A 113805-nucleotide genomic window follows, 5' to 3' on the forward strand; every position below is an offset into this window, starting at 1 on the left:
GATAACCGCAGAGCCGCTTCTTTGCCTTCCGGCGGCAGGTGGTTTCGAGAACCAAGGAGCCTCTCCCCTGGAGGGCCGACGCCTGTTGACCTTCCCGGAAACAATGGACCACTATGCGCAATCGCTGGCGCCATTCTTCACCACACAGGACACCTGGAAGCCACGTACTGCCAGCTAGGGCCGCCCTAACGGGGCATCGATAACCCGCGGAATGTACTCCAACAGTTGGAGTCGGCTGTCGAAGATACGGCTGTCCACCATGTCCAAGGCGACATCCGGGTAGCCGTCATAGATCCTTTCGCTGCCGGTTTTCCCCGTGATGACCGGGAAGATAACCAGACGGTAGCGGTCCACCAGTCCTGCCGACAGCAGAGACCTGCTCAGACTCAAGCTTCCCAGCGTGCTCAGGGTCCCGGTGCGGGTTTGTTTCAGCTCCTTGACGGCTTCGACGGCATCCCCGGAAATCAACTCGGAGTTGGGCCATGCCAAGGGCTCTTGCAGCGTCGAAGAGAAGATAATCTTGGGCACCGAGGCCAGGCCCGCCAAAGAGTCCCCTTCTTCCTTGGAGAAACCGGAATCTTCCTCACTCGCCTGTCCTGACATGCCGGACATGAGCCTGTAAGTGTTTGCCCCCATCAGCAGGGTGACGTCCTTCGTGGCTTCTTCAGCCAGCCACGCGAGGTATTCCGGACCCTCCAATCCCCACCAGCCCGGCCACCCTTCGGCTGAGGCATAGCCGTCCAGCGAAATGATCAGATCCACCATCAGGGGTGCAGTCGTCCCATTCATTGAAATCCTCCGCCTCGGGCGTCGCATCAGCCCGCGCGCACATGGTAGCCCGGGCCATATTTGGCTTTCAAGGGGGCTACAGCGCTACGAGCACCAGTCCGCCCAGCGCGCTGACGATGCCGAGGCCGGTGAGAATCCACCCAAGTATCAACACCGTGTGATCGTAGCGTGGAGGCTCAAGGGAGCACCGCGACGGGTGGCAAACATCGTAATGGACCACAACGCTGCCGCTCGCCGCGACGCCCTCCGTTGCGGCGATATCGAGCAGGACCTTTCGTTCCTCGTGGTCCAGGTCCACCCAGCGAAGTCCCAGGAAGCCGCCCGCCGCGAACTGCTCTCCGTCGGCAGTGACCCATTGGCACCTCCGGCGGGCGATGACCCACGCCCACACCAAGAGGGGGACGCCGGGGACGAACCCCACCCAGGTCATCATTTCCAGGATAGGGCCCAGAATATCCACGAATCCGGCCATAGCTTTGATCCTAAAGGCGCCAGGCGAACATTGGACACCCGGACTCTGCCCGGATGGCGGCACATGACGTGCAAGGCTTGTTCCATGGACTTGGATATCCCACCTTCGCTGAAGATTCCGGCGTCGGAACTCAGCTGGAGGTTCTCGCGCTCCTCTGGACCCGGTGGCCAGCACGTCAACACCACCGACTCCCGGGCAGAACTGAGCTGGAATATCGTCAATTCAGCCGCACTGAGCGATGAGCAGCGGCAATTGTTGCTGCAACGACTCGGACGGCGCCTGGTCGCCGGTGCCCTGACAGTGACAGCCTCCGAGGAGCGTTCCCAGCTAAGGAACCGGGAGCTCGCCCTGGCCAAGCTTGCCGGCCTCATAACCGCCGCGCTTGTACCGGAAACCGTTCGCCGTGCGTCCAAGCCGACCCGCGGTTCAGCACGCCGTCACCGCGTCGCCAAGGAGCGACGCTCGCTCACCAAGCAACAACGACGTCGGCCCGCCGCCGAGTGAAAAGCCCTCGCCTCAGGCGCGGCGTGCTGTCGCCGGGCATGGGTCGGGGTTCAGCCTTTGAGCGTCACCTTGCCACTTGCGCCGAACCAGGCAATGCTTCCGCCTTGGAAGTCTTGAACCACAGCGCCGTTTGTTCGATACTCGTCCGTCGTAGGGTAGCCGAGGGCGCCCTTCTCAAATCCTTGTTGGCCCCACAGTGAGCGGATGGCGCCCATGCTGATATGGGCTCCTGTCGCGGGCGTGAAATAGATCGAACCGCCCTCGTACGCTTGGCCAATGCCGCCTTTGGCCATGCCCCATATCTCGTCAGTAGTCGGATAACCCAGGAAGCCTTTCTCGTATCCCGTCGAACCCCAGGCAGCGCGGATGGCGCCCATGCTTACGTGGGCGCCTGTACTTCCACCCCAATAAATGGACCCGTTCTGGTAGGCCTGCCCACGGGCACCCCGGGTCATTGGCATCTCATCGGAAGCCGGGTAGCCAAGGATCCCGTTCTCGTAGCCTGTCGATCCCCACTTCCCCCGGATAACGCCCGTGCTGAAGAACGTCCCGGACACAGGAGAATGGTAAATGGAGCCAAACTGGAAGGCTTGGCCCGCACCGCCGTTCTTGAGTCCATACATCTCGTTGCTCACAGGGTTACCGGCATAGGCCGGCCCACCCAGCGCTGCATATTTGTTGGTGATCGCTCCAAAAGGCGAGCTGCTGTAGGCGGTGAAAATGTCGTCCACCGCGCCCATGATGAAGCGATCGCCGGGCCGGTTGGTCTTAAGGAGCTGGACCACCGTGCCAAGGTTCGTGGAAATGCACCCGGCGCTGGGAACGTTCCCGGCGTGGAAAAAGATGGCGAAGGAGGCACCTTGCACAGTGGGCATGTCCGGGTACCGGTTCCAATTAATGACGGCTGCTTGCTCATAAAACCCTTGGTTCATGTACGTCCAGAGGTTCTCGTCCGATTCGCCGCCAATCCCTTCGAAGTATTGGTTGTAATTGGGGCCGCGTTCACCTCCCCAGCGGGAGTAGGGGTTCACGGTGTAGTACTTCAGCGTGGTTCCCGGGTTGGACCTTCCCAAGGCTTCGGTGAAACTGAAGCTGCCTGTTGGCGACTTCCAGGTGTCTTCCCACGCCATGTTCTGGGCCGAAAACCCCTTGGACCCGGCAAATCCTGTGGTCTGCCATTCCTGCGCATACCCGCTTCCGGACCTGACACAACCTGTGATGACCACAGCCGACTGGGAGCGGTCCACCGCTGTCGCAAACGTGACCCTGTTGGCCCCATACGACGGATACTTCACCTGCCCGGCGCTTAGACGCTGGCACGGGTTGTAGACCTGCGCAGCCGCTTCGGCTGCCGTCGGGACCGAAACGGCTGCCAGCGCCACCGTCACTGCAAGTACCCCAACTGACACTATTCTTCTGATCACAAGTCTTCCCCCACGGAACGAACTGCCCGAGACACCCAGGAAAGGCACAGTCGCCTTCCCCTAGTAGGTTAGGTGACGTGCGAGACGTTAACGGCAAGGCCTGCCGGAACAACCCTGAGCGCTACGCCCGATAGAGTCGTTCAAATGGACAGTGACCTGATAATCGCCAACGGCCCCGGGCGCGGCAACGCGGGGCGGACCTCCGACGAAGACCTCGACGACGGCATGGTCAAAGTGCGCGGTGCCAAGGAAAACAACCTGCGCAACGTGGACGTGGACGTTCCACGGGACGCCATCGTCGCTTTCACAGGTGTCTCCGGCTCGGGAAAGTCCTCCCTGGCGTTCGGCACCGTTTTTGCCGAAGCACAGCGTCGCTACTTCGAGTCCGTCGCACCGTACGCCAGGCGCCTCATCCAGCAGGGCCACAACCCCAAAGTGGAGTCAATCACCGGCCTGCCGCCCGCCGTCGCACTTCAACAACGGCGCGGAACCGCCACTGCCCGATCCAGCCTCGGCACTCTCACGACGCTTTCCAACTCCCTCCGGATGCTCTATTCCCGCGCGGGCAAATATCCGGAAGGGGCCAGCCAACTCGATTCCGATGCCTTCTCCCCGAACACTGCTGCCGGCGCATGCCCCCAATGCCATGGCTTGGGAGTGGCTCACACAGTGACAGAGGGATCCCTGGTTCCCGACACCTCGCTGAGCATCCGCGAGGGTGCCATTGCGGCATGGCCCGGCGCATGGCAAGGCAAGAATCTCCGTGACATCCTCACTCACCTGGGATACGACGTCGATACTCCTTGGAAGAAGCTTTCCAAAAAGGACCGCGACTGGATCCTCTTCACCGACGAACAACCAGTGGTGGAAGTGACACCACAGAGGGACCGGGTGGCCAATCCATACAAGGGACGGTTCTGGAGCGCGAAACGGTACGTCCTGCATACCTTGGCGGATTCCAAGAGCAACGCCATGCGGGAGCGCGTGCTGCGCTTCATGGAGACGGGACGATGCCCGGTCTGCGGTGGCAGTGGACTCAGGCCCGAGGCACTCGCCGTTACCTTTGAGGGCAAAACAATCGCCGAACTCAATGCCCTGCCCATGACAGACCTCGCCGCACTTCTGCGTCCAACCGCCGGGTTGAAGAGCGCCAACACTGCCTCCCGTACGCAGACATCCGGCGAAACCAATGAGGTTGCCATCGCCATCACGCGTGATCTCCTGCGTCGGATCACCGTCCTGCTGGATCTCGGACTGGGCTACCTCGCGCTGGGTCGGCCATCGCCAACCCTGTCCCCCGGCGAAATGCAGCGCCTCCGGATCGCCACCCAGCTGCGCTCCGGCCTTTTTGGTGTGATCTACGTGTTGGATGAGCCTTCCGCGGGCCTTCACCCAGCCGATGCCGAACCTCTCCTGGCGGTGTTGGAGACCTTGAAGCGCTCCGGCAACTCCGTCTTTGTGGTCGAACACAACATGGATGTCGTTCGTGCCGCCGACTGGCTCGTGGATGTTGGACCGCATGCCGGAGAGGGCGGCGGCAGAGTGCTCTACAGCGGCCCTGTGGAAGGTTTGGCGTCGGTGCAGGACTCAATCACCAGACCATTCCTGGTCGCGGACAAGAGCCATGCTGCTCGAAAGCGCGGAACGATCGAAAGCCCGCGGGAACCCACAGGCTGGCTGAACATTCGCAGCGTCAGCCAGCACAATCTGCGCAACCTTGACGTGGATTTCCCGCTGGGAGTGTTCACGGCAGTGACGGGAGTGTCCGGCTCGGGCAAATCGACCCTGGTCAGCCGGGTACTGGCCGGCGTGGTGGAGGCCGGGCTGCATCCGGATCCTTCCACCGAGGGCCAGGCGCTGCCGGTATCCGGACTTGGCGGTCTCGACCGTCTCGTTCAGGTGGACCAGAAACCCATCGGCCGCACGCCACGTTCCAATCTGGCCACGTACACCGGGCTCTTCGATGGAGTCCGGAAGGAATTCGCCGCTACCGACGGTGCCCGGGCCCGCGGATTTGGGGCGGGCCGGTTTTCCTTCAACGTTCCCGGAGGTCGTTGTGAGACCTGCCAGGGTGAAGGCTTCGTGGCTGTGGAACTGCTGTTCCTGCCTGGAAGCTACGGCCCCTGTCCGGAGTGCCACGGTTCACGTTTCAACCCCGAAACCCTTGAGGTAACGTACCGGGGAAAGAACATCGCTGACGTCCTGGGGATGACCGTGAAGGCCGCGTCGGGGTTCCTCAAGGATCTGCCGTCTGTCTCCCGCAGCCTTCAGACCCTGCAAGAGGTTGGCCTTGGCTACCTGAGGCTGGGCCAGCCTGCGACCGAACTCTCCGGTGGTGAAGCCCAGCGCATCAAACTGGCCACCGAATTGCAACGGATCCAACGGGGCCACACTCTGTATTTGTTGGACGAACCCACCACCGGATTGCACCCCGCCGACGTGCAGCTTTTGATGGCCCAACTCCGCAGGCTGGTGGAGGCGGGGAACACGGTTGTAGTGGTCGAACACGACATGGGCGTGGTCGCGGGAGCGGACTGGGTGATCGATCTGGGCCCCGGAGGCGGCGACGCCGGCGGTACGGTCATGGCGGCTGGCCCGCCGGCCGTCGTCGCGCATTCCAACGACAGCCGGACCGCTCCTTACCTTGCCGCCGCCCTGGCGCGGTAGCCTACCGCCGGGGAATGTTCCGGAGATTGCTACGTGCCATGCTTACAGCTTCTCCGGCTCCCCTGTTCAGGACAACTTTGGACATGGCCGTGGCGAAACCGATGACCTGCGACCCGGAAATCTTCGGCGGGATGGACAATGCGTTGGGGTCCGTAATGAGTTCCACCAACGCCGGACCCGGGTGGGCGAAGGCCGCCCGGTAGGCACCCTCGATGTCAGCGGGATCCGTGACCCGAATGGCATGGAAGCCCAACGCTTTCGCGACCTCCGTATAGTTGGCGTCGGGCACGTCCACGCCAAAGTCGGGAAGTCCGTCCACCAGCATTTCCAGCTTGACCATGCCCAAGGTGGAGTTGTTGAACACCACTACCTTGACCGGCAACTGATGCGCTGCCACTGTGATGAGTTCACCCAGGAGCATCGAGAGGCCACCGTCGCCGGACACGGACACCACTTGGCGCCCTGGATACGCCACCTGGGCACCGATGGCGTGCGGGAGCGCATTCGCCATGGACCCGTGGAGGAAGGACCCAATCAGGCGCCGGGTTCCCAAAGGATTGATGTAGCGTGCCGTCCAGACGTTGCACATGCCGGTGTCCGCGGTGAAGATCGCATCCTCGGCGGCAAGCTGGTCCAGCAACGAGGCCGCGTATTCAGGGTGGATGGGCTGCTTCTTCTCCACCTTGCGGGTGTAGGCACCCACCGCTTTGTTCATGAGGCGGTCATGCTTCTTCAGCATCTGGTCAAGGAAACGACGGCTCTTCTTGGGCTTCACCAGCGGCAGCAGGGCAGTCAGCGTAGGCAGCACGTCGCCATGGACGGCAATGTCGACGTCGGTGCGTCGCCCCAGCCGCTCTGCAGCCCGGTCAACTTGGGCGGTGCGGGTTTCAGGAAGGAACTGGTCGTAGGGGAAGTCAGTGCCAAGGAGGATCAGCAGGTCGGCGTCCTCGATACCCTCAGCCGCTGCCCCGTATCCGAGCAGGCCCGTCATGCCGATATCGAACGGATTGTCGTACTGGACAAAGTCCTTGCCCCGCAACGAGTGGCCGATCGGAGCGTTGACCAGGCCTGCCAGCGACATCAGCTCGTCATGGGCGCCCTCCACGCCGGCGCCGGCAAAAATGGCGACCTTACCGGCGTCGTTGATGGCATCTGCCAGTTCGCGGACGCTGGCGGTGTCCGGCACCAGGCTCGCTGGACGGAACGTCGCCGGCAAGGGCGTCGGGGCGGCAGCCTCGAGACCGGCGATATCGCCGGGAAGGGTAACCACCGCGACCCCACCGAGGCCGATGGCATTTTGGATGGCGCTGTGCATGACCCGGGGTGCCTGTTCGGCGGTACTGACAAGTTCCGAATAGACGGAGCACTCGTTGAAAAGCCGGTCCGGATGGGTTTCCTGGAAGAAGCCGCTGCCAATCTGCCTGCTGGGAATATGGGAAGCGATGGCCAGTACGGGGGCGCCGGTGCGGTTGGCGTCATAGAGTCCGTTGATCAGATGCAGATTTCCCGGGCCGCACGATCCCGCGCAGACTGCCAGCTTTCCGGTCAGTTGCGCATCAGCTGCTGCCGCAAACGCGGCCGCCTCTTCATGGCGGACGTGAATCCAGTCAATGCCCCCGTTTTTCGAGCCTCCCGTCTGGCGGACGGCGTCAACGATGGGATTGAGGCTGTCGCCCACAATCCCGTAAATCCGCTGCACACCGGCAGCCTGGAGTTGTTCGATGAGTTGGGTGGCAAGTTCCTTGGCCATTGCGTGCAGGCTCCCTCAGTTGTGGTGGTGGGCTGACATGGCCAATATAGTCGGCCAACCTCTGGTTGGATCCGATGTTCATTGCTAGCGTGACCGCATGAGCCCCTCCAAGACACCGGCGGAAGTACTCGACGTCGGCGGCGAAGAAGTCCGGATCTCCAACCCGGACAAAGTGGTATTTCCGGAACCGGGTGTCAGCAAGCTCGATCTGGTCAACTACTACCTCTCAGTCGCCGACGGCGCCCTGCGTGGGGCGGGCGGCAGGCCTATGGTGCTCAAGCGTTTCCCCAAGGGCATCGACGCCGAACCCTTCTTCCAGAAGCGGGTTCCGGAGAACCACCCCGCATTCATTGACACGGCGACACTGCACTATTCATCGGGCACCTCGGCAGAGGAGACGGTCATCCGGGATGCCGCCGGCTTGGCGTGGGTTGTGAATCTGGGGTGCCTTGACCTCAACCCGCATCCTGTGAGGGCCGAAGACCTGGACCATCCCGACGAACTCCGTGTGGACCTGGACCCCATGCCCGGCGTCGACTGGTCCCAGATCGTGGACACCGCCTATGTCGCGCGGGAAGTGCTGGGGGACGTCGGACTTGTGGGATGGCCCAAGACCAGCGGCTCCCGGGGACTCCACATCCTGGTGCGGATCGCGCCCCAATGGTCATACCGTGACGTGCGCCTGGCTGCAGAGACCCTCGCCCGTGAAGTGGAGAACCGGGCACCCGGCCTTGCCACAGCCCGATGGTGGAAGGAAGAACGGGGTGAGAGTGTCTTCGTGGACTTCAACCAGAACGCCAAGGACCGGACAGTAGCTTCCGCCTACTCCGTACGGTCGCGACCCGATGCCCGGGTCTCCATGCCGCTCACGTGGGACGAGGTACGCTCCGCCCGGCCTGAGCAGTTCACGGTTCTGACGGTTCCTGAGCGGTTCGCTTCCGGTGGTGATCCCCATTCCGGGATCGACGACGAGGCCGGCTCGCTGGAGCGGTTGCTCGCTTTGGCCACCGAACTCGGCCCCGCTGAGAAGGCCCCACGGCCAGGAGATGGCTCGGGTCGCCGGACATCCTCAATGCCGCTCATTGAAGTGGCGCGTACCAAGACCAAGCCGGAGGCACTGGCTGCGTTGGAGGAATGGAAGAACCAACATCCTGATGTCGTTTCGAAACTGCACCCGGCCGACATTCTGATCGATGGGATGCGCGGATCGAGTTCCCTCTGGTACCGCGTCAGGGTCAACCTCCAGCATGTCCCCGAGCAGGGGCGTCCACAGCAGGAGGCGCTGATTGCGGACTACGATCCTTGGGCCGGCAGGGAATGGCCCGGGCGTCCCTGACGGGCGGGTCTCCCCGGCAGCAAGCCGGTAGGCGGAGGTTTCGGTGATGGAAAGCTTGTCCGTGTCGCTGGTCCTCATTGCCGCCATGGCCGTTGCGGCTCCCCTTGCTGCCCGCGTTGTGGAGCCGATAGCGAAGATCCCCATCGTGGTGTTCGAGATCGTCCTTGGGATGCTGCTCGGTCCCAGCGTCCTAGGGTGGGTCCAGTCCACGCAGTTCACCGATACTCTGGCGGATTTTGGGCTTGCCATGCTGTTCTTCGTCGCGGGCAACGAAATCGATTTCGGGGCCATCCGTGGCCGGCCCATCATCCGGGCCTCTATTGGCTGGGTCATCTCGCTGGCCGCCGGAATAGCAGCCGGATTCGCGCTGGCGTCTGCAGTGGAAGCAGCGGTGATCATCGGCGTCGCCCTGTCCTCCACTGCCCTGGGAACACTATTGCCCATCCTCCGGGACGCGGGCCAGGCCAAGAGCCCCATCGGCATTGGGGTGGCCGCTTTGGGCGCGGTGGGCGAATTCGGCCCGCTCATTGCCATCTCCCTGTTTTTCAGTGGCAAGCAACTGGGCACGGCGTCGGGGGTCCTTCTCGGCTTCGTTTTGCTGACGGTTGTGGCGATTTTGCTCGCATCACGTTCCCGGCACATCCTGTTTCATCAGCAGGTGACCCGGACCCTCCACACCAGCGGCCAGTTCGCGGTCCGGTCCATTATGTTGATCCTCAGCTCGCTCGTCGTCCTGAGCATGCTTCTGGGACTGGACATGCTGCTGGGTGCGTTCGCCGCCGGCGTCTTGTGGAAAGTAGCGATTGCCAGGGCGCCTGAAGCGGACCGGATCGTCATCGACAGGAAAATCGACGCCATCGCCTTCGGCTTCCTGGTTCCGGTGTTCTTCATCGATACGGGCATAGATTTCGAACTCGCCGCTTTGACCTCAAGCCCACTGGCCCTGGCCATGGTTCCCTTGTTCCTCGTCCTGCTCCTGGTTGTCCGCGGCCTGCCGTCGCTGCTCGCAGCTCCGGCAGGCTCCCCAGCCTCCGGCAAGCGCGCCATTGTGCTCTTTGGGGCAACAGGACTGCCGGTGATCGTGGCCGTGACGGGCATCGGCCGGGACCAGGACCTGATTTCCAGCGGCATTGCATCCGCGCTTGTCGGTGCGGGAATGCTCTCAGTCCTGCTGTTCCCCCTGCTCGCTCTTCGCCAACTGCAGGGGGCTGCTACTTCTCGGTGAGCGCCGACTCCTTATGTGCGGCACGGGCTCCCGTTTTCCCGGATTCCACCACGTATTGCGGCTCGTCCTCGCTGGCACGGTGGGTATTGCCGTCGAGTTCGAAGTCGCTGGTTTTCTTCTCGACGACCTTGCCGTGGGTTTTGCCCTGCGGGGTGTTCCACTCCACATGGGCTCCAGGTTTCAATGCCATGTCAGTCCTTCGGTGTCAGGTCGCTTCTTCTGCCTTTGTAGTACTCTGCCAGCCGGGCCAATCCTTCATCAAGGGTCACCACCGGCGACCAGTCAAGAAGCCGCCGGGTCTGGCGTTGATCAAACCAGTGCGCAGTGGAGAGCTGTTCAGCGAGGAACCTCGTCATTGGGGGCTCGTCGCTGCGCCGCGACCATGTCCAAACTTTTTCCACCACGGAGCCGACGGACCTCGCAACGACGCCCGGCACCGCCCAGGTGGGCGCTTGAACTCCCCCGGCCGCACAAATGTCAGCCAGCAGCTCGCCAATGGGGCGCGGCTCGCCATTGGTCACCACCAGCGCTTTACCCCGAACATGGTCCAACCGATGCAGGGCTGCAACTATTGCCGATGCAGCATTGTCCACATAGGTGGTGTCGATCAGTGCCGCCCCGGCGTCGAGAAGCGGCAGGCGGTGCTGTGCGGCCCGCGCCAGGACCCTTTCCACCAATTGGGTATCGCCGGGGCCCCAGACAATGTGTGGCCGTACCGCGGCGACCCTGAACTCCGGGGCATCGAAGGCCAGGGCCAATAGTTCCGCTTCAGCCTTGGTTCGCGAATAGTGGCCGTGCGCCCGCAACGGGTCTGCAGGTTCTGCCCCAAGGCCGGCAATGGCCTGACCGGAGTTCGCAACCGACGGAGAGGAGACGAACACCGTGTCCCGCACTCCCGCTGTGCGGGCTGCCTCGAGCAGGCGCCGTGTCCCCTCGACATTGACATTGTGAAAGTCCGAAGCACGGCCCGCAAAGGAAACCTTCGCTGCCAGATGGACGATTGCTTCCATGCCGTCCACCGCCCGGAGCACATCGGCGTCGTCGGTCACCGAACCGCAAACGTCCCTAGCTCCGTCAACTCCCGAGCGTCTCCGCTGAAAGGTGGTGACCTCGTGGCCTTGGCGCACCAGGACGCGCGCCACCTCACCGCCCAGAAGCCCGCTGGCTCCCGTAACGAGGACCCTCATGGCTTCCCCGGGCGGCCGCCGGCCAGTACACGGTTGGCCCAACGGGCCAGGCGGGTCCTGTCGATCTTGGCGTTGTGTCGGATATCCGTCGGCTGCGCCGGCACCTGCAGCACAGCCGAAACCTGGACGCCGGCCGCAAACGCAGCACGCCGGACACTGGCGGCCAGCTGCGGCGCCGCCGGACCCGCTTTGGGGGCGGGCGGTACGGTCTCGACGACGGCGGCCACTGCTTGGGTGCCAATGGGCCCGACCCCGACAATGGCCGCAAGACGGACGCTTTCCAGTTGCTCAATGGCTTGTTCCGCACCTACCGGCGTCACCACGGCGTTGGGCGCGGTGACGACATGGACAAGGCGGCCTTCCACCCACAGCCGGCCTTCGGCGTCGAAATGGCCGACGTCGCCGGTACGGTGCCATCCCGACGGATTGACGCTTTCCTGTTGGGTCATCCACAGCCTGTCGTAGGCTTGCTTGACGTGCGGGGCACTCACCAGGATTTCCCCTGTGACGGCGGCTTCAGTTACCGGAGACGAACCGGAGGCCTTGCCGTGCCCATCCAAGGGGATGACCGCCAGGCGTGCCCCCTGCACGGGCGTCCCCACGCAAACACCGTTACCCGCACCGAGGCAATTACCGGTTGCCGCGTCAGTTGCAGCGGCCTGGATCTGCTGAAGGCTGATGTCGGTGACCGGGAGCGCTTCGGTCATGCCATAAGGGGTCCTCAACGACGCGTGGGGCAACAGTTTCTGGACACGGGACAGCAGTGGCTCCGGCACCGGCGCGCCGGCGGACAACAGCAGTCCTACTTTGCCCAAGGCCTCGCGACCCGGTCCAGTCAGGGCGTCACCGGTAGCCACCACATTCCGCAACGCAGCAGGCGCGGCGAAAACCACCGTCGCATCGATAGCTGCCACTGCGTCCGCCAGGGCCCCTGCAGTCAAAGTGCCTGGCGCTGTAACGTCCATATCAGGGGTGACGGAGACCGCACCGAGCGCCGGCCCCAGCAGAGCGAACGGAGCAAAGCCTGCCACCAGCTTGGAACCGGCTTGGATGCCGAAGGTTCCACCGACGGTATCGCGCATCGCGGTCAGTTGCCGGTGCGTGTAGAGGACACCTTTCGCGGGGCCGGTAGAGCCAGAGGTGAAGAGAATTGCCGCGGGCGCGTCAGGTTCGACGTAGTCCGCTTGTGATCGGTGCGCAGCTGCTGCGCCTTGCCTCGCCAAGGCATCGAGCGAGGTTTCGGCTCCAAGCATTCGACGGCGGCCCGCAGGAAGGTCGCGCACGCTGAACCGACGCCCCGGCCAGCCGAACAGTGAGGCCGCGACCAAGGCCTTGTCGATGCCAATGATGACATCGGGGGTTGCGCCCTTTACTGCCCGGCTGAGTCCTTTGGCTCCCAGCCCGGCGTCGGCTACCACCACGATGGCGCCCAACCGCAAGCAGGCGTAGAGCGTCACGGTGAGGTCCACGCCGGGCGGAACCATCAGGCTCACTCGCGTTCCGCTGCCCACGCCGGCCCCGTGGAGTCCTTCCTGGAGATCCAGGATGTTCCGATGCAGTTGCTGCCAGCTCAGCGAGCGGCTGATCTTGCCGTCGCTGCCCATTTCGGCGACGGCCGTCTCCGTGCCGTCAGTTCCGCTGGCCAGCGTCTCCAAGGAATTCCAGAACGGGCGGAAGGGCTCATCCCGTGTTTGCTCGGGCGGGCGACTGTCAGCCCCACGGCCGCCGACGGCTTCACCGCGGCCAGCGAGCCACTGGAAGAGTGGCGTGGCGATGTCCCTGTCCTCTGCCACCAAGTGACCGGCGCCTTCGAAGCGATGGACGTCCGCCTGCGGAAGCCGCTCCATCAGGTCCTTGAGGTACCTGTCGGAAAAGATGGGATCCTTGGGGCCCCACAGCATTAGGGTCGGCACGTCAAGTCCGCGCAGACCCTCCGCGATATCGTGGAGGGCAGTGAAGCTGGGGTGGGTTTCATCCACCGGAATATCGGCCACGAAGTTCCCCACACCCAAGCGGCGGTGCGCGCCTCGATAGGGAGCCATATAGGCTTTGCGGACATCGGTGTGCAGCGGCGGATGGGCCAAGGAATGGGTCACCCGGAGAAAGGCATCTGTAGTGGTGGTGCCCCAGCTGTGCACCGCAGGGTGCAGGGCGAGCTGCAACGCCGGAGGGATACTCGTACCCGAGGGCTGGTGGACGGCCGTGTTGGTGAGGACCACGCCTGCTAGATTGTCCCGATGAGCCAGGGCCCAGCCGAGGCTGATGACTCCTCCCCAGTCATGGCCTACCGTGGTGACCGGGCCGTCCAGGCCCAAGGCATCGCTGAGATCGCCAAGGTCGTTGACCCGATCGTGCAGACGACGGAAAGTGCCTGTTCGCTCCGAAAAGCCCATGTCCAGTTGGTCAACGGCGACGACGCGCCATGGATGGGCGGCATCGGATCCCGCAGCCAGCAGTGTCCTCCAAAGATAGGACCACGTGGGATTCCCATGGACACACAGCAGAGTGCCGGCAGGAGTCAGGCCACGCCGGGCCAGTTGGGGGCCGTTATCCAGAATGTGCCAGCGGTGGGTTGTGCCGGGCGCGTCAACTGCCGACGTCGACCTGACTAGAACTATCCGCGACCATTCAGGGTCGACGCCAGGCCAGCTTGTGGCTACCAAACGATCTCCACCATCCCTGCGTTCAGGCCCGAACCGACTCCCATGCACAAAACCCGGTCTCCGGAAGTCAACGATTGGGCCTCGGCAGCGAGGGTCATGGGCAGCGAAGCAGGGCCAACGTTCCCCCAGTGCGGGAAGGTGATGGGCACCTTGTCCGGGTCCAGGTCGATGGCATTTATGATTGCTTGTGTGTAGGCGTTGCTGACTTGGTGGGTGACATAACGATCCATCGCTGCCCAGTCCCACTCCGGCTGGGCCTCATGCCAGGCATCCACCACCAGCTGAAGGCCGCCATCCAGCAGGCCTTTGGTGTCTGTAGTCATGCCGTCGATACCGCCTACGCACAATTGGTGGTGCTCGGTACCTGCCCGCATCACGCCCCCGACGAGCCTGTGGCCGCCAGGGTGCTCGTCCGCGGGCCCCAGGACAGCCGCGGCAGCGCCCGATCCCAACGTCAGCGTGGCGAATTCCCGGTTGAAATCTTCCCGTGTGGTGTCCGGCCGCTGCAGTCTTTCCAACGTAGCTTCCTGGGTGCTTTGGGCATCTTCGCCGTTCACAATCACCGCATACTTGATTTGGCCGGAGTCAATCATGTTGGCCGCCAGGATCATGCCGTTGACGAAGCCCAGGCAGGCGTTGGCCAGATCGAAATTCAGAGCCGACGATGGCAGGCCGAGTTCATGGTGGATTTTGACCGCCACTGAAGGTTCCAGGTTTCGCCTGGTCACGGAGGTATTGATCAGCAGACCGATTTCGGAAGCTTCCACGCCAGCTTCCGCCATGGCCTTGGCCCCCGCGTCAACAGCGGCGTCATCGAAGGATGTTCCCGCTGCCCACCATCTGCGGTGGGTGATGCCGGCTACCCGCTCCAGCAAACGGGGCGGAAACTTCAGACGCTTCAAGGTGGATGCGAGCCTGTGGTCAAAGTCTGTCGAACTCACAATTCTCGGAGCTTCGACGCTGCTCACCGAGAGCAGTGCGGTGTTGCTGTGCCGGAAGGTTGCATTCCCTGCCAAAGTCGAGCCCCTGTTCATTTCCGTGCTGCATTCTTGCGGTGACTGTACCCATCAATGCAAGCCCAAGACATTAACTATGCAGGGGAAATCCCCCTCACGCATATTTGGCCCGCCCCACCAGGGGAAGGAACGCCCCGATTTCGCTTCCGGGAGAATTTCTTTTGTCATAGTCTGGGCAAAATGCCTGGGAGGAACAACGAATGCTGATCTGTGCAACCTGCGCCGTCGAACGCGAGGATCCCGTACCCGCTTCGTGTCCCATCTGCACTGATGAACGACAATACGTTCCCTTGGAGGGGCAAGCCTGGCTCACACTGGAGGAGCTGGAGCAGGCAGGCCAACAGGCTCCATTGAAGGAGAACGAGCCGGGGCTCCTCGGCATCAGCACCGCCCCGAAGGTAGGGATCGGACAGACCACCCAGTTGGTGGTGACGCCTCAAGGTTCATTGCTTTGGGATCCAATCGGCTACGTCGATGACAACCTCGTGCGCTCCGTGTTGGAGCGTGGTCCTGTGCTGGCCATCGCTTCGAGCCATCCACACATGTTCGGAGTCCAAGTGGAGTGGTCGCGTCGGCTTGGGGGCGTCCCCGTGTTCGTTGCCGACGCCGACCGCGGCTGGCTTGGGCGCGAGGATCCCATGATTACCTACTGGTCGCAGAGCTTGCAGCTTGCGGAAGGACTGGTCCTGCACCAAACCGGGGGCCATTTCCCGGGCAGCGCCGTGGCCCACTGGGCAGCGGGGGCACAGGGGCGAGGTGTCCTGCTCACCGGCGACAGCGTCTTTCCCAATCCGGACCGTCGCTCCATAGCGTTCATGCGCAGCTACCCAAACCATCTTCCGCTCTCCGGTGATGTAGCGTTGCGGATCGCCGCGCAACTGGGACAACTCACCTTCGACCGGATCTATGGCAACTTCAATAACGTCATCAGTACTGACGCCCGGGAGATTCTGCGCCTGTCGGCGGCCCGGCACGCTGCGTGGGCGCGTGGTGATTTCGACCAGCTGACCTGAGGCGGGCCTGCGGTTTGGCCGGCCCGCCATCCGAAGTCAGAGGTAATCGCTGCCGCGTTCGCGCGCGATTTCCAGAAGGGTGGTGTGAAAAGCCACCTCGGCCGGTGCATAGACCTTGTCTTGGCGTTGGGCCAGCAGCACGCGGCGAAGCGGGGCCGCGGAGCCAAGGCCCAGGACCCTGACATCGGGGTGTTGCAACGCCACAGCTGTCTTTGGCACCATGGCCACGCCCATGCCAACACTCACCATGGCCTGCGCTTCCTGGTAGTCATTGGCCAGGAATCCGATGGTCGGTTCAAAACCGGCGTCGTGCGCAGAGCGCTGGAGAACCTCCACTACGGGGTGGGCTTCCGCGCGGACGATCCACGATTCCTTGCGCAGTTCGTTCATGGACACTTCGTCGCGATCTGCCAGAGGATGTCCCTTCGCCACCAGGATGACGGTACTCTCCTGGAAAACCTCAGTGGTCCTGATCGACTCGTCTTCGAAGCGATTCCACGGGTAGTCCCACAGGAGGCATAGGCCAGTAACTCCCGACTCCAGGTCCGACACCAACTCATCGAACCGGGCACTTCGAACGGACAGTCCGATGGCGGGGTAGCGCTTTTTGAAGGCCCGGATTACAACCGGGAGAAAAGAGCCCGCCAAGGTGGGAAAGGTGCCGATGGTCAGCGAGCCCCGCCGGAGGCCCGCGATTTGGTCTATATCCGATTGGGCTGCACGGATCTGTCCGAGGATCTTACGCGCGTGGCCCGCCAGTACCTGGCCGGCCTCCGTGGGCACTACTCCCCGCGAGCGTCTGTTCAGCAGCGGCTGGCCTACCTCCTGCTCGAGTTTGCGTAACTGCTGGGACACGGCGGAAGGGGTGTACATCATGGTGTCAGCTGCTGCGGTGATCGAACCTTGCTCCACCACCTCGACCAAGAGAGCAAGCCTGCGGATGTCGTATAAATTTTGGGCTTCATCGTTAAGCAATTCTGTACCCTTCTGCAAATTTGGTTAATTCTATACAGGGATACCGGGATATCAATCATCCATTAGCTCACTTAGCCCCTTCAACAGCTGGAAAGGGCGTCATCCATCCCTCCTGCGTCAGTGAATGAAGCACTGCTACACCCTCCCTCAATTATCGCACATTGTCTTCATGTGTGATCCGGCTCATGCTGAATGAAGAGCCCGCCGGGAACGGCAGAAGGAGTGCAGGACTGATGAAGATTGAAGCGGAATGGATGCGCGGAGGAACCAGCAAGTGCTGGGTCTTCGAAACCGAAAACCTCAACGAAACCAGCATTGACCTGGACCAACTGCTGCCACGTCTCTTCGGAAGTCCCGATTCCCGGCAAATCGACGGTGTGGGAGGGGCGACCTCAACCACCAGCAAAGCGATGATCCTCCGCCGCCCATCGGATCCCTCCGTTGACGTGGAGTTCACCTTTGCCCAAGTCGGCATCGAGGAAGCAACCGTCGACTGGGGCAGCAACTGCGGAAACTGCTCAGCCGTAGTAGGTCTCTACGCCATCGAAAAAGGGTGGGTCACCCCACAAGGTGATACCACGCGTATTGTCACCCGCAATACGAATACCGACCAGCTCATCATCCAACAGGTTGCAACGCCCTCCGGTGCCCTGCCGATCGTCCCGGACGCGCAGATGCCGGGCGTCGCCTTTCCCGGATTCAAAGTGGGCCTCGGCTTCAAGGATCCTGCCGGCAAAACGACCGGACAGCTGCTGCCAACGGGCGCTCCAAGCGACACCGTGTTGGCCGGGGGAAAGTCCTGGACAGTATCCATGGTGGATGCCGGGGCTCCAGTGGTTATTGTCCGCGCCGAAGATCTTGGATTGGACACAGCACACTACGACTCGTGGAAGGAAGGTGTGGAACAGCACCTGGACACCCTGGACGCCATCCGACGCCAGGGAGCAGTCCGGATGGGGATGGCCCCGACTCCCGGACAGGCGGCACGGGCCGTGCCGAAGTTGGCCATCGTCGGTCCGCCCCACGGCGCGAACCCCGGCTCCGACGTCAACGTCATGATGCTTTCCATGGGCAAGCCGCACCCGGCCCTGGCCATCACTGGAAGCATCGCCCTGACGCTTGCGGCGCGGACGCCGGGCACCGTGATCAACGCCATCACGGGCGGAGCCGCCGGCGCGGCGCTGAAACTGAAGACACCCGCCGGTGTCATCGAAACATGGAGCGAGGAACACCTCGGTTCGGTCCTTGTAGGCGTTGACCGCACGGCCCGCACCATCGCCACCAGCATCATCCACCTACCGGAGACTCTCGGCAACGTCGTCGAAGCCTCACTGGAAACAGCCACTCGATGAGGAGAGAACACCATGGCTAAGACTATTTACCAACCAGCGCCCGAGGCAGAGCGCGACATTCAGGACGAGCGTTCCAAGCGTCCCACCACACGCCGCCGTATCCTGCTGGTAACGGTTGCCGCTTCCGTCATCCTGGGCCTGGTCGCCATCCTGTTCGGGGGTGCCATCTTCAACCCGGCGGCCACCCCGGAATCGGAGCCGACCATGACCGCCACGCAGATCATCCCGCTGGTCATCCTGGTGGTGATGTTCGTCGTCGCCACCAAGTGGCCGCTCAACATCGGTGTGATGGGGCTGGTGGCCTCCTTCGGCGTCGGCTACTTCGTCCTCGGCATGACCGACAAGCAGATTCTCGAAGAATTCCCCGCCAGCATCGTCCTGACGATCATCGGCGTCACCTACTTCTTCAGCATGGCGCAGCGAAACGGTTCCATCGACATCATCGTCCAAAGCTGCGTCAGGATGGTCAGGGGCAAGACCATGCTTCTGCCGTGGGTCTTTTTCCTCATGGCCGCCGCACTCACCTCGCTGGGCACCTTCAGCCCTGCCGCTGTTGCGCTGCTGGCACCGGCCGCACTGGGCCTTGCCTACGAATCGCGCATCCACCCCGTCCTCATGGGCGCCTTCGTCATCAACGGAGCCCACGCAGGCGGCTTCTCGCCCCTGTCCGTGGCGGGCGTCCTCGTCCACGACATCGCACACAAGAACGACTTTCCCATCGACCAGGGCGCGTTGTTCCTGGCCAGCTTCGCCCTCAACTTCATTCTGTCGGCCCTGACGATCGTGCTCTTCGCCCTCATGGGCAAGCTGCGCGACAAGCACTCCAACGAGTACGCCGGACTCGACACAGCCCGAGTCGGACGTCCCAGCGGCCAGCAGATCCTCACCTTGGCACTCATCCTGGCGATCCTCGTCTGCACCCTCGGTTTCCGCATGCCGATTGGCTTCGTGGCCCTGTCGGCAGGACTGTTGTTGGCCCTGGTCAACATCAAGGAGCACAAGACCTTCATTGGCGGCATCTCCTGGTCCACTGTCCTGCTGGTTGCCGGCATGATCACCTACGTTTCCTTGCTTCAGCACGTCGGCGTGATTGACACCCTCGCGGAGATGGCATTGGCACTTGGTGCGCCGCTGCTGATCGCACTGGTCCTCTGCTACGTGATCGGTGTCGGCTCGGCCTTCGCGTCCTCCACCGCCCTCCTCACCGCTTTCATTCCACTGGCCGGCCCCCTTCTGGCGACCAGTTCCCTCAGCGCCTCAGGTACCGTAGCGGCGCTGGCCATCGCGGCAACCGTAGTGGACGTATCGCCCTTCTCCACCGATGGGGCCCTGGTAGTGGCCAACGCCCGCGACGAGGACCGCCAGCGCGTGTACAAGCAGCTCATGGCCTACGCGGGCGGTGTTGTCCTGGTGGCGCCGGCCCTGGCGTGGGCGCTGCTGGTCCCCACCGGAATCATGTAAGGGCGCAGCGCTTCGAAAAGTCGCCGGGAGCAGTCTTCCCGGCGGGCGCTTGGGAATCGCATTCTGCACACCATCGCAACAGGTAGCCCGAAAGACGGGCGCAGGAAGGATGCCAGCGCAGCTTGGGCAGGGTCACCACATGGTGGCCCTGCCCACGTGATGTCCGGACGGGTGTCAACGGAAATACGCAAGACAGGCTATTCGGCCACGAGCAAGGCCTGGGGCGAGGCCTGCTTGATGCGGGTCCTCAACCACCGCAGCTGTCCTTGGGTCTCTACCCGGGACTGTTCGACGACGGACAGCAGCTCCTCGTCGCGGAGCGCCTGGCCGGCTTGCTCCACGACGGTCCAGGTGATGTCCACAAGACTGGCCAGAACAAACACGTCCTGAAGGTCGCGCAACAGTCCTACGGGACCGCTTCGCGTCGTCGAAAGCCCTTGGGCGTGCAGCCGCTCTGGCTCCCGTTCGTTGCCGGACCCACCGTAACGCTGGATAACCGGATCCAGAAGTTCCCCGTGGTGATCCGACTGCGTGGCCAGGCTTTGGCAAATGAAGTGAACATCCGGTTCCGCACCGTGGCCGGCGGAAACCTGCCTCAGAGACTCGGCAAGGGTTTTCTCGCTGTGGGCCAAGAGTCCCAGATAGACATCCAGATTCATGGCCGCCTCCCCTCCGGCCGGGAGGCCGTGGTGTTCGGCGCGGGTGCCGGTCCCGTACCGTCGCCGATCTTCTCAACCTTCACAGCGGCATTCTTGAAGACGGGTTGCTTGGACACAGGATCCCATTCGGTGAGTGTCAGCTCATTGGCTGCGGTTGCATGGGACTCAAGGGTCTCACCGCTGCGCGGCGTGTCCCAGTAGCCGTAGTGGAAGGGTGCGAACACGGTACCGGGCCGGACGCCGCTGATCCGCGCCGGAGCCTCGATACGCCCCCTCCGCGATGACACCCGCACCAGGTCGCCTTCGCTGATCCCCAGACCCGAGGCATCTTCGGCGGACAATTCGACCCACATTCGGGGAGCCGCAGCATTAAGCTCCCGGGAGCGCGCCGTCTTGGTACGGGTATGGAAGTGGTAGGCCGTGCGGCCCGTGCTGTACCGCAAAGGATATTCATCGTCGGGTTCCTCATGAGGGGGGTGGTAAGCGGTTGCCTTAAGCAAGGCACGCCCGTTGGGTGCCATCGCCCGATAGGCCTCGGACCCCACCTCAGCCCCGGTCAAGAGGTCGTGGCCATAGTTCTCGCAGTAGTCAGGACGGCTGGGAAAGACACCGTCACTGTAGAGCCGGGTGGTTCCCTCCGGGTGATCCTCTGTGCAGGGCCAGGGAATTCCGCTGCCGCCGCGTAGCTTGCCGTAGCTGAGGCCGGTGTAATCGCATGGCCGTCCACGCGAGCATTCCTTCCACGCTTCAAAAGCCTCTTCGGGCCCTTTCCATTCGAGCAGGGGCCCACCGTCAATAGTGGAGAAGCCCATCCGGTGGGAGTAATCGAGGAAAATATCCAAGTCCGCGCGGGCGCCGCCCGGCGGCTCCACGGCCTTTTCCGAAAGGTGAACCACGCGCGATGCGCTGGTGAAGGTCCCCACCTTTTCCCCCCAGGCGGCAGCAGGAAGGACGACGTCGGCCAGCGCCGCCGTTTCGGTCAGGTAGAGATCCTGAACCACGAGGAAGAGCTCCGGCTTGGCCAGGATCCGCCGAATCCTCGCCAGTTCAGGCAGCGATACTGCAGGGTTCGTAGCCGATACCCAGAGAAAGTTGATGGAACCCTGCTCGGCGTAGCGGAAAATCTGCATCGCGTGGGTGGGCGGTGCCCAATGCGGGATAACACCCGGGTCCACATTCCACAGCTTGGCCAATTCCTCGACGTGATCCTTGTTGCTCCAGTTACGGAAGCCCGGCAGGTCGCCGTCGGCCCCGCATTCCCTGTTGTTTTGGGCGGTGGGCTGCCCGTTCATCTGAAGCAGGCCCGCGCCTGGCCTGCCCAGCATGCCCCGCAAAAGGTGCAGATTATTCACCTGGCATGCCGAGGCCGTGGCCTGCGATGACTGATAGAAACCCTGCAAGACGGTCGAAAGCACGTTCGGCGTCGTTCCGAAGATCCGGGCGGCCATCATGATGTCGTCCGCACTGACACCACAGACCTCGGCAGCAGCCGCCGGGGTCCATGGTTCAACGGTCTGCTTCAGTTCTTCGAAGCCAAGAGTGTGCTCATTGACGTACTGGTCGTCGAACCAGCCTTGGTGAATGACCTCGCGGACCAATGCATGCATCAGGGCGAGGTTTGTTCCCGGGCGGAGCGCCAGGTGCACATCCGCATAACGCGCTGCTTCGGTGTTCCGGGGGTCGATGCACACGAGTTTGGGTGGCGTCGGTCCCGTCAGCCTGTCCAGGACACGGGACCACAGGACGGTCTGGGTCTCGGGCATGTTGTGGCCGTAGAGGAAGATGGCATCGCAGCTGTCGATGTCCTCATAGGCTCCGGGCTGGCCATCGGCCCCGAAGGTCTCTTTGAGCGCAGTCGCCGCGGTAGCCGTACACAGCCGGGTATTGCCATCCATGTGCGGAGTTCCAATCCCCGCTTTCCCGATCACTGCCAGTGCGTAGTACTCCTCCAAGAAGAGCTGCCCGCTGGTATAGAAGCCATGGCTCAACGGACCTTTCGTGTCCAGGAGCTCCTTGCTCCGGTTGACGATGCGGCCCATTGCCGTGTCCCAGTCGGTCTCCACCAATCGCCCACCCTCTCGGATCATGGGCCGGGTCAGGCGATCCCGATTGGCTACACCCTGCCAGCTGGCAAAGAGGCCCTTCGGCCCGAGTCGGCCTTTGTTGATCCGGTCTTGGGAGCGGCCGCGGACACCAACCATGACGCCATCTTTGACAGCGATGTCGCAACCGCAGCCGTTGCTGCAGAGAACACAGGCGGATTGGACCCAGCGGTCCACCTCGCCTTCAGGGAGTCCCTCTTTGAGGGCGAGATCCACGCGGACCGGCCATTCCTGCCCTGCCTGAAACGGCGTCCGTGGTCCCCAGATGTCGGTGATGCGATTCATCCTCGTGCGCCTCCTCGAATCCAAAGTGCATGCACTGCTCAACCCCGGGTCGCGGAGGAATCAGCCTTTCCGTGCCCTCCGGGTGGCTGCGTCATTGGCCTTTTGCAGCGCCTCTACGAGCTCGTCCTTGTTCATTTTCGAGCGGCCTTTGATGCCAAGCTGCTGGGCTTTCCCGTAGAGATGTTCCTTGGAAGCATTGGCGTCCACTCCCCCGGCTGTCGGCGAGGTTGAGTCCGCACCTTCTTCGGCGCGCGCATCGGAAGGACCGCGCTCCTCCTTGGGCTCCCAGTGGTCCCCGACTTTCTCGTAGCTGTGCTTCAGCGAAGCAAACGCAGTGCGCGCCGCGCGGCTGGAATCGTTGTCGTAGGATTCCATGGCCGAGTCGTAGGTCTTGGCGAATGTGTCCTGGGCCTTCTGCTCGGAACGCTGCAATGTCGACGGCAGTTCGTCTTTGCGGGCGTGATCATTCTTCCCGGTCTTGGGCATGACGCCTCCAATTGTCGGGCCCCAGCAAGCCGGGCCGTTTCAATTAGCTAAGCATGCTTACTACATAGGAACAAGGTGCATCAGGAAGTGACGCGCCCGCAGCCTCGAGGGACAAGACAAGCCAAACCCCTGGTCAGTGGTGCAGTTGCATCCGCTGGAGTACTGTGGCCGAGATCTCCTCAACGGACATGGACGCAGAGTTCACGTACGGGATGTTGTTGGCCCGATACATATCCTCGGCGTTTCGGAGTTCGAAGGTGCATTGGTTCAACGACGCATAGCTGCTGCCTGGCCGGCGTTCTTGGCGGATCTGGCTCAACCTGACAGGTTGCGACGTCAGGCCGAAGCACTTGTCCGCGAAAGGCAACAAGGGCTTCGGGAGCGCCAGGACCTCGAAATCCTCTTCGACCAGGGGGAAGTTGGCGGCCAGGATGCCATGCTGCAGGGCAAGGTACATGGTGGTGGGCGTCTTGCCGCAGCGGGAGGGGGCGATGAGGATCAGCTCGGCGCGCTCCAGTGCGCGCAGGGACTGGCCGTCGTCGTGTTCGATGGCGTATTCGACGGCGGCCATGCGGGACTGGTAGCGGACTGCATCCCCCACTCCGTGGGCCTGGCCGGGCTTACCGTTGGCCGCAGAGCCAAGGGTTTGTTCGAGTTGCCCGATGTGGGTACCGAACAAATCGAAGAACTGCCCGCGGCTTTGGGAGAGCACGGCACGGATGTCCTGCCCGACAGCCGTAGAGAAGATGATCGGCACGGGACCTGACGCCGCCACTTTGTCGATCACCGCCACCACCTCGCGTGCTTGCTCAATGGTGGTGATGAACGGGATTGTCCGGCGCTCCAGCCGCTGCCCGGGAAACTGGGTCAGCAGGGTGTTGCCAAGGGTTTCAGCAGTAATCCCGGTGCTGTCGGAAAGAAAGAACACCGTGGGGGCGGGCGCGGAGCCCGCCCCCACGGTTGCGCGATCCGTCATTTAGACCGGTGTGCTGGTGGTGCGGGCCAGGCGCAGCCAGGTCTCGGTGACGGCGTCCGGGTTCAGCGAAATCGAGCTGATGCCCTGTGCCAGCAGCCACTCGGCGAAGTCCGGATGGTCGCTGGGCCCCTGGCCGCAGATTCCCACGTACCGGCCCTTGGACCGGCACGCGGTGATGGCCAACTCCAGAAGCTTGGTGACCGCCGGGTTCCGCTCGTCAAAACCATCAGCAACCAGGGCGGAGTCACGGTCAAGGCCCAAGGTGAGCTGGGTGAGGTCGTTGGATCCGATGGAGAACCCGTCAAAGTACTCCAGGAACTCATCAGCCAGGAGGGCGTTGGCCGGCAATTCGCACATCATCACGACCTCCAGGCCGTTCTCGCCGCGACGCAGCCCGTTGGCTCCGAGCAGGTCAATGACGCCGCTTGCCTCCTCCAGGGTGCGCACGAACGGGACCATGAGCTTGATGTTGGTCAGGCCCATCTCGTTGCGGACGTACTTCAGGGCCTCGCACTCAAGTTCGAATGCCTGCCGGAAGGACTCGGAGAGGTACCGGGACGCTCCGCGGTACCCGATCATCGGGTTCTCTTCCTCAGGTTCGAAGGCCGGGCCGCCGATCAGGTTCGCGTACTCGTTGGACTTGAAGTCCGAAAGCCGGATGATCACCGGTTCAGGGGCGAACGCTGCCGCGATGGTCGAAATACCCTCGGCCAAACGCCTCACGTAGTAGTCGCGCGGGCCATCGTAAGCAGCGGTTTTCTCCTGGATTTGCCGGACCGTGTAATCATCCAGAGTTGCCGGGCGCTCAATCTCACCGGCGACAGCCAACAAGGCGTTGGGGTGGACACCAATCTGCCGGTTGATGATGAATTCGAGGCGGGCCAGGCCCACGCCGTGGTTGGGGAGCTTGGCGAAGCTGAAGGCCTGCTCCGGGGTCCCGACGTTCATCATGATCTTCACGGGAGCGTCCGGCATGGTGTCAAGGCTTGTCTCCTGGAGGGAGTACTCCAGCAGCCCTTCGTACACCAGCCCCGCTTCGCCTTCGGCGCAGGAGACGGTCACCGGGGTGCCGTCCTTGAGGATCTGGGACGCGTAGCCGGTTCCCACGACGGCGGGGATGCCCAGTTCGCGGGCGATGATCGCCGCGTGGCAGGTCCGTCCGCCGCGGTCGGTGACGATCGCGGCAGCCTTCTTCATGATCGGTTCCCAGTCGGGGTCGGTCATGTTGGCCACCAGGACATCGCCTTCCTGGAACGAGGCCATCTGCTCGATCGAGGACAGGACCCGGACCTGGCCGGCGCCGATGCGCTGACCGATCGCACGGCCTTCCACCAACACCGTAGAGCGCTCGGTGAGCGTGTACCTGGAGGTTACGCCCGCGGCTTTGCGGGATTCCACGGTTTCCGGGCGTGCCTGGAGGATGTACAGTTCCCCGTCCACTCCGTCCTTGCCCCATTCAATGTCCATGGGCCGTCCGTAGTGGCGCTCAATGGCAACGGCGTGACGCGCAAGCTGTTCCACCTCGGCGTCACTGAGGCTGAAGCGGCTCCGAGACTCCTGCGGCACCGGGATGAAGTCAACAGTCTTGCCGACTTCTTCGGTCTCCGTGTACACCATCTGCACGGCCTTCCCGCCCAGACCACGTTTGAGCACCGCCGGACGCCCGGCTGCCAGCGCAGGCTTGTAGACGTAGAACTCGTCGGGGTTCACGGCACCCTGGACCACGGCTTCGCCAAGGCCATAGGAGGACGTGATGAACACCGCGTCCGTAAAACCGGTCTCGGTGTCCATGGTGAACATCACCCCCGAAGCGCCGACGTCGGAGCGCACCATGCGCTGCACACCCGCCGAAAGCGCGACCTCGGAGTGCGTGAAACCGTGGTGGACGCGGTAGGCGATGGCCCGGTCGTTGTACAACGAGGCGAAGACGTCCTTGATCGCGAGCAGGATGTTGTCAATCCCCCGGATGTTCAGGAAGGTCTCTTGCTGTCCGGCAAAGGAAGCATCGGGAAGGTCTTCGGCCGTTGCGCTGGACCGAACCGCCCAGGACACGTCTGCGCCGTGTTCCTCGGTGAGGCGCCGGTACGCCGAGCGGATTTCCTCTTCGAAACCGGCAGGGAAGGGTGTCTCGCGGATCAGGGACCGGATTTCCCCGCCAACCTTGGCCAAGGCGGCCACATCGCCGCTGTCCAAGCCCTCCAAGATGCTTTCAATCCGGGCGTCAAGGCTCGACTCGGCCAGGAAGCGCCGGTAGGCGTCCGCCGTCGTCGCAAAACCACCTGGAACCTTCACCCCCGCCGAGGCGAGATTTCGCACCATCTCACCGAGTGAAGCGTTTTTGCCTCCGACCTGGTCAAGGTCGGACAGGCCAAGCTCCGAAAACCAAAGAACGTTAGTCATAAATTGTGTCCTCCATTGGGCACGCTCTGACAAGCGCTGAAAAAAACTAGGTCTTGCAAGGATCAAGGGCACAGAGCCAGGATGCAAACAAATGTGACCCGTTCAACAGAACGAAGCAGTAATTGGAGGACATTGGGCCGTGACTTGACAGAATGCTGCACCCACTCAACTACAGAGAGGCTCCTCCGCAGATGACGTAGTTCTGGCCAGTGATGGACTTGCCGTGCGGACCCAGCAGGAACGCGGCGAGAGCTGCGACGTCTTCCGGATCCACCAAGGCTCCGAGTGCCGGCATTTTCACGGGAGTGGCAGCTCGGCCGGGATCGTTCAGCATGGGCGTGTCAGTAGGCCCTGGCGACAGCACGTTCACGGTGATTCCCCGCGGCGCCAGTTCCTGCGCCCATGTCCTTCCAAGCCCCATCAGCGCAGCCTTCGTCGCGGCGTAGTGGCTTTTGCCCGGCATTCCAGTCGAGGTCCGGCTACCCAACAGAATGATCCGGCCGCCGTCGGGCATGCCGGGCACCAGGATGTTGGCGAGAACGCTGGCGGAAGCGACGTGGACGGCGAACATGCCCGCCAAGGCATCCGGTTCCAGGTCCCCCAAATGCGCGGTGCGCTGGAATCCGGCGGCGTGCACCAGCGCGTCAGCAGGTTCCAGGCCCGAGAGTGCTGTCTCCAGGGACTCGGGCTTCGACAGGTCCGCCTGCAACCAGGAGAAATTCCCCGCCAACGTGGACTCACTGCGGCTCAGCCCCGTGACGCGCCAACCCTCGGCGAGCAGCCGGGCAGCGATGGATTTGCCGATCCCCGAGCTCGTGCCGGTGACGACAGCATGCCGGCTCATTCGTCCCCGCCCGGCGTAGCGGTCCCCTCGTACGCCCACTGCGGGTCGACCCGGACGAACTTGATGGCCTGCCGGAAATACGTGTACGCGATGTTCAACGCACCGTCCGGGCCCTGGTGGATGGACGGGTAGGAGTATTCACGGTTCAGCCCGTCACGGGAGTTGTTGGACAGGCAATAACCGTCTCCGACGTCCAGGTTGCGGCGGATGGGCCAGGTGCGTCCGGAGTCTTCGGAGATGGCGAGGGCCATGGGAGACCTCGGAGTTCCCCAAAAGGCGCGCCTGACGCCGTCGTCTTCGGGTATGGCGGTTGCGTCTGGTTCGGTGACCTGACCCTGTTCCTCAGCGAGGCCGTCGTCGTCGATTTCGTCGTACAGCGAGAGGCGTCGTTCAGTGGAAGCCTCCGCGCGGCTGTGGTTGTACACCAGGGCAAGGCGGCCGTCGGAAAGCGCGGTGAACTGGATGGAAGAGTTGTTGTTCGGCAGTTCGGTGGGCACCGGCTCGCTCCAGGTCAGCCCGTCGTCCGTGGAGCGGGACTCGTAGATTGAGTCGGCCCAACGGCTGCGGAAGAGGGCAAGCAGCGACCCGTCGGCAACGGGCTGGATGTTCATATGGACGCAACCGAGGCTGCCTGGCAGGACGCTTTCGATCCACGTGGCACCTGCGTCGTCGGAGATCATCACCGCGCTGTCGTCGCTGTTGCCTACCCACTTCTCCCCCGGCGTGGTGATGCAGCGGAAGATCGGGACGATCAAACGGCCCGAGGGCAGCAGCACAGGCAGTTGGCGCACGAACACACCGCCGGTCTCGTTCGCTGCGAACAGGGTCTCGACATCACCCCAGGTCCGGCCGCTGTCCGTGGATATACGACGGCGGACTTCCGCAGTGTCCTGGTTGCCCGCCTTTTGGGCGGTGTACAGGAGCCAGAGGGCGCCGTCGGCGTTGGTGAACAAGATGGGGTTTTGCTCGGAGCGGGTGGAATCATCCGACAATTGAACGGGGTCTGACCATTGGCTGCTGCCCGGTTCCAAAGTGGAGAACCAGATGGAGATGTCGGGTACACCTTCCTGGGTCCCGCCGAACCAGACACAACCCAACCGGCCGTCCTGGAGCGTGAGCAGGTTCGCGGCGTGGCTCTGCACGGTGGGTGCAGGCAGGTACGCGAAGTCCGCGCCGTCAGCGCGCTTGACCAGTCCATCAGGGGTGATGGTGCTGTAGTCGTTGGTGGCGATGTTGGGCATGGCTCAGTTTTCCTTGGTGCCGGAGTCGGCGCGGGCAGCGTCGAGGTGGGATTGTGCGATCTGTTCCAGGTGCGTGAGGTCGGAGGCGATGGTGGTGAAGGTATAGCCCTGCTGCAGCCGTTGCTTGGCGACAGTGCCGGCGGGCGTGTGGATGCCGGCAGCGATACCCGCGGATGCGGCGGCCTCGGCGATGGTTTCCAGTGCGGCGTTGAACTCAGTTTCGACCTGGGGATCGCCGGGGAACGAGCCGCCGACAGCTATTGATAGGTCCGACGGGCCGACGTAGATGCCGTCCAGGCCCGGGGTGGCACAAATTTCCTTGACGTTCGCCAAACCCTCAGGCGTCTCGATCATCGCGAAGACCAGGGTGGCGCTGTTGGCCTCTGATGGCTTCGGACCGATGCGCAGGGCAGAACGCATTGGTCCGTAGGAACGCCCGCCCATCGGCGGATACTTGGCCGCCACTACGGCAGCTGCGGCATCCTCGGCATTGTTGATGAGGGGAACGATGACTCCGACTGCTCCCGCGTCCAGGGCCTTGCCGATTGCGGTGAAGTCGTTGGCCTCCACCCGCACCATTCCCACGGCGCGATGCCCGGCATCAATGGCCATCAGCCCGTTGAGAACGCCGGAGTATCCAAGCAGGCCGTGTTGGGCATCCAAAGCGACGTAGTCGTAACCTAGGCGGCTGATCCGTTCGGTGGCAACCGGTGCGTCCAATACCGTCCAGTAGCCCACCGCCTGTTCCCGGGCGCGGATTGTGCGGGCGAATTCGAGGGCCAGTTCGGAGGTCATCAAGAGTCCTTCAGTTTCGTGTGATCGGGTCGTTGAGGCGTTCTGGAAAGTATCAGCGGTTGTAGGCGGGCATCGGACCACGCAGCGAGGTTCCCACGGCATCGCACGCTGCAACAACGTCGGCCGGGAGCGGACCTTCGGCAACGGCGGCTATGTTGGCACGCAGTTGCTCCACCTTGGACCCGCCCAGGAGCATGGAACCAACACCTTCGCGGTAGGCGAGCCAGCGCAGGGACAGCTCGGCCAATGAAATGCCTGCGTCGGAGGCGATCCGGGACAGCTCGCCTATTGCGTCGAACAACTGCTTGTCCCAATACCGCTGCGTATACATGGCAGCAAGCTTGGAGTCGCCGTAGCGGCCTTCTGTGGGCCTGGCGTCGAAGCTGTGCTTGCCCGTAAGCAGGCCACCGCCCAGCGGGTTGTAGACCATGGTGTGCACGTGGTGCGTGGCGGCGAATTCGAGGTACTCCTCCTCCAGGCGGCGCGCCACCAGGTTGTACAACTGCTGCGCAACCACGGGCTGCGGTGCGCCAACCTCGCGGGCGGTGTGGATGACGTCGGCAACCTGCCAGGCGGCGAAGTTGGATACGCCCAGGGCACCAAGCTTTCCCTCGTCCACCAATTCGGCGATCGTGGTCAGGGTGGCGGCCAACGGCGTGGCCCTGTCAGGCTGGTGCAAGTAGAACAGGTCAATGCTGTCCACGCCGAGCCGTCGCAGGCTTGCTTCCACACTCGCCCGCAGCCCCGTTGGGGAGAGCGGAGAATTCCCGCCGTGGTCCGCATGCGGCATGCCGGCCTTGGACGCCAGGATGACGCCGTCGCGCTTTCCCTTCAAAAGCCTGCCGAGCATGTCCTCCGTCACCCCGCCAACGTAGGCGTTGGCGGTATCGATCGTGGTGATGCCGGCGTCGATTGCTTCCTCCACCATCCGCGCAGCGGTGGCCTCGTCAGCAGTGTCACCGAAGGTCATGGTCCCCAGGACCAGACGGGAGATGGGGAGCCTCAGGCCGTCCACCTGGGAGCCTACAGGGTGCGTGCTCATGCGTTGATTCCTCGTGGTTGCTTTTTTCAGTGCGAAAGGGGTTCAGTTGCCTTGTTTGGCCAAGGCCAGGGACCGGACGATGTGCCGGGGCTTCAAGCCGGTCATGGTGGCGGGGTCAAGGGCCGCGCGACGCAGCTTGCGGGTGTAGTCCTCCTTGGGCGCGGTCAGAACGGAGGACGTGGTGCCGTGCTCCACGAGCTTTCCGCGCTGCATCACCATGACGGTATCGCTGATCTCCTGCACCACGCCCAGGTTGTGCGAAATGAATACGTAAGTGATGCCGGTTTCCTCCTGGATGGATCTAAGGAGGCGAAGTACCTGGGCCTGCACGGATACGTCGAGGGCGCTGGTCGCTTCGTCGCAGACGAGCAATTCCGGCTTGGACGCCAGAGCCCGCGCAATGCCGATACGTTGGCGCTGGCCTCCTGAGAACTCGGCGGGATGCTTGGTCAGGGACCGCGCAGGCAGGCCCACCTGGTCGATGAGCGTCGCCGCAGCCTTGTGACGCTCGGCCTTGGACCGCATTCCCTGGAGCTTCAGCGGCTCGGCCACAATTTCCTGCGCGGTCATGTGCGGGTCCAGGGAGCCGTACGGATCCTGGAACACCATCTGGAACTTCGAACGCAGGGGCCTCAGTTTGGACTCGCTCATTGACGCGATGTCCGTGCCGTCCAGGGTAATGGACCCGCTCGTGGGAGTCACAAGCCGCATGAGCGCTTTGGCCACGGTCGACTTGCCGCAACCGGATTCACCCACGACAGCGATCGTCTTGCCTTTGTCTACCGAGAACGAGACCTCGTCGACTGCCCGGAAAGTGCCTCCGGGGACGTGGTAGTCAACGACGAGTTTCTCGACGGCGAGGAACGGCTTAGTCATTGCGGGCTCCGCTCTGGGTAAAGGTGGCGGCTGATGGTGCTGCGGCGTGCCGCACGCCCGAAGTTGCAGCAGGTGTCTCGTCCCACGGCCCCAGTACCGGCACCGCGGCCAGCAGGGTCCGGGTGTATTCGGTGGCAGGGTGGTCCACGATCTGCTGTACCTCACCGGATTCCACGAACTGGCCGTCCTTCATCACGTGGATGCGGTCTGAGATGAGCCGCGCCACGCCGAGGTCATGGGTGATCATCAGGATGCCGATGCCCCGCTGCTCCTGGAGTTCCAGCAGCAGGTCCAGGATGCCGGCCTGGACCGTAACGTCCAGGGCCGACGTCGGCTCATCCGCCACCAGCAGCTGCGGTTCGCTGGCCAGCGCGATGGCAATGAGCACACGCTGCAGCATGCCGCCCGACAGCTGGTCGGGATACTTCTTCAGCTGCTTCTCCGGCGTCGGAATGTGCACCTGTTCCAACAGGCGAACAGCCCGCGCCTGCAGCGCGGCCTTGTCCTTGCCCGACGCGGCTCCGGCAATCCGGATCGCCTCGAACAGTTGGCTGCCGATCGAATGGACCGGACTCAGGGCCGTCATTGGATCCTGCGGGATCAGGGCCAGCGTCCTGCCGCGCACCTTGTCGATCGCCTTGGGATCGGCAGTGATGTCGACGCCGTCGATCATCACCGTGCCGGAGAGGACCGCAAGGTCCTGAGGCAAAAGGCGGAGGATGCCCATCGCCGTCGTTGACTTGCCGGAGCCGGACTCACCGATGATGGTGACCGTTTCACCGCGGTCGATGCTGAAGCTGACGGCGTCCACCGCACGGATGATGCCGGCTTCGGTGATGAGTTCCACCTGGAAGTCGCGAACTTCCAACAGGGGGTGTTCCTTGTGCGGGGTTGCAGATGCGTTCATGATCAGGCACCCTTCTTTTTCCGGCGGGGACGGTCGCGAAGGCCGTCACCGAGCAGGTTGACGCCCACTACCATGAGCACGATCACCAGGCCGGGCAGGGTGACCATCCACCATGACGTGGTGATGTAGTCCTGGCCGTCGGAGATGATGCGGCCCCACGTTGCGAAGGGCCGCTGCGGGCCGGCTCCCAGGAAGGACAACGCGGACTCGAGCAACACAGCTTGGGCCAGCAGGAGCAGCACTACCAGGGTGGCCTGCTTGATGACATTGGGGATGATGTGACGAATCAGGATCTGGATGCGGTGCAGGCCGAGGATCCTTGCTGCGGAAACGTAGGGTTTTTCCCGTTCCACCAACACCATGGACCGGGTGAGTCTGGCGACTTCAGGCCATTGGGCTATGGCGATGACGAATGTGATGACCGGAATGGACGGTCCGAACAGCGCCACCACCAGCAGCAGCATCATCAGAAGCGGCAGGGACATCTGAGCTTCGAGGATGCGGGAGACGATGGTGTCCACCCAGCCCCCGAAGTAGCCGGCAGCAGCACCCAGGATGACGCCGATGGCTCCGGAAACCAGTACGGCCAGGACGCCGATGGTCAGTGAGACCTGGCCTCCGTGAAGCACGCGGGAGAGCAGGTCGCGGCCCAACTGGTCCGTACCGAACAGGTGCCCGTCCGTCAGCGGCGGCAGGCGCCGCGCGGCCAGGTCCTGGAAATTCGCGTCGGGCAGCGGGAGCACCTGGGCCAGGATGATCGGGATCATCACCAGCAAGGTGCACACGGTACCGACGATCAGCTTCCACTTGGCGGAGCGTCGACGGCGGGTGGCCCCTGCCTTGGCGATGTCCGCCTTTGTGACGGCGCTGGGGCTGGGCAGTTTGCTCTGCGAGGGACCGGCGGAACTTGCGCCGGTTGCGGTGTCGAGGCTCATGCTGTGGCCGCCTTTCCGAGACGAACGCGGGGATCGAGGAGCGGGTATGCGAGGTCGATGAGCAGTTGGACGCCCACCGCCAGGAGGGCTGTGATGAGGACCGTTGCCTGGATGAGGGGATAGTCGCGAGTTTCGAGGGCCCGGACGATCAGGGAGCCGACGCCGGGCCACGCGAAGACCACTTCGACGACCACCACGCCGTTGAGCATCGCTGCAAACCGTGTGCCAAGTGCAGTGAAGACGGGAATCGCCGAGTTGCCCATGGCGTAACGCCACGTCAGGACGGAGTTGGTGACGCCACGCGAACGGGCCACCGTGAGGTAAGGGGCTGCCAGGTTGCTCGTCATCTCGCGACGGACCATGCGGGAGATCAAGGCGATCTGCAGGATGGCGATGGTGATGGTGGGCAGGACCAGCCCTCCCCAGGTGGCGAAGCCGGAGGCCGGGAAGATGGGAATCAGCACGGCGAAGGCGGTCAGGAGCATGATGCCGGTCCAGAAGTCGGGCATGGACTGCCCGGCAATGGTGAGAACGTTCACGCCGAACTCACGTCCGGTGTCAGGGCGTCGTGACATCCAGACGCCCAGCGGGATGGCCACGACGGCGGTCAGCAGGATGGCCGACGTCGCCAGGGTCAGAGTGTAGGGAAGCCGTTCGAAGACCACCTGCATGGCCGGGGCCTGGAACGAGTAGGACTGGCCAAGGTTTCCGGTGACCAGTTGCTGGATGAAGATCCAGTACTGCTCCAGCACGGGCTTATTCAGGCCGAATTGCTCGCGTACTGCGTCCAGCTGTTCTGTAGTGGCGAGGGGGCCGGCGTAGGAGACGGCAGGGTCGCCCGGGGCCATGCGGATCAGGATGAATACCGTTGACACCGTGAGGAACACGGTGAGCAGCCCCTGCCCCAGGCGCTTGAGGATGTAGTTCGTCATGGCTTATGCCTCCAACCGGGCGTCGACGAGCGGGTAGGAGTTGGTGGGGGCAAGGTTGATGCCGGAAACCCGGTCGCGGTGGGCCAGGACAGACTTGGGCACGAACGCCCAAGCGCAAGGCCACGTGTCCCAGATGGCTTGCTGAGCCTCGGCCAGCAGTTCCTGCCTGCGGGCAGGGTCGACTTCCGCGGAGGCAGCCTGGATCCTTGCCTGCACGTCGGGAAACACGTAGCCCTGGTAGGTGTCACGTGTCGCTTCCTTTTCGGGAGTCCCTGCATACATGCCCTGCATCATCGTGATGGCCAGGCCCGTTGGGCTGCTGAAGCCGTTGCCCAGCAAGTCCCAGTCGCCTTGCTTGCCCTGTCGCCAGGCGAGGATGTTGCCACCGGGTTCAAACTGCTGGAGTTCCGTCTTGACGCCGATCGCCCCGAACATTTCAACCAACGCCTCCATCACCGAGGTATCCGATGCGAACTCACCGGTTTCCCAGATGATCTTGAGGGTCAGGTCCTTGATGCCGAGTTCGGCGAGCCGGGCCTTGGCCTTTTCGGGATCGTAAACATACGTGCCGGTCTTGTGGTAACCGGTGAGGCTGGAGGGGGTGACTCCTTCGGCCGCGCTGACGGAGTCCACCAGCACGTCTTTGACCAAGGATTCGCCGTCGATGGCCCAGCTAAGCGCCTCGCGAACGCGAACGTCCGCCAAAGGGTGTCCGGCCGGTTTACGGAAGTTGTAGAAGATCTGGTTCAGTCGCAGGCTCGATGCCTCTGCCAGTTGGACGCCCGGGAGGCCGGCGAGCTGTTCGCGCGAGTCCGGTGTGATGGAGTCGATGATGTCCACCTCGCCGCTGCGCAGTGCTATGACACGGCTGGATTCCTCCGGCAGGAAGCGGACTTCAACATTTTCCACAGCGGGTGCCGGGCCCCAGTAGTTTTCGTTGCGCTGCAGGCTGTAGGTTCCGGCGCCGCGATTGAACTTGGTGACCTTGTATGGACCGGTACCCAGGCCTTCCTGGAGTTCTTCCGGCTTGTTTTGCCCTGCCGGAGTTATCAGGATCATGCTCATCAAGGAGTCCAGGATTGGTACAGGCTTCTTCGACACCATTGTGAAGGTGCGATCGTCCACCGGAACTACTTCGGGAAATTCGGGAAAGAAGCCGGCTACAAATGAACCTTGGACTTGCTTGTACATTTTCAGGGCGGTGGCCACGTCCTCAATGCGCACCGGACTGCCGTCGGAGTAGCGGATGCCCTCCCGGAGCGTCACGGTCCACTCAGTTGGCCCGGTCATATCAAACCGCTCAGCCAAAACAAGGACCGGCTTGGTTTCAGGCCCGATGGCCGTCAGGCCCTGACGGACCGACCGCTGGACGGTAACTGCCGCGTCGAACTGGTTGAGTTTGTTATCGAGGCTGACCAGCGACCGGTTCAGGGCCAGGGTCAGAGTGCTGGGACCCGGCAAGCCGGTGGGGCCTGCACAGCCGGCGAGGCTGCCTGTACCCAGCAGAAAACCGGCCGCGGCGCCGAACTGCAACAGTCGGCGGCGGGAAATCTCACTTCCTTGAGGAAGAACGGTCATCGTTGACCTCTCGGTTGATCGGGGGATCGACTGCCTGCCGGTTGGCCGAGCCGATGTTGTGCACATCACTTTGCCACGGTTGCGCTCTTTGCGCAACCTGTCTAGCGCGTTTCGCGCAATCGTGTCATGATGTTGGAAAGCGTCCGACAAGATGTTGGGACGCAGGCCGAGCAATGACACGAGAGGAGCGACGTGGCTTCTGTATTTGTCCAAGCTGACGATTTCTCCGGCGCTGCCGAAGTCGGCTCCTGCTTTGTCCAGCACGGGCACATCGTGCAGGTTCTTTTGGGAACGTCCGACGCCGAAACCGCCTCACCGCGACACGCCACCGATGTCGTGGTCACCGACACCCACTCCCGCGGACTGTCGCCGTCAGCGGCAGGCAAGGCAGCTGCTGCAGCCTTCTCAAGCCATGCTGCAGCAGAGGCGGGGATCCTTTTCAAGAAGATCGATTCGATCTGGCGCGGCAATATCAGCGCTGAACTCAGGGCTTTGAACCAGCTCGGTTACAGCGTCGTCATCGCTGGTGCACTCCCCCAGCTTCAGCGCACCGTGAGGCAGGGACAGGCCTTTGTGGGCGGTGTACCTCTGGACCATACCGATCTGTGGCAGGCAGAGCATGTCTCACCGCCGTCCAGCATCGCGGAGCTTATCCGCCCTGAGTCTCCGGAGTCCGTAAAGCCTATGAATCTCCGGCAAGTGCGGAATGCGGACCTGCATGCCGTCTTGTCAGAGGCCCTGGACACCGACAGCCCCGCAGTCGTCCTGTGTGATGGTGAAACCGCTGCAGATCTTGAACTCGTAGTCGACGCCCTGATTCGCACGGAATTCAGGGGTCGCGGTCGACGCATAGTCCTGGCTGGAACCGGCGGTGCAGCTGAGGTGCTGGCCCAACGCCTGGTCACCACGCCTGCGCGAAACGCGCAGTTCACTCCGGCGCCTGACTCAGAAAGAGGAGAACCGCACCAAGCCCCCTTACCCGTCCTCGCCGTCGTCGGTTCCGCTTCGGGTACGGCCCAAGCGCAGCTGACCGAGCTCGAGGCCGAGGGATACAGGGTGATCAGGCTTGATCCCGATCACAAGGGCCCGCACCGGACAGAGCTTGAGGCGGCCAAGGCGGCCCTTGCCACCTCAACCAACGTCGCCGTAAGCCTTCAGCAAACGGGCGTGGACCCTGGCAAGGCCGCCGTCATCGTCAAGTCCCTTGCCCGCTTCACAGCCGAAGCGGCCCACGGAATCCGCACTGACTTCATCCTCACCGGCGGTGAGACCGCCCGGGAAGTCCTGGAGGCAGTGGGAATCCAGTCCATGGTTCCACTCGCCGCAGTTCAACACGGAGCAGTCCTCAGCCGTACAGACCAAGGAACGCTGGTGGGAACCAAGCCCGGCAGCTTCGGTGACCGCTACGCACTCAGCCAGCTTCACCACCAAATACAGCATCGCCGCGGCCAGCCCTTGGGTTTGCCCGCTGCATCCTCTGACCCAACTGCTTTCAACCAACCTGGAGCCACCATGACATCACCCACAGTTGCCCCCTCCGAACAGAATTCCCTCCCTGTCGTCGCCGTCACCATGGGCGACGGCGCCGGCGTAGGACCCGAGGTGGTGGTGGCTGCCGCGCTTGATCGGCAAAGCAACGCCGAGTGCCGCCCGGTGGTCATCGGCGACGCGCTGCGGCTCCGGCAGGCAGCCGACATCCTGGGAGTCGACGCCGACATCCAGGCGATCGGGAACGTTGAGGACGCCGTCTTTACACCTGGCAGGGTGAACGTGATCGATTTGGCGTTGCTGCCGGAGGACCTTCCCTGGGGTCAGCTCTCAGCGGTCGCCGGACACGCCGCATATGAATACATCAGGGTAGCCAGCGAACTCGCGATGGCCGGACGCGTCCAGGCCATCTGCACCGCACCGCTGAACAAGGAGGCGCTGCACGCCGCAGGGCACATCTTCCCCGGCCATACGGAGTTGCTGGCCCAGCTGACGGGCACAGAGGAAGTGTCCATGATGCTCTCCACGCCCAAGATCCGCGTCATCCACGTCACTACCCACATCGGACTGGCCGATGCCATTCGCAAGATCGAGCCCGGACTGGTGGAGCGCACCATACGCCGCGGACACGAAGCCCTGGTCCGGGCCGGAGTGCCCGAACCCAAAATCGGGGTTTGCGCCATCAATCCCCACGCCGGGGAGAATGGTCTCTTCGGCCAGGGCGAGGAAGCTGAAAAGATCGAGCCCGGCGTCAAGGCCGCGCAGGCTGACGGGATCAATGCTGTCGGACCCTTGCCCGCCGACACACTGTTTTTCCTGGCCGGACGTGGAGACTACGACCTCGTGGTGGCGATGTATCACGACCAGGGTCACGGGCCCGTCAAAGTTCTCGGAATCGAGGCCGGCGTCAACATCACGGTGGGTCTGCCTGTCATCCGTACCTCTGTGGACCACGGTACTGCTTTTGACATAGCCGGAAAGGCAATTGCGGATTCCCGCAGCATGGTCGAAGCACTGCATCAGGCCGCCGAGATGGCAACCCGCCCCAGCATGGCCGTGTAACCGCTCGGGGCCCGTTGAGGCGGTTAGCATGGGTAGCACCGTCACGGTAAGGAGACCTAAGAATGCTCTCGGCAAGTGCAAGGCGCGAGGAGATCTACCACCTTGCCGTAACCACCGGCCTGGCGTCGGTGGAAGAACTATCGGCCCGGTTCGACGTCACCGCCTCAACCATCCGCCGGGACCTGGCGTTGCTGAACTCGCAGGGTCGCCTTGCACGAACCTACGGTGGCGCCATGGCGCTCGGGGCGCATCCCGAAGCCTCACTACGGCAGCGCACCGGCGAAGCGTTTGAGCAGAAGCACGCCATTGCACGCTGGGCGGCGGCTGAAGTCCGCGCTGGTGAGAACATCCTTCTCGACGCCGGCTCTACAGTCGGCGCGCTGGCTCACGAACTGCGGGGGTTCGGCCCGTTGTCCGTAACGACTCCGGGCATCAACACCTTGCAGGAACTGGCCGATTCCGAAGGCATCGAGGTGGACTGCCTGGGTGGCCGGCTCCGCACTCTCAGCCAAAGCTTCGTTGGCCCCTTGGCGGAAGTGGCCTTGGAACGAATGAGCTTTGACAGAGTCTTCCTTGGCGCTGATGCCGTCACCGCCGAGGACGGAATCTGCGAGGCAGACCATTCCCAGACCCGGCTCAAGGAACTCATGGCACGGCGGGGCAGCAGTGTCTACGTATTGGCCGATTCGTCCAAACTTGGGCTCCGTCCGTTCCATGCCTGGGCCCGGCTCGCCGCACCGTGGACGCTGGTGACCGACGACGGCGCCGACCCGAAGGAGCTCGGTAAGTTCGTCAGCGCAGGCGTGAAAGTACAGGTGGTAGCTGTGTCCAACGATGCCGTAGTTGGCGCCTGAGCCTCGGATACTTTCGGTACTGTAAGCAGATGCTCATCGAAATACCTGCCGCTGACGGCATCGCCGAGGCCCTGCTTGTCCGCCCGTCCACTGCGAAGGGCACATTCCCGGGAGTTGTCTTCTACATGGACGCCTTCGGTGTGCGTCCCCGCATTGAGGAGATGGCCCAACGCATTGCGGATTGGGGGTACGTGGTGCTGGTCCCGAACGTCTTCTACCGGGAAGGCTCCATAGCCGAGCTCGCCCCGGCGGGCGACATGACCACCACCGAAGGCAGGGAAGCCGCGGGCAGGGACGCCTTTCCACGGGTAGGTCGCCTGACATCGGACAAGGCGCTGCCCGATATCAAAGCATGGGTCACCGCAATCACCGGTATGGATGGTGTGGCGCCCGGGCCCATCGGGACCACTGGCTATTGCATGGGCGCCCGGTTGGCCGTCCGCACCGCCACTTCGCACCCTCAGGTGGTGGCAGCGTGCGGCGGATTCCATGGAGGCGGCCTCGCGACCGACGCTTCGGACAGTCCCCACCTGGGCCTGTCCGATGCCCGTGCCCGATTCGTCTTTGGACACGCCGACCATGATCCCAGCATGGCTCCCGGGGCAGTCGCGCGGCTCGGCGCCGCTTTGGACGATGCCGGACTCGAGGCTTCCAATGAAATTTACGCAGGGGCGCCGCATGGCTACTCCATGGCCGACACGTCCGCCTACCATCCCCAGGCCACAGAGCGGCACTTCGAAGAACTGCGGGTCCTGCTCGACGATACTCTCAAGGGCTAGGTCATTGCAGCCTGTGCACGCTGGCGATACCGCACGACTGGCGGAGGACCTGCACCGCAGGGCCACTTCGGGGAACCGCTTGATCGTTGGGCTTGCCGGTCCCCCGGGCGCCGGAAAGTCGACCATTGCCGAAGGCCTCAGACGGCATCTTGGGCACGAATGCGCCATCGTGCCCATGGACGGCTTCCACTTGGCAAACACCCTTATCGAGGGTACTGAACTCAGGGCACGGAAAGGCGCCATCGATACGTTCGACGTCGGCGGTTACCTCTCGCTCCTGGCAAGACTTCGGCTCAACGAGGAAGATGTCATTTACGCGCCGACGTATCGCCGCGGACTCGAGGAACCGATTGCGGCGTCCATAGCGGTGCCACGGTCGACGGGGATTGTCATCACGGAAGGCAACTACCTGCTCGCAGACGAAGGACCGTGGGGTCGGGTCCGCAGTTACCTGGACGAGGCCTGGTTCGTAGAACTGCCAGCGGAAACCCGCATTTCGCGGCTCATCCAACGGCATGTGGATTCCGGGATGGATCCTGCCGCGGCCGAGGCCTGGGCGCATGGTCCTGACGAAGCCAACGCACGCTACGTCGAGGCAACGAAGGCCTCCGCTGACCTGATCATCACCTGTTCGTAAACGGGGTCAGGCCAGCCAGCGCCACCAGCGCGGCTGGGCCGGTTCCGGCGTCGTGTCAGGTTCCGGCTCCGGCTCCTCGCCCAAGGCCAGTGCGGCCTCCGCGATGTCCTCCGCAGTGAGGGTCATCACCGCTTCACGGTCAAGCATGTCCAGGCTTTGCTTTTCGTCGCGGGACAACCGCAGCGCCTGACGGTTGAGTGCCTGCTCGAACAATGTGCGTGCGAAACGCGCGTTGCCCGAGTCTTCTCCTGCATGCAGGCCGGTAAGGATCCGGCGGAGCATCTGGTCCGCATCCGGCTCCAACAGGTACTCGTGCTGGGAGAGCATCTGGTGGAAGATCGTGTCGAGTTCGTCCACGGAATAGTCCGGGAACGTGATCTCACGGGCAAACCGGGAGCGCAGACCGGGGTTGGAGAGCAAAAAGGCTTCCATGAGGCGCGGATAACCTGCCACGATCACCACCAAGCGGTGCCGGTGATCCTCCATCCGCTTGAGCAGCACCTCGATCGCCTCAGGGCCAAAGTCCATCCGGCCCTCTTCCGGGGCCAGGGCGTAGGCCTCATCGATAAAGAGAACCCCGTCCAACGCACGCCGGATCACCCGATCGGTTTTGATGGCTGTGGCCCCCACATATTGGCCCACCAGACCGAAGCGGTCCACCTCCACCAAGTGACCCTTCTGCAGCAAACCAACGGCACGGTACATCTCTGCCAGTAGCCGGGCTACCGTCGTTTTACCGGTACCGGGATTCCCGAGGAACACCAAATGCTGGGACGTGGCCACTTCAGGCAGGCCGTGCGACTTACGCCGTGCCTGAACCTGCAGCAGAGCCACCAGGGCACGCACCTGTTCCTTGACGGTTTCGAGCCCGACCAGCGCGTCGAGTTCAGCTTGCACCTCGGACAGTGGGCGGGCCGGACCCGGGCGGGGACCTACCAAGTCACCTACAAGGTCGTCCACCCGCTCGGAACCTGGCAGCTTGAGCTGGTTGGCCAGATGACTGATTGTCTCGCGCAGGTCATCAAGCGGGTTACGGCTGGCAGCCATGTTAGCTCGGCAGCTCCAACTGGAAGCCGCACTGGCACCGAAGCACCTTGGTTCCTACGTTGACCACCGAGGCGTCTTCATTGGGCTCATCGGTGGACAGAGGCGCGTAGATGCTCTTGATGTTCGAGCCCATCAGTGACATCGGCTCTCCGCAGTGGAAGTATTCGCCGGCGAAACGGAGCAGACCATCCAAGGAACGCGTCCTGTTCAGAACCGCTGCGACATCACGGAACCGGGCCGCGTGCAGGTAATTGCCTTGGCACTTCCGGCACACGTAACCTACCTGGACCTGCAGCTCGCCCGGATGTGGCGGCAGCGACTCGATGGATTCGATGGCGACGTTCTCATTGGTTCCGCAGTGCAGGCACCCGAGGGGGCGCATGTCCTGCGTCAGTCGCGGAAGGCTTGGGCCACCAATTCCTTGCATGGCATCTCCGAGGAGTCGGCGGGGCTGGCCGGTCAGCGTCCGGTCAGCGGAACGAAGGTTTCATCCCGATATAAGGACACCACTACTAAGGCTACTTAGCAATACCGTAGTCTTTTTTCGTTACCTCTTCGCCAGGAATCCGGGCGGTGCGCCAGGTGTCCACGGCAATCACCGCCCCCAGCACCACCAGGGACAGGGACACCGACGCGACAGCGTCAGTAAACCAGTGGTAACCGAGGTAGATGCGGCTGACGGCGGCGAGCAATACACCGGCTATGGCGACAGCAAAGCTGACGACGGCGGCCCTCGGGTTGCGGTAGCGGGAAAACACCAGGAAGGTCGTCACGAGCAGGAAGTCCGAGGCGCCGAGGACATGCCCGGACGGAAAAGAGAAAGTCGTGTCCACGCCGAAGAGCATCTGGCTGACCGGCGGGCGCTGCCGTTCGACCGACCGTCCGATGATCTGCGCCAGCGCCACACCCGTCAGCATCGCAGCGGCCAGCAGCATCGGACGCCAGGCGTGCTTGGCAAGCAGGCCCCACAGGAGCGTGAAAACCAGGACGATGATGGGCAGCGCTATCGGCCCGAAGATGACAGCAACCACGATCATGACCAGCGTCAGCTGTTCGGAGCGCATCCCCAACAGCGCACGCTCAGCCACGGCATCGTCCAGGGCCAGGCCACCATGCTGCAGGACTCCCGCGAGCGTAATGAGGAAAGCAGTCAAGCCAGCTGCGGCCAAGACGGCTGAGGTCACATAAAGAGCCTTCCTGGCTCGGGGTTCCATGAAGCGCTCCTCCACAACGAACTTCTCATGGAATACGCGCCCCCAACCCTTTGTCCGCTCAGTTTTTCCTGGCATGTTCAGCTCCCCAGCGCATCGCGTCGCTTCCTGCGGGCGGACCGGATCCGCCAGATCACCACTGCTACCAACGCCAGGGCAACGGCGACTGCGGTGATGTCCCTGCCCACGACCTTGGCGACGACTTCGTAGGAATTCCCGGCCAGGTAGCCGAGCAGTACAAAGCCGACGCCCCAGACGAGTCCCCCGGCCGCATTGAAAGCGAGGAAGCGGGGATAGTGCATATGGGACGTGCCGGCCAAAGCCGGCATCACGGCTCTGAAGAAAGCGACGAAACGGCCAAGGAAAACAGCGGCTCCCCCGCGCCGCCGCAGGAACTCCTGCGCCTTGCCGAGTTTCTCCCGATGACGTTTGAGGGCACGGCTTTCCAGCAGGCGGGTCCCTGCATGCCTTCCGACCTCGTAGCCGACGGTGTCGCCGATGATCGCGGCCAGCACCACCAGGGCCATCATCCACCCGAGCTGCACCTCCCCGCGACTGGCAATCACACCGCCAAGAACTGCCGCCGTTTCTCCCGGGATGACGAAACCGAGGAAGAAGGCGTCTTCGGCGAACACGAACAGCGCAACCAAAGTGTAAGCGAGCGCCGGGCTGACGCTCAGAAGGCCATCAATGAATCCACCCACAGGCCCCACCACCTTCCACGTTTACCGAGCACCCCGGCTTCCTCACCGGGCCTGTCTCCAGTGTGTGCCAGGGATCGAAAGAAAACATCAAGATTGATCGATGGCCGGCGCCAACTTGGTCAGCGGCATTCCCACTTTTTCTTAAGGAGTTCTTAAAGTCCTCCGCCCAGAATCGAATAAACAGTTCGTCCTGCCGAAGGTAGCCATGTTTCTGCAATCCACGCCACGCCCTCAGCCTGTTCAACAGCTGCCGGTACCCAAGCACTGGTTGATGCTGGGGCTGGTTCTCTCGGCGGCTGTGATCTGCGCCGGCTTGACGTTGAGGTTTGTCCCTAGGCTTACTGAAGCCGAATTGGCGGTCAATGAGCACTTCAGCACGCACCACACCGCAGTTCTTACGGGCATGGCTTTGGCCCTCAACGTTCTGTTCAGCCCAGTGGCCGGCGGACTGATGGTGATGGCCGGCAGTATTTATCTCCTGCTGGTTCGGCGGTCCCTCCCCAGGGCTGCCTTGTTCGCCGCCACGGTGGCATCGGGCTGGCTGACCTGCCAGGTGTTCAAAGTGGCAATCGGCAGGATCCGGCCTGACCCCGCCCTCTTGTTCGATCCGTTGGTGCCGGAGCCGGTGTCCAACAGCTTCCCCAGCGGTCACACATCTTTGGCCGTTGCCCTCACCTTGGCGGTGTTCGTTACGCTTCGGGGAACGCGATGGGCCAAACCGTCCCTCTGGGCAGGCATGTTCGTGGCGGCGGTGGTCGGCTGGTCCCGTGTCTACATAGGGGCCCACTACCCTCTGGATGTCGTGGCATCGTTCCCGGCGACGATCGCAGCGGTCCTCATCATGGCCGGAATATGGAATCGATCCGCACCGGGCCTCCTGGCCAAGATTCAGTACCGGTTTACCTCCGCACGTACTCTCCAGCGAAAGAAGCCGTGATGAACGCCCTCGTCTTGGAGTCTGTCAGTCACACCGAGCTGATTCCTGCTTTGGACCCGGCCACCCTGCTGCAGGGCCTTGGGCCAGCAACCTTGGCCGTAGTGGCGCTAATGGTCTTCATCGAATCCGGAGTTTTGTTCCCGTTCTTGCCGGGTGACTCGCTGCTGTTCACCGCGGGCCTCCTTCACCAACAGTTGAATCTTGCGTTGCCTGTGCTGATATTTGTGGTGACCGCAGCCGCGATTGCCGGCGACCAAGTCGGCTATCTGCTGGGGCGCCGCTTTGGGCGCCGGTGGTTCTCCGACGATGCCCGGGTCCTGAAGACCTCGCATCTGGCCAAGGCCGAAGACTTCTTCCAACGCAGAGGCGGCCCCGCGCTGATCCTTGCCCGTTTCGTACCGGTCGTGCGCACGTTCGCTCCCCTGAGTGCCGGCATGGCCCGGTATCACTACAAGTCATTCGCTCTGTGGAATATCACTGGCGCAATACTTTGGGCCGGCTCCGTTACACTGCTTGGCTCCTGGCTGGGTCATTTCGAGGTTGTTGCAAAGAACATCGACGTCATAGCAGTAGCCATGGTGCTGGTTTCAGTGCTGCCGTGGGGCATCGAATACCTCAAACGCAGGCGCGCCCGCACGGCAACGTCTTCCTCCACGCAAGAATAGATCCGTGACCACTGATGCCAAACTGTGGCTCTTGCTGGTGGAGGACGACCCTGCCCTCGGACCACTGATAGCCGAACTCCTCCAGCCCGACTACTACGTCCACGTTGCCGTAGATGGCCGCGAAGGACTGCAGCAAGCAGTGGCACGGAATTGGGATGTCATGGTGATTGACCGGGGACTGCCGGCAATGGACGGCATCGCCTTGATCGCGGCTCTGCGTTCCAAGGGGATCGCCACTCCCATCCTCGTCCTCACCGCCCATGGGGCCGTTGACGAAAAGGTCCGGGGCCTCGACGCCGGCGCCAACGATTACATGACCAAACCCTTCGATGCCATGGAGCTCGCGGCCAGACTCAGGGCGCTGACCCGCAGCTACCGCCAGGTTCCCAGGACCATCCCCATCGGAGACTGGGAACTGGATCCGGCGAACAGGTCCATACGCTCGCTTCACGGTTTCCTTGCCTCTCTGACGGCCACTGAGTCGGAGTTGCTCTTGGTCTTGTCCTCCGAGCCGGATCGTGTATTCACCAGGGAAGAACTCCTGATGGCCACAGACAGCCAAGGCGAACTCCCCGGCGTTATTGACACCCACGTCCATCACGTTCGGCGGAAAACTGCCAGATCAATCGTCAGGACCATTCATGGCGTGGGGTATCAGATAGGCGAAGCTGATGACTGAACATTCATTGCCCTCACAACAGGACCAAGCAACCCTTCGCAAGGCCTCGCAAAAGATCGCTTTGCGCATCAGCGCCGCCTGCGCCCTGCTTGTCCTTTGCCTCCTCGCAGCCGCCACAACCTACCTGCTGAACCAGGCCGGACAACCGGAACCCCTGGAAGCAGGGGCTGTCTACGCCTACCTCGATACCCAGGACTTGATCAAGGCCATGGTCATCGCCGGCGTCGCAGGAGTCGCCTTGGCCGGTGGCGTTGGTTGGCTCAGCGCCCGGAGCGCCATCCGCCCCCTGGGCGAAGCACTGGCCCTCCAACGACGCTTTGTCCAGGACGCAAGCCATGAGATGCGAACCCCCTTGGCCATTCTCGATGCACGCATCCAACTGGCACAACGCAGCACAACTCCCGATTCGCCCTACGGGCAGCAACTGTCCAGCATCCGGTCCGACACCGCTGCCCTGACCCTCATCGTCAACGAACTCCTGGAGTCAGCTACGGGGTCGGCCCACGAACCGCTGACCGCCCCAACGAACGTCGCCGCTGTTACGCAGGACGTCGTCGAGAGCCTGGGTCACTTGGCCGCGGAGCGCGGTATCCGGCTGGAATATACAAGCCGCGGACAGCCCCAGGCCCTCGTTGCCCCGCAACGGCTCCACCGTGCAATTCTTGGGTTGGCCGAGAACGCCCTGGCCCACACGCCCGATGGAGGGCACATCGCAGTCGTCGCAGCCGCCGATAAATATCACGCGACCATCACTGTGACCGACAATGGCGCAGGTATCACGGGCATAAACCCGGACCGGATCTTCGACCGCTTTGCGCGAACATCAGAGCAGCGCGCGGGGAACCAGCCACGCAGCTTTGGCATCGGATTGTCGTTGGTCCGCGAGATCGCCGTCGCCGCGGGCGGCTCCGTGGAAGTCCTCTCAACCGGACAGCAAGGTACCTGCATGCGAATGATGTTGCCGGCAGTCACCTCCCGCTGATCCAGCACGCTGAATCAGGGCGGCGCCAACCTGGTCTGTTCATTACTGTTCAGCTCAACATCATTTGCTTGACCCGCTGACTCCCGTGGCCTTTCATGGAACCAACCTGATCCCGGGGCTGCCCCAAGCCGTCCGGATCACACCCCCTACAACTCCCCCGCCGCACTTCGCTGCGCCCGGAATCAAAGGTGAACCATGGATGCAACTCCCTCGACAGGCCAGGCACTAACCGACAAATCCTTCAGCCGGAGGTCCTTGCTCCTCGCGGGATCGGCTGCAGCCGCTTTGCTCACGAGTCTTCAGGCCGCACCGTCCAAGGCCGCCGCCAACGACGATCCGTTCGCCGTAGCCAGGCAAGCGTGGAAAGCAGGGATCGTCGGCTCTGGATACAACCCGTCAGATCCTCCGATAGCATCGCGGCTGGCCTCTGTGGCCTCAACGGCCACGAAATGGCAGTCATCGATGATCACCGGAACTACACGCACCTCCCTGTGGGCAGATCTGCCGTTGGGCGCCAAATCCGCCAATGTCACTTCCCACGCCCGCCGACTCCGCGACATGGCCATCGGGTGGGCCGCCGAGGGGTCCCCCGCTTACCGCAACAACGGACTACGTGCCGCCATTATCGATGGCCTCGACTGGTTCACCTCCCACGCCTACACTGCCAACTCTGCGCCCTACGACAACTGGTATGAGTGGATGATTGCCACTCCCCAGGCGTTGAACGATACCGCTGTCCTCATGTTTGAGCAGCTCGCGCCAGCGCAGATCACCGCGTGCGCCGCCGCCCAGGAAAAGCAGGTGCCGGAGATGCCGACCACGGGCACCAAAGCCGCTGCCGCCAACCTGGCGCTCATTGCCGATGGCTTCAGCGGGCGCGGAGTCCTGGCTGGGCAGCTGGACACCGTGAAAGCCGCATTGGCCAGCCTGGCATCCATCTTGTCCTATGCCCAACCTGTTGGGGGCACGGTGGGTCTGCTGAATGGCGGTAACGTGGGCGCCATCAACGGTGGTCCCGACGAGGCAGCTTTCTTCAGTCACGATGGTTTCTATCCTGACGGTTCTTTCATACAACATGGTCAATTCCCGTACGTCGGCGGCTACGGTTCCAGCTTCCTCAGTTCGCTGGTGGCCACCATTACGCGCACGGCAGCGCTGGGCACACCCATCGACACCTCGATTGTCTACACCTGGATCCACGAGGCTTTCGAACCATTCCTCTGGAACGGCCTGGTCATGGACACAGTCAGGGGACGCAATGTTGCCTTCTCGGCCGGTGGCGACCACGACAGCGGCCATGGCATCGTTGCCGCCTGCCTGCCCCTTCTTGCCAGCGCCCCCGGGGCCGAACGACAACGTTTGGCATCCATGCTGAAGCAGGAGCTCACTGCGGATACGGCCCACGATCCCACTTCTGCGTTTTCCCTGGCCTCGCTGGCCGGCGCAAGGACGCTACTGGCCGACACTTCCGTTTCGACCAGGGGCCCGCTGGTGAAGACGCAGGTTTTCGGCGCCATGGACCGCGTACTTCACCGCACGGAAAGCTACGCGGCAGCTGTGGCCATGCACTCCCTGCGGATCTCGAACTACGAGACGGGCAACAACGAAAACCTCGCCGGTTGGTACACCGCCGACGGGGCCTTGTACTTGTACACGAATGACCTCGACCAGTTCGACAACGGGTACTGGTACACCGTGGACCCCTACCGGATTCCCGGCACGACCGTGGACCGGGTGGAAAGGACCTATGCCAACGTCCCCTGGCGGGCCGAATACCACAACCCCGACTATTGGGCAGGTGGTGTGACTGCCGGCACCTGGGGAGCGGCGGCGTTCCGTTTGAAGGCGGAACAGCCCTCATCCCTGAGGTGCCGTAAGTCCTGGTTCTTCTTCGGCGAGCAGGTTCTGTGCCTGGGCGACGGCATCAGTGCCGCGGCGGGTCGAACCGTCGAAACAGTTCTGGAGAACAGGCGTTCGACGTCGGTGGCATCGGCCGGCGTCACCGTTGACGGGCGCGCCGTGGCCGCCGTCGAAGGAACAACCGAGGCTGTACCGGCCGCCCGCTGGGCACATCTGGAGGGTGTTGCCGGCTATGTTTTTCCAACCCCTACCGACGTCCACGCACTGCGCCAGAACCGTACCGGAAAGCTGGCCGACATCAGCCCCAACCGTTCATCCCCTGCCGCAAGCAACACTTTCTCCACCCTTTGGCTGGACCACACCGCATCCGGAACCGATTCGTACGCCTACCTCGTCCTGCCGGGAGCAAGCGCAAGTGCAACAGCCCACGTAGCTGAACAATCTTCGGTTCGTGTCATCGCCCGTACCGGGGTTGTGCACGCGGCCCGGCATGAGTCTGCCGGCCGATGGGCCGCGGCTTTCTTCGACGCCGGTACTGCGTCCTTCGTGACGGCTTCCCAAGCCTGTGCCGTTGCCGTGGAGGAATTGGCCGACCAGCTGGTGGTGACCCTCAGCGACCCCACCCAGTTGTCCTCCTCCATCGTCCTGGAACTCGACATCAAGCCAAGTGCGGTTTTGTCCGCCGACCCTGGGGTTGACGTATCCCGGCAGAACGGCAGGACACGGATCACGGCGGACGTGAACGGAACCCTGGGAAGCAGCAAATCGGTCAGGCTGCGTTATGTCCTCACACCGGAGCTGGTGTCGGAACGACTCAAGGACATGAACAAGGCAGGGTTGCTGGGCAAGGAGCCGTACAAGCAGTTGGATGAGGTCCTTGCGCGGATCATCACTCCAACACGAACCAGCACCGGGGCATCGTTCCTGACAACCTTGGAGGGCCTCAAGGCTGTAATTGACACCGCAACGTACACGGAACTGGAAGATCTGGGTTCGCGCCTGCTCGCACGGTTGTCCTGAGTTCAAGACGGCCCCGGTAACCAATGCTTACACTTGAACACAAAGGAACATAATGAACACGTTCTAGTGCACACCTCGAGAGGCTGGTCCGGATGCTGTCGGAAAACCGCAAACACCTCATACTCAGGGAACTGGCGCTCAAAGGTTCCCTGAACGCCTCCGAGTTCGCAGCCCAGATCGGGACCTCAGGCATGACGGTCCGCCGTGACCTTGCCATCCTGGAGAAACGGGGACTGGTGGAACGGGTGCATGGCGGCGCGATCGCGGTTTCCGACGCCTCCGGTCCGCAGCAGCCGCTGCAGGTGCCTGCCGGCCGGGTCCCGCAACGCGGGGTGGTCGCTACCATTGGAATGATCGTCCCCTCGGCTTCCTACTACTTCAGCGGCGTCATCCGTGGTGCTGAGACCGCAGCAAGGGAAGCGGGCGTTCGATTGATTCTTGGCGTCTCAAACTACTCGAGCACCGAAGAACAACGGCAGCTTCAGAGAATGTACGATCTCGGCGTCGACGGGATACTGGTGACGCCAAGCGAGGCATCGCTCTCGGACACAGAAACGCTCGATCTGCTGGCAGCAGCGGCCGTTCCGATCGTCGTCGTGGAGCGATCCATCGAAGACGCACTCGATCGCGGCGATTTCGAGTGCGTACGCAGCGACCATGCCCAGGGCGCCCGCATCGCCGTCGCCCATCTCCAGGAGCTGGGACACCAACGTATCGCTCTGTGCCTGAGGGAGAACAGCCCTACAGCGCCGCCGTTGATCGAGGGATTTGCTCAGGCGATGGAAAAAGCCGGACTGCGCGCCAATCCCGCAAACACCATGGTCCGCACCATGTCCCGCGCCCGGAACGATCCCCAGGCCCACCATGAGCTGGTTGCCGACATCCTCGATTGGTGCATACGGGAGAAGGTCACCGCCGCGATCGTGCACACGGACGAAGACGCCCTGCAGTTCGCCAGCGTGTGTCAGGAGCGAGCAATCAGGGTGCCCGAGGACTTCGCCATCATTGCCTACGACGATGAAATCGCGGCGCTGGGGACCACGCCCCTGACTGCCGTAGCGCCACCCAAGTTCGACGTCGGACACCAAGCGTTGATGATGTGCGCGAACCGGGTCATCTCCCGACGCCCTGGCCCCACGGCGCGGCAGCGCGTCAACCTGTCCCCTACATTGGTCGTCCGTAATTCGACGCTGCCTGAGGGAGCAGCGCCGGGTCTGACTGTGCTCTCCCAGGGTTCACTCGCCTGATCCTCGGTATATTGTTCATTTGTGTTTATTTTGTAGTCTACTGTTCATCTCTGTTGTTTCAATGGATGTAGTCGAGTGCAGCCCCCGCACTCCCCGACTTCGCATCGTGAACTTCAAAGGAGAACAGAATGAAGCGACGCCAGCTTCTGCTGGGAGCCGCCAGCCTCATGGTCAGCGCGGCCTTGGTGTCAGGTTGCGCCAGCACCCCGGCTGCCAACCCCGCTCCCACTCCCACGGAGGACCCAAGCGGTACCATCACCTTCTGGTCTTCCCTGGCCGGCATGGACAAGGTAGCCGCGGCCTTCAACGCCAGCCAGGACAAGATCAAAGTCAATTTCGAAACCATTCCCAACGGCGCCGGCGGCGGGTACGCCAAATTGTCGACGGCGATTACGGCCGGCAACGGTCCGGATGTTGCCACCATCGAATACCCCCAACTGCCGCAGTTCGTCAGCAACGGCCAGCTGCAGCCCTTGGACGCGTACATCGACAAATCAGCCACCGTGGACAAGCTCAGCGACGGCACGAAGGCCTTGGTGCAGTTCGGTGACCAGAGCTATGCGCTGCCCTACGATGCCGCGCCCATGATCATGTGGTACCGCAAGGACATGTTGGACAAAGCAGGCGTGGGCGTCCCGAAAACGTGGGAAGACTTTGAGGATGCAGGCAAAAAGCTGAAGGCCGTGGCGCCCGACGCCCACTTGGCCAGCTTCAATCCGAACGAGGCCTCGCTGACCGCGGCCCTGTCCTGGCAGGCGGGCGCCAAGTGGTTCGGCACCGAGGGTGACAGCTGGAAGGTCGGTGTGAATGATGAAGCAACGCAGAAGGTAGCAACGTACTGGCAAAAGCTCATCGACCAAAAGATCGTCAAGGTCCAGCAGTCCTTCAGCGACGAATGGTCAGCGGACCTGGCCAGTGGCGCCGTCGTCGGTGTCCTCGGTGCCAACTGGAGCGCCACCGGCATCCAGAAGCGCACCGAAGCCAGTGGCCAGAAGGGCCAGTGGATCGCCGCGGAGGTGCCCAACTGGGGTACGCCGGCCGGTGCCTTTTACGGTGGGTCCAGCTTCAACATCACCAAGAGCAGCAAGAACCCCGCAGCGGCCGCCAAGTTCATCGAATACCTTTCAACCAGCCCTGAAGCCATCCAGGCCCGCGGGAACACTGGCTCGGCTTTCCTTGCCTTCCCGGGATTGACGCCCGTGGCCCAGAAAGCCTTCGACGCCAGCTACTTCGGCAATGACATCTACCAGGTCTTCGACAAGGCATACTCCACCATCACTCCGGGCTGGCAGTGGGGACCCAATTGGGACATCACCAACACCGCCCTTAAGGACGCCTACGGCAAGTTGACCACCGGCGGGAAAGTCAAAGACGCCGTTGAGGCAGCCCAGGACGCGACCGTAGCCGGACTCAAGCAGAGCGGCCTCTCCGTCAAGGAGTAGGCCCGCATGGCAGGGTGGTCCGGGAGCCAAACCCGCCCGGACCGCCCTGCCGCGGAGGAGACACAAACATCATGGCCCTGACCAAGGCAGCCCCCATTCGCCGCCAGCGCAAAACCCGATCCATGTCCGGAACCGGCGGCCGCACCGCGGCGTTGTTCCTGACTCCCTTTTTCGCCGTCTTCGCCCTTGCGATGGTGGCACCCGTTATCTACTCGATCGTCCTGAGCTTCTTCGCGCAGCAGAAGTCGGGCCTGGGCTTCGGCCAGGCCAAAACCTCGTTCGTGGGGGTAGAGAACTACATACAGGTCCTCCAATCCGAGAGCTTCGTAGCAGGCATCGGGCGGCTCGCCCTGTACTGCGCCATCTACATCCCGTGCATGGTGGGAGGTGCCCTGGCATTCGCGCTCCTTTTGGACGCCACCGTGGCAAGGGCAAGGAAGCTCTTCCAGCTGCTGGTTTTTCTTCCCCACGCAGTCCCGGGCGTGATCGCTGCCCTGATTTGGGCATATCTCTACACCCCCGGCGTCAGCCCCATTGTTTCGGTCCTGGAGGGCGGGGGCATCTCGCTGAACTTCCTGGATAACCACATGATCCTGCCCTCCATAGTGAACATCGCGGTATGGGAGTGGACAGGTTACAACGTCATCATCTTGTTCACTGCCCTCCAAGCTGTCTCCAGGGAGGTCCTGGAAGCCGCCCGAGTGGACGGTGCAGGGGAAATCCGGACAGCCTTCAGCATCAAGCTGCCCCTGATCCTCCCGGCCCTCAGCGTCATCATGTTGTTCACCGTCATAGGCACGTTGCAGCTGTTTACCGAGCCGTCCATCATCGGCAAAGCCACAGCCTCCGTGACCAGCACCTGGGTCCCCAACATGTGGGCCTACGATGCCGCCTTCAACCGGCACAACCTGAACCAGGCAGCCGCAGCATCCATCATCATCGCCCTTGTCGCAGCTGTGCTGTCCTGGGTCGTCACCCGCTTGAGCTCAAGGATGAACAAAGCATGAGCACCCCAACACTGACCAGGACCGGGAACGCTGCAAGGCAGCTTGCTTCCCACGGAAAGGGAAAAAACAACCACCCGCGCGGGTTCGCCGGCAAGTTCACCGTCAACGCACTCCTGATCCTGGGTTGTGCCTATATGGTCCTTCCCGTCCTGTGGCTGTTCTTCGCCTCCACGAAAAACGCCGCCGATCTCTATGCCACAGGCGCCTACGCCCTTGGACACCCGGCGTTCTTTGAGAACGTCGCCGCAGTCCTCAATCAGGACGGCGGGATGTTCCTCCGCTGGATGGCCAACTCAATGTTCTACGCGGCTTTCGGCGCCATTTTCGGCGGCCTGATTTCCGTGATGGCGGGCTACGCGTTCGACAAGTTCCACTTCCGCGGCAAGGATTCCTTCTTTGGGGTGGTCTTGGTGGGAGTACTCATTCCCAATACGGCCACGGTCTTGCCGATGTATATGCTGGCCTCGGTTTTCGGACTGACAAACACCGTGTGGGCCATCCTGATACCAGTACTCTGCAATCCGTTCGGCGTCTACCTGGCCAGGGTGTACTCGGCGGCCTACGTCCCCTCGGAGACCTTGGAAGCCGCCCGAGTCGACGGCGCAGGTCCGGTCCGGTCCTTCTTCTCCTTGGGTCTGCCGATGATGCTCCCGGGATACGTCACCATTGCCCTCTTCCAATTCGTCGGCGTGTGGAACAACTTCATGCTCCCCTTGGTGATGCTCCAGGACCAGCAGCTGCTCCCGGTCAGCGTGGGCATCTCCATCTGGCAGGGCTATTCCCTCCCCCAACCGGAATTCACGCCCATGGTCATCACCGGCTCGTTGCTTTCCGTGATTCCGCTCCTCGTGGCCTTTATCCTGCTGCAGCGTTTCTGGAAGTCCGGCCTGACTGCAGGGAGCGTCAAATGACCTTGAACATCGCCCTGGCCATGCCCGAAAACACGGCACAAGGGGTCTTCCCCCCGCGAAGCCTGGACCCCTTGGAGCCCAGCTTTAAGATCCTGAGCCGCGAACCCATCCAGGATTTCCATTCCCCCGAGGGACGCGCCCTGATCAGCAAGGCAGACGTTCTCCTCACGGGCTGGGGCTGCCCCATGATCGACGACGCAGTATTGGATGCCGCTCCACGGCTGCGATACGTGCTCCATGCCGCAGGAAGCATCAAGCATCATATTGGCGAGGCCTGTTGGGAACGTGGAATCCAGGTCAGTTCGGCTGCGGATGCGAACGCCATCCCCGTCGCCGAATACACGGTTGCCATGATTATCCTGGCCAACAAGCGGGTCCTCCAGATCGCGCGGGCGCTCCATACAGGCCGCGAGGAGGTTCTCCCTGAGCAGCTCTTCCCGGACATGGGAAACTACCGCAAACGTGTCGGCATCATCGGTGCCTCAAGGATCGGCCGGCATGTGATCCGCCTGCTTGCCCCCTACGAGCTGGACATCGTCGTCGCCGACCCGTACTTGTCACCGCAGGAGGCCTCGGCACTGGGAGTTGGGCTGGTCAGCCTGGAGCAGCTCATAACCGGCAGCGACGTCGTCAGTCTCCACGCGCCGTCGTTACCCTCCACGAAGAACCTCATCGACGCCGGGCTGATTCAGAGCATGCGGCCCGGCGCCACCTTCATCAACACCGCCCGCGGCGAGCTCGTGGACCAAGACGCCCTGCTCGCCAGGGTGGAGCAGGGCGACTTGTACGCGATCCTGGACGTCACAACACCTTGGGTGCTGCCCTCGGACTCGGGGTTTTACACCCACCCAAACGTCCTGCTCACCCCGCATGTGGCAGGTTCGTTGGGAAACGAACTGGAGCGCATGGCGGCATCTGCCGTAGACGAGGCGCTGCGGCTTGCCCGCGGCGAACCCCTTCGGTTTCGCGTGCGCGCAGAGGACCTCGCCTTCACCGCCTGACCGGTTCCCGTTGTCCACTGGGGTCATAGGGCCCCTGCGGATGCGCGTTGGTTAAGGATAGTTAGCGGCTGGAGAAATGCAGTTGCGCCAAAAAAGAGCCCCTCTGCCACGATCGCATTCCGGAGTTCGCCGAGGTGCACGGATTCGTTCGCCCCATGGGCGCGTGTATCTGGATCTTCCGCGCCACCGCTTCCACCATAGAGGCAACGTTGTCCCACTCCGACAACGAAGAAACTACCGAACGGCTCCTGACAGCCCTGCGGGACCTCATCGATGCTGCCCGGGAGCTGCCAACGCCACCAAAGGTCCAGGTCCCGGAACCGGAGGATCTGGCGATGCTCCCCGGCGAAAAGATCAACGCGGCGGTGGTCGACTACCTGCGCAGTGGCTCCACGGCCGGAATGGTGCTTCCGGACCCAGCAGACCCATCGGTGGACACCATCCGCGTGGTGGCGCACCAGCGGGACCAATGATCCCAGCCAGCCAGCAATAGAGCCTTCCAAGCCCTCAATTGATTAGTGTGCATCGCCGCGTAGAAGCGTAGCGTTAAGCCAGCGGAGCGTTGTGGGCCGTTCAGGCTGCCGGGTACACCCGAGGGAAGCCTGTCGACCCGCGTGTTTTGAATCGGGGCGACATGGCCGATTATGTGGGACCAACAGCGGAGCAACTGCAGGATTTGCTGTTGGAAAACTCGGGATTTGCAGACTTCCTCCTGGGCCTGACCACCATCTCTGCCTCGTTGCTTGGTGCCCGGGATCCAATGTTGTGCGCCATCACCGTCGAAAGGGATACTTCTCCCGCCACTGTGGCCAGCAGTAGCGACAAGGCCCGGAGACTCGACGAAAAGCAATACGCGCTCGACGACGGACCTTGCCTTACAGCCTTGAGGAACCAACGCACTGTCCTCATAGAGGACCTGCGAATGGATCGCGGATGGCGGGACTACGCCGAACGGGTTGCCGGCGAAGGAGTCAGGTCCGTACTGGCCGTTCCCATTGAGAGTGAGGGCGCCTCGCGTGCTGCCCTGAACTGCTACGCCTTGACACCGGGGGTCTTCGATAAGCCGACAGTTGCCGCGGTCGAAGCCCACGCCGCTTCGATTTCCAAGACCCTTCGCCTTGCCCTCAGGCTGCACGGGAGCATCGTTCCGGATCACCTCACATCGGTCCTGCAATCCCGCGCGGTGGTGGACGCCGCGGTGTCGTTGATCATGGTGCAGAACCAATGCAGCCGGCAACAGGCCATGGATCTCCTCCACGTCGCGGCCCTCAACAACAGCCGAAGGATTCGCGATATCGCGACCGAGATCCTCCAAGGTTCGGCATCAGTCGGGCCTCCGTCTCCAAAGCAGCCCACGATACTCGACAATCATGAATCATGACGGACAGCAACAGCGATACGGAGACACTACTCCTCACGGTCGCTTCCGCCACCCAAAGTATCGTGCCCGTAGCTGGCCCGCCTGCCATTTTGGCCGCGCGCGTCCAACGTCTCGTTCAGTGCGTGGGCCAGCAAGTCACGCTCCAGCGGCGGCAAGCTGAGCGCACCGTAGTAGTACGCCTGGATTTCGACGAGGCCTGACGCACCACCAATTCCGAAGTAGGCCATCCAGACCTGTTCCAAGGTCAGGTCGGTATCCTCCAAGGCCAAGCGGAACTGGTGTCTTTGCAACTCCTCACCACTGGCAAAGGTCATAGTTTCCCCCGGTCAATCAGTTGATCCCGGCAGGTTGTCAATGACTTCACGCGCCACCTCATGCAGCCGGCGCTTCTCCTTGTTGGACCGGGCAATAAGATGAAGCACAGCCTCATGCTCGCCCAGCCCCAGCGTGGCCATGGTGATCCCTTTGGCCGTTGCAACCTGTTCGCGCTGCGCCAGGGACGATTTGAGCTGGTCACTGAGCGCCGAGACTCTCTCCTTGGCAAGCGCGTTGACCAGGAAGATCGAGGCCTGTGAAGCAAAGGCTTCCAAGAGGTGGATCAGTCGAGGTGAGGCGGTTCCTGGCGCTTCCCAATAGACCTTGATGGCGCCAAAAGCCAGATCACCGGAGAGCAGCGGCACACTGACGCAAGAACGCACTCCCAGATCCGCCGCGGCCTGCCCCCATCGCATCCACCTGGGATCAGTTCGGATGTCTTCCGAATCCACGGGCTTACCCGAGGCCCAGGCGGTCAGGCACGGGCCTTCACCCAAGTCGTATTGCAGCGCGTCCGCGGCGGCCACAACTGACGCGGTAGAGGCCGCACTGCTGCGCCGCCCGTCAGCTTCCATCAACGACACGCCTGCACCCACGGCGTCCTCGACGGCAAGCACGGCCGCTTCTGTAATCAACAAAAGGGCATTCGACACCGTTTCTTCAGTGAGCAGCATGTTCGAGGCCCGCGCGAACATCACAGCCAGCTCATCCGTCAGGGGCAGCTCACTCACCGGTACCACCGCAGCTTCCGCCTCGCCATCCATCGCGGGGCCGATCCACATCATTCCCAGCCATCATTCTTGACCTTTCCGCGCCGCTTCACAGTCCACAGGAACCGACGTTGGTAAGTATCCTTATTATAGTAAGAACTGAAAGCTCAGAACAGCGCACCACGATAGTCCACCGCACAGATCGTTCGTACGCAACGCGCCCCGCCGGACGCCACGCTTCCGGGGCGCAGCCCTTAGTCCTGAAAGAACGTCTTTGTGGTTTCCTGTGGTTCGGAAATCCCCGCGATAATGCCTTCGGCGACATCATGCAGTTTCTGGTTTCTGTTTTGGGACGCCTGCTGCAGAAAGGCGAAAGCCTCACTTTGGGTACAGCGGCTTTGGGCCATGATCATGCCGCACGCAAGGTCGATGGCAGTCCTCCGGGCCATAGCCGCTTTGAGGTCCTCGGCCAGGAGGTCAGCAGTTGAAATACGCAGGGCAAGCCGCAGAGCCTGGGCGGCTATATCTGCGAACACTTCAGCTTCGCCAATGGCGTCCTCCGTGAACTTCCCAGTTGCCGGCGCGAAGAAGTTCAGCGCCGCCGATGAGTCCATACCCAACGACAACGGAACACCCAATGCACTCCGGAAACCCGCGGCGGAAAGATCCTCGCAGTATTCGGGCCACCTACGCTCGGTAGAAACGTCTGCCAGCAGTACGTACCGCGATGTTTCCAGGGCCTCCTGCGCAGGACCGCTTCCGATGGCCTGCTCGATACCGTCCAGCAGAAGCGCATTGTCGCTGCTTGCGGCACCGGTGACCGCGCGCTTGCGCCTCCACAACCTCACGGCACACTCCACACGCACCCCGGCAGCCCGGCTCAGCGTCGTGGCGGCATACTGCGTCATGCCGTCCAGGAAATTCCTGACGTCTCCAGCAGCAATCAACTGATGGAGGTTCTTGAAGTCTTGGTTCTGTTCCCGGGTTTCCATGTCAATCTCCCAAGAGGAACTGACGGTGGGCAGGGGGGCGCATCAAACCTCCGCGGTAAAGCGAAAAGGGCGCCGGGCTTCTTCAGCGAAATTTTGGCTCCACTATGCCGCATTTGAGTGGCTTCTTTCAAACCCTCAGTTTCCCACGTGTTCCTTTCCGTATAAATGGTTCACAACACCCCGGATCAGGTGGTTAGGCTGGGTGAATGGCAACAGTTATCCTCGTGCGGCACGGCCGCACCACGGCCAATGCAACCGGACTGTTGGCCGGGCGGGCCGCGGGAGTGAGGCTGGACCAGGCCGGGCGGGAGCAGGCGATCCGGGCCGCGGACCGCCTCACTGCCATACCTCTTGCGGGAGTAGTCTCCAGCCCTCTGGAACGTTGCCGGGAGACGGCTCAAGTCATCCTTGATCGGCAGGCCGGCAGTCCGCACGCGCCGGTCGAGGACGACCTTACCGAGTGCGATTACGGCCAATGGCAGGGCCGCGCCCTCAGCGAACTCGCCACGGAGCCATTGTGGCCCATAGTCCAAACGCAACCATCCGCCGTCGTCTTCCCCGGTGGTGAGTCCATGGCCGGAATGCAGGCGCGGGCCGTAGCCGCGATCCGACGCCACGATGCCGCGTTCGAAGCGGTGTTCGGCCCGGGTGCCGTTTGGGTGGCAGTCAGTCACGGAGATGTCATCAAGTCGGTCCTTGCCGACGCCCTCGGCATGCACCTGGATTTGTTCCAACGGATCAACGTTAGTCCCGCCTCCGTATCGATCGTGCACTACGGCGCCAACCGGCCCAGCGTTTTCGCCACCAACACGGACGCCGGCGATCTCTCGTGGCTGGCGAAGGGCATTTCGTCCGGTGACGCCCCGGTCGGCGGCGGCGCAGGGCAGAAGACGCCGTGAGGCGCATGTGCATAAAATACTGACATGCCTACGCGTGTTCACGAGTTTGCCTGGCCGGACCGGGTTGTCATTGGCACCATTGGCCTACCAGGAGCCCGCACGTTCTACCTGCAGGTGCGCGCGGGGACGCAGATCGTGAGTGTTGCCCTTGAGAAGCAACAGTCCGCACAGCTGGCAGAGAAGATCGACGAACTCCTGGACCAACTCAGCACCGTCAAGGACAACCCCTTCAGCGTCCCGTCGAGCAGCCCTGTTGAGCTGGACGACAATGAGCCGCTCGAGTCTCCCGTGGAGCAGTTCCGCGCTGGAGCCATGAGCCTTGGTTGGGATCCCACTACTGCACAAGTCGTCATAGAGGCCTATCCGATCGATGCCGACGTTGACGACCTCGATGAACCGCTCGAAAACAACGGGCCCGAGGACACCGAGATGCTCCTGGTGCGCATGCCGGTGGGCACTGCCCGCGCGTTCACCAAGCGCACCCATGAAATCGTCGCAGCAGGCCGGCCCAGCTGCGCCTTCTGCGGATACCCCATGGACCCCGAAGGCCATACCTGCACGCTTCCCGAGGTCTGATGGCAGAACCGGACCTGGTCGCCGACGAGCTGACGCTTACCGGCCGCATCACGACGGCGTCGAACGCTACGTTTCTAGGAAGCATCGGCGAGGTGACTGTCGTCTACAAACCGATAGCAGGTGAGAGCCCGCTGTGGGATTTTCCGGACGGGACGCTGGCGCACCGGGAGGTAGCCTCCTATCTGGTATCCCAGCTCCTCGGCTGGAACATCGTGCCGCGAACGTGGCTGCGGGACGGTCCCCTGGGGACCGGTATGGTGCAGCTGTGGCAGGAGCAGGACCCCAGGCAAAACCCGGTGGACCTGGTCGCGACGGACAATGTGCCGGATGCGGGTTGGAAAGCCGTTCTTGAAGGCCAGGACGACAACGGGCGAATGGTCGCCCTGATCCACGAAGACTCCCCCGCCCTCCGACGGATGGCCGTGTTCGACGCCGTCGTCAACAACGCTGACCGTAAAGGCAACCACATCCTTGCCATGCCTGACGGGCACCGGCACGGGGTGGACCACGGGCTGACCTTTAATAGCGAGCACAAGCTGCGCACGGTTCTTTGGGGCTGGCTGGGAGATTCCCTCACCGACGAGGAACGTGAAGGCGTCGAGCATGTCCGCAAAGGACTGGACGGCGACCTGGGTCGTGACTTGGCCGGGTTGCTCACCGCCCGGGAAATCGCGGCGCTGCATGCGCGTTGCTCACGATTGTGTACTGCCGGACGGTTTCCGGCGCCGCACGGCGGCATGCCGGCCGTCCCATGGCCGCTGTTCTAACAGGGCGGGAATCCCAACGGTTTCGACGACGGCGGTAAGGTCCCTGCCCCGCCCAGCGACTTGGGGGATGGCCGGGCGGGACAGGAACGTTGACAAGCCTAGCCGCCGATCCCGGAGCGAACGGGCGGGCCCGATGCCGTCGCGTGCAAAAATTTCCTCACGGGCATTCAATCCGTGCAGTGAGCCGGAGGGCCTTCGCTGCTTTGCACGAAAAGTAACGCACCGGACCCAAGACTGCACAGAGTGATACAGCTGCGCGTCCCTCCCTCCGCACGGGAACCATAGTGTTTTGCAATGGTGATCTTCACAGCCATCACACAGTCAGTGCGCAGCGGTGCACGCCGCAATGGTGCCGGGCCGGATGTCTTTTTCGCGGGCGCGGCAGTAGGAATTATTTCGTCAGTGCTGGTTCAGCTCGCCTTCAGAGCCACCGGCCTCAAGGGTGCTGCCGGGCTGACAGCCTCTGGGAGCGGTGCAGGCCCGGCGGATGAAAGGCTGGGCGCCAAAGTTCAGGACATCATCAGCAGCCGGGCCGTGTCAACGGCTTTTCAGCCTATCCATCACTTGGAAACCGGCGAGGTCACCGGAGTCGAAGCGCTGACCCTCTTCTCCGGCTGGCCCATCCAGGCACCTGACGCTTGGTTTGCCGACGCCGCCTCCGCGGGATGTGTACTTCAGCTCGAATTCCTGGCGTTGGAGAGTGCACTCGCGGCCGCCGCAGCACTCCCGCCCCATCTCTACGTTTCCCTGAATGTGTCTCCACAGGCATGTTGTGATCCGCGCATGGACGCCATTCTTCAGGGCTCATCGTTGCCTGCCGAACGAATCGTCCTGGAGCTGACCGAACACAGTCCAGTGACGGACTACCCATCTCTCTGCGCAGCCCTGGCGCGAGCACGCGCGCTTGGTTTGCGGATCGCGGTTGACGATGCCGGCGCCGGGTTTGCATCGATGCGCCACATCCTTCACGTGCGGCCCGACGTGATCAAGCTGGATCGGGACCTCGTCTCCGGAATCGAAGGGGACCAAGCCAAAAAGGCCCTCGGAGCGGCCATGGTGACGTTCGCTGCGGGTATTGGAGCGGCCTTGGTTGCCGAAGGAATCGAGACCGAGGAAGAACTGGCAGCAGTCAGGGAGCTGGGAGTGACTGCGGGGCAGGGATACCTGCTGGGACGCCCCTCAGTAGAGCCTGAGGAATGGCGGACGTGGCAAGAGCTGTGATGTCCACCACGGGATGTCCGTTTGTCCCCCCCACGGTACCTAGACTTGTAACTTCCCATCGCATGCGCGTGCTGCACTGATGTTCAGCAAAACCACGGCTGCCCGACAGCCAAAAGGCCATACCCCATGAAATGCACCCCCTCGACCAGCCCCGATCATTCATTGCCCGATGCCCGCACCCCACGCAGTGAAGGGATCAAACGCTACGCCGTCCCGGCAGGGCTGAACCCGGAGGATAGGTTTGAGCACTGGCGGTGCTGGTATGGCAGCGCCATTGACACCCCGGCACGCCTGGAAAAGACCGAACGCCAGATCCGGCCGGGCTTCAATCCAACGGCCGTGAGCCTTGAGGGACCCGGCTTCAGCCTGGTGGACGTAGTTAACGAACCGGCCATCTGCCACTGGAGGGCCCCGGCCCCTGCCCAAAACTGGCTGGTGTACTTCCGAAGTTCATGCGCGGGGTTCAGTTTCTCCGGACGATCCGAGGAGATTGCCCCAGGCACCGTCAGGTTCCTCGACCACTCCTCCGCCGGCAGTTTCCACGCACCAAAGGGCCTCAGTGCAGTCAGGTTGCATTTTGACCGTCACCTGTTGGGCCTGAACGACACATCAATCAAGCGGTTGGAAGGCTTGGGCGATATCAGGGAACACCCCTTGGTCCGTGGGTTGATGGTTCCGGCGCTATCCAGCTGGCAGGACGCAAACGTGGAGCGGGAAATTGGCCGCTTGCAGCCTGTTTTCCGATCCATGATGACCGGCTTGGTCGGCTCCTTGCTGGAAGCCCGCGTCGACGACGCTGAGGTAAAACCGGCGCGCATAGCCGCGATCAAGAAGTTCATGAGGAGGAACTACAGGAATCCGGACTTGAACGTTGAACAGGTGGTGGCCTATTCGCACCTTTCCCGCCGGGCCCTCTACTACCTTTTCGAAGCCGAAGCCCTGCAAGTGAACAAGTTCATCCGCACTTTGAGGACTGTGGAAGCCTTGGAGCTTCTCTCCGACACAGATTCCTGGATGCGGTCTCTGGCGAATATTGCCGAGGCCAGTGGGTTCACGAATCTGCAAGCCATGCGCCGCGCCGTCAAGGACGCCACCGGTCTGTCGCTCAGTGACGTGCAGGAGCAACCTGGACTTGCACATGTACACGCCGCAGGATTGCGAAAGCTCCTGGGGTCGTAGCGCTTCATTCTCCACGCTTGGACCGAATTTAATTTGCAGTGTTGAACAACATTCCCTAGGGTACAAAACATGCTAAGCATGCTTAGCATCTCGCCCCATCGGTAGAACACTGCTGGTTTACCCATTCTGAGGAGAATTTCATGGCGGACAAGAAGCGCGACATCAGCATCCCCGGAGTCCCTGGCAGCGAGCCGGCCAGTTTGGAAGAGCCCACCACTCCCCGCGAACCCCTGCCGCCCAAGCCGGACCAGCGCGCGCCCGAGGCTGTCTCTCCAACGGGTACTCCCACCGGGGCGCCGGCCACTGCACGTGCCCAGTCCGGCCAGTACCTGACCACAGCACAAGGACTTCGCCTGGCCGATACCGACCATTCCCTGAAGGCCGGCCCGCGTGGCCCCATCCTGCTGCAGGACCACCACCTGCGGGAGAAGATCACGCACTTCGACCACGAGCGCATCCCTGAGCGCGTAGTCCACGCCCGCGGAGCCGGCGCCCACGGAGTATTCCGTTCCTACGGCACCGCAGCCAACCTCACCCGCGCCGGATTCCTGGCCAAGGACGTGGAGACCCCCGTCTTCGTCCGTTTCTCCACCGTGCTGGGCTCCCGCGGTTCAGCCGATACGGTCCGCGACACCCGTGGCTTCTCAACGAAGTTCTACACGGACGAGGGCACCTACGACCTCGTGGGAAACAACATTCCAGTCTTCTTTATCCACGACGGCATCAAGTTCCCCGACGTCGTGCACGCAGCAAAGCCCCACCCGGACCGCGAGATTCCGCAGGCACAAAGCGCCCACGACACTTTTTGGGACTTCGTCTCCCTCCACACCGAGGCCCAGGCGCACACGATGTGGAACATGTCCGACCGTGGCATCCCCCGCTCCTACCGGACCATGGAAGGCTTCGGCGTTCACACCTTCCGGTTCGTGAACGCGGAGGGGCGCACCACCTTGGTGAAGTTCCACTGGAAGCCGAAGCAGGGCGTCCATTCCCTCGTCTGGGAAGAAGCGCAGGTCATCAACGGCATGGACCCCGACTTCCACCGTCGGGACCTGGCCGATGCCATTGAAGCAGGCGCCTACCCCGAGTGGGAACTCGGAGTCCAGACATTCCCGGACACCGAGGACCAGATGTTCGAAGGCATCGACCTCCTTGATCCCACCAAGTTCGTGCCCGAGGAACTGGCCCCGGTCCAACCCATCGGCGTCATGACCCTCAACGCCAATCCCACCAACTACTTCGCCGAAACCGAGCAGGTGGCCTTCCACCCCGGCCACCTGGTCCCCGGAATCGACGTCACCAATGATCCCCTGCTGCAGGTCCGGCTCTTTTCGTACTTGGACACCCAGATCTCGCGTCTCGGTGGCCCCAACTTCGGCCAGATTCCCATCAACCGCCCGCAGGCCCCGGTCAACGACATGCTGCGCGACGGGATGCACCAGCAGGCAGACCACAGCGGAGTCGCCCCCTACCGCCCCAACTCCCTCGACGGCGGTTGCCCCTTCCACGCCGGCAAGGACGTCGGGGCGTTCATCGATGTCCCGGAGGAACTCGCCGCGTCCCTCAAGGAGCGCCGCAACCCGGCGACCTTCGATGACCACTACAGCCAGGCGAGGCTCTTCTTCCGCAGCCTGAGCCCCATCGAGCGGGACCACGTGATCCAGGCCTACACGTTCGAACTGGGCAAGTGCTACGAAAAATCCATCCGCGAACGCCAGCTCGCCGCTTTGGCCAACATTGACGCCGATCTGTGCGCCGCAGTGGCCAAGGGTTTGGGCCTTCCAGCACCCGCCGCGAGCGTGGAGGTGCCGGATTCCGAATCCAGCCCTGCCCTGTCGCAGGTGGGGAAAACCTGGCCCGTCACCGGCCGCATCGTGGGGATCCTGGCCGATCAGGAAAGCGATCTGTCCGCAGTGCAGGCGGCTCGAAAGGCTCTGGATGCCGAGGGCATCGTTCCGCTGGTCATCGCACCGGAAGGCGGCTTCCTGGGTGCGGAGGACGACGGCGGGATCCCCGTCCAGCGTACTTATCTCACCGCCCGCTCAACTGAGTTTGATGCGGTCATTGTGGCAACAGCTCCCGCCCCGGCACCTGACGCAGCACCCGGGCTCGATGCCAAGGCCGGCGCGCCCGGTGGCGAGTTGGATCCTCGGGCAGTATTGCTGCTGACCGAGGCTTTCCGTCACGCGAAAGCCATTGCCACCTTGGATGGCGGCTCAGCGGCGCTGGCTGCGGCCGGCATTCCGGAAGGCACGCCGGGCATTGTGACCGGGAAGAACGGTGAATCCGTGGTCCAGGACTTGGTCGGGCTGCTGGCAGCCCACCGGGTGTGGGAGCGGTTCGCGCCGGCGTCGGCCTGACAGCCTGCCTGCCCGGAGACCGGGAAACAAGTGGGGTCGCCCCCAATCGGCATCCAATCAAAGCCTGCCTGCCAACGAGTTCGGTTGAAGGCAGGGCATTGGCCGCCGGTGGGGTCGGCTCCACTGCCGTTTTGTGGTAGGTTGCCGTGATGAAGCCGCTTCAGGTCGGCCTTATGGCCGACCCCGCCGCGCCCACGCAGCTTGCACACCGTCTGTGTGACCTCAAGCCGCCAGGCGGCAAGGGCCACCCGGAGTGGAACATTGAGGTGGTCAGTGAGCCCTTCAGCACGGGCTCCGAGGATGTCGACACCGCCTTGGCGCGACTCCGGGACCACGCCCGCGACCATGAATGGGATGTGGTGATCGGGCTGACCGAGCTTCCCTTTCGCGACGAAGACGACGGCCGGTACCTGCTGGCTGAGACCGACCCCGGACAACGCGCGGCCGTATTGTCGCTGCCGGCCCTCGGCGGAATACGCATGCACCGGCGCGGCCGGCACGCAGTACGGTCACTTGTCAGCGGAATGGACGGTACGGCGCAAGACGAGGAAAGTGAGCCGCTCCCCCGCTTCACCAGCCGCTTCAGGTTGCTGGTGGGAATGGTCCTGGCGAACCGGCCCTGGCTATTGGTGCCCGGGCTCAAATCCGCTCTCGTCGCGGCACTGGCTACAGGAGCGGTCGCGACGATCAACTCGACGGTTTGGCTATTGGCTGGCTCTCTGTCGCCTTGGCGCCTCATAGTTGCCATGCTCGCTTCAATTGCCCTTGTGGTTGGCTGGCTCGTCGTCGATGCAGGATTGTGGGACAAGGCCGAGGACAATTCCGACGCCACCAAGGAAAGGTCCCGCCTCTACAACACGTCCACCCTGATCACCCTCACCATTGGGGTGGTCATCTGCTATCTGGCGCTCTACGTAGTGAATCTAGCGTGGGCCCTGTTTGTGCTGGACCCTGCCGTAATGGGGGGCTACCTCAAAGCATCCCTCGACTACGGCGACCTGTTCATACTGACGTGGTTTGTCGCCTCAGCGGCCACCGTCGGCGGGGCCCTTGGCAGCGGACTGGAATCCGAGGAGGCAGTCCGCGCGGCCGCGTATTCCAAACGTGAGGAGGAACGGCGCAACACGCTTGCGGATGAGGGGGACGACAAATGAGCGGGCGTATTTCAGCGGGTTACTCCTCGCGGTCAATCTCCAGGTAGCTGAGGCCGCTCAGATCCAGCCAGTATCGGCTCGGCGTCTGCACAAGCCGCAGCAGGACGCCCTGGCAATCGCGGCAGCGCACCACGATGCCTGGAGCATCGGTGAAGACCATGGCCGCCCCGAAAGCGCGCACTGAGCCGCAGTGCCGGCAGCGTCCAAGCGCGGCAATGATGTCGATGCGGAAGATTTCAGACAGGGCGCCCGCCGCTGCGTTTCCGTCCACGTAAGGGATCGGGTCATGCGGTGCCGCGGCAATGTCCTGATCCTCGGGATCCGGGAAAGCCACATCATGGGCGCCGTTCACTGGATGCCTCCCGTTCCGCCAAACCGTTCGGTCTTTATGGAGTCCGGCGAATAGCCTGCCATAACGAGCCAGTCCGCGACGGCCTCCACGAAAACGGTCTGACCGCACACAAACACATCCGGGTTCTCATCAGCCGGGAATATCCTGGCCAGAAGTGTCTCCGACGTCAGGCGGGCCGGCAGCGACGGCCAGCCCTCCGGCGTCGAGCGCGTATAAACATAGTCCACTGTCAACGAGTCCGATTCGCGGTCCAAACGCTCCAGTTCGTCGCCATAGAGCGCGGTGGCCGGCGATTTAAGTGAGTACAACAGCCGGAAAGGCGATGTGCTGCCGGACGCCTGGTGTGCCCGGATCATGGACATCAAGGGCACTACGCCCGAACCTCCTCCGATCAGCTGAACGGGGTTGACGTTGCTGGGCCGCCAGACAAACCAGCCGCCCACGGGTCCCCGGATTTCCAGGCGGTCCCCCACCATCAGGTCCCGGACAAGGTAAGGCGACACTTCGCCGTCGGGCAGTTCGTCAACGGTGATCTCCAGCTGCCCGTCCTTGGCGGCGGAGGCCACAGAGTATGAGCGGATGGCGGTGTAACCGTCCTCGGCTGTCAGCCGGATGTCGATATGCTGTCCCGCCAGATGTCCCATCAGGCCCTCCACCCTGAGCCGGATGGTCCTGGCTGTGGCGTTCTCGTCCATCCCGCCGACCACTTCCGCGACTTGCCATACGGAGCTCACGGCACGTGCCTCATGAGTACCGCTCCTCCCGCCACGGGTTGCCGTGAAGGTGATAGCCGTTTGATTCCCAGAAACCGGGAACATCCTCCGCTGTCAGCTCGAGGCCATGAATCCATTTGGCGCTCTTCCAGAAGTACAAATGGGGCACCAGGAGCCGTGCCGGGCCACCATGCGCCCGCGCCAGCGGCTCGCCGTCGAATTCCCAGACCACCCATGCTTTGCCGCCCAACAGATCCCACAGAGGAACATTCGTGGTGTAGCCGCCGAACGAGTGTGCCGTGGCGAAGTCGCTGGTTGTCTCGACGTTTTGGAAAAGAGTATCCACCGAGACCCCGCGCCACACCGTTCCCAGTTTCGACCAACTGGTCACGCAGTGGATGTCTTGGGTAATTTCCTCCTGCGGCAAGGCCATGAAGTCGTCCCAGGACCAGGAATGCCGTTGGCCTTCTTCCGTGGCGATGAAGAACTCCCAGGAGTCCAGGGCGATCAGCGGGGCCGGCCCGGCCGTCAGCACTGGAAAGTCCTGCGTCAGGTGCTGGCCGGGAGGCAAGGCAGGATCCCCGGACCGGCGTCCACGGAAACCGGACGAAATGATACCCATGATGCACCTCCACGACGGAGCCCCACCCGGCTTGTGGCCGCTGATGCCCTCACCATAGGTCAAGGATCGGCCCGGGTCCAGAGATCTTTCGTCAGGTGCACTCCCGCAGCACTTCGGCTAGAGGAGCACTAGTACCGGCCGGTCATGATGGCGCCGCGGACGGCGGACAGCGGCACGGCACCATAGTCCCGGGAATCGATGGACACGCCCCGGTTGTCGCCCAGCACGAAGATCTTCCCCGCTGGAACAGTCAACGGCCCGAAGTACGTTGCATCGATGCGGCTGTGATCGATGAGGGGTTCCCTTACGTATTGCCCGTCCACATAGAGCTCCGCGTCGCGGATGGCTACAACCTGCCCTTCAAGTGCAATGACCCTTTTGATGGTGGTGTTGCCGTCTTCCGGGTCGGCGAAGGCCACTACAACACCCCTGCGGACCAAGCCCGAAGCTACAGCTGGTTTGTACAACAGCACCACCGAACCCTTGCCGATGGCTGGTTCCATGCTGTCCGAGGACACCGTGAACGGTTCAACCAGCCACGCCCTGGCGGCAAGGATGACTATGAGCGGGACGATTGCCGCCGAAAGGCCGCGCAGGGCACGCCTGCTCATTCCTTCACGTCATCCCACTCAGCCTTCGCCGCGGTCATGGGGTCGTTGACATCCACATCCGACTCTTTGAGACCCACCCGGAACTGGACCATCATGTCGTGATCCTCATGGGGAAGGTTATGGCAGTGCATCATGTAGAGGCCGGCGTGGGGTGTGAACTTCATGAGGAGACGGACCTTCTCGTCCTCACCCACGTACACCACATCCTTGGGCCCCCTTTCGTGGGCGAACGGTGCCTGACCGTTCCGGCTGAGGATCTGGAAATCGACCAGGTGAATGTGGACCGGGTGAAACCAGCCCCCTGATTTGTTCTCGATCTCCCAGATCTCCACCGAGTTCAGCGCGGGGTCCGCGGCAACCTTCTTGTAGCCGCTCGCTATGACGTCCTGCCAACTGTCATCGTTGATGGTCCACATATTTGTGCTGTCGCTGCGCTTGACACGAAAAGCTCGGGTTTTCACCGCCTGGCTGGCCTTCAACGACATCGCCTCACTGCCTGTCAACGTGGTGGGGATACGGTTCCAGGTGGGGTCGGTCGTGTCCACGGCATCGTCAGTGACGTCGAAGGCCATGATCTTGTTGGTGTAGTCGTAGTCCACGTTGTTCTTGTTGGAAAGGTTTCTTAGTTCAATCCGCTGGCCCGTCTTGTACTTGCGAAAATCGATCAGGACTTCATAACGCTCCGCGCCGCCATGCCGATAGCTTGCCACGCTCTGGGACGTCGGCATCAGGCCGCCGTCGGTTCCCACCACTATCAAGGGATCTCCGGTACTCAAGGTGGGCCGCAGGGAACGGGAGATGGAGGCGTTCAGGATTCTGAAGCGGTAGACACGTTTCTGCACTTTCATGACCGGCCACGGCTTGCCATTGACCAGTATCACGTCACCCCACAGTCCGGAGTGGGAGTTGTCGTCGTAGCCGAGTGAGCCGTCGGAGGCGAACATGACGTCGTTGATGGTCAGGGCCACGTCGTAGCGATTCTGCGGCAGCAACTGGCGTTCAATGGGGTCGTGCAAGTGGTACTGCGCTGCGAGGCCGGAGTATGCGTTGAGGGCCGTGAAGTGGACACCGTGGTCGTGATACCAGAGCGTGCGTGCGGGCTGAAAATTGGGGTAGTGGTAATCCTTGTAAAAGCCGGGGTGCGTGATGTCGGACGCGTAGCCGTCATATTGCGGCAACGAGGCGGAGCCGTGCAGATGGGTGGACGTGGACAACGCGTGTCCGTCCAACGCGTGCTGGGCAGGGAGCTGGTTACGAACCCGCAGCACGGCTTTGGTGCCTTGGTCCAGGCTGATGGTAGGGCCGGGAAACACGCCGTTGTACCCCAGGATGGGGGTTGTCAATCGAGGAAGGATGCGGGCTGTGTCGGCCTTTTCGGTCACCCTGTAGTAATTGACCGGCAACCCGTCAGCGGGATCGGTGCCTGTTGCATAGGGCGCGAGCAACGGCGCCTGGACAAAGTCTGCCTGGAAGGGTCGTGGCATCTCGTTATCACTGATGCGGCTGGCGGATTTGGCCTCCACCGAACCGGTCGGGAACATCGCGGCTCCTGCCCCGAGGACTCCCAGCCCTCCGACCAACAGAACCTGGCGGCGTGAAATGGACATCAGGTACCTCCTTTGCTCAATACCCAGACTCTGCCGTGTCCAGCTTGGGGATTCCCTGCCCGCTCTACTCACTTCTTGGGAAAACCTTGGATGCCCCGACGCGGACCGATGTGGTCACTTGGGCCGGTGATGCCCGGCCCCAAGGGAAAGTCCCGCGCTGCCAGGCACCTCGAGGAACAAGTCCACTGCACGGTCCGGAAGCTCGAAGACCAGCGTGGCGTCGATGCTTTCGCCTTGCTTGACGAGAGCAGGCCCGGGCGCTGCCCAGACAGGTTGCCAGGTGCCGCTGCCCAGGGCCGAGACGGAGTACAGGGATGGGTCAAAGGTGATGCCATCTTTCTCCATGGCGGTGAACTCCACGAGGATGCGGACGCGATGCATTTCCTGGGCCGGCGGGCCGGCGAGCGCCGCCGTGTCTGTTGGGGGCCTCCAGTCGTCGACTTCAAGGGGAATGACGCCATTGATGCGTCCCAGCCCGCCCTCAAGGCTTCCGGAGGCACCCAGCATTGCCGGGGGTTTCCTGGGTGCCGCCGTCACGATGACCGTTAACAGCACCCCTACGAGCATCAGCAGGACGAGCGGAACAAGGACCCTGATGCGCCTGGTGGTTGCAATCCATGCCATGGCGCCCAGTGTCGCCGCCATTTCTAGGGAAACCCTTGGGGTCCTGGCGGACTGACCATTCTGCCGGCACCGACTTGGAATGGCTTTCCTGACAATTCCCAGCAGGACAGCCTTTCCGCAAGGTCGCCTTCCTAGTGTCAGGTCACGCGTGAACAACGCGCTCAAATACCCAGGACCAGTGAGGTTGTCATGAATTCAAAACTGCACGAGCCGGGAGGGCCGCGGTTACGCGTCGGGTACGGGAGGGCCGGTACCATCGCCGGCGTCTCCGCAGTCCTTTGCGCCACGTCCCTGATGGCTATTCCCTCCGCCAGCGCGGCGGTACCCACTTTCCCGGACAACCTGGTGGTTTTTCCCGACCGGGACTTCATCACCATCGAGGGCTACCAGGACCGTGTGGGGCAGACCGCTCTGGTGGAAGTGACCCGGAAAGGAGCAGGGGTTATCGGGTCCGCCCAGGGCGTTGTCACCGCAGGGGACGTGGCCTTCGAAATCAACCACCCCGGTGGGTACTGCTGGGGCGCCGGCACCGGCCTGAATGTCACCCCGGACATACAACCCGGCGACGTCGTCTCCATCAAGTTCAATGGCGCCGATGCGGGGGCTACCACCGTCCAAGACGCCTACGTCACCGAACATTCGTCTCTGTCCGGCACCACGCTGACTGTCAGGGGCCACGCCGGCGCCGGCGTCAACCCCGCCCAAATGGAGCAACGGATCGTCGAACCCGCACTCAAGGACACCAGTGTTGGCCGCCGCGATATCCGTGCGGTTCCCGGTGAGCTCACCGCAGCAGACGGCTACAGCTCAAGCCTTGTCTTCGGCAACGACGGAACATTCACGGCTACCTACGAATTCAATGACGCGGCCACCGCCGGAATCGCCGCGGCGGCATCCGGGGAGCGCGCCATGGCGTGGGAAGTCGAAGATGCTGACGCCAACCGGCAAGGCCTCACAATCGCCGAATTCGGGGAGTTGGGCGGCCCGGGAATGGGCGGATGTCCCAACGGCCCGCTGCAGTCAGGTCCCGTAGGACCCACCGACGTCAAAGTAGCCAAGGTCAACGGCGACGTGAAGGTCAACTGGACCCCGGCTCAAGCAATACCCGGAACTCCCGCCATCACCGGGTACCGTGTCACCGCCGTCGGCCGCACCGTCACCGGCCATGAACAAAGCGAGGCGGGGGTAAGGATCAGCGATCCCAGGGCCTCCAGCACCACCATTAAAGGCCTCCCTTCAGGGGAGGATTACGATGTCTACGTAGTGTCGGTAAGCGCCGCCGGTGAAACATTCCCCGCCGTTCCGTTCATCGCTGAAACAGATACGACACAGCCAACTGTGACGGCATCGCCTGGTGGGGGCACGTTCTCGACGGCCCAGAAATTAACGCTGACCGCGAACGAACAGGGCTGCGACATCTTTTACACGGTGGATGGGAGCGACCCCATCGGCAGCGGCGGCGTAGCCGCTGAGGGAGCCACCCTTTACAAAGACCCGGTTCCTGTAACTGACTCCGGCAAATTCACCTTCGCTGCCATCGATCCTTCGGGTAACGTCTCGGACAAGGGCAGCGTCGAATTCATCATCACCAACGACCCCGTTCCGGATGCCCCGGCCTTCACCGGAGCGCCCGTGGCGGGCAAGGGCAACGCCACGGTGTCATGGTCGGCACCCAACCCTGGAGCCGAAGGGTTGACCATTTCGGGCTACACAGTCCAGGCCTTCACCGAGGAGGGCGTTGCCTTTGGGACCGGGCAGAAGGTGGCAGGGGACGTGACCAGCCTCGTTTACGAGGGACTCGCCGGAGACACCCAATACCGCTTCACGGTAAGGGCGACCAACATCAACGGAGACGGCCCCGAATCCCCCATGAGCGATCCGGTCACTGTCCAGGGTGAAACAGTGGCCAACGCCGGACCCGACCAAAACGTCAACAGAGGCACGACGGCGACCACCGTGACGCTTGACGGTACAGGCTCAACCACCGCTGGTGCCACCTACCAATGGCGGCAGGTCCTGGCCAGCCCTACGGACCCGGATGCGGTCACATTGGCTGGCAGCACCACGCTGCAGCCCACGTTCAGCCTTCCTGTCTACAAGTACCCCATGACCAACAAGCCACTCACGTTCGAACTGACAGTCACCGCGGGCGGTGGCGCGAAGACCGACGTCGTCAGCGTAACTCCTGTCCCGGACCGGGTTACCGCGGGCCAAGCGCAGTGGAAGAGCCGCGACTTCCGGGTCACTGGTACCAGCAGCGCCGTGGGTGGGACAATCAGCATCCGTGTTGGCGGACCCGGGGGCACTGTGATCGGCACGGCGCCAGTTACCGCCGCAGTGGCGCCTGAGACCGGGGGCGTCTTCACTCTTCGGCTGCGGGACGGGAACGCACCGGCGACCAACCCCGGCACCATCTGGGTCGAGTCCACGCTCGGGGGTACAGCTGGTCCCATCACCGTTGTGAACAAGTAGCAGCGCCGCACCCGGCAAGGGCCCGGCATCCTTCGTTGGGAAAGGAGGATGCCTGGCCCTTGTACGTGCGCGGTGCGGAATCGCGGGACGGAAGCCGTGGATGGCAGCCAGTACTATTGGTCGGGTAGTGGCCGGAAGTGAAACCGAGTACTTGACCTCCCGAACCACGTAGCCGCGCGATTCAAAGCAAGTAGCCACCACTGTTGTTCGGGCCTCCGCCGGTGGATTGAATGGAATGGACGCGTTGCAACTACCCGATGGAACACCTAGTGAGCACTCTCAACCTGGCCAACCTGCTGGTCCCCTCGGCACCAGAAACGACGCCTGCAGGCCGCGGTCCCAAGCTTCACATAAGAATGTTCGGCCCATTGGCGGTCCATCGCGGCGATACTGAACTGAGCGCCAACGACCTCGGCGGACCGAAACCCCGGCAGGTCCTGGAAATTCTTCTGCTTAATTTCGGTATTGCAGTCTCGAAAGCCCGGCTAATGGATCTGCTGTGGGAAGGCAACCAGCCAGCTGTCGCCCTGCCTACGCTCGAAAGCTACGTCAGTGTCTTGCGCCGTCACCTCCAGCCCGGTACTGGAAGGTCCGGACCCATACGCACTGTCACCGGCGGGTACGCCATCGACACAACCATGGTGGACCTGGACTTGGACCGCTTTGGAACCCTGACCAAGCAGGCCGGCAAAGCTCCACCAGTACGGGCCCTGGCCCTGCTCACGGAGGCTCTCGAGATCGCGTCGGCACCCTTACTCGGCGACGAACTCCTGCCTGCTTGGGCCGAGGAGGAACGGGCACTGCACGCGACGCGCGTCGCAGCCGCCAAAGTGAAGGCTTCCGAGCTTGCCCTCGCCCAAGGGGAACTGGGCCAGGCCATAGCCATGAGCGAGTCGGTCACGAGGCTGGATCCACTTAATGAACGGGCCTGGACCACCCTGATCCTCGGGCTCGAACGCAATGGCGATGCGGTCGCGGCCCTGACGGCCTTTGACCGCTGCCGCAAAGTCATGGCCAGCGAACTGGGCTGCACGCCGAGCAAGGCACTGGCAGAGGCTCAAGCCAGGCTACTGGCACGTACGGCCGCCGGACACGTCTCACCAGGGCCGAATCCGCATGGCTCCGAGGCTGCTGGCAAACAGCAATCTGCCCGGCCCGGCACCGAACGCCTGCGGATACTCATCGTCGATGACCACACGACCTTCTCCGACCTTCTGGCCGGCGCGCTGGACAGGGAACCTGACCTACGGAGCGTAGGGGCCGCCAGATCCGCTGCCGCGGCGGTGACGATGTATCAAGAGACGCGGCCTGATGTGGTGCTCATGGATCTCTACCTCACTGACGGTTCAGGGCTGACTGCAGCTGAACGCATTCTTGCCCTTGATCCTGATACTCGGATCGTCATGCTTACGGGCAACCCGTCACAGGAAGCACTGCGCGAAGCGGCGGGCATGGGAATCTGTGCCTTCCTTCCCAAGGACGGATCCCTCGGCGTGATGCTGGATACCCTGAGGCATGCGCGGACGGGCAACATGATTGTCCACCCGTCATTGGTGGCCGGACTGGGCAACAGCCCGGCGCCATCCGGGCGCCCGGGACACTAACCGGGAAGCTGCAGCGTGGATCGGCCACCATACACACCAGAACCGAGCACTGTTGCGCGCAGGGAAGTCCAGACAGCGGTAGCGCGCTTCCTCACTGCAGGGTTCGTGGCTCTCATTCTGGTTGCAACTCCCGTTATCTTCTGGATCCGCGCCGAGGCAGAACAGCACGCACTTGCCAACGCCCGCGACATGACGCAGCGCCTGGCCGACAACGTTGTAGGTCCCCTCATCACACCTGAACTCCTGGCCCGGGATCACAACGCATTGGACCTGCTCGATAAGCAGTTGGCACCATGGGTAACCACGGGGACGCTCACCAGAATCAAAGTATGGGACGAACACGGCACTGTGGTCTATTCGGACATGGAGTCATTGATTGGACAGCGGTTCGAGCAGGAAGACTGGGCCCGCAAACTCCTGGAGGGTGGACCGGCAACTGCAACCTTGGAAAAGCAAACCGAGCAGGAAAACCTCTACGAATCGGGTGCAGGGGAACTGGTGGAAGTGTACGCCCGGTCACGTTCGGTCAGCGGGGCAGCGATGATTTTTGAAACCTACTCCCCGGGTGAGAACGTCCGCCGGGAGCAACACGCGGTACTGATGAGCATGATCCCGCCGATAATCCTTTCGCTGGCGGCACTTCAACTTGCCCAACTGTTTCCTGCGGTCCGACTTGTTCGAAGAATACAAGGACATCAGGCCTCAAAGCACGCCCTCATGCAATACGCCATCGAAGCCTCAGACCAGGAACGCAGACAGATCGCGAGCGAACTTCACGACGACGTCATCCAAGACCTCTCGGGATTGGCCTACGCCCTGGAATCCGAAGAGCGGCAGGGACCGCCGGACCTGAGGCCCGTCTTCAGCAACGCCCGGTTGATGCTTCAAGAGACTGTACGGACCCTGCGGGCGATGACCCACGAACTGTATCCTCCCAACTTGGACCGTTTGGGCCTCAAAGCGGCCCTCACACAGCTCGCCGCTCCACTGTTGGCCAAGGGCATAGCCCTCACCATGGAATTTCCCGAACAATTGATCGCAGACCGGGACAGGGCCGCCCTGATGTACCGGGTGGTCCGGGAAGCGTTGGTAAACGCGACGAAGCATTCTGCTGCGACGTCCGTACATATCCGAATCACTCAATCCGATCGAGTCACCCAAATCGAAGTTGCCGACAACGGCCACGGCTTTGACCCGGACATGGAGAGCAATGAAGGTCACTACGGTCTGAGGATTCTCAGCGATACCATCGGGCACGCCGGCGGCACCCTCGACATCAGATCCTCCCCAGGCGCCGGAACCATCATTCATGTGACATTGGCCGGCCTGTCGCAGTCTGGCCAACAACAGTCGGGACGCCCGAAGGAACCGCAGGAGGTTGGCCGTCGGCGTAGCGGCCGGTAGTGACTCTATCTGAGGATTGAGCTCCTCTGCCTGCCCCTGAATACGCCGGATCTCTATCCCCAGGCCGCACTGCCTTGATGAAGCTGGGGGAATGTTGGAAAAAGCCTGCGCGGTTTCTTTGGATTCAGTCTTGACGGTGCCAAAGGATTTCCCAAGCCCGTGCCAGTACGTTGGCTGAAACAGCGCAGAACGGCAGGGCAAGCACCACCCGGGCCGCCGAAACCAGCCTGAAGTCGATCGGAGCGCCCCATGGAATCGCGCACAAACCCCGCCATTGCTCCCGCCGAGGGAACACGGTCAGGTTCTCAGATCTCCTTTCGGGGTGCGGCCACGGCAGGCTGGCTGGTAGCACGGGCAAAGTCGCGGACCCTCCGGGCAGCGATGCAGACCGTCCGGGTCCGGGTTCTAGCCACCGTCCTGGCCTTCATGGCGGTAGGACTGTTCGTTGCCGGAACCACCACACTGACACTGGACCTTCGGGAGCTCAACAGCCGGGTCACCGAGGACCTACTCCACCAGTCTTCACGCCTCCAGGACATCGCGAACCAAGGCAGTCAGGATGGCCGGCCCTATGCTTCCCTGGATGACGTCTTCACAGTATTCCTCGGAGGCGGCACGCTTGGACGTTACGAATCCGTGATGGCCACCACTGCCGGAGGGAACACCTTCCTGCCCGCCGGAGCACAGGCCCGCACACTGGGCCACCCCTACGTCCTCGAAACCGTCCTCGCCATGCCCCTGAAGGACTCCACTGTCTTGCGGGACGTCAACGTGGACGGCCGCACGCTCCGACTGGCCGTCACCCCCGTTTCGCTGGTCGGAAACTCCACCGAGGGTGTTTTGGTGGCAGGCAACGAGATCGGGCTGCAACGGGACCAAATGGTGGCGTCCTTCGGAACCTTCGCCGCTGTATCCGTAGGCATCTTGCTGCTGGCAGGTGGCGTTGGATACGCGGTAACGGGCCGCCTCTTTGTTCCCATCCGGCGGCTGCGCCAAGCAACGGAAACTACCACCTTCGAGGACGTGAGCAGCCGCGTTTCAGTGCCGCCCGGCGACGACGACGTGTCCCAGCTGGCCATCGACTTCAACCGCATGCTGGACCGCCTTGAGGCGGGTATTGAGGACCAGCGCCAGTTCGTGGACGACGCCAGCCACGAACTTCGAACGCCCCTGACCATCATCGGCGGCCACCTTCAGCTCCTCCAGCCCTCAGACGCCGCCGACGTCGCGGAAACCAGGGTTCTGCTTCTGGAGGAGGTAGACCGGATGCAGTCCCTGGTCAACGAACTCCTCGTCCTTGCCCGTAGTGGACGGCCCGATTTTATCCGTCCGGACTGGGTTGACGCCGATTCATTTCTTGAAGCTGCCATGGAACGGGTCCGCGTCCTGGGAGACCGGCATTGGCAGATTGAACAACTGCCGGGAGGCTGGTTCCAGGCAGACCGCAGCCGCCTCACCCAGGCCATTGAACAACTCGCGGCCAACGCCGTTCAATCCACCGAACCAGGCGACATCATCTCCATCGGCGCAGCATGGGTCGCCACAGAGGCCGGCGCTTTCGGCGACAAGCATCACGAGCCCACCATCGAAATCTGGGTAGCCGACACCGGTTGCGGCATCAGCGCCATGGACCAGGAACGGATTTTCGACCGGTTTGCACGCGCCGGGATGTCCCGGAGCTCCGATGGATCCGGTCTGGGATTGCCCATTGTTAAGGCAATCGCCGAGGCGCACGGAGGTTCGGTCAGGCTTTCGTCACGTGTCAACGTGGGAAGCAGGTTCGTCCTGTCCTTGCCGGCGGGTACATCGTGGCCCGCATCCTGATCGCGGACGACGAGCCACGGATCGCCGGCTTCATTGCCAAAGGTCTTACTGCGGCCGGCCACACCACCACCTCGGTAGCTGACGGCATTCGGGCGCTTGACTACGGCAGTTCCGGTGAATTCGACCTGCTGATCTTGGACATCGGGATGCCCCGTATGGACGGATTCAAGGTGCTCTCCGCCTTGCGTGCCATGAACTGCTCTGTACCCGTTATCGTCCTGACGGCACGGGACTCACTTCCGGACACGCTCGCGGCGCTCGACGGCGGCGCGGATGACTATATGAGCAAGCCCTTCCGTTTTGAGGAGCTGCTCTCGCGCATCCGACTCAGGTTGCGGGACAACCCTGCAGTGCAGGAAGACACGGCTCCTGCAAGCGGCGACCTCAGCCTGGACGTGGACCTGCGCAGCGCCATCGTCCGTGGCCGCTCGGTCCAACTTTCCGCCCGTGAGTTCGCCATGGCACGCGTGTTCGTGGACAACGCAGGCAAGCTGCTGAGCCGTGAACAGCTGCTTAGCCGGGTCTGGGGCTACGACTTTGACGGGGCCTCAAACGTGGTGGACGTCTACGTCGGCTATCTCCGTGCCAAGCTTGGTCCGGAGCACTTCCAGTCAGTCCGCGGAGCCGGCTACCGGTTCACTCCCGTCCCTGCCGGCACAACAGGGCCTGACGAGTCCAGAAGCACCACCCTGGACAATGGATGAGAGGTCCCTCATGGAAGTTTCATTCCCCTTTCACAGCGGCAAGGAAGAGTGGTAGCACCAGCAAACGAAAGGAAGACCGATGTCAAAGATCTGGTACCTCCCACTCGCCGCCGTTCTCGGCACTGCGAGCCTGTCCGTCTGGATTCAAGCAAATGCCGGGCCGCCTCCCGCCGTCTCCCCCGGCGTCGTGATCCCCAACGCCAACTCCAGTACGAAGCCCGCCGCGGTTGAACCCGAACCCGGGAATTCGCCCTCTGCCGTCCCCGAATCTACAGCGAGCATGACGGCGGCGCCCGGGCAGGCCCCGGCGACCCACATCATCCCGGCCGAACCGGTGACATTGCCTCCGGTTCAGGTAGACGACAAGGGCGGACTCCGTGCACCGGGCGTCACCGACGACGGCGCCACCCACGACCTCAACGACGACAAAGGTGGACTCCGTGACCGCGACGCTTCCGACGACTGAAGACCGGTTGCGCGAGCGGAATAGTCACCGCCCGCCACGGGTTGTGCTGATGAACGAAAGCAAGCCCGCCCTACAGGAAAGCACCCAATCATCACCATGAACCCGTCACCGGCGAAAAGCTTGTCCGAACTGATGGCCGACGCTGACACCGCAGGCCATGACCATGCAGCCACGGAGAAGAACAGCGGCCTTCGGCACATCCACAACCATGCAACAGGGGCGATTGTGTGGTTTCCCACGTGGCAGACCTTCCGCCAGACCAGCGACTGGGAGGAGGCCGTCGCGGAGCAGGAGACCCGACTCAAAGCCTCAACGGCTGAAGGTACCCCTCTCCAGAATGCGGTCGCAGACCTGCTGACGGAGCGGCTTGACTCCCTGCTTGAACGGGCTGCCCAGTCTCCGGACGCCAATGTCTTTGTGCAGGAGAACCTCACTCCCCACCTAACGGAGACCTGGGCCATCGCCGACGCCGCGGCGCGCGCATCCGGTGCCGACCTCCCTGCAGGGACGCCGCCGGCAGCTTTCTCCGGCTATCCCTATCCCGTCTACGCCGAGGACGGCGCAGCATTTGCCACGACCCTTTGGAATGACGTCATCGACGCCCGCCGCCACCGTGCCATCGCCGAAGAGGCCGCCCGTAAAGCCCTTAAGCCGGTGTCCCGCAAAGCCCTGAAAAATGCTGCGAGGAAAGCTGCGCGGCGCTGACGCCGCTGCTTTGTGAATGGACGCCGGTGCCTGAAGTGGCAGGCTGCACGAGGTGGTCGCCTAGATCATCTCGAGCATGGCTTTGCGGGTAGGCGGAGGATAAGCACTATCCAGGTCAGCCAGATCGTGTGGTGTGAGCTCGATGCTGAGGGAGCGGTGGACTTCGTGGACGTGTTGCGGACTTGAAGCCTTGGGAATGGCGATAACCAGCGGCTGCCTGAGCACCCATGCCAGGGCGATCTGCGCGGGGCTGGTGCCGTGTTCGGCCGCGATGCGGAGCAGCAAAGGATCTTTAAGCATCCGACCTTGTTCAAGCGGCGAATACGCCATCACCGGGATGCCGCTGCTGACACATTGGGGCAACAGGTCGAATTCGATGCCCCGGCGGGTCAGGTTGTAGAGCACTTGGTCGGCCGCGACTCCCTCAGCGCCCGGTAAGGGCTGAAGTTCTTGCAGGTCCGCCACATCGAAGTTGCTGACGCCCCAATGCCGTATCTTTCCGGCCTGCTGCAGGTGTTTGAAGGCTTCGAGTGTTTCGGCCAAGGGCACGCTGCCCCGCCAATGCAATAAGTAGAGATCGATGCTGTCTGTTCCAAGGCGGCGCAGGCTACCTTCGCAAGCAGCGATGGTTCCGCGCAAAGTGGCGTGATGCGGCAGGACTTTGGTGACCAGGAACGCTTCGTTCCGCCGTGAGGCCAGCGCTTTTCCGACGAGTTCCTCGGCGGCGCCGTTGCCGTACATCTCGGCCGTATCAACTACGGACATCCCCAGGTCCAAGGCCGTATGGATCGCCGCTGTTTCGCGAGCGGCGTTGCCGGGTTGCTCACCCATGCCCCACGTTCCGATTCCGAGCGCCGGAACAGTCTCACCGGATGGAAGAAATATCTCGCGCATAGTAGCTCCCGTCAAAAGGTCCAGCTCCAGTGGTGGGATGCACCGCGTCCGGCGTTTTCCATGCCAAATCATGGCCAACACGCCGTGTGACTCCAACCTACTCCCCTGTGGCAAGAACACGATAGGGCACGGGCTGCCACGCCAACGAACCAGGTGCTTCGACATCCTCGACAGGCTTCCCTTGACTTTGTGACGGACCGTCGCCACTGTTGTCGTCAACAGGAGGCAGCATCCGTTGGTTCCTGGCCCAGTGGAGGATACTGATGGTCCGTGCCACGTCGCTGATGCGCTCAGCGACCTCCGAAGACCAGGTTACCCGCGTGGAGCTGTTCTTCGATCTGGTCTTCGTCTTCGCCCTGTCACAGCTGTCCCATCATTTGCTGGAACATCTTTCCTGGCTGGGTGCCGGGGAGACATTCGTGCTGCTTTTAGCGGTCTACAAGGTATGGGTATACACCACTTGGTCGGCAACACTGCTGGACACTTCGCGGCGTGAGGTGCAGTGGATGCTGCTGATCGTCATGCTGGTCACCCTGTTCATGAACGCATCAATCGGCTCAGCATTTGGCGCCTTCGGTTGGCTCTTTGCAGCCAGCTATCTGTTGGTTCAGCTGGGCCGCGGTGCGTGGATGCTTAGCGTAGGACTCGACAGGACCACCCACGACCACTTCGTGCGCATGCTCATCTGGGGGTGCATGAGTACGCCGTTCTGGATTGCAGGCGTTTTCTTCGATCACGGACCACGTCTAATGTTCTGGGGCGTCGCTGCAGCGATCGATCTGAGCGGACATATGCTGGCGCACCGGTTGCCAGGCCGAAAGACCGAAGGAAGCCAGGTACCGCTCCCGGGAGAGCGAATTTTTGAACGGTTCGGGTTGTTCTACCTGATCGCGCTCGGGGAAACAATCCTTTCAACCGGCCTGGCCATCGCGGGCAACTTGACGGATCCAATGATTTTTCTGACCGGGACCATAAGTCTGATTGGAAGCGTCGCGATATGGTGGTGCTACTTCCATGGCCTCGAACAGGACATCCAGGAAAAGCTTGCTTCGGTAAATGACCAGTTCCGGCCCGGTATCCTGGCAGGCAACACCTTGCTCATCTTACTGGCGGGCCTGATCCTGGTGGCGGTTGGTGACCAGCTGGTAATCAGCGATCCTGTCGCCCGTCCCGATCTGTCCACGGTCCTGCTCCTGTTCGGTGGACCCGCCCTCTTCCTTGCCGGCCGGGGCTTTTTTATTCGAAAAGTGCTGGGCCTGCGCCTACCACCTGATCTTGCCGGGATTACAGCCTTGACGGTGCTGGCAAGTCTGAGCTTTCTGGTTCCCGCCTTCGTTGCCGCTGCGGGCGCTGTTCTTCCCCTTATTGGCGTCGCAGTTTCCGATACGCTCAACCGGCGTCGAACGCGGCAGCGGGCCCTCTAAAGCTATTGCATGCCGGCAGTGACCACGGCCACACCCTGAGGGTCTAAGACGTCTCCTGCAGGTCCCCCCGGCCTTGGTAGCCAAGGGCATAACTGGCTTCGCGCCCCGCCTGGGCTACAACCGGCCCCAACCGCTGAACATCAGCGGGGCCAATCCGCTGAGTGGGGAACCCCAGACCCACGGCACATGCGAGACGGCCGGCATGGTCGAAGACCGGCGCACTGATGGAGCCGACATCCTGGTTGCGTTCCCCAAAGGCTGCGTAGAATCCCTGCCGGCGCGCCACCTCCGCCTGCTCTTTCAGCTGCTGAACGGACACCGGGGTATCCGGAGTGAAGCCCTCAAGCGCCTGCTCGTCCAAGGCATCCCAGGCCCCGGGGTCGAACGCCAGGAAGATCTTGCCGGGGGCGCCGGCGTGCAGAGGCATGACCATCCCTACCATGAAGGGACGCATCACAACATGGCGTGTCTCGGCCACTGCGACGACGGTCCGGAATGCACCGTCGCGGACGTACAGGCAGGCGCTTTCACCGGTTTCGTCACGTAACTGCTGCAAAACCGGCTTAACCAGCCGAACGACGTCGAGCCCAAAAGTTCCGGGAGTAGCCCAGCGGACCAGACCTATGCCGATCCGGTACCGGTCGCCGTCGCGGTCCAGGAACCCCTCACGGAGCATGTTCTGGACCAATCGCTGGCAGGTGCTCGACGGCAGCCCGGTCTTGCGGATGATCTGCTGCAGCGTCGGCTCCGGCTCATCTACGGAGAAACAGTCCAGGATCTCCGCCACCTTATGCAGGACCAAGAGGGGCGAAGCCCCTGCTCCCGGTTCTTTCACCACAGTCCAATACCCCTAACTCTTTACCGCCAGCATGCACCAGCTTAGTGAAGCCTTGGGCAATGAAGGATGTGATCCATTTGACACCACCGCAATGTGACCCACATTATGAGATGCGAACCCACCTTATGGGTTTTACTCGCCCCCAGCACAATGATGTGGAGATTCCATGAGCACCATCACCGCCAGCACCTGCGAAACGGCCCCTGAGACCAAGCGCCCTGGTAGCAGCCGCGTGGGACTGATCGTCCCCAGCTCCAACACGACCATGGAGACGGAATTGCCGGAGTTGTTCCGGCGCCAAGCCGAGGCGACCGGGCACAAGTACACCTTCCACTCCGCCCGCGCCGGCATGAAAAAGGTCACCAAGGAAGAACTGCTTGCCATGGTGGGCACGGCAGCCCAGTGCGCCGAAGCAGTTTCCGACGCCGATGTGGATGTCATCGCCTACGCCTGCCTCGTCGCCGTCATGGCTCAAGGTCCCGAAGCGCATAAGGGTTCCGAAAGGGTCATTGCTGACGCTGCCTCCGGCAACGGGCACCCGGCCCCGGTTACGAGCAGCGCAGGCGCCTTGGTCCGAACCCTGCATGAAATCGGCGCCAACAGGGTCGCCATGATCACCCCGTACATGAAGCCACTGACCAAGATGGTGGTGGACTACATCGAAGGATCGGGCATCACGGTGCTGGACGCCATCAGCCTCGAAGTAGCGGACAATCTTGAAGTCGGTTGCCTTGACCCGCAAAACCTGCCCGCACTGGCCCGCAGCCTGCAGCGCGAAGGCGCCGACGCCGTCGTCCTGTCCGCCTGCGTCCAGATGCCCTCCCTCGCCGCCGTCCAGGCAGTCGAGGACGAGCTGGGACTCCCTGTCATCACGGCAGCTACGGCCACTACGTACGAGATTCTCAAGGCACTGGGCCACAAACCGGCCATCAGCGGAGCGGGCAGCCTGCTGTCCGGCGCCGGGGTGCTCGCCGCGGCGAAGGCGTAGGCGGCGGGCAAATGTCGCTCTCACTCATCGCCTTCCTGGTGCTCGTAGCGGCTTTCGCCGTCGGCTCGTTCACCAAGATCAACGCCGGACTTCTGGCCACCATAGCTGCGTTCGGCGTGGGTACCCTCCTGGCTGGGATGTCGGTCAAGGATGTCATCGGGCAGTTCCCGGCCGGACTTTTCTTCATCCTGGTGGGCGCCACCCTGCTCTTCGCCATCGTACGGATCAACGGCACTATCGACCTGCTCGCCTACTGGGCTGAACGGCTCGCCGGCAACCGCAAAGTCCTGGTTCCCATCCTCATGTTCCTGCTGACGGCAGCCTTGGCCTCGGCCGGCGCCTTCACGCCAGCCGCCATCGCCATCGTCGCTCCGGTTGGCCTGGCTCTGGGCATGCGGTTCGGCATCAGCACCCTGGCCATGGGCCTGGTGATCGTCCAAGGCGCCAATGCCGGCGCCTTCTCCCCCGTCAACCCCTTCGGCGTCCTTGGCAACAAGATGTTGGACGCAGCCGGGGCCGCTGACGATTCATTGAAGCTGTATGCGTACTGCTTCATCTTCAACGCCGTCCTGGCCGTCATCGCCTATGTTCTGGTCCAGGCCATCATGAAGCGCCGGGCCACGAAGACGGCGGCGCGGCTCGGCGGGGACACTGCCATACATTACGACGGCGGACCCGCCTCCCCGGCGACCGATGGCGTGGGAGGATCGGGCACAGCCGTGCTTACGGCCCCGGCGCGCACTTCCGTTGCTGGGCAACATGCCAGCGGATCCGCCCCGGTCAAGGTAGCCGCCACCCCCATGCGGATTCTCACACTTGCGGGCATTGCGTCCCTGCTGGTTCTCACCACTGTCCTGGGCATGGATGTGGGAGTAGCCTCGCTGGTCATCGCCGGGGTCCTGATCATCCTCGACTCCAACGTGCAGAAGCCGGCGCTGGAAAGCATGCCATGGTCAGCCATCATCCTCGTCACCGGCATCGTCACCTACGTGGGCATGCTGGAGAAAATGGGCGCGCTGAAAGAACTTCAGGAAGGCATCGCCGGTCTGGGCAACAGTTCCCTCGCGGCGTTGATCGCCAGCTACGTGGTGGCAATCGTTTCAGCCTTCGCCTCCACCACGGGGACCCTGGGCGTCATCAGCCCCGTGGTTGCCCCCATCGCCATGGACCCTCTGCTCACTCCTGTGGGCGTGGTGACGGCCATCGCCATCAGTTCCTCCGTGGTTGACGTCAGCCCGATGTCCACCAGCGGAGCCTTGCTGATGGCCAGCGCCCAGCCGAAAGACGAGCGGATGTTCTTCCGTGCGCTGTTGCTGTGGGCCATCGCAATGATAGGCGTTGTACCGCTTCTGGCCTGGTTCTTGTTCGTACAGCTCGGCATTGGCTAAGAGCTACAGGTTAAAGCAAAAGGGACGTCCCGCTTGGGGCGTCCCTTTTGTTTGCCTCGGATTGGCTGCCTGCCGGCCCTAGCCCTTGGGAGCAAAATCTCCCGGCCAGTCCCCGAGCCGGATGCGGCTACGGCTACGGACGGCTCCGAGTGTTCCCCACTCGTCCAGCCCCAACCTGGCCAGTGGCTCGAGCAGGTCGATCCGCGGGTGACTGCCATCCAGCACAGCACTACTCACGGCAGCATGCGTTACCTCGCCAAAAACCACCGTCGAGTCCCCGATCGGCAGCACGGAATGGAGCCGGCATTCAAGCACCGCCGGCGATTCCTTGACGCGCGGCACTGCCACCGTCAGGCTCGGCTCACGAGTCAGCCCTACGGCATCGAACTCACTGACCTGCGGCGGGAAATTGGTTCCAGTTGCGTTGACCTCTTCCAACAGCGTCGCCGGAGCGAGGTTGATGACGAATTCTTCCGACGCGATGATATTGCGCAGCGAATCCTTCTCACCCACCGACGTGAACTGCACAATCGGCGGATTGGTTGATGCAACGGTGAAGAAGGAATGGGGTGCAACATTGTCGGTTCCTGCCGGAGAGACGGTCGAAACCCATGCGATCGGCCGGGGCACCACCACTGCGGTCAAGAGCCGGTAAAAGTCACGGGCGGACGTGGCCGAAGGGCTGAAATCGTTTCGCATACTGCCAGCCTAGCGATCAAACAAGAGTGGGTCAGTTGAGCAGCAAGAGCCCTAGGCTGCCGTCGAAAGCGTGACGTAGCGACCTTCAACGGCCCGGTTGGCAACGACGGCGGCATTGGGCACCGTCACGTAGCTGCCACGGGCGACAGCCGGCAGGTTTCGGCTGCCCGGGATGGTGACATAGGAGCCTTCTGTAACCGCCTCCGGGATACCCGCGGGCAGAGTCACGTAGCTGCCACCGTGCGATTCGGTGTTGACGGCACCAACCTCGGTAACGCTCTCAGGGGTGGTTTCGATGGTTACGGGGCGTTCGGCAAGCAAAGTCATTGATACTCCTTGGGATTCAGGATCATGGCCAGTTAGGGACTCCAGTACCGCTCAAGCGGAAGGGATGCGGATTGTGGCGCTCGCCCTGCCGGCCCGGGAGTGTTCACCGGTGCGGTAGTCAAGGGCTGCTCTGGCCTGTACTCAAGTCTAACTTCTTATTCTGAGCTACTCAAAATAAGGTGGCAAGGCTCACGGTCACTCGCTTGCAAAACAGACTAGGCGCGGTTTAGCGTGCCAGCTTCGCATGATGTCCCGGGTCATGGGCGGGGATGATGAGCACGCGGTCCTTGATCGAGTGCAGCCGATGCAAGGTGTGAAATGCCTCCGTCCGATTCGCGTCGACAAGAAGTCCTGGAAAGGGGGCCTTCTGGCGAAGCCGCTCAATCTGGGTTCCGTGCCACGCCGCGTCCCCCGCCAGGAGGACGAGACCAGTCCGGGTTCGCAGCAGTACGCCCACGCTGCCCGGAGTGTGCCCCGGCAGGCCAACCAGAAGCACAGATCCGTCGCCGAAGAGGTCATGACTATGCTCAAACGTCAACACTGGCGGACCCCCCAAGTCGAACCTGTCTATGCGACGCCCCCTCATCACCGATCGCACTCCACCGGCCGGCGCCTGCCTCCCGTGAGTGATCCAATCATGCTCGACTGAATGCACAGCCAGCGGGAGGTCCGGCAGGTCAAGCAGACCGCTCACGTGGTCCCAGTGCAAATGAGTGGCCAGTGCGAAGTCAATGTCGCGCGGCGTGATTCCCGCCCAGTGCAGGGCCGATGTCGTGGACAGCGCAGAGGCCATGGGTCTCACAGCTCCTCGGAGCATCCAAGGCAGCTCCGGCATGATTCGATGGTCAGCGTCGACACAAAGGGCTGGGTCGACAAGCACTGTCGCGTCGCGATGTCGGATCACGTAGCTCGTCAACACACTCTCAAGTGTCCGCGGGCGGTATACCCCTTCGGCGATGGCGAACGCTGGAACTTCTCGCCTCCGTTCCTGAAGGGAGGCCGGCGTTGACCAGTCCGCTGAGCTCACCGTCGTCGCGCCTGCGCGGCCATACCTGCCGAAATGGCATCGCAAGAAGTCCAGCCATGCCCATCATCGTTTGCCTCACTGGCCGGATCCCCATCCCGCCAATCGATCGTTCCGTCGTCCACAAGGCCGTCCCTTTATTGGACAGAAAGTTATGCATGCGTGAGACGCTAGAGGCTCAGGTCAACCTGAAGTCAAGACGGGAGCCCATATGCGGATAGGCGATGCGGCCCGGATCATAGGCGTTCCAACCCATGTCCTGCGACATTGGGAAGAAGTCGGAGCAGTCATTCCGAAACGGTTGCCGAACGGGCACCGCGAATACGACACCCAGTCTGTCGCAGAGGCGCGGCTGCCCCGGCTTTGCCAGTCGGCGGGTATGTCCCTCGCTGAGATCACAATCCTCTCGCGCACCACGGGCCCGGCCCGTGCAGCGCTCGTGGCCGACCATCGCGAGCGGCTCGAAACACAGATCTCAAGCCTCGAAGCCACGAAGGCGCTCCTGGACCACGTCCTTGAATGCACGCATTCGGCGGTGAATTCCTGTCCTTCCTGCGCCGCACATGCCTACCCCGACGCACAGCGTGTTTGAGTTTGGGAGATCCTGCGCGTCGATCGTCACTCGGGACAATGCCGGCGCCAGAACTTTGCATCGAATTCGTGAACCGCAGTGACCTGACGTGTCGCGCGCCTCGAGCGACTACTTCCGACTGCTGGCCCGCGACCCTGACATCCTCGGCGCCAGGACGAGGACAGACAAGGACATCTTCTACAACACCAAGGAAGGTCTCCCCCGGGCCGAGCGCGAGCTCGCAGCGACGGCCACGTCACGGGAGAACGGCTGCGTTTTCTGCGCATCGGTCCACTCGCGGTTCGCGTCCCACTACTCAGAACGGCACGACGACGTCCAGCGCCTTCTCGACGACGGCACCTCGGCGGACCTCGGCCCGCGATGGAATGCCATCACTGCTGCCGCCGCCGCTCTCGCCCACACTCCATCGCGGCTCAACGCCGGCCACCTCCAGGCCCTGGAGGATGCCGGCCTGGATGCCTTGGAAATCTCGGATGTGATTCATGGCGCAGCCTTCTTCAACTGGGCGAACCGGCTGATGCTGTCCCTCGGAGAGCCGGAGGCGGCCAGCTGAAGCAGTAATACTGCTGGCATTCACAACCGCCTCACGACAGACGGCGCCTGCCTTGGGCAGGCGCCGTCTGCATTCGGCTTGTGAGACTACCTGCCGCCCTCGATCTTGCGGCTGCGTTGCTGGATTGCCATGGGCCCGTAGGGATATACCCCTGCACGTGGCTGGCTCACCTGGGTGAGGAGATCGGTTTCCCCAGGGGTGAGTTCAAGCTCTGCAGCAGCAAGGTTGTCTGCCAGTTGCTCCACACTGCGGGCACCAAGGATCACGGATGTTACCGCCGGCCTGTCCGCCAGCCATGCCAGCGCTACCTGCGAGGCACTCGCGCCATGGTCAGCCGCAATCTTTTCCACTGATTCGATGATGTCCCACGTACGGGGGTCGTCATTACGGGCTTGCCATGCTTCCATACCCCGGGTTGGATTCTCACCGAGCCGGGTTGCGCCAACGGGCGGTTCGTCCCGCTTGTACTTGCCGGAGAGCCAGCCGCCGCCCAGGGGCGACCACGGCAGCAGACCCACGCCCGCATCCAGGGACGCCGGGACGACCTCCCACTCGATCTCACGCACCAGCAGGCTGTACTGCGGCTGCAGGGTGACGGGCGCACTCCAACCATGGGCTTTGGCCAAGTGAACCGCCTTGGTCACCTGCCATCCCAGGAAGTTCGAGAATCCGTAGTAGGCGATCTTGCCGCTGGTGACTGAGTCGTGGAGGAATCGGAGTGTCTCCTCCAGTGGCGTGATGGGGTCCCAGGCATGCATTTGGTAGAGATCAATCTGCTCCACTCCGAGGCGGCGGAGGGAATCGTCCAGGGCTTTGGTCAAGTGGCGGCGGGAGGTGCCTACATCGTTGGGAGCCTGGCCCATCGGGAAGCGCCCCTTGGTGGCCAGTACAACCTTGTCCCTTTGATCCGGCCGGTCCGAGAGCCAGCGTCCGATGATTTCCTCCGATACGCCGGCACTGTATACATCCGCTGTGTCGATGAAGTTGCCGCCTGCGGCAACATAGTCATCAAGGATCGCGCGGGACGTCTCCTCGGTGGCTTCAGCCCCGAACGTCATGGTTCCGAGCGCATAGTTCGATACGACGGCGCCGCTGTTGCCCAGTGTGCGGTATTGCATAGCTCTCCTCAGTTCTCTCATCGAGGTGGTCCTGTTGGAGTTGACGATACGCACATCGCGGGGCATGGTCAGCAGGTTTTCCTGCCCCTGTTCTTCCTAGGACGCGGAGTCCTACCCATTCCGAAGTCCGGAGGTCAGCGCACGACTGTCCGGTGGCCGGCATCCAAGCGGTTGGTCCAGCCACGGGAATCGAGATATTCCAGCAACGGAACCGCAACCCGGCGTGTTGTGTTGAGTGCCTGTCGTGCTTGGCTCGTGGTGAATGGCTGGTCAAGGCTGTCGAGGGTTCGCATTGCAAGGGCCGGCGCGGTTGGCAGCAGCACCACCCCGTCGCGCAGCCGCAGTACGCGACCCGCGCGTTCGGCAGCAGCGAGTTCCCGGGCACCGAGCCCCAGTACTGCCAGCTCATCGGCTTCGGGGGCCCGGAATGCCTCAGTTTTCAGCCTCCCCTCCAACGTGGCAATGGACGGCTCGATGGGGCCAAGATTGCCGTGGCTGCCCGGCAGCAGAACATGGCCGCCATCCTGTTCCAAGGCGGCCCCTCGGATGACGTGCGGAAGGAGCTTTCTGTCGGGCAGCTTGAGCAGGTCCTGTGCAGCGCCCATGGAAAGACCGGGGGCCAAGGGATCGCGTTCCTGCAGATCCTGGACTGCAGTGTGCAAGCGATGCTGCCATGCCTCGAGGACCGGCACGTGTACCCACCAATCCTCGATGACACTAACGCCGGCCGGAGCGTCCGGGCCGGGCCCTGCCAGGAGTCCAAGCTTGAGCAACTGACCTACGTGGACCGCGCCGCGGGCTGAAACCTCGCCGAGTACGTCGCCGCCGGGATCCATGCCCGTAAGCCGTTTCGCCCAGCGGCCGCCATCGCCGCGTCGCCGCAGGGCAGGCGGATCGGCGTCGAGGACAAGCGCACCGCCCAGCACCGAGCGGCTTCCCGGGTCCCGCAGCACCAACCGGTCTCCGGGAACCAGGGGCAGGCTTCTGTCGAGGACGAGGCGGGCGTGGTCAACACCGAACGGACGTAAGCGTGCGGGCACCGACGCAGTGCCGACATGCGCCGTGAGCTGCTCCGGCACTTCCGTATAGGCCACTCCCGTGGTCCGCCTGATGCCGAGAACTGCGGTGGTGGGCCACGCGCCGGGAGTAACCAGGGCGTCTCCACGCCGGACATCCGCTGCGGCGACGTCGCGAAGGTTTAATGCCACCCGGCTGACCGGCTCTACCGCGGCACAGGCCGTATCACGGCTCTGGAGGCCGCGTACGGTGACGGGCCGGGAAGTATCATGACCGAGCAACTCCAGCCGCTCCCCTTGGGTGAGCGTGCCTGCAGCCAGCGTTCCGGTCACCACTGTTCCTGAACCGGTAATGGTGAAGGAGCGGTCCACCCACAAGCGAACGCGCCCGGTCAGCGTGGGGGCAGGGACGCGCGCGAGGACATCGCCCAAGGCCGAACGCAACTCATCCAGCCCAGTCCCGTCGACGGCGGAGACGGTTACTGCGGGCGCGTCTTTCAGACCGGTCCCAGCCAGCTCGGTCCGGGTCCGCGCGAGCACCTCAGCGGTCCTCGGGCCCGATGCCCTGTCCGCACGGCTGAGGACTACAACCCCGTACTCGATGCCGAGGGCAGCCACCGCGTCCCGGTGGTCGCTTGATTGCGCCTGCCATCCTTCGTCGGCGGCAACGACGAAGCAGACCACCGGCGCCGGTCCGATGCCGGCAAGCATGTTCCCCAGGAATCGTTCGTGTCCGGGCACGTCCACAAACGCCACATCCTGGCCGGACGGCAACGTGGTCCATGCATAGCCCAGGTCAATGGTCAGCCCGCGGCGGCGTTCCTCTTCCCAGCGGTCCGGCTCCATGCCGGTGAGGGCACGGACCAGGGTGCTCTTGCCGGAATCGACGTGCCCGGCGGTGGCAACGACGTGCACTGCTCAGTCCGACCCGGCTGGAACGTGTCCAGCCCGGAGCGTGAGCGCCTGCTGCACTGCCGCAAGAATCCGGTGGTCATCCGCAGCAGGAACGCAGCGAAGGTCAATGAGGCACGAGCCGTCGTGGACACGCGGCAAGACAGCGGGATGTCCGTTGCGCAAATGAACTGCCAGATCCTCAGGAAGCTGCAGTGCCCACCCCGGCAGGGGAACACCGGGCGCACCCCCTCCGCCAACCCGGCCGTCGTGTGCCACGACGGGTACACCGAGCGCTTCTGCCAGCTCGTCCGTGCGGCGACGCAACTGCCCGACGTCGGCATGAAGCGCCTGCACGACCGGTGGCGGTCCGCCCGCAAGAGTCGCCTCAAGGGCAGCGAGCGCAAGTTTGTCCGCGCGCACGGCACGGGCTAGGGGGTGGCGGGCCAGGCGTTCGATGATCTCCTTGCGCCCGAGCAGCAAACCGGCTTGGGGACCGCCCAGCAGTTTGTCACCGCTGGCGATAACGACGTCGGCCCCTCCCGCCAGGGCTGAGGCAACATCGGGTTCATCGGGCAGGTGGGGGTCGGGGGCCAAGAGCCCGCTGCCGAGGTCCGCAACGAGCGGTACAGAGTTTGCCGCGGTCACAGGACTCAGCTCCTCGAGCGCCACCGCCGACGTGAAGCCCTCAACCCGGAAATTGCTCGGGTGGACCTTGAGGACGCAACCAGTGTCCGGGCCAAGGGCGTTCTCGTAGTCGCGCAAGTGGGTCCTGTTGGTGGTGCCCACCTCGCGAAGCCTGGCACCTGTGGACTCGATCAGGTCGGACAGACGGAAACCGGCACCGATCTCAACAAACTCCCCACGGCTGACCACCACCTCCCGGCCGGAGGCCAGGGCTGTGGTGGCAAGGACCAGCGCCGCCGCTCCGTTATTGACCACCAAGGCCTCCTCAGCGGCGGGGCAGGCACGGAGCAACGCGGCCCTGGCCCCCGCTCCGCGGCGGGACCGGCCGCCACTGGCCAGGTCGAGCTCCACGTCCACGTAACCGCTGGCGGCAACCACAGCGCCGACGGCGTCAGCCGAAAGAGGGGCGCGGCCGAGGTTCGTATGGACGATGACGCCGGTGGCGTTGAGGACAGGTCGAAGGCTCGTCGACTGGTGCTCAGCGACGGCGGCCTGCAGCGAAGGCACCACGTGGTCGGGAGGGAGCTCGCCTCGCCGGGCCTGGTCCTGGATGTCCCGGACGAGAGCGCGGATCAGGTGCTCGCTCATTCGTGTGCGCGCTTCCAGGACTGCCGGCAGCGCCAGGAGGTCGTCAGTGCGGGGAATCAGCCGGCGGGGATCGACCTTGTCCACAGCCCCTCCTCGTCTCACGGCTTCTGCACGCCGGTGCTTGGCGGTGGCGGACGGGAATCGAACCCGCCAGGCCGAGATGCTCGGCCTCACCGGTTTTGAAGACCGGGGGGCCCACCAGGACCCGGACGCCACCGCGCCTCAATATAGCAGGTTGCTTTTGGGGGTTACCCTGAACTGATGAATGAGACCCAGGCAACAATCACCGAATCCGATGGTGCCCCCGAGCCCGCGATCCGTCTGACCGACTACGCGCACGGCGGAGGCTGCGCCTGCAAGATCCCGCCTGGAGAACTCGAAGATGCGGTGCGCGGGCTGATCGGCCAGCCGGATGCGAAGGTCCTGGTCGGCCTGGACAATGGCGACGACGCGGCAGCGGTCCTCGTGCGCAACGATCTGGCGGTCCTGTCCACTGCTGATTTCTTCACCCCGGTGGTCAACGACGCCTTCGACTGGGGCCGGATTGCAGCTGCGAACGCCCTATCGGACATCTATGCCATGGGTGGGCAGCCCGTCGCGGCCATCAACTTGGTCGGCTGGCCCCGGGGCGTTCTGCCGATGGAATTGATGACCGAAGTACTCCGCGGGGGCCTGAGTGTCGCGTCCCAAGCGGGGTGTCCCGTGCTGGGCGGGCATTCCATCGACGATCCCGAGCCCAAGTACGGTATGGCGGTGACCGGCGTCGGACATCCGGACAGACTGCTCCGCAACGACGCCGCGCAGCCCGGGTTGCCCATCACCCTGACCAAGCCACTCGGCGTCGGACTCCTCAACAACCGCCACAAGAAGACCGGTGAGGTTTTCGCTGAAGCGGTAGAGACGATGGCAGCCCTGAACCGCGAAGCGTCCGAAGCGGCGGTGGCCGCGGGTCTTCGGGCCGCCACCGATGTGACAGGTTTCGGTTTGCTCGGCCATCTGCACAAGATGCTCCGCGCCTCCGGCGTTGGCGCGGTGATCGATTTGAAAGCGGTGCCACTCCTCGATGGTGCCCTGGAAGCACTGCGGGACGGCTTTGTATCCGGCGGCACGCGACGCAACCTCGAATGGGTTCAGCCGCATGTGGTGTCGGCGCCCGGCATCACCGAGGACGATCTGCTGCTTCTGGCGGACGCACAGACTTCAGGTGGCCTGTTGGTGATCGGAGAGCTGCCGGGGTACCCGGTGATCGGCCACACCACCGCTGGCCAAGGAATCGAGGTCCGCTAGGGCGGCGGTTTCAGCTGCCGGTAGTGATGGCGTCGTTGGTCAATCCGGCAGCACGCCGGGCAGCCAAGCGGTTCTTTTGCGGTTCGATCGTGTAGCGCGGATCCCGTGCCGAGGCCAGGCCCGCCTCGAACACCCCGAACCGTGTAAGGGCCGAGGCGGCCAGCAACGCGAGCCCCGAAGCCGCTGCTACCGCGCGGTTGCGCCCGGCCAGCAATGCGCCGAGCCCGCCGCCGACCGCCAGCCGCTCGCTCCAGGTGAGCATTGTCCCGGCTTTGCCCAAGTGCAGTGGCTCGGCCGCTACCGGGTCCATCCGGCGTTCCATCACCTTCATGGCTGCCACATCACCCAGAACGCCCAATACGGCGAGCTTCCGGGCAGGACCTGCCTCCTCTACTGGTGTGGTGACCATGGCAAGTCCGGCCGAGGCAAGGCAGGCCGAACTCACGAAGACAAACGGCAATTCCTCGTGCGCAGCGTTCCACGTTGGTGTGGCGGTGTCACCCAGCAGGACGGCCGTGTACGCCGCCAGCGGACCTGCAAAGGCTGCCGCCTCAAACCCGGCTGGTCCCTCGAGGGCCCGCAGGACCTTCCGTAACGGACCCAAAGGCAGCGTGGACCCGGTCAATCTGTCAATCTCCGCTGCCGCCGTGATGGCCGTACCCGCGCTGAACGCACTGAGGATCCAGGAACCAACGCTCATCGGCGAAGTCACTTTGAAGGTCCGCAGCATGTTCAAGAAGCGCTCGGGCCTGCCCAGGTCCTTCACCAGCGCCCCGGCACCGACACTGATTGCAGCCAGAGCACCCAGCCGGGCATTCCGGCGCAGCATCGGGCGTCCAGTCAGTTGCCCACCAAGGCCAAGCAGCGCAGAACCCCCGGCGACGCCGCCAAGGAACAGGTAGAGTGCAACGTCCTCACCCCAAGGGGCTGGCTTGACCACCGGACGCCCATAGTAGGAGGTGAACTCCGCCTCAGGAACCATGGGCATTTCCCGTGAGCCGTCCCCATTGTCCCGACGGCGGCGCGTGCCTGGTTTGGCGTCCTGACGCCGTCGGCGGGCAGGCTCTGCCGGCCGCACATTGTCGAATTCCGAGAGCGTCATGCGCGTCCTCCCAGGAAGGCCACCACAGCCGCCGCCGCCATACCCGCTACGGCCAAGCCGGCCTTGCGGTACATCTTCGGCAGATCAGCCGTGGGCACCCGGGGGTCCGGCGGAAGTCCATAGACTTCAGGTTCGTCCAGTAACAGGAAGACCGATCCTGTCCCGCCAACGCCGTCGTTTTCGTTGGCGCCGTACAGCCTGGCTTCCGTCAGGCCTTTGGAATGCAGCTCGGCCACTCGCTCCTTGGCCGTCTCCACCATGTGGTCGTGGTCGCCGAACTTTATGGAGGTCGTCGGGCATGCCTTGGCACAGGCGGGCGTCTCGTCGTCGACCAGCCGGTCGTAGCACAGGGTGCATTTCTGGGCGACGCCTGCATTGGGTACCGTGGGCTGTCCGGCGTGCTGGTCGTCCCTGTTGGTTGCCACTTTGACCGTGCCGTTGCTTCGGCGTTCGATGACTCCGAACGGGCACCCCGCCACGCAGGTTCCACAGCCGTTGCAGACATCGTCCTGCACCACCACAGTCCCGAATTCAGTGCGGAACAGGGCTCCGGTGGGGCAGACATCAAGGCAACCGGCGTGCGTGCAGTGCTTGCATACATCGGAAGACATCAGCCATCGGAAATCTGCAGTGTCCGGCGGGGTGGTGTCCGCCTCGGTGAGATCAGAGTCGGCTCCCGCTGCCGGCGTCGGAGGCCCGATGCGGGGCATCCCCAGGTTGACCAGCGCGCGGCCTGATTTCCGCGCTTCGACGATGCGATCCTGTCCCTGCTCGATGAAGGCGACATGCCGCCAGGTGTTGGCGCCAAGTGATCCGGTGTTGTCATAGGACGATCCGAGCAGTTCGAGGTTTCCGTCCTGCGGATTGTGGTTCCACTCCTTGCAGGCGACTTCGCAAGCCTTGCAGCCGATGCAGATGGAAGTGTCGGTGAAGAACCCCTTGCGGGGATGGTTGTGCTCCCAGTGGGCATCGGTGGTGGGGTCTGTCGGTCCGGACAACTGGCCCATCTAGTCCTCCAACGTCGTTTCGGTAGCAGGGTCAATGCCTTCAGCCTCCGGGTCGGTGACGGCGGCGTTGCCGGTCGCGATGGTCACTCCGGCACGCTGCCGGTACTCGGCAACCAAGGCAAGAAGGTCCTCTCCGCGCGGCCGACGGCCCGGACGGATGTCGCAGGAGGCAACCTTCGATTCCTGGATCTGAACGTTCGGATCAAGGGTTACGCCCAGGAGGTCGTTGGCCGCATCACCGCTTACAACGGCGTTGCTGCCGACGCCCCAGTGGTAGGGCAGCCCGATCTGGTGCACCGTGTGGCCGCCGACTTTCAGCGGCGCCATCCGGTCGGTGACAAGCACCTTCGCCTCGATGGCGGAGCGCGGCGAAATGATCGTGGCCCAGCCGTACGGCTCCAGCCCCCGTTCAGCCGCCAATTCAGGTGAGACCTCGCAGAACATTTCCGGTTGGAGTTCGGACAGGTACGGCAACCACCGGCTCATCCCGCCCGCCGTATGGTGCTCGGTGAGGCGGTAGGTGGTGAAAACGTAGGGGTAGACCTCCGCTCCGGATGTTCCCGCGCTCGGGGCACTGGGGTTATCGGCGCGGGGGAATACCAGCCGCGCGGGGTTTTGCTGCTGCGGGTAGAGCGCATTGGCCACCGGCGATTCCTGGGCCTCGTAGTGGGTGGGCAACGGCCCATCCAACAGTCCTTTGGGCGCAAACAGCCAGCCCTTGCCGTCGGCCTGCATGATGAAGGGATCGTCACCGCCCAGGGCTTCGGGACCCCCCACGGAGGGATCAGGATGGCTGCCCGGGGCACGGTCGAGCGGGAAGTCGGGAACATCGTCGCCGATCCATTTGCCCTGGTCCTGATCCCACCAGATGTATCTCTTGCGCTCGCTCCACGGTTTACCAGCGGGGTCCGCCGACGCGCGGTTGTAAAGGATCCTGCGGTTCGCCGGCCATGCCCAACCCCATTCCGAAGCGGCCGGCCCCTGTTCCTGGCCCGGTTTCCGGTTGGCGGCATGGTTGACGCCGTCAGCGTACACACCGGTGTAGATCCAGCAACCTGCGGCCGTGGAACCGTCGGCACGAAGTTCGGTGTAGGCGGAGAGGGGTTCTCCGGCGTCGGGCCCGACGAGATGACGGCCGTTGATCTCAGCCAGTACTGCCTCCGCGTCAGGGTCGCCGTGTTCGTCCGTGGGATAGTCCCAGGTCAGGTCGAGCAGCGGCCGGTCCCGTTCGTCGTCGGAACCGGCAAGCTTCTCCCGGATCCGTTGGCCGAGCTCGAAGAAGAACTGAAGCTCGCTTTGGCACTCCCCTGGCGGCGCCACAGCCTGGTGCCGCCACTGAAGCAGCCGCTGGGTCTGTGTGAAGGACCCTGCCTTCTCCACATGTGTTGCTGCCGGCAGGAAGAACACTTCTGTTTCAATGTCCTCGGTCCGCAGCTCCCCGGATTCGATCTCGGGGCTGTCCTTCCACCAGGTCGCCGACTCAATGAGGTTCAGATCGCGAACCACCATCCACTTCAAATGCGCCATGGCCAAGCGCTGCATGCGCCCGTGGGCCGAGCCCACTGCCGGATTCTGTCCGAGCACGAAGTAGCCTTCCACTTCGTCCTCGAGCATGCCCATGACAGTCTCGTAGGTTCCATGTGCTCCGGTCAGCCGGGGCAGGTAGTCGTACGCCCAGTCGTTGTCCGCGCTCGCGGTCTCTCCCCACCAGGCCTTGAGCAGGCTGATGGTGTACGCGTCGGCGTTGGCCCAGTAGCCCTTCTGCTGCTTCGATCCGATGGTTGCCAAATATTCAGCGAGGGTGTCGTGGCGGCCTGCACTGGGCATTGGCAGGTAACCGGGAAGCAGGTTGAACAGGGTGGGAATGTCCGTGGAGCCCTGGATGCTGGCATGCCCGCGCAGGGCCATGATTCCACCGCCCGGGCGCCCCATGTTTCCCAGCAGCAGTTGCAGGATGGCGGCGGCACGAATGAACTGCGCGCCCAGCGAGTGCTGTGTCCAACCGACGGCGTAGGCGAAGCAGGTGGTCCGGTCGCGTCCCGAGTTTTCCGTGATGGTACGGGCCAAATACTCAAAGTCCGCCACGCTGATGCCGCACACGTCCTGCACCATGTCAGCTGTGTACCGGGCATAGTGCCGCTTCACGATCTGGAAGACGGTCCGAGGATCCTGCAAAGTGTCATCGCGCTCAACCTCCGCATGCTCCAGGGGCGGACCACCACTGCCATACGCGTGGCCCGCGGCCCGGTCGGTCGCATCGGCACCGTGTTCGGAGCCGCCGCCCGGTTCGTCAATGGTTCCATCGCCCCGTTCGGAATATGCCCATGAGGACATGTCGTACGCGCCCCTCTCCGGATCGAAGCCGGAGAACAGCCCACCGAGGTCCTCGGCGTCCCGGTAATCGTGGTGCACCAATGTGGCGGCGTTGGTGTAGGCGCTGACGTACTCCTTGAACCAGAGGTCGTTGGAGAGGACGTAGTTGATCAGGGCACCGAGAAGTACCACATCGGAACCGGCCCGGATGGGGATGTGCTTGTCCGAGACGGCCGAAGTCCGCGTAAACCGTGGATCAACGTGGATGACCTTGGCTCCACGGGCCTTGGCCTCGGCAACCCACTGATAGCCGACAGGATGGCACTCGGCCATATTGGAACCCTGGATAACGATGCAGTCCGCGTTGGCCATGTCCTGCAGCGATTGTGTAGCACCGCCGCGTCCAAAGGAGGCTCCCAAACTGGGAACCGTGGCGGAGTGTCATATGCGGGCTTGGTTCTCTACCTGCACCGCCCCTGCAGCTGTGAACAGCTTCTTGATGAGGTAGTTTTCCTCGTTGTCCAAGGTGGCACCGCCCAAAGAGGCTATGCCCATGGTCCGGCGCAGCAGCCGGCCTTGGTCGTCGTGCTGTTGCCATGTCCGGCGGCGCGTCTCGATGAACCTGTCCGCGATCATCTCGACGGCGGTGCCGAGGTCCAGGTGCTCCCATTCGGTGGACTTCGGCGCACGGTAGAGCACTTTGGTCTGGCGGCCGGGAGAGTTAACCAGCTGTTCGCTGGCTGAGCCTTTGGGACACAAGCGGCCGCGGGAGATCGGCGAATCCGGATCGCCCTCAATCTGGATGACTTTCTCGTCCTTGACGTAAACCCGCTGTCCACACCCAACGGCGCAGTACGGACAGACGCTTTGCACCACACGGTCGGCAGTAGCTGTTCGCGGGGTCGTTGCCTTGGTCTTGGCCGACGTCACCGCCGGCCCGCGGCCCAAGAGGTCGCCCGTACTCAGTTGACGGACGACCGGCCATTGAAGAAAACTTCGCGGCGCCATTTGTGGAGCATAACCCAAATTACGTCGGCAGCAACAGGACCACCGGCACGTGTCGTCCCCGGCGGTGACGGATGGACGACGGCGGGTGCGCGGCCGCCGTCGTCGGCTTCCTCTATGGTGACGGGCGCCTGGGCGCCGTTCCCGGGAAGTACCACCGCTGGCCGCATTTCTTTCGTTTAATGGTGGAAGGACCGACGAATTGGCAGCCATAGGGAGGACCATCATGACGCAGCGGGACAGCACCGACGGCGGCCCTGGGTTCCTGACGATCGACCAGCTGCTGGCTGAGAGCCGCGTCGGGCTGCAGCGTGTTCAACCGGCGGACCTGGAGCGGGAGATGGAAGGCGGCGCCCTGATTGTCGACACTCGGCCAGTGGAGCAACGGGAGCGCGACGGCGAGCTTCCTGGGGCGGTCGTCATTGACCGGAACGTTCTCGAATGGCGGCTCGATCCCTCCAGCCCCCACCGCATCCCAACCGCCGGCGACGCATCCCGGCGGATCGTGATTGTCTGCAACGAGGGCTACAGTTCCAGCCTTGCCGCGCACACTTTGCAACGGCTGGGGCTGCCCCGTGCGACGGACCTCGTTGGCGGTTTCCAGGCCTGGGCGGCACTGAAGCGTACTGAATCCGACTAGCATACGACCGACTTCGGATAGAGCCGCCTGCTCGTCACTTCGTGTTCACAAAGCCACCCCCGGGCGTTAATTACCAGTCAGTAACACTTGGAGGGCGCTTCACAGCGCCCCCCTTCACAGACGAAAGACTGGATCCCCCATGCCGCATTTCCAGGCAAAACACAGAATTATCCGACATGGCGACGCATACGCAAAGCTGCTGACCGCGGCTGCCATCACCGCAGGCCTCGCTTTGGGAACACCCCTCCCGGCCCAGGCTGCGGACACCAACCCCAACGGCACCGACAATCATTTCGACGTGCAGGCACACCGTGGCGGCATCGGACTGACCGTCGAGTCCACGTTGGCTTCCTTCGCCAAGGGCATCGAGACAGGGGTCAGCACCCTGGAGATGGACCTGCAGATCACCAAGGACGGCCGCGAGGTCATCACGCATGACCGGAAGATCAGCGGCCAAAAGTGCAAGGACACCGCACCCGTTGCCCCGGGCGACCCTTCCTACCCCTACGTCGGCAAGTACATCAAGGACCTCACCTTCGCCCAGGTCCGAAGCCTGGACTGCGGGTCCCAAACGCTGCCTCAGTTCTCGGGACAGCAAGCTTCTCCCGGCGCCAAGATGCCAACCCTGGCAGAGGTCTTCGACCTGGCCAGCCGCTACCGGGCCAGCCAGGTCAAGTTCAATATTGAGACGAAGGTAGAGGCCGGTGCCCCGGAACAGACGGCCCCGCGTGAACAGTTCGTCGATGTGGCCCTGCGCGAAATCAACGCTGCACACATGGCTGAACGGGTTTCCATCGAAAGCTTCGACTGGGGTTCGCTGCGCCTGGTGAAGGAACGCCAACCAGGCATCCGCACTGTGGCCCTGACGAACAAGGACTTCCTCCAGGCCGGACAGCCGGGCAAGTCGCCTTGGCTGGGCGGCATCGACGCTGACGACTTTGGCGGGGACCTGGTGGACGCTGCCGCTTCCCTGGGCTTTGACGCCGTCTCGCCTGTCCACGGCACACCGCAGAACGGCACCGTCACGGATCCCGGCTATCTCCCCTACGTGACAGCCGACATGGTGAATCGTGCCCACGCCAAGGGCATGCAAGTCATCCCGTGGACCGTCGATGACAAGCCGACCATGCGCAAGCTCATGGACGACGGCGTCGACGGCATCATCACCGATTACCCGGACATGCTGCGGGAAGTCGTGGCGGAGCGGGGCCTGAAGCTGCCGAAGCAGTACACCCTGGAACCGGGCAATTCAGCTGCCAAGTAGTACATCAGAGCCGGTTGGGTGCCCTTGACACCTGCCTCCAAGACTTGCCAACCGGATACTAAGCATGCTTAGTATGAAGGCAGGCCGAATGCGAACGGCTGCCAACCAGAGGAGGAACACCATGGGACTGGGCGACAAGATTGAGAACGCTGCCGAAAAGGCCGGCGGCAAGGGCAAGGAAGCTGCCGGCAACGCCACTGGCGACGAGAGCCTGAAGGCTGAAGGCCAGGCAGATCAAGCCAAGGGCGATGTGAAGCAGGCCGGCGAAAAGGTCAAGGACGCTTTCAAGCACTGACCGAGGTTTGCGGGAAAGGCGCGCTCAGCGAACGGGGCGCGCCTTTTTCGTGCCCTCGTGAAAGCCCCGGCCGGATCAGTTGAAGGTGAAGAAGCTCCGTTCCTGGAGGTCGATCATGGCGGTCCGGAGCTCCGGGTTGTCCTGCCACGACGGCAATGCCCTGATGATGCTGGAACTGATGAAGTCGATCATCTCATTGATGGTAAAAAGTCCTACGCCTTGAGGGGACCAGCGCAGCTCGTTCGAGATCGGCGCTGCCGCGGCCAGTTCCTCTGTCCATCCAACCATGTGGAGGAGCCCACCCCATCCTGTTGCCAAGGACGGACTCCCCCGGGACCTACCGGCGCCCGCCTGGGCCTTGCGATTGCGTGTACTGGCCTGCGGTCACCGTACCCATGGATTCTGCTCCGTCAATCGAACCAGTAGTCAGGCCCGCCTTGGCATCTGCTGTGCCGCCGGTGTAGATCGTATAGCTCTGGCCGTCCACGATTGCCGACGACGAGTAGACGAGTGAGGCGATGGTCTTCGTGGTCACGAAGGTGGCCACTACCTTGCCGGAGGAGTCGACAATGTGGATCGGCGTGTCGGCAGCCACGTTCGAGTTGAACGTCAGCTGGACGCCTGACTGGGTGGACGTTGTCCCGGGCGTGACTGCCATGCCTGCACTGCCGGACGCTGCGACGGTTCCGCCGGTGACGGTCAGGTCGCCGTTCACGTCCAGTGCACCGTTGCCGTCGTTGGTGGGTCCGTTGACCACGACTGTGCCGCCGGAGATGGTGGCGCTGCCGTTGGAGTCAAGGCCATCACCTTCGGAGTTGATGGTGAGTGTTCCGCCGGAGACATCCACGGTGTAGTCCCCGACCTCCATGGAGCCCCCGCCCATGCCTCCGCCCGGGCCGCCCATGCCGCTGGTGTCGCCACCGGAAGATGATGCGCCTCCCGCAGCGTTAACGCCGTCATCGTTGGACGTCACCGTCGTGTTACCGCCCGAAATCACGATGTGCTGGGCTTCCAGCCCTTCCTCGGACCGGGACACCCCGACGGTTCCACCGGAGATGGTGAGCGTGTTGTATGCCTTCACTCCGTCGTCGCCGGCTTTGACGTCCAGCATCCCGCCACTGACCAGCAACCAGCCGCGGCCTTCGTCGGTATCGTTGTCGGATTTCACGCCGTCGTCGGCGGCAGTCACGTCATACTTGCCGTCCAGCAGCGCGAGGTAGTCCTTGCCGCGGATTCCGTCGTCCGCCGCCTCCACGCTGACATTGCCCGAGGCCAGGACCAGCCCGTCCTTGGAGACAATGCCGTCCTTGTACTTTCCGTTGACGCTCAGGGAGCCTGACCCCGCGATGGTCAGGTCGGCCATGGAGTAGAGGGCGGCGTTGGGCGCGTCCTCGCCCTGGTCTGTATAGGTGGCGGCGTCAGTCAAGGTGTTGCTGGTGCCGTCCTGCAGGTACAGGATTGCCTCGTCGGCGCTTTGCACCACAAACGGCGAACCTGTTGAGTTAGCCAACTCCACGCCGTCGAGGATGATCCGCACGGTGTCCGAATCACCGGCGGCAACCACGATCCTGCCGTCGGTCAATGAGCCGCTCAAGCGGTAGGTGCCGGCCGCACTGATGGTCACCGTATTGCCGTCCACAGCTACTCCCGTGGAGGACGACGACGTTACGTTACTGCCGCCGTCGGACAGGCTGACTTTCACCTCGGACGCGGCGTCCCACGTGAGGTCGTCGCTGTCGAAGTGGGTACTTTCGGCGATGGTGTCCGCGGTGACCACCTGCTGAACGGACGATGTGTTGCCCGTGGCGGCTGACGTATTCGCTGCTGTTGAGCAGCCGGCCAGCGACATTGCGAGGGCGACGGCGGCGACGGACAGGCTGGTTCGGAGGGAGCGCATGGTGTGTTCCTAAACTGTGGGAAGGGTGGGCGGTCAGTTGGCCGGCCGCAATGGCAGGCGTCGGCGGAGTGTCTGGTTCCAGCGGTTTGCCGGGAGTTCGGGGTGGAGGGCTGCCATGCCGGTGGCGAACTTGGAGATCCTGCAGGGGCGGACTCCGTGGGCCCAGAGATGCTTGTCCAAGGGCCCCGGGGCTGAGCCGGATTTCGTTTCGACCACTACGGCGTTGTCCAGGACCCACGGTGTGCCGTCGGGCCGCTGCCAGGTGACGCCCGTATCGATCGTGGCGCGGCTTCCGGATCCGGGGAGGTACAGGGTGGTGCGGTCATAGCGGGTGGACAGAACCGGTTCCAGCGGACCGAATTCGACATCCCCGATCGCCGCCGCAAGCGTTTCATTGACGTACGCCAGTCCCTCTTCCGTCAGCCTGTCCCGGTCACGGGGTTCATACGGAATCCGTTCCTTGACCGTGGCTTCGCGGGCTCCTTCGGTCTTCACTTCGAGGAAGCTCACACCGCTGTCCACGTAGGTCCGCGTCCGTACCTTGAACCGGCGGCGCCTGCCGTGGGCCGCCAACATATAGCTGTCCAGCGCCGGGGTATCGAAGTACACCGAGTCGTATTCGAAGGTTCTTCTCCCGTCCATCTCCAGCACCCGGGTATCGGTGCTGAAGCTTGCGAAGATGCGGCGGGCCGTGGCCGAGGGCACCAGATACTTGCGGTCCACCCGGGTCAGCAACGCAGCTTCCGTGGTGAGCTCTTCGAGCCCGACGGCGGGTAGCTGGGCCAGGTGCGGGACCACCGGTCCGGCGTCGGGGCGGCTCATGCGAGACCAGCCGGGGTACGTTCCTGCCGTTCGGTGGTTCGGCCCGGAAGCTCCTGCGGGGCGGGGGCCAGCGCTCCGGCGGGGGTGTCGAAGCCAAGCCCCGTCTGCTGTGGCCGCCGTGGCCGGACCGCGTAGCGAACATCCACGACCGTCTTGTCGTTGACCAGGTCCAGCTCCTGGACGGTGGCCGAATGGACGGTGCCGTTGAGGACCTCTTCCAGCCGTGTGGTGAGTTCGTTCTCATCAGTGATGGCGCGGTCCAGGACCACGGTTTGGTGGCGGTAGGCGGGAAGGACTGCGGGGTTGTCTCCAATGAACATGACCAGCAGGACCAGGGCCATGAGGGACAACGTGAGCCACAGCGGCTCCACTCCAATGCCGGCAATCAAGCCCAGGGCAAGGGCGGAGAAGTAGTAGGCCACCTCGTGCTGGGCCAGCTCCGTAGAGCGGAGACGGATGATCGAGAGCACACCGAAGAGCCCCAGGCCAAGTCCGACGCCGGCAGCTGAGCCGGACAATGCCGTAGCAACAGCCAGGACTCCGACGTTCATGCCCAGGTAGGACACCACCAGGTCACGGCGCCGGTGCCGACGAAGGTAGAGGGCGAGGGTAAGTACTGTGATGGCAGCGAGGTCAGCCGCCATGAGGATGATGGTGTTCATCGGATACTCCGGAATCTGTTGGTGGGCTGGTCTCTACGATTCCCGGTGCTGCTGTGCTGAAACTGTGCCGGGGCCAAGGCTGGGATATGACTTTCGACGGCGGCGGTGCGGCTTGCGCTCGCGGGTGCCGATTGTGCGGTCCGGACCCTTCCCGCAAAGAGGAAGCGCTGTTGGACGGCGTAGCTCACACCGAGCAGCGTCAGCTCCGTGGCGAGCTTGGCCGGCAGCTCGGGCACAGCGAGGGATGTCAGCGTCCACATGATGCCGTAATTGGCCGTGAGCAGGACCAGCACCAAAGCCACGTAGCCGGTGATCGCGGAACGTAGGGATTTTTCTTTGCCGTGTTCAAAGACCAGGCTGCGGTTCACCATGAAATTCACGGCTGCGCTGATAGCCCTGGCGCCAACCACCGCGAGCAAGAGGGAATCCGTGAGAGCGCTCAGGACAAGGAACAGCACCGTGTCCACCAGGAAGGCCGAGAACGATGATCCCAGGAACTTCAGCAAGGGCGCGTAGATCCGGACCGAGTCGGCCACGGGCCTGAAATGGGATCCCGAGTTGTGGTCCAGGTACACGGTGGCGATCTCCACGGTGTCTATCCCGTAGCCCGCTCGCTTGGCCTCCAACAGCAGGTTCAGTTCGTACTCGTAGCGGTGACCGGGGACAGTGAGAAGCCACGGCACCATGTCCGCCCGGTAGCCCCGTAGTCCTGTCTGGGTGTCCGGGACGCGCTGCCCTGTCGCCAGGCGGAACAGCCAACGCGTTACCGTGTTGCCGAATCTGCTTCTGGCCGGGACATCGCCGGAGAATGTCCGGCAACCCAGGACCATCGAAGCGCTCACGCGCCGTACACGGTCAGCGACAGCCAGAATGTCGGCCACGCCGTGCTGGCCGTCGCTGTCGGCACACACCACGTCATGGCCGGGGAACCGCCCGGCGATGAACGCGAATCCCCTTTTAAGGGCGTGCCCCTTTCCGCCGTTCACGGCGTAACTGAGCACGTGGCACCCGAGGCGGGTAACGCCGTCGAACACCTCCTGGAAGGCGGGGCCGGAACCGTCATCAACCACAACGATGGTGATCCATGGATCGGCGTCCCGAAGGTCGCGGACAAGGGAAATGAGCTTTTGGTCCGGCTCGTACGCCGGTATCAGGACGATCATGGCTACTGGGCGATGTAGAGGATGTCCGAAGTGCCGCGCTCTTTGTTCTCGCCGAGCGGGTTGTTCACGAGCGATCCGTTGAAGTACATGGTGGAGGAACCACCGCCGTCGATGTTGTACGCGGTGGTGGCGCCCAGGTCCTTCATGATCTGGGCCAGGCCGGTCATGGTGACGCCGGCTGAATAACCGGGGCTGCGGCCGTCCACCACCACGAACACCAAGTGGTTTTGGTCGATCACCCCGACTGCCGTGCGCGGCTGCTCACCCTGGATGGAGTGGTTGCCGAAGTTGGTATCCACCTCCACGTCCTCGATCCCGGACGCGATCTCGCCATTGTTCAGTAGCGAAGGGCCGAAGGAGAGGGTGTTCCACACACCCTCCGCAATGAGCTGGTCCGCCGTGGTGGTGGTCTCGTCATAGACCTTGACGGTGCCGTCCTTGTAGAACGCGAGTCCCTGGCGCGCGCCCTCGTCACGGTAGACCACGCCATTCCGGATCACGATGCCCGTGTCCCGGAAACCGTAGTAATCGCCGTTGATGGCAAAGATCGCGTTGTGGTCTTGGGCAATCGCGGACGTTGTCTCCGTGATGTTCTCACCATAGGTGTCCTGCGCGAACGCGGACTTCAGGGCAGTCGCGTCACTAAGTACGACGTCGGCAACATAGTAGGTGACGGTGCTGTCGCCACTGCCGGTGGTCACCGTGGAGATGGTGACGCCGGTGTCACCCTGGGTGTAGCTGGTGTCCGTGACGACCCCGCTCGCCGAATTGTCCGAGGTGGTAGTGGTGCCAGCCTGGCTTGCCTCATATTCGGAGACATTGGTGATCTGGGCATGCGGGATGACGAAGCGGTCCAAGGCCCATGCGGCCGCACCTCCCGCGGAGAGGCTGACCGCCAGGACGGCGGAAACGACGGCGCGCCGGGTCCGGCTGCCCTTACGGTGTTGGGTCTGAGGAGGAGTCATGCCTCTTTTTTACGGAGGCAGGCTACGCCGGAGGTTTGCCTGACGTATGCGCGGCCTGTGAAGGTTGCGTGTTAGCTGTGAGAGGTGGAGTTGTTGCCAGCTCAAACCGTTCCCGGCTCATAAGTCCCTGCGCTCCACTCACGTCCCTGCGGATCAAGTACCCTGCACCTGCGTGAGCCCCACTCCGTGTCCTCTGGTTCAATGACGCCGGTGGCACCGGCGTCCACCGCTCTGGTGTAGAAACGGTCGACATCTTCGGTCAGCAAGTACAGCCCCTGCCCCGTGGACCTGCCCGCCAGGGGTGACCGCTGATACTCGGCGTCGTCGCTGGCCACCATGATCACAGCGTCTCCGAACCGGACTTCGGCATGAATCACCGCCCCATCAGCTCCGTCCTGGCGCCGTACAACTGCGAAACCAACCTGCTTCAACCAGTCCAGCGCTGCAGGAGCATCTACATAACTGACGTAGGCAAACAACCTCGGGTCCATGAGGCGGATGCTACTCCAGTGCGGCTGCGCGGGCGAGCCTCCACATGCCTGCCGGGCCTGTGCTTGAATCCGCCCGAGGCTGGCTGGGCTTGCCGTGGGCACGGTATGACCTGCCTGTCACTGGGACTGTTGAGTTTGTCATAAATTCATGTTGTTACTTGGAATAACCGAGAGAGTCCTGTCACGTGAAGCATAAGTTAATCTTTTGTCACCGTATACATCGTCCCTTGTCGCACACCTCCCCCACTGATACTCTTTCGCTGGCAGGACGCATGGGGGGTGCAGCCTTTTGCTGCTCGAATAATTTGCAACTGGCAGAATTTGCATAACTCGTCCCGAGGAAGAAAATGAAAAAGACCATCGCAACACTAATGCTTTCGGGAGTTGTTGTTTTCGCTGGCGTAACGCCGGCAGTGGCCAGCACCTACCCCGCACCGGGCAATGAGCAAGGGACCGTTTCCGACGGCAACATTGATCGCGGCGAAACCATCACCTTTTCCGGCACCGGATATTTCCCGGGCGAGACCGTCAACGTCACCTTCGAGAAGAAGGGCGGCCCGAAGGGCAGCGCTCCGGCGAACTTCAGCGTGGCGGCCGACAGCAAGGGTTCCATCTCGACCAGCATCACCTTCGAAAACGCTGGCCAATACGAGATCGTTGCTACCGGTGCCACGTCCGGCAACGTTCGCTCTGCACGGGTCGGTGTCAACAACGGCAACCACGGTCGCGGCAACAATGGCAATGGAAAGGGCGGGACCAATCTGGTTTCCGTGTCCAGCGTTACCGACGCCGGAACTGCGGCGGCGCCGACCAACACAGCCGCCGAACCCGGCTTGGTCGCATGGGGGCTGGTGGGCGCCAGCGTCCTGGCCGCAGGCACCGCTTCGGTGGTGGTCGCACGCAGGCGCAGCAGTATCAACGCATCCAAGCAGTAACTGGAGAAGCAAGGCAGGGTGGGTGTTTCCTTTGGGGGGACACCCACCCTTTTGCTTAACAATACCTATCCCCCTATAGGGCACCTAGCTGCAAACGATTGAGAATGAAGATTAGTTAATTTGCGTCTTATAAATCTTGTCAATTTGTTTCGAAGATTTAGGGTGCGCCGAGTTGGGTGGAGTTAACGCCCGCGCCCGCGCTACATCCAACGCCGCGTCCAAGACGACTTCGGTGCAACAATCGACTCCACCGGCGGTTGCTCTATCTCTGCCGACGTCTGCGGCCTCCGCGCCATGGGTGGCAGCGGCCGACTTATTGTTCACGATGCACAACACGAACGATGAAACGCTCATTCCGGCCGCCGTCCCCGGGGACGGCGGTAGCGAGCTACCGGCCAAGCACAATGGAAGCCACATCCTTCGGATGGGCTGCAACGGCGGCGGCACCTGCCAGCTCTTCGTGAGTGCCGTAGCCCCACAGAGCGAAAACTGTGGGGATCCCAAAGCAGGCGGCTCCCTCGACGTCGTAGATCCTGTCTCCCACCATGACGGGCCTGGCCACGTCCACGCCCTGCGACTGGAGCCGCCGCAGGGACTCGTCGATGACATCCTTCTTGCGTGACCGGTCCAGGGCGTCTGAGGCTCCGCAGATGTCAAGGAAGTGCTTTTCGATCCCCAACAAATTGGCCACCCTGAGGGCTTGGTCCTCAATCTTGGAGGTGGCTACAGCCATCGGGAGGCCGTCTGGGATTGCTTGGAGAAGCGCTTGTATGCCGTCAAAAAGTCGCGTTTTCCCGGATCCCCATTCGGCGTAGTGGGTCCTGTAGTGCTTGAGGGCCAAGCGGGCCCGCTCTTCGTCCATGCCCGGCAGCGAACGGAACGACTCGATCATTGGCGGGCCCACATAGGACATCAGTTCGTCCCTGCAGGGTGGTTCGGCCCCGACTGCCGTCAGGGCCGCAACTGCGCTCCCAATCACTCCTTCGGCGGAGTCGACCAACGTGCCGTCCATATCGAAAAGGATGCACGTGAATTCCCCCGCAGCTGGCTCGCGGGGCTGTCGACGTATCATTTCTTCTTGGGCCTTTCGGTCAAAGCAGGCGCTGTACTTTGCGTCTGTGTGCTTATTTGTGGATGGGACTCATGGAACGACCAGGCCTGGACGGTATTGACCAAAGCATCCTCGCGGAATTAACCAGGAACGCCCGGGTCCCCCACGCGGTCCTTGCCAGCAAGGTGATGCTGTCAAGGAACGCGGTTCGGCAGCGGATCGAAAGGATGGAGCGGCACGGCTACATCCAGGGCTACACGGTGGTGGCCGGTGGTGACGGACAGGACTCCGTCTCGGCGTTCCTCATGGTTTACCGCAAGGACCGCATGCGCGGAGCTGATGTCTTGGCTGCGCTCCGTGCCATCCCCGAAGTAGTCCTTTGTGATGTCCTGAGTGGCGACTTTGACTTGATTGTCCGGGTGGAAGCCCGTTCCCTTGGCCGCGTTCAGGAGATCTGGGAGGAGATCGCCGCCATTCCCGGCGTGGCCGACACCGTTACGGCCATGACGCTCTCCAATGTGATCCGCAGGGGTTCCGTCTAGGGCACCACAGGACAACCCGGCACCCGCGGAGTAAGACCAGCGGCGTCGTCCATGATGATCCGGGCGGCCTCCCGGTCCAACACTCCCAGTGACGTGATGGCCTCCAGCACGGGCGTATCGTCTTGGAGTGCGCGCTTGGCTACCGCAGCGGCAGCCGCGTATCCGATCGCCGGGATGAGAGCGGTGGCCAGGCCGGCCGAGCTTGCCACCCTTGACCGAAGCAACTCTTCATTCGCTTCAATGCCCTCGACGCAGTGGGTCCGGAGGATACGCGCTCCGTTGGTCAACCAGGACAATCCCTGAAGCAGTACGTGCCCAATCACCGGTTCGAAGGCATTGAGTTGAAGTTGGCCGTTGTCTGCGGCCATGGTGACGGTTGTGTCCGCGCCTGCGACGGCGAATGCGATCTGGTTAAGGGTTTCGGGGATGACTGGATTGACTTTGCCGGGCATGATCGACGAGCCCGCTTGCCGCGGCGGCAGCCGCAGCTCGCCCAAACCATTTTGTGGTCCGCTGGAAAGCAATCTGAGGTCGCTGCTTATTTTGGAAATCTTGGTCGCGGACCGCTTGAGCATCCCGGACAAGTGCATGAACACGCCCACATCGGAGGTTGCCTCTACCAGGTTTGGGGCCGGCACCAACCGATAACCGCTGATCACTGCCAGCGCGTCCACTACCTGCTCCCGGTAACCGGCCGCGGCCGTGATTCCGGTTCCAACGGCCGTAGCTCCCAGGCTGCACTCAAGGAGGAGTGCAGCAGACTCCTCGAGCCGTTGCCGGTCCTCGGCGACAGTGGCCGCGAAGGCGTGGAACTCCTGGCCCAAGGTCATGGGGACCGCATCCTGCAACTGCGTGCGCCCCATCTTCACGATGTCAGCGAAGGCGATTCCTTTATCCTGGAACGCCTCTGCCAGCATGTCGAGTTCCTGGCACAGGCCCTGCACGGCGCCTGCCAAGGCCAATTTAAGGGCAGTCGGATAGACATCGTTCGTGGACTGGCAGCGGTTGACGTGGTCTATGGGATGGAGCAGCTGATAGCTGCCGAGGGGGTGCCCCATTGTTTCCAGTGCAACGTTGGCGATCACCTCGTTGGCGTTCATATTGGTGCTGGTGCCGGCACCTCCCTGGATGACGTCCACGCAGAACTGGTCAAGGAATTGCCCGGCCTCGATGGCTTCGCAGGCCCCGCTGATGGCCGTGGCAGTGGCCGCATCAATGACGCCGAGCCGTCCGTTGGTAACGGCGGCAGCCCTTTTGACCATGGCCAGGGCCGTGACGAGGCGGGGATGCTGTGCCAGGGTTGTCCCGCTGATGGGAAAGTTCTCCAGTGCCCGGGCCGTGTGGGCTCCCCAGTAGGCGTCGGCCGGCACCTCGACGCGGCCAAGGGAGTCTTCCTCCACCCGATAGTGCTTATGCAAGGTACTCCCCCCGTCAGTTCTTGATGCAGATGACCTTGGGCTGGGTCATGTCCTCGTAGGCGAAGCGGACTCCTTCGCGGCCCAAGCTGCCGTATTTGAAGCCGCCGAACGGCATGCCGTCGAAGCGGTAGTCGGAGGAATCGTTGATCATCACGCCACCTGCCTGGATCTGCTTGGCTGCGCCCATGGCATTGCCGAGTGAAGATGTGAAGATTCCGGCATGAAGGCTGAAGTCGATCGAGTTGGCAACGTCCACGGCTTCCTGCAGGGAATCCACTGGCCGCAGCATCACGAGTGGCCCGAAGGCTTCTTCCTGCCACAGCCGGCTGTCTTCGGGGACCGCCTCGGCCACGGTCGGCTGAACCAGGTTTCCGAAGTTCTTGCCGCCGGCCAACAGGACTGCACCGGCGTCGACGGCCAAGCGAATCTTCTCCATGAGCGTTGCGGCGGCACCGGCGGTGATCATCGGTCCGACGTCGGTCTTCCCGTCACTCGGGTCGCCCAACACCAGTGCCGCCGTTTCGGCCAGGAACCTGGTCTTGAACTCCTGGTAGACGGAGCTGTGAACCAGAATGCGCTGGACTCCCACGCAGTTCTGCCCAGCTGCCCAGAACGCCCCGGAGACGCAGGACTCGACCGCCTTCTGCAGGTCGGCGTCGTCCATGACGATGACTGGAGCATTTCCACCAAGGTCCATGGCCAGTTTCTTGAGTCCCGCCGTCCTTGCGATGTCCTCCCCAGTTGAGAAGCCGCCGGTGAAGGACACCATGCGTACGTCCGGGGCGGACAGGATCTTCCGGGCGACCTCGCGATCGCCGTGGACGAGGGTCAGTACGGTGTCCGGGAGTCCCGCTTCGAACAAAGTTTCCGCCAGCAGCTGCGCGGACAGCGGAGTCAGTGCCGAAGGTTTAAGAACGACGGCGTTGCCTCCAGCGATTGCAGGCCCCACCTTGTGGGCTACCAGGTTAAGGGGATCGTTGAATGGCGTGATGGCCAGGATGATTCCCAGCGGTTCACGGGAGAACCAGCCCTGCCGGTCCTCGGATCCTTCGTAGGCGTCAAAGGGGACGACCTCACCGGCGTTGCGCCGGGCCTCCGCAGCTGACAACCGAAGGGTGTTGACTGCCCTCAGGACCTCCTTGCGCGCCTGACGGATGGTCTTTCCGGCTTCATTGACAATGGTCCGGGCAAAGATTTCGCTGCGTTCTTCGATGGACTGCGCGGCGCGGTCC

At 62.9% G+C, this 113805-nt stretch carries 106 protein-coding genes and 1 tRNA gene (2 of these 107 only partly in view); 49 read left to right on the forward strand and 58 right to left on the reverse strand.

Translation table 11 applies throughout. The features are described 5' to 3' along the window. A protein-coding gene (locus PQ627_RS01040) for a hypothetical protein (protein WP_260842275.1) crosses the window boundary here: on the forward strand, positions 1–178 show its end. It extends 263 nt beyond the left edge of the window; the window shows 178 of its 441 coding nt (coding positions 264–441); the start codon falls outside the window, past its left edge; its stop codon occupies positions 176–178. Here the strand turns inward: PQ627_RS01040 and PQ627_RS01045 are convergent. Together PQ627_RS01045 and PQ627_RS01050 are read right to left on the reverse strand one after the other, a co-directional pair. Next, complete coding sequence (locus PQ627_RS01045) at positions 175–789, reverse strand: dihydrofolate reductase family protein (RefSeq protein WP_274257945.1); 615 nt, start codon at positions 787–789, stop codon at positions 175–177. The two genes, PQ627_RS01040 and PQ627_RS01045, sit on opposite strands and share 4 nt — an antisense overlap. A 76-nt stretch (positions 790–865) precedes the next feature. Continuing rightward, positions 866–1261: a hypothetical protein gene (locus PQ627_RS01050; RefSeq protein WP_274257947.1), complete on the reverse strand. Its 396-nt coding sequence runs from the start codon at positions 1259–1261 to the stop codon at positions 866–868. An 84-nt stretch (positions 1262–1345) separates the two neighbouring features. Between PQ627_RS01050 and arfB the strand changes: the two genes are divergently transcribed. Further along, complete coding sequence (arfB, locus tag PQ627_RS01055) at positions 1346–1765, forward strand: alternative ribosome rescue aminoacyl-tRNA hydrolase ArfB (protein ID WP_144658705.1); 420 nt, start codon at positions 1346–1348, stop codon at positions 1763–1765. Between the two features lie 50 nt (positions 1766–1815). Here arfB and PQ627_RS01060 read toward each other — a convergent pair whose 3' ends face one another. Beyond that, on the reverse strand, positions 1816–3174 hold the full coding sequence (locus PQ627_RS01060; RefSeq protein ID WP_274257950.1) for a hypothetical protein: 1359 nt from the start codon (positions 3172–3174) through the stop codon (positions 1816–1818). Between the two features lie 159 nt (positions 3175–3333). Here PQ627_RS01060 and uvrA point away from each other — a divergent pair, with 159 nt between their 5' ends. Then, the gene (uvrA, locus tag PQ627_RS01065; protein WP_274257952.1) at positions 3334–5856 is read left to right on the forward strand and encodes an excinuclease ABC subunit UvrA; all 2523 of its coding nucleotides are present in this window, start codon (positions 3334–3336) and stop codon (positions 5854–5856) included. Position 5857: 1 nt separating this feature from the next. On the opposite strand, the gene PQ627_RS01070 is transcribed toward uvrA, so the two are convergent. After that, positions 5858–7606, reverse strand: coding sequence for a pyruvate dehydrogenase (locus PQ627_RS01070; RefSeq protein WP_274257954.1), 1749 nt, complete (start codon positions 7604–7606; stop codon positions 5858–5860). A gap of 97 nt (positions 7607–7703) precedes the next feature. Between PQ627_RS01070 and ligD the strand changes: the two genes are divergently transcribed. Both ligD and PQ627_RS01080 read left to right on the forward strand, forming a co-directional pair. Beyond that, positions 7704–8942, forward strand: coding sequence for a non-homologous end-joining DNA ligase (gene ligD / locus PQ627_RS01075; protein WP_274257955.1), 1239 nt, complete (start codon positions 7704–7706; stop codon positions 8940–8942). Positions 8943–8988: 46 nt separating this feature from the next. Beyond that, positions 8989–10167: a cation:proton antiporter gene (locus PQ627_RS01080; protein WP_274257956.1), complete on the forward strand. Its 1179-nt coding sequence runs from the start codon at positions 8989–8991 to the stop codon at positions 10165–10167. Here the strand turns inward: PQ627_RS01080 and PQ627_RS01085 are convergent. The 4 genes from PQ627_RS01085 to PQ627_RS01100 are packed head-to-tail and all read right to left on the reverse strand — an operon-like array spanning position 10154 to position 15033. Further along, positions 10154–10357: a DUF2945 domain-containing protein gene (locus PQ627_RS01085; RefSeq protein ID WP_144658699.1), complete on the reverse strand. Its 204-nt coding sequence runs from the start codon at positions 10355–10357 to the stop codon at positions 10154–10156. The two genes, PQ627_RS01080 and PQ627_RS01085, sit on opposite strands and share 14 nt — an antisense overlap. 1 nt (position 10358) lies before the next feature. Then, positions 10359–11354 carry an NAD-dependent epimerase/dehydratase family protein gene (locus PQ627_RS01090; protein WP_274257958.1) on the reverse strand — a complete coding sequence of 332 codons (996 nt, stop codon included), beginning with the start codon at positions 11352–11354 and terminating at the stop codon, positions 10359–10361. After that, a complete protein-coding gene (locus PQ627_RS01095) occupies positions 11351–14017 on the reverse strand; it encodes an alpha/beta fold hydrolase (protein WP_274257959.1) in 2667 nt (888 codons plus the stop codon). The genes PQ627_RS01090 and PQ627_RS01095 overlap by 4 nt, the downstream gene beginning before the upstream one ends. Further along, positions 14011–15033, reverse strand: a complete 1023-nt coding sequence (locus PQ627_RS01100; protein WP_144658696.1) for a 3-oxoacyl-ACP synthase III — start codon at positions 15031–15033, stop codon at positions 14011–14013. Before PQ627_RS01100 ends, PQ627_RS01095 begins: the two co-directional genes overlap by 7 nt. A 200-nt stretch (positions 15034–15233) precedes the next feature. On the opposite strand from PQ627_RS01100, the gene PQ627_RS01105 reads away from it, so the two are divergent. Next, entirely contained in the window at positions 15234–16046 is an 813-nt protein-coding gene (locus tag PQ627_RS01105; RefSeq protein ID WP_274257962.1) for a hydrolase, read from the forward strand. A 36-nt stretch (positions 16047–16082) separates the two neighbouring features. On the opposite strand, the gene PQ627_RS01110 is transcribed toward PQ627_RS01105, so the two are convergent. Further along, positions 16083–17021 (reverse strand): LysR family transcriptional regulator, encoded by a 939-nt coding sequence (locus PQ627_RS01110; protein ID WP_274258323.1) that lies wholly within the window; start codon positions 17019–17021, stop codon positions 16083–16085. Between the two features lie 233 nt (positions 17022–17254). On the opposite strand from PQ627_RS01110, the gene PQ627_RS01115 reads away from it, so the two are divergent. Further along, positions 17255–18373, forward strand: coding sequence for a PrpF domain-containing protein (locus PQ627_RS01115; protein ID WP_144658694.1), 1119 nt, complete (start codon positions 17255–17257; stop codon positions 18371–18373). 12 nt (positions 18374–18385) lie between these two features. Then, on the forward strand, positions 18386–19834 hold the full coding sequence (locus PQ627_RS01120; RefSeq protein WP_274257966.1) for an SLC13 family permease: 1449 nt from the start codon (positions 18386–18388) through the stop codon (positions 19832–19834). 197 nt (positions 19835–20031) lie between these two features. Here PQ627_RS01120 and PQ627_RS01125 read toward each other — a convergent pair whose 3' ends face one another. The 14 genes from PQ627_RS01125 to PQ627_RS01190 all read right to left on the reverse strand — a co-directional run bounded on the left by PQ627_RS01125 (position 20032) and on the right by PQ627_RS01190 (position 35892). Next, positions 20032–20493, reverse strand: a complete 462-nt coding sequence (locus PQ627_RS01125; protein WP_144658692.1) for a hypothetical protein — start codon at positions 20491–20493, stop codon at positions 20032–20034. Beyond that, a complete protein-coding gene (locus PQ627_RS01130; RefSeq protein WP_274257967.1) occupies positions 20490–22880 on the reverse strand; it encodes a molybdopterin oxidoreductase family protein in 2391 nt (796 codons plus the stop codon). Before PQ627_RS01130 ends, PQ627_RS01125 begins: the two co-directional genes overlap by 4 nt. 60 nt (positions 22881–22940) lie before the next feature. Beyond that, positions 22941–23366 carry a ChaB family protein gene (locus PQ627_RS01135; RefSeq protein WP_144658690.1) on the reverse strand — a complete coding sequence of 142 codons (426 nt, stop codon included), beginning with the start codon at positions 23364–23366 and terminating at the stop codon, positions 22941–22943. Between the two features lie 133 nt (positions 23367–23499). Next, positions 23500–24342, reverse strand: coding sequence for a pyruvate, water dikinase regulatory protein (locus PQ627_RS01140; protein ID WP_274257970.1), 843 nt, complete (start codon positions 24340–24342; stop codon positions 23500–23502). Further along, positions 24343–26742, reverse strand: a complete 2400-nt coding sequence (ppsA, locus tag PQ627_RS01145; protein WP_274257972.1) for a phosphoenolpyruvate synthase — start codon at positions 26740–26742, stop codon at positions 24343–24345. 169 nt (positions 26743–26911) lie between these two features. Next, entirely contained in the window at positions 26912–27586 is a 675-nt protein-coding gene (locus PQ627_RS01150; RefSeq protein WP_274257974.1) for an SDR family NAD(P)-dependent oxidoreductase, read from the reverse strand. Next, entirely contained in the window at positions 27583–28827 is a 1245-nt protein-coding gene (locus PQ627_RS01155; protein ID WP_274257976.1) for a sialidase family protein, read from the reverse strand. The genes PQ627_RS01150 and PQ627_RS01155 overlap by 4 nt, the downstream gene beginning before the upstream one ends. 3 nt (positions 28828–28830) lie before the next feature. Continuing rightward, a complete protein-coding gene (locus tag PQ627_RS01160; protein ID WP_274257977.1) occupies positions 28831–29622 on the reverse strand; it encodes an HpcH/HpaI aldolase family protein in 792 nt (263 codons plus the stop codon). Positions 29623–29674: 52 nt separating this feature from the next. Further along, on the reverse strand, positions 29675–30664 hold the full coding sequence (locus PQ627_RS01165) for an aldo/keto reductase (protein WP_274257979.1): 990 nt from the start codon (positions 30662–30664) through the stop codon (positions 29675–29677). Positions 30665–30706: 42 nt separating this feature from the next. Then, positions 30707–31540 carry an ATP-binding cassette domain-containing protein gene (locus PQ627_RS01170; protein WP_274257980.1) on the reverse strand — a complete coding sequence of 278 codons (834 nt, stop codon included), beginning with the start codon at positions 31538–31540 and terminating at the stop codon, positions 30707–30709. After that, positions 31533–32447: an ABC transporter ATP-binding protein gene (locus PQ627_RS01175; protein WP_274257981.1), complete on the reverse strand. Its 915-nt coding sequence runs from the start codon at positions 32445–32447 to the stop codon at positions 31533–31535. Before PQ627_RS01175 ends, PQ627_RS01170 begins: the two co-directional genes overlap by 8 nt. A 2-nt stretch (positions 32448–32449) precedes the next feature. Beyond that, on the reverse strand, positions 32450–33382 hold the full coding sequence (locus PQ627_RS01180) for an ABC transporter permease (protein WP_274257983.1): 933 nt from the start codon (positions 33380–33382) through the stop codon (positions 32450–32452). Then, positions 33379–34314: an ABC transporter permease gene (locus PQ627_RS01185; RefSeq protein WP_274257985.1), complete on the reverse strand. Its 936-nt coding sequence runs from the start codon at positions 34312–34314 to the stop codon at positions 33379–33381. The genes PQ627_RS01180 and PQ627_RS01185 overlap by 4 nt, the downstream gene beginning before the upstream one ends. A 3-nt stretch (positions 34315–34317) precedes the next feature. Beyond that, complete coding sequence (locus PQ627_RS01190) at positions 34318–35892, reverse strand: ABC transporter substrate-binding protein (protein ID WP_274257986.1); 1575 nt, start codon at positions 35890–35892, stop codon at positions 34318–34320. A gap of 192 nt (positions 35893–36084) precedes the next feature. On the opposite strand from PQ627_RS01190, the gene pdxA reads away from it, so the two are divergent. The 4 genes from pdxA (at position 36085) to PQ627_RS01210 (ending at position 40712) form a co-directional block, all read left to right on the forward strand. Then, positions 36085–38442 (forward strand): 4-hydroxythreonine-4-phosphate dehydrogenase PdxA, encoded by a 2358-nt coding sequence (gene pdxA / locus PQ627_RS01195; RefSeq protein ID WP_274257988.1) that lies wholly within the window; start codon positions 36085–36087, stop codon positions 38440–38442. A 62-nt stretch (positions 38443–38504) separates the two neighbouring features. After that, complete coding sequence (locus PQ627_RS01200; RefSeq protein ID WP_144658686.1) at positions 38505–39296, forward strand: DeoR/GlpR family DNA-binding transcription regulator; 792 nt, start codon at positions 38505–38507, stop codon at positions 39294–39296. Between the two features lie 29 nt (positions 39297–39325). Next, on the forward strand, positions 39326–40075 hold the full coding sequence (locus PQ627_RS01205; RefSeq protein WP_274257991.1) for a dienelactone hydrolase family protein: 750 nt from the start codon (positions 39326–39328) through the stop codon (positions 40073–40075). Between the two features lie 13 nt (positions 40076–40088). Then, entirely contained in the window at positions 40089–40712 is a 624-nt protein-coding gene (locus PQ627_RS01210) for a nucleoside/nucleotide kinase family protein (RefSeq protein ID WP_274258325.1), read from the forward strand. Positions 40713–40718: 6 nt separating this feature from the next. Here PQ627_RS01210 and PQ627_RS01215 read toward each other — a convergent pair whose 3' ends face one another. The 4 genes from PQ627_RS01215 to PQ627_RS01230 form a co-directional block, all read right to left on the reverse strand. Further along, entirely contained in the window at positions 40719–41759 is a 1041-nt protein-coding gene (locus PQ627_RS01215) for an AAA family ATPase (protein WP_274257992.1), read from the reverse strand. A 1-nt stretch (position 41760) separates the two neighbouring features. Next, complete coding sequence (locus PQ627_RS01220) at positions 41761–42186, reverse strand: hypothetical protein (RefSeq protein ID WP_144658682.1); 426 nt, start codon at positions 42184–42186, stop codon at positions 41761–41763. A gap of 91 nt (positions 42187–42277) precedes the next feature. Continuing rightward, entirely contained in the window at positions 42278–43048 is a 771-nt protein-coding gene (locus PQ627_RS01225) for a phosphatase PAP2 family protein (RefSeq protein ID WP_274257994.1), read from the reverse strand. Positions 43049–43050: 2 nt separating this feature from the next. After that, positions 43051–43674, reverse strand: a complete 624-nt coding sequence (locus PQ627_RS01230; RefSeq protein ID WP_274257996.1) for a DedA family protein — start codon at positions 43672–43674, stop codon at positions 43051–43053. Positions 43675–43879: 205 nt separating this feature from the next. Between PQ627_RS01230 and PQ627_RS01235 the strand changes: the two genes are divergently transcribed. The 12 genes from PQ627_RS01235 to PQ627_RS01290 all read left to right on the forward strand — a co-directional run bounded on the left by PQ627_RS01235 (position 43880) and on the right by PQ627_RS01290 (position 56806). Further along, positions 43880–44611, forward strand: a complete 732-nt coding sequence (locus PQ627_RS01235; RefSeq protein WP_274257998.1) for a phosphatase PAP2 family protein — start codon at positions 43880–43882, stop codon at positions 44609–44611. Next, positions 44611–45276, forward strand: coding sequence for a DedA family protein (locus tag PQ627_RS01240; RefSeq protein ID WP_274258000.1), 666 nt, complete (start codon positions 44611–44613; stop codon positions 45274–45276). The genes PQ627_RS01235 and PQ627_RS01240 overlap by 1 nt, the downstream gene beginning before the upstream one ends. Before the next feature lie 4 nt (positions 45277–45280). After that, positions 45281–45955 carry a response regulator transcription factor gene (locus PQ627_RS01245; RefSeq protein WP_274258001.1) on the forward strand — a complete coding sequence of 225 codons (675 nt, stop codon included), beginning with the start codon at positions 45281–45283 and terminating at the stop codon, positions 45953–45955. Further along, a complete protein-coding gene (locus PQ627_RS01250) occupies positions 45948–46937 on the forward strand; it encodes a sensor histidine kinase (protein ID WP_274258003.1) in 990 nt (329 codons plus the stop codon). The genes PQ627_RS01245 and PQ627_RS01250 overlap by 8 nt, the downstream gene beginning before the upstream one ends. 195 nt (positions 46938–47132) lie before the next feature. Then, complete coding sequence (locus PQ627_RS01255; RefSeq protein ID WP_274258005.1) at positions 47133–49817, forward strand: polysaccharide lyase 8 family protein; 2685 nt, start codon at positions 47133–47135, stop codon at positions 49815–49817. Between the two features lie 92 nt (positions 49818–49909). Further along, a complete protein-coding gene (locus PQ627_RS01260) occupies positions 49910–51064 on the forward strand; it encodes a substrate-binding domain-containing protein (protein ID WP_274258007.1) in 1155 nt (384 codons plus the stop codon). Positions 51065–51192: 128 nt separating this feature from the next. Next, a complete protein-coding gene (locus PQ627_RS01265) occupies positions 51193–52506 on the forward strand; it encodes an ABC transporter substrate-binding protein (RefSeq protein ID WP_274258010.1) in 1314 nt (437 codons plus the stop codon). 71 nt (positions 52507–52577) lie between these two features. Further along, positions 52578–53513 (forward strand): carbohydrate ABC transporter permease, encoded by a 936-nt coding sequence (locus tag PQ627_RS01270; RefSeq protein WP_144658676.1) that lies wholly within the window; start codon positions 52578–52580, stop codon positions 53511–53513. Further along, on the forward strand, positions 53510–54424 hold the full coding sequence (locus PQ627_RS01275; RefSeq protein ID WP_274258011.1) for a carbohydrate ABC transporter permease: 915 nt from the start codon (positions 53510–53512) through the stop codon (positions 54422–54424). Before PQ627_RS01270 ends, PQ627_RS01275 begins: the two co-directional genes overlap by 4 nt. Beyond that, entirely contained in the window at positions 54421–55425 is a 1005-nt protein-coding gene (locus PQ627_RS01280; RefSeq protein ID WP_274258013.1) for a hydroxyacid dehydrogenase, read from the forward strand. The genes PQ627_RS01275 and PQ627_RS01280 overlap by 4 nt, the downstream gene beginning before the upstream one ends. 155 nt (positions 55426–55580) lie before the next feature. Further along, positions 55581–55898 (forward strand): hypothetical protein, encoded by a 318-nt coding sequence (locus PQ627_RS01285; RefSeq protein WP_274258351.1) that lies wholly within the window; start codon positions 55581–55583, stop codon positions 55896–55898. Between the two features lie 161 nt (positions 55899–56059). Next, positions 56060–56806: a GAF and ANTAR domain-containing protein gene (locus PQ627_RS01290; protein WP_274258014.1), complete on the forward strand. Its 747-nt coding sequence runs from the start codon at positions 56060–56062 to the stop codon at positions 56804–56806. A gap of 26 nt (positions 56807–56832) precedes the next feature. Here PQ627_RS01290 and PQ627_RS01295 read toward each other — a convergent pair whose 3' ends face one another. The 3 genes from PQ627_RS01295 to PQ627_RS01305 form a co-directional block, all read right to left on the reverse strand. Next, entirely contained in the window at positions 56833–57120 is a 288-nt protein-coding gene (locus PQ627_RS01295; protein WP_274258015.1) for a hypothetical protein, read from the reverse strand. Positions 57121–57132: 12 nt separating this feature from the next. Further along, positions 57133–57906, reverse strand: a complete 774-nt coding sequence (locus tag PQ627_RS01300) for a GAF and ANTAR domain-containing protein (protein ID WP_274258016.1) — start codon at positions 57904–57906, stop codon at positions 57133–57135. A 179-nt stretch (positions 57907–58085) separates the two neighbouring features. Beyond that, entirely contained in the window at positions 58086–58823 is a 738-nt protein-coding gene (locus PQ627_RS01305) for a GAF and ANTAR domain-containing protein (RefSeq protein ID WP_274258017.1), read from the reverse strand. A gap of 206 nt (positions 58824–59029) precedes the next feature. Between PQ627_RS01305 and PQ627_RS01310 the strand changes: the two genes are divergently transcribed. The 7 genes from PQ627_RS01310 (at position 59030) to PQ627_RS01340 (ending at position 66979) form a co-directional block, all read left to right on the forward strand. Then, a complete protein-coding gene (locus PQ627_RS01310; RefSeq protein WP_274258018.1) occupies positions 59030–59722 on the forward strand; it encodes a histidine phosphatase family protein in 693 nt (230 codons plus the stop codon). A 24-nt stretch (positions 59723–59746) separates the two neighbouring features. Beyond that, on the forward strand, positions 59747–60298 hold the full coding sequence (locus PQ627_RS01315) for a DUF3090 domain-containing protein (protein ID WP_274258019.1): 552 nt from the start codon (positions 59747–59749) through the stop codon (positions 60296–60298). Then, complete coding sequence (locus PQ627_RS01320) at positions 60298–61065, forward strand: SCO1664 family protein (protein ID WP_274258020.1); 768 nt, start codon at positions 60298–60300, stop codon at positions 61063–61065. Before PQ627_RS01315 ends, PQ627_RS01320 begins: the two co-directional genes overlap by 1 nt. A gap of 294 nt (positions 61066–61359) precedes the next feature. Next, on the forward strand, positions 61360–62286 hold the full coding sequence (locus tag PQ627_RS01325; RefSeq protein ID WP_274258021.1) for an EAL domain-containing protein: 927 nt from the start codon (positions 61360–61362) through the stop codon (positions 62284–62286). Positions 62287–62412: 126 nt separating this feature from the next. After that, entirely contained in the window at positions 62413–63465 is a 1053-nt protein-coding gene (locus tag PQ627_RS01330; protein ID WP_274258022.1) for an AraC family transcriptional regulator, read from the forward strand. Positions 63466–63605: 140 nt separating this feature from the next. Beyond that, complete coding sequence (locus PQ627_RS01335) at positions 63606–65825, forward strand: catalase (RefSeq protein WP_274258023.1); 2220 nt, start codon at positions 63606–63608, stop codon at positions 65823–65825. Between the two features lie 149 nt (positions 65826–65974). Beyond that, the gene (locus PQ627_RS01340; protein ID WP_274258024.1) at positions 65975–66979 is read left to right on the forward strand and encodes a hypothetical protein; all 1005 of its coding nucleotides are present in this window, start codon (positions 65975–65977) and stop codon (positions 66977–66979) included. 19 nt (positions 66980–66998) lie between these two features. Here the strand turns inward: PQ627_RS01340 and PQ627_RS01345 are convergent, their stop codons facing one another. The 6 genes from PQ627_RS01345 to PQ627_RS01370 form a co-directional block, all read right to left on the reverse strand. Then, positions 66999–67331 carry a DUF6510 family protein gene (locus tag PQ627_RS01345; RefSeq protein ID WP_274258025.1) on the reverse strand — a complete coding sequence of 111 codons (333 nt, stop codon included), beginning with the start codon at positions 67329–67331 and terminating at the stop codon, positions 66999–67001. Beyond that, the gene (locus PQ627_RS01350) at positions 67328–68065 is read right to left on the reverse strand and encodes a ferredoxin reductase (protein ID WP_260842272.1); all 738 of its coding nucleotides are present in this window, start codon (positions 68063–68065) and stop codon (positions 67328–67330) included. The genes PQ627_RS01345 and PQ627_RS01350 overlap by 4 nt, the downstream gene beginning before the upstream one ends. A gap of 10 nt (positions 68066–68075) precedes the next feature. Beyond that, positions 68076–68666 (reverse strand): sulfite oxidase-like oxidoreductase, encoded by a 591-nt coding sequence (locus tag PQ627_RS01355; RefSeq protein ID WP_144658660.1) that lies wholly within the window; start codon positions 68664–68666, stop codon positions 68076–68078. 128 nt (positions 68667–68794) lie between these two features. After that, a complete protein-coding gene (gene lepB, locus PQ627_RS01360) occupies positions 68795–69277 on the reverse strand; it encodes a signal peptidase I (RefSeq protein WP_274258026.1) in 483 nt (160 codons plus the stop codon). Continuing rightward, entirely contained in the window at positions 69274–70884 is a 1611-nt protein-coding gene (locus PQ627_RS01365; protein ID WP_274258027.1) for a multicopper oxidase family protein, read from the reverse strand. The genes lepB and PQ627_RS01365 overlap by 4 nt, the downstream gene beginning before the upstream one ends. A gap of 114 nt (positions 70885–70998) precedes the next feature. Beyond that, positions 70999–71508, reverse strand: a complete 510-nt coding sequence (locus tag PQ627_RS01370; RefSeq protein ID WP_274258028.1) for a hypothetical protein — start codon at positions 71506–71508, stop codon at positions 70999–71001. Positions 71509–71697: 189 nt separating this feature from the next. Here PQ627_RS01370 and PQ627_RS01375 point away from each other — a divergent pair, with 189 nt between their 5' ends. The 7 genes from PQ627_RS01375 (at position 71698) to PQ627_RS01405 (ending at position 80687) form a co-directional block, all read left to right on the forward strand. Next, positions 71698–73980: a fibronectin type III domain-containing protein gene (locus tag PQ627_RS01375; RefSeq protein WP_274258029.1), complete on the forward strand. Its 2283-nt coding sequence runs from the start codon at positions 71698–71700 to the stop codon at positions 73978–73980. Positions 73981–74249: 269 nt separating this feature from the next. After that, positions 74250–75584 carry a response regulator gene (locus PQ627_RS01380; protein ID WP_274258030.1) on the forward strand — a complete coding sequence of 445 codons (1335 nt, stop codon included), beginning with the start codon at positions 74250–74252 and terminating at the stop codon, positions 75582–75584. A gap of 105 nt (positions 75585–75689) precedes the next feature. Then, positions 75690–76988 (forward strand): sensor histidine kinase, encoded by a 1299-nt coding sequence (locus tag PQ627_RS01385; protein WP_274258031.1) that lies wholly within the window; start codon positions 75690–75692, stop codon positions 76986–76988. Positions 76989–77237: 249 nt separating this feature from the next. Then, positions 77238–78812, forward strand: a complete 1575-nt coding sequence (locus PQ627_RS01390; protein WP_274258032.1) for a sensor histidine kinase — start codon at positions 77238–77240, stop codon at positions 78810–78812. Further along, positions 78797–79516: a response regulator transcription factor gene (locus tag PQ627_RS01395; protein WP_274258033.1), complete on the forward strand. Its 720-nt coding sequence runs from the start codon at positions 78797–78799 to the stop codon at positions 79514–79516. The genes PQ627_RS01390 and PQ627_RS01395 overlap by 16 nt, the downstream gene beginning before the upstream one ends. A 79-nt stretch (positions 79517–79595) precedes the next feature. Continuing rightward, positions 79596–79982, forward strand: coding sequence for a hypothetical protein (locus PQ627_RS01400; RefSeq protein ID WP_274258034.1), 387 nt, complete (start codon positions 79596–79598; stop codon positions 79980–79982). 96 nt (positions 79983–80078) lie between these two features. Then, positions 80079–80687: a hypothetical protein gene (locus tag PQ627_RS01405; protein ID WP_274258035.1), complete on the forward strand. Its 609-nt coding sequence runs from the start codon at positions 80079–80081 to the stop codon at positions 80685–80687. Between the two features lie 60 nt (positions 80688–80747). Here PQ627_RS01405 and PQ627_RS01410 read toward each other — a convergent pair whose 3' ends face one another. Next, entirely contained in the window at positions 80748–81581 is an 834-nt protein-coding gene (locus PQ627_RS01410; RefSeq protein ID WP_274258036.1) for an aldo/keto reductase, read from the reverse strand. 263 nt (positions 81582–81844) lie between these two features. Here PQ627_RS01410 and PQ627_RS01415 point away from each other — a divergent pair, with 263 nt between their 5' ends. Beyond that, positions 81845–83005 (forward strand): low temperature requirement protein A, encoded by a 1161-nt coding sequence (locus tag PQ627_RS01415; RefSeq protein ID WP_274258037.1) that lies wholly within the window; start codon positions 81845–81847, stop codon positions 83003–83005. A 43-nt stretch (positions 83006–83048) separates the two neighbouring features. On the opposite strand, the gene PQ627_RS01420 is transcribed toward PQ627_RS01415, so the two are convergent. After that, positions 83049–83840 carry an IclR family transcriptional regulator gene (locus PQ627_RS01420; protein ID WP_274258038.1) on the reverse strand — a complete coding sequence of 264 codons (792 nt, stop codon included), beginning with the start codon at positions 83838–83840 and terminating at the stop codon, positions 83049–83051. A gap of 169 nt (positions 83841–84009) precedes the next feature. Here PQ627_RS01420 and PQ627_RS01425 point away from each other — a divergent pair, with 169 nt between their 5' ends. Both PQ627_RS01425 and PQ627_RS01430 read left to right on the forward strand, forming a co-directional pair. Next, positions 84010–84831 carry a maleate cis-trans isomerase family protein gene (locus tag PQ627_RS01425; RefSeq protein ID WP_274258039.1) on the forward strand — a complete coding sequence of 274 codons (822 nt, stop codon included), beginning with the start codon at positions 84010–84012 and terminating at the stop codon, positions 84829–84831. 11 nt (positions 84832–84842) lie between these two features. Beyond that, entirely contained in the window at positions 84843–86219 is a 1377-nt protein-coding gene (locus PQ627_RS01430) for an SLC13 family permease (RefSeq protein ID WP_274258040.1), read from the forward strand. A gap of 78 nt (positions 86220–86297) precedes the next feature. Here the strand turns inward: PQ627_RS01430 and PQ627_RS01435 are convergent, their stop codons facing one another. The 3 genes from PQ627_RS01435 to PQ627_RS19955 all read right to left on the reverse strand — a co-directional run bounded on the left by PQ627_RS01435 (position 86298) and on the right by PQ627_RS19955 (position 88272). After that, on the reverse strand, positions 86298–86918 hold the full coding sequence (locus PQ627_RS01435) for a flavin reductase family protein (RefSeq protein ID WP_274258041.1): 621 nt from the start codon (positions 86916–86918) through the stop codon (positions 86298–86300). 51 nt (positions 86919–86969) lie between these two features. Beyond that, on the reverse strand, positions 86970–87245 hold the full coding sequence (locus tag PQ627_RS01440) for a hypothetical protein (protein ID WP_274258042.1): 276 nt from the start codon (positions 87243–87245) through the stop codon (positions 86970–86972). 226 nt (positions 87246–87471) lie between these two features. Continuing rightward, positions 87472–88272 carry an MBL fold metallo-hydrolase gene (locus PQ627_RS19955; RefSeq protein ID WP_443192731.1) on the reverse strand — a complete coding sequence of 267 codons (801 nt, stop codon included), beginning with the start codon at positions 88270–88272 and terminating at the stop codon, positions 87472–87474. Positions 88273–88480: 208 nt separating this feature from the next. On the opposite strand from PQ627_RS19955, the gene PQ627_RS01445 reads away from it, so the two are divergent. Together PQ627_RS01445 and PQ627_RS01450 are read left to right on the forward strand one after the other, a co-directional pair. After that, the gene (locus PQ627_RS01445) at positions 88481–88861 is read left to right on the forward strand and encodes a MerR family transcriptional regulator (protein ID WP_274258043.1); all 381 of its coding nucleotides are present in this window, start codon (positions 88481–88483) and stop codon (positions 88859–88861) included. A gap of 88 nt (positions 88862–88949) precedes the next feature. Continuing rightward, on the forward strand, positions 88950–89414 hold the full coding sequence (locus tag PQ627_RS01450) for an alkylhydroperoxidase domain protein (RefSeq protein ID WP_337993518.1): 465 nt from the start codon (positions 88950–88952) through the stop codon (positions 89412–89414). Positions 89415–89500: 86 nt separating this feature from the next. Here PQ627_RS01450 and PQ627_RS01455 read toward each other — a convergent pair whose 3' ends face one another. From PQ627_RS01455 to PQ627_RS01470, 4 genes are all read right to left on the reverse strand, one after another. Further along, complete coding sequence (locus PQ627_RS01455; RefSeq protein WP_274258044.1) at positions 89501–90532, reverse strand: aldo/keto reductase; 1032 nt, start codon at positions 90530–90532, stop codon at positions 89501–89503. A 134-nt stretch (positions 90533–90666) separates the two neighbouring features. After that, positions 90667–92463 (reverse strand): selenocysteine-specific translation elongation factor, encoded by a 1797-nt coding sequence (selB, locus tag PQ627_RS01460; RefSeq protein ID WP_274258045.1) that lies wholly within the window; start codon positions 92461–92463, stop codon positions 90667–90669. 3 nt (positions 92464–92466) lie between these two features. After that, positions 92467–93798: an L-seryl-tRNA(Sec) selenium transferase gene (gene selA, locus PQ627_RS01465; protein ID WP_274258046.1), complete on the reverse strand. Its 1332-nt coding sequence runs from the start codon at positions 93796–93798 to the stop codon at positions 92467–92469. Between the two features lie 38 nt (positions 93799–93836). Beyond that, positions 93837–93931, reverse strand: a tRNA-Sec gene (locus PQ627_RS01470). 44 nt (positions 93932–93975) lie between these two features. On the opposite strand from PQ627_RS01470, the gene selD reads away from it, so the two are divergent. Beyond that, positions 93976–95001, forward strand: a complete 1026-nt coding sequence (gene selD, locus PQ627_RS01475) for a selenide, water dikinase SelD (protein WP_274258047.1) — start codon at positions 93976–93978, stop codon at positions 94999–95001. 10 nt (positions 95002–95011) lie between these two features. Here the strand turns inward: selD and nrfD are convergent, their stop codons facing one another. The 3 genes from nrfD to fdh are packed head-to-tail and all read right to left on the reverse strand — an operon-like array spanning position 95012 to position 100431. Continuing rightward, on the reverse strand, positions 95012–96103 hold the full coding sequence (gene nrfD / locus PQ627_RS01480; protein ID WP_274258048.1) for an NrfD/PsrC family molybdoenzyme membrane anchor subunit: 1092 nt from the start codon (positions 96101–96103) through the stop codon (positions 95012–95014). Next, on the reverse strand, positions 96100–97110 hold the full coding sequence (locus PQ627_RS01485; RefSeq protein WP_274258049.1) for a 4Fe-4S dicluster domain-containing protein: 1011 nt from the start codon (positions 97108–97110) through the stop codon (positions 96100–96102). Before PQ627_RS01485 ends, nrfD begins: the two co-directional genes overlap by 4 nt. Beyond that, a complete protein-coding gene (gene fdh, locus PQ627_RS01490) occupies positions 97111–100431 on the reverse strand; it encodes a formate dehydrogenase (RefSeq protein ID WP_274258050.1) in 3321 nt (1106 codons plus the stop codon). Between the two features lie 223 nt (positions 100432–100654). Here fdh and PQ627_RS01495 point away from each other — a divergent pair, with 223 nt between their 5' ends. The 3 genes from PQ627_RS01495 (at position 100655) to PQ627_RS01505 (ending at position 102627) form a co-directional block, all read left to right on the forward strand. Continuing rightward, a complete protein-coding gene (locus tag PQ627_RS01495; protein WP_274258051.1) occupies positions 100655–101068 on the forward strand; it encodes a rhodanese-like domain-containing protein in 414 nt (137 codons plus the stop codon). 139 nt (positions 101069–101207) lie between these two features. Beyond that, complete coding sequence (locus PQ627_RS01500) at positions 101208–102332, forward strand: glycerophosphodiester phosphodiesterase (protein WP_274258052.1); 1125 nt, start codon at positions 101208–101210, stop codon at positions 102330–102332. 121 nt (positions 102333–102453) lie between these two features. Continuing rightward, positions 102454–102627, forward strand: coding sequence for a CsbD family protein (locus PQ627_RS01505; RefSeq protein WP_144658635.1), 174 nt, complete (start codon positions 102454–102456; stop codon positions 102625–102627). A gap of 75 nt (positions 102628–102702) precedes the next feature. Here PQ627_RS01505 and PQ627_RS01510 read toward each other — a convergent pair whose 3' ends face one another. From PQ627_RS01510 to PQ627_RS01540, 7 genes are all read right to left on the reverse strand, one after another. Then, positions 102703–102915, reverse strand: coding sequence for a hypothetical protein (locus PQ627_RS01510; protein ID WP_274258053.1), 213 nt, complete (start codon positions 102913–102915; stop codon positions 102703–102705). A gap of 49 nt (positions 102916–102964) precedes the next feature. After that, positions 102965–104524, reverse strand: coding sequence for a carbohydrate-binding domain-containing protein (locus PQ627_RS01515; RefSeq protein WP_274258054.1), 1560 nt, complete (start codon positions 104522–104524; stop codon positions 102965–102967). Between the two features lie 33 nt (positions 104525–104557). Then, positions 104558–105346: a polyphosphate polymerase domain-containing protein gene (locus tag PQ627_RS01520; RefSeq protein WP_274258055.1), complete on the reverse strand. Its 789-nt coding sequence runs from the start codon at positions 105344–105346 to the stop codon at positions 104558–104560. Beyond that, entirely contained in the window at positions 105343–106008 is a 666-nt protein-coding gene (locus tag PQ627_RS01525; protein ID WP_274258056.1) for a DUF4956 domain-containing protein, read from the reverse strand. The genes PQ627_RS01520 and PQ627_RS01525 overlap by 4 nt, the downstream gene beginning before the upstream one ends. Then, positions 106005–107171, reverse strand: coding sequence for a bifunctional glycosyltransferase family 2/GtrA family protein (locus PQ627_RS01530; protein WP_274258057.1), 1167 nt, complete (start codon positions 107169–107171; stop codon positions 106005–106007). The genes PQ627_RS01525 and PQ627_RS01530 overlap by 4 nt, the downstream gene beginning before the upstream one ends. 2 nt (positions 107172–107173) lie before the next feature. After that, positions 107174–108136: a phosphodiester glycosidase family protein gene (locus PQ627_RS01535; protein WP_274258058.1), complete on the reverse strand. Its 963-nt coding sequence runs from the start codon at positions 108134–108136 to the stop codon at positions 107174–107176. A 101-nt stretch (positions 108137–108237) separates the two neighbouring features. Beyond that, the gene (locus tag PQ627_RS01540) at positions 108238–108627 is read right to left on the reverse strand and encodes a VOC family protein (RefSeq protein WP_274258059.1); all 390 of its coding nucleotides are present in this window, start codon (positions 108625–108627) and stop codon (positions 108238–108240) included. A 347-nt stretch (positions 108628–108974) separates the two neighbouring features. Here PQ627_RS01540 and PQ627_RS01545 point away from each other — a divergent pair, with 347 nt between their 5' ends. Further along, a complete protein-coding gene (locus PQ627_RS01545; RefSeq protein ID WP_274258060.1) occupies positions 108975–109562 on the forward strand; it encodes a neocarzinostatin apoprotein domain-containing protein in 588 nt (195 codons plus the stop codon). Between the two features lie 388 nt (positions 109563–109950). On the opposite strand, the gene PQ627_RS01550 is transcribed toward PQ627_RS01545, so the two are convergent. After that, complete coding sequence (locus tag PQ627_RS01550) at positions 109951–110634, reverse strand: HAD hydrolase-like protein (protein WP_274258061.1); 684 nt, start codon at positions 110632–110634, stop codon at positions 109951–109953. A gap of 71 nt (positions 110635–110705) precedes the next feature. Here PQ627_RS01550 and PQ627_RS01555 point away from each other — a divergent pair, with 71 nt between their 5' ends. Beyond that, the gene (locus tag PQ627_RS01555) at positions 110706–111155 is read left to right on the forward strand and encodes an Lrp/AsnC family transcriptional regulator (protein ID WP_144658625.1); all 450 of its coding nucleotides are present in this window, start codon (positions 110706–110708) and stop codon (positions 111153–111155) included. On the opposite strand, the gene PQ627_RS01560 is transcribed toward PQ627_RS01555, so the two are convergent. Both PQ627_RS01560 and PQ627_RS01565 read right to left on the reverse strand, forming a co-directional pair. After that, complete coding sequence (locus tag PQ627_RS01560; RefSeq protein WP_274258062.1) at positions 111152–112573, reverse strand: aspartate ammonia-lyase; 1422 nt, start codon at positions 112571–112573, stop codon at positions 111152–111154. The genes PQ627_RS01555 and PQ627_RS01560 overlap by 4 nt on opposite strands. Positions 112574–112586: 13 nt before the next feature. After that, a protein-coding gene (locus PQ627_RS01565) for an aldehyde dehydrogenase family protein (RefSeq protein ID WP_274258063.1) crosses the window boundary here: on the reverse strand, positions 112587–113805 show its 3' portion. The gene runs 191 nt beyond the window's last position; only the last 1219 of its 1410 coding nucleotides appear in the window; the start codon falls outside the window, past its right edge — the gene reads right to left on this strand; it ends in the stop codon at positions 112587–112589.

Origin of the sequence: Paenarthrobacter sp. AB444 (genome assembly GCF_028736865.1) — a bacterium.
Lineage (GTDB): Bacteria > Actinomycetota > Actinomycetes > Actinomycetales > Micrococcaceae > Arthrobacter > Arthrobacter nicotinovorans_B.

Coding starts and splice junctions, on each gene's coding strand:
- nrfD (WP_274258048.1), bottom strand. CDS start 96,103: ATGACGCTCTCGGAATTCGACAATGTGCGGCCGGCAGAGCCTGCCCGC.
- PQ627_RS01515 (WP_274258054.1), bottom strand. CDS start 104,524: ATGCGCTCCCTCCGAACCAGCCTGTCCGTCGCCGCCGTCGCCCTCGCA.
- PQ627_RS01080 (WP_274257956.1), top strand. CDS start 8,989: ATGGAAAGCTTGTCCGTGTCGCTGGTCCTCATTGCCGCCATGGCCGTT.
- PQ627_RS01090 (WP_274257958.1), bottom strand. CDS start 11,354: ATGAGGGTCCTCGTTACGGGAGCCAGCGGGCTTCTGGGCGGTGAGGTG.
- PQ627_RS01115 (WP_144658694.1), top strand. CDS start 17,255: ATGAAGATTGAAGCGGAATGGATGCGCGGAGGAACCAGCAAGTGCTGG.
- PQ627_RS01215 (WP_274257992.1), bottom strand. CDS start 41,759: ATGGCTGCCAGCCGTAACCCGCTTGATGACCTGCGCGAGACAATCAGT.
- PQ627_RS01370 (WP_274258028.1), bottom strand. CDS start 71,508: ATGGCATGGATTGCAACCACCAGGCGCATCAGGGTCCTTGTTCCGCTC.
- PQ627_RS01290 (WP_274258014.1), top strand. CDS start 56,060: ATGGCCGATTATGTGGGACCAACAGCGGAGCAACTGCAGGATTTGCTG.
- PQ627_RS01175 (WP_274257981.1), bottom strand. CDS start 32,447: ATGAACGCATCTGCAACCCCGCACAAGGAACACCCCCTGTTGGAAGTT.
- PQ627_RS01085 (WP_144658699.1), bottom strand. CDS start 10,357: ATGGCATTGAAACCTGGAGCCCATGTGGAGTGGAACACCCCGCAGGGC.
- PQ627_RS01375 (WP_274258029.1), top strand. CDS start 71,698: ATGAATTCAAAACTGCACGAGCCGGGAGGGCCGCGGTTACGCGTCGGG.
- PQ627_RS01180 (WP_274257983.1), bottom strand. CDS start 33,382: ATGAGCCTCGACACCGCAACCGGCGCAAGTTCCGCCGGTCCCTCGCAG.
- PQ627_RS01125 (WP_144658692.1), bottom strand. CDS start 20,493: ATGAATCTGGATGTCTATCTGGGACTCTTGGCCCACAGCGAGAAAACC.
- PQ627_RS01410 (WP_274258036.1), bottom strand. CDS start 81,581: ATGCGCGAGATATTTCTTCCATCCGGTGAGACTGTTCCGGCGCTCGGA.
- PQ627_RS01280 (WP_274258013.1), top strand. CDS start 54,421: ATGACCTTGAACATCGCCCTGGCCATGCCCGAAAACACGGCACAAGGG.
- PQ627_RS01320 (WP_274258020.1), top strand. CDS start 60,298: ATGGCAGAACCGGACCTGGTCGCCGACGAGCTGACGCTTACCGGCCGC.
- PQ627_RS01310 (WP_274258018.1), top strand. CDS start 59,030: ATGGCAACAGTTATCCTCGTGCGGCACGGCCGCACCACGGCCAATGCA.
- PQ627_RS01335 (WP_274258023.1), top strand. CDS start 63,606: ATGGCGGACAAGAAGCGCGACATCAGCATCCCCGGAGTCCCTGGCAGC.
- lepB (WP_274258026.1), bottom strand. CDS start 69,277: ATGAGCAGGCGTGCCCTGCGCGGCCTTTCGGCGGCAATCGTCCCGCTC.
- PQ627_RS01250 (WP_274258003.1), top strand. CDS start 45,948: ATGACTGAACATTCATTGCCCTCACAACAGGACCAAGCAACCCTTCGC.
- PQ627_RS01340 (WP_274258024.1), top strand. CDS start 65,975: ATGAAGCCGCTTCAGGTCGGCCTTATGGCCGACCCCGCCGCGCCCACG.
- PQ627_RS01200 (WP_144658686.1), top strand. CDS start 38,505: ATGCTCTCGGCAAGTGCAAGGCGCGAGGAGATCTACCACCTTGCCGTA.
- PQ627_RS01415 (WP_274258037.1), top strand. CDS start 81,845: ATGGTCCGTGCCACGTCGCTGATGCGCTCAGCGACCTCCGAAGACCAG.
- PQ627_RS01235 (WP_274257998.1), top strand. CDS start 43,880: ATGTTTCTGCAATCCACGCCACGCCCTCAGCCTGTTCAACAGCTGCCG.
- PQ627_RS01405 (WP_274258035.1), top strand. CDS start 80,079: ATGAACCCGTCACCGGCGAAAAGCTTGTCCGAACTGATGGCCGACGCT.
- PQ627_RS01190 (WP_274257986.1), bottom strand. CDS start 35,892: ATGACCGTTCTTCCTCAAGGAAGTGAGATTTCCCGCCGCCGACTGTTG.
- PQ627_RS01445 (WP_274258043.1), top strand. CDS start 88,481: ATGCGGATAGGCGATGCGGCCCGGATCATAGGCGTTCCAACCCATGTC.
- arfB (WP_144658705.1), top strand. CDS start 1,346: ATGGACTTGGATATCCCACCTTCGCTGAAGATTCCGGCGTCGGAACTC.
- PQ627_RS01225 (WP_274257994.1), bottom strand. CDS start 43,048: ATGCCAGGAAAAACTGAGCGGACAAAGGGTTGGGGGCGCGTATTCCAT.
- PQ627_RS01455 (WP_274258044.1), bottom strand. CDS start 90,532: ATGCAATACCGCACACTGGGCAACAGCGGCGCCGTCGTATCGAACTAT.
- PQ627_RS01500 (WP_274258052.1), top strand. CDS start 101,208: ATGCCGCATTTCCAGGCAAAACACAGAATTATCCGACATGGCGACGCA.
- PQ627_RS01400 (WP_274258034.1), top strand. CDS start 79,596: ATGTCAAAGATCTGGTACCTCCCACTCGCCGCCGTTCTCGGCACTGCG.
- PQ627_RS01505 (WP_144658635.1), top strand. CDS start 102,454: ATGGGACTGGGCGACAAGATTGAGAACGCTGCCGAAAAGGCCGGCGGC.
- PQ627_RS01155 (WP_274257976.1), bottom strand. CDS start 28,827: ATGCCCAACATCGCCACCAACGACTACAGCACCATCACCCCTGATGGA.
- PQ627_RS01440 (WP_274258042.1), bottom strand. CDS start 87,245: ATGACTTTGCTTGCCGAACGCCCCGTAACCATCGAAACCACCCCTGAG.
- PQ627_RS01165 (WP_274257979.1), bottom strand. CDS start 30,664: ATGAGCACGCACCCTGTAGGCTCCCAGGTGGACGGCCTGAGGCTCCCC.
- PQ627_RS01435 (WP_274258041.1), bottom strand. CDS start 86,918: ATGCGAAACGATTTCAGCCCTTCGGCCACGTCCGCCCGTGACTTTTAC.
- PQ627_RS01545 (WP_274258060.1), top strand. CDS start 108,975: ATGAAAAAGACCATCGCAACACTAATGCTTTCGGGAGTTGTTGTTTTC.
- PQ627_RS01050 (WP_274257947.1), bottom strand. CDS start 1,261: ATGGCCGGATTCGTGGATATTCTGGGCCCTATCCTGGAAATGATGACC.
- PQ627_RS01285 (WP_274258351.1), top strand. CDS start 55,581: ATGGGCGCGTGTATCTGGATCTTCCGCGCCACCGCTTCCACCATAGAG.
- PQ627_RS01365 (WP_274258027.1), bottom strand. CDS start 70,884: ATGTCCATTTCACGCCGCCAGGTTCTGTTGGTCGGAGGGCTGGGAGTC.
- PQ627_RS01070 (WP_274257954.1), bottom strand. CDS start 7,606: ATGGCCAAGGAACTTGCCACCCAACTCATCGAACAACTCCAGGCTGCC.
- PQ627_RS01525 (WP_274258056.1), bottom strand. CDS start 106,008: ATGAACACCATCATCCTCATGGCGGCTGACCTCGCTGCCATCACAGTA.
- ligD (WP_274257955.1), top strand. CDS start 7,704: ATGAGCCCCTCCAAGACACCGGCGGAAGTACTCGACGTCGGCGGCGAA.
- PQ627_RS01130 (WP_274257967.1), bottom strand. CDS start 22,880: ATGAATCGCATCACCGACATCTGGGGACCACGGACGCCGTTTCAGGCA.
- PQ627_RS01390 (WP_274258032.1), top strand. CDS start 77,238: ATGGAATCGCGCACAAACCCCGCCATTGCTCCCGCCGAGGGAACACGG.
- uvrA (WP_274257952.1), top strand. CDS start 3,334: ATGGACAGTGACCTGATAATCGCCAACGGCCCCGGGCGCGGCAACGCG.
- PQ627_RS01140 (WP_274257970.1), bottom strand. CDS start 24,342: ATGACGGATCGCGCAACCGTGGGGGCGGGCTCCGCGCCCGCCCCCACG.
- PQ627_RS01295 (WP_274258015.1), bottom strand. CDS start 57,120: ATGACCTTTGCCAGTGGTGAGGAGTTGCAAAGACACCAGTTCCGCTTG.
- PQ627_RS01520 (WP_274258055.1), bottom strand. CDS start 105,346: ATGAGCCGCCCCGACGCCGGACCGGTGGTCCCGCACCTGGCCCAGCTA.
- PQ627_RS01045 (WP_274257945.1), bottom strand. CDS start 789: ATGAATGGGACGACTGCACCCCTGATGGTGGATCTGATCATTTCGCTG.
- PQ627_RS01430 (WP_274258040.1), top strand. CDS start 84,843: ATGTCGCTCTCACTCATCGCCTTCCTGGTGCTCGTAGCGGCTTTCGCC.
- PQ627_RS01530 (WP_274258057.1), bottom strand. CDS start 107,171: ATGATCGTCCTGATACCGGCGTACGAGCCGGACCAAAAGCTCATTTCC.
- PQ627_RS01305 (WP_274258017.1), bottom strand. CDS start 58,823: ATGGAAACCCGGGAACAGAACCAAGACTTCAAGAACCTCCATCAGTTG.
- PQ627_RS01540 (WP_274258059.1), bottom strand. CDS start 108,627: ATGGACCCGAGGTTGTTTGCCTACGTCAGTTATGTAGATGCTCCTGCA.
- PQ627_RS01315 (WP_274258019.1), top strand. CDS start 59,747: ATGCCTACGCGTGTTCACGAGTTTGCCTGGCCGGACCGGGTTGTCATT.
- ppsA (WP_274257972.1), bottom strand. CDS start 26,742: ATGACTAACGTTCTTTGGTTTTCGGAGCTTGGCCTGTCCGACCTTGAC.
- PQ627_RS01270 (WP_144658676.1), top strand. CDS start 52,578: ATGGCCCTGACCAAGGCAGCCCCCATTCGCCGCCAGCGCAAAACCCGA.
- PQ627_RS01120 (WP_274257966.1), top strand. CDS start 18,386: ATGGCTAAGACTATTTACCAACCAGCGCCCGAGGCAGAGCGCGACATT.
- PQ627_RS01135 (WP_144658690.1), bottom strand. CDS start 23,366: ATGCCCAAGACCGGGAAGAATGATCACGCCCGCAAAGACGAACTGCCG.
- PQ627_RS01300 (WP_274258016.1), bottom strand. CDS start 57,906: ATGATGTGGATCGGCCCCGCGATGGATGGCGAGGCGGAAGCTGCGGTG.
- PQ627_RS01170 (WP_274257980.1), bottom strand. CDS start 31,540: ATGACTAAGCCGTTCCTCGCCGTCGAGAAACTCGTCGTTGACTACCAC.
- PQ627_RS01105 (WP_274257962.1), top strand. CDS start 15,234: ATGCTGATCTGTGCAACCTGCGCCGTCGAACGCGAGGATCCCGTACCC.
- PQ627_RS01485 (WP_274258049.1), bottom strand. CDS start 97,110: ATGGGCCAGTTGTCCGGACCGACAGACCCCACCACCGATGCCCACTGG.
- PQ627_RS01150 (WP_274257974.1), bottom strand. CDS start 27,586: ATGAGCCGGCATGCTGTCGTCACCGGCACGAGCTCGGGGATCGGCAAA.
- PQ627_RS01265 (WP_274258010.1), top strand. CDS start 51,193: ATGAAGCGACGCCAGCTTCTGCTGGGAGCCGCCAGCCTCATGGTCAGC.
- PQ627_RS01260 (WP_274258007.1), top strand. CDS start 49,910: ATGCTGTCGGAAAACCGCAAACACCTCATACTCAGGGAACTGGCGCTC.
- PQ627_RS01275 (WP_274258011.1), top strand. CDS start 53,510: ATGAGCACCCCAACACTGACCAGGACCGGGAACGCTGCAAGGCAGCTT.
- PQ627_RS01255 (WP_274258005.1), top strand. CDS start 47,133: ATGGATGCAACTCCCTCGACAGGCCAGGCACTAACCGACAAATCCTTC.
- PQ627_RS01425 (WP_274258039.1), top strand. CDS start 84,010: ATGAGCACCATCACCGCCAGCACCTGCGAAACGGCCCCTGAGACCAAG.
- PQ627_RS01550 (WP_274258061.1), bottom strand. CDS start 110,634: ATGATACGTCGACAGCCCCGCGAGCCAGCTGCGGGGGAATTCACGTGC.
- PQ627_RS01325 (WP_274258021.1), top strand. CDS start 61,360: ATGGTGATCTTCACAGCCATCACACAGTCAGTGCGCAGCGGTGCACGC.
- PQ627_RS01185 (WP_274257985.1), bottom strand. CDS start 34,314: ATGACGAACTACATCCTCAAGCGCCTGGGGCAGGGGCTGCTCACCGTG.
- PQ627_RS01240 (WP_274258000.1), top strand. CDS start 44,611: ATGAACGCCCTCGTCTTGGAGTCTGTCAGTCACACCGAGCTGATTCCT.
- PQ627_RS01220 (WP_144658682.1), bottom strand. CDS start 42,186: ATGCAAGGAATTGGTGGCCCAAGCCTTCCGCGACTGACGCAGGACATG.
- selD (WP_274258047.1), top strand. CDS start 93,976: ATGAATGAGACCCAGGCAACAATCACCGAATCCGATGGTGCCCCCGAG.
- PQ627_RS01355 (WP_144658660.1), bottom strand. CDS start 68,666: ATGGGTATCATTTCGTCCGGTTTCCGTGGACGCCGGTCCGGGGATCCT.
- PQ627_RS01510 (WP_274258053.1), bottom strand. CDS start 102,915: ATGGTTGGATGGACAGAGGAACTGGCCGCGGCAGCGCCGATCTCGAAC.
- PQ627_RS01205 (WP_274257991.1), top strand. CDS start 39,326: ATGCTCATCGAAATACCTGCCGCTGACGGCATCGCCGAGGCCCTGCTT.
- PQ627_RS01495 (WP_274258051.1), top strand. CDS start 100,655: ATGACGCAGCGGGACAGCACCGACGGCGGCCCTGGGTTCCTGACGATC.
- PQ627_RS01535 (WP_274258058.1), bottom strand. CDS start 108,136: ATGACTCCTCCTCAGACCCAACACCGTAAGGGCAGCCGGACCCGGCGC.
- PQ627_RS01330 (WP_274258022.1), top strand. CDS start 62,413: ATGAAATGCACCCCCTCGACCAGCCCCGATCATTCATTGCCCGATGCC.
- PQ627_RS01160 (WP_274257977.1), bottom strand. CDS start 29,622: ATGACCTCCGAACTGGCCCTCGAATTCGCCCGCACAATCCGCGCCCGG.
- PQ627_RS01555 (WP_144658625.1), top strand. CDS start 110,706: ATGGAACGACCAGGCCTGGACGGTATTGACCAAAGCATCCTCGCGGAA.